Annotated in this window: 101 protein-coding genes, 3 tRNA genes and 1 pseudogene (2 of these 105 cut by a window edge); 59 read left to right on the top strand and 46 right to left on the bottom strand. The window is 72.0% G+C overall.

Annotated features, from left to right (window positions below; genetic code table 11):
- Positions 1-629, top strand: partial view of an ABC transporter ATP-binding protein gene (locus ACH35V_RS27735; RefSeq protein ID WP_395976497.1) — the 3' portion only. It extends 172 nt beyond the left edge of the window; the window shows 629 of its 801 coding nt (coding positions 173-801); the start codon falls outside the window, past its left edge; the stop codon is at positions 627-629.
- A 125-nt stretch (positions 630-754) separates the two neighbouring features.
- Here ACH35V_RS27735 and ACH35V_RS27740 read toward each other — a convergent pair whose 3' ends face one another.
- On the bottom strand, positions 755-1,333 hold the full coding sequence (locus tag ACH35V_RS27740; RefSeq protein ID WP_395976499.1) for a DUF4352 domain-containing protein: 579 nt from the start codon (positions 1,331-1,333) through the stop codon (positions 755-757).
- Between the two features lie 290 nt (positions 1,334-1,623).
- Positions 1,624-1,977, bottom strand: a complete 354-nt coding sequence (locus ACH35V_RS27745; protein ID WP_395977053.1) for a PaaI family thioesterase — start codon at positions 1,975-1,977, stop codon at positions 1,624-1,626.
- A gap of 197 nt (positions 1,978-2,174) precedes the next feature.
- Between ACH35V_RS27745 and polA the strand changes: the two genes are divergently transcribed.
- The 9 genes from polA (at position 2,175) to ACH35V_RS27790 (ending at position 13,048) form a co-directional block, all read left to right on the top strand.
- The gene (gene polA / locus ACH35V_RS27750; RefSeq protein ID WP_395976501.1) at positions 2,175-4,865 is read left to right on the top strand and encodes a DNA polymerase I; all 2,691 of its coding nucleotides are present in this window, start codon (positions 2,175-2,177) and stop codon (positions 4,863-4,865) included.
- A 217-nt stretch (positions 4,866-5,082) separates the two neighbouring features.
- Positions 5,083-6,207 carry a polysaccharide deacetylase family protein gene (locus tag ACH35V_RS27755; protein ID WP_395976503.1) on the top strand — a complete coding sequence of 375 codons (1,125 nt, stop codon included), beginning with the start codon at positions 5,083-5,085 and terminating at the stop codon, positions 6,205-6,207.
- 236 nt (positions 6,208-6,443) lie between these two features.
- Positions 6,444-7,946, top strand: a complete 1,503-nt coding sequence (gene rpsA, locus ACH35V_RS27760) for a 30S ribosomal protein S1 (RefSeq protein WP_395976505.1) — start codon at positions 6,444-6,446, stop codon at positions 7,944-7,946.
- Between the two features lie 241 nt (positions 7,947-8,187).
- Positions 8,188-10,140 carry an endonuclease/exonuclease/phosphatase family protein gene (locus ACH35V_RS27765; protein ID WP_395976507.1) on the top strand — a complete coding sequence of 651 codons (1,953 nt, stop codon included), beginning with the start codon at positions 8,188-8,190 and terminating at the stop codon, positions 10,138-10,140.
- 38 nt (positions 10,141-10,178) lie between these two features.
- Entirely contained in the window at positions 10,179-10,727 is a 549-nt protein-coding gene (locus ACH35V_RS27770) for a GNAT family N-acetyltransferase (protein ID WP_395976509.1), read from the top strand.
- A 9-nt stretch (positions 10,728-10,736) separates the two neighbouring features.
- Positions 10,737-11,330 (top strand): dephospho-CoA kinase, encoded by a 594-nt coding sequence (gene coaE, locus ACH35V_RS27775; protein ID WP_395976511.1) that lies wholly within the window; start codon positions 10,737-10,739, stop codon positions 11,328-11,330.
- 194 nt (positions 11,331-11,524) lie between these two features.
- Complete coding sequence (locus ACH35V_RS27780; RefSeq protein WP_395976513.1) at positions 11,525-11,806, top strand: hypothetical protein; 282 nt, start codon at positions 11,525-11,527, stop codon at positions 11,804-11,806.
- A gap of 65 nt (positions 11,807-11,871) precedes the next feature.
- Positions 11,872-12,270 carry an SSI family serine proteinase inhibitor gene (locus tag ACH35V_RS27785; protein ID WP_395976515.1) on the top strand — a complete coding sequence of 133 codons (399 nt, stop codon included), beginning with the start codon at positions 11,872-11,874 and terminating at the stop codon, positions 12,268-12,270.
- Between the two features lie 361 nt (positions 12,271-12,631).
- Complete coding sequence (locus ACH35V_RS27790; RefSeq protein ID WP_395976517.1) at positions 12,632-13,048, top strand: SSI family serine proteinase inhibitor; 417 nt, start codon at positions 12,632-12,634, stop codon at positions 13,046-13,048.
- Positions 13,049-13,070: 22 nt separating this feature from the next.
- On the opposite strand, the gene ACH35V_RS27795 is transcribed toward ACH35V_RS27790, so the two are convergent.
- Positions 13,071-18,938 (bottom strand): TIR domain-containing protein, encoded by a 5,868-nt coding sequence (locus ACH35V_RS27795; protein ID WP_395976519.1) that lies wholly within the window; start codon positions 18,936-18,938, stop codon positions 13,071-13,073.
- Positions 18,939-19,039: 101 nt separating this feature from the next.
- Here ACH35V_RS27795 and ACH35V_RS27800 point away from each other — a divergent pair, with 101 nt between their 5' ends.
- The gene (locus ACH35V_RS27800; protein ID WP_395976521.1) at positions 19,040-20,263 is read left to right on the top strand and encodes an SLC13 family permease; all 1,224 of its coding nucleotides are present in this window, start codon (positions 19,040-19,042) and stop codon (positions 20,261-20,263) included.
- Positions 20,264-20,294: 31 nt separating this feature from the next.
- Here ACH35V_RS27800 and ACH35V_RS27805 read toward each other — a convergent pair whose 3' ends face one another.
- Genes ACH35V_RS27805 through ACH35V_RS27815 form a run of 3 tightly spaced genes read right to left on the bottom strand, consistent with a single transcriptional unit; the run spans position 20,295 to position 22,930 of the window.
- Positions 20,295-21,176 (bottom strand): inositol monophosphatase family protein, encoded by an 882-nt coding sequence (locus ACH35V_RS27805; RefSeq protein WP_395976523.1) that lies wholly within the window; start codon positions 21,174-21,176, stop codon positions 20,295-20,297.
- A gap of 5 nt (positions 21,177-21,181) precedes the next feature.
- On the bottom strand, positions 21,182-21,898 hold the full coding sequence (locus ACH35V_RS27810) for a hypothetical protein (RefSeq protein ID WP_395976525.1): 717 nt from the start codon (positions 21,896-21,898) through the stop codon (positions 21,182-21,184).
- Between the two features lie 18 nt (positions 21,899-21,916).
- The gene (locus tag ACH35V_RS27815; protein WP_395976527.1) at positions 21,917-22,930 is read right to left on the bottom strand and encodes a hypothetical protein; all 1,014 of its coding nucleotides are present in this window, start codon (positions 22,928-22,930) and stop codon (positions 21,917-21,919) included.
- A 257-nt stretch (positions 22,931-23,187) separates the two neighbouring features.
- Between ACH35V_RS27815 and ACH35V_RS27820 the strand changes: the two genes are divergently transcribed.
- Positions 23,188-24,339, top strand: a complete 1,152-nt coding sequence (locus tag ACH35V_RS27820) for a sensor histidine kinase (RefSeq protein ID WP_395976529.1) — start codon at positions 23,188-23,190, stop codon at positions 24,337-24,339.
- Positions 24,340-24,435: 96 nt separating this feature from the next.
- A complete protein-coding gene (gene uvrB, locus ACH35V_RS27825) occupies positions 24,436-26,553 on the top strand; it encodes an excinuclease ABC subunit UvrB (protein WP_395976531.1) in 2,118 nt (705 codons plus the stop codon).
- Between the two features lie 11 nt (positions 26,554-26,564).
- Here uvrB and ACH35V_RS27830 read toward each other — a convergent pair whose 3' ends face one another.
- Positions 26,565-27,143 carry a hypothetical protein gene (locus tag ACH35V_RS27830; RefSeq protein ID WP_395976533.1) on the bottom strand — a complete coding sequence of 193 codons (579 nt, stop codon included), beginning with the start codon at positions 27,141-27,143 and terminating at the stop codon, positions 26,565-26,567.
- Positions 27,144-27,387: 244 nt separating this feature from the next.
- On the opposite strand from ACH35V_RS27830, the gene ACH35V_RS27835 reads away from it, so the two are divergent.
- Together ACH35V_RS27835 and ACH35V_RS27840 are read left to right on the top strand one after the other, a co-directional pair.
- A complete protein-coding gene (locus tag ACH35V_RS27835) occupies positions 27,388-27,936 on the top strand; it encodes a GNAT family N-acetyltransferase (RefSeq protein WP_395976535.1) in 549 nt (182 codons plus the stop codon).
- Positions 27,933-28,967 (top strand): SGNH/GDSL hydrolase family protein, encoded by a 1,035-nt coding sequence (locus ACH35V_RS27840; RefSeq protein ID WP_395976537.1) that lies wholly within the window; start codon positions 27,933-27,935, stop codon positions 28,965-28,967. Before ACH35V_RS27835 ends, ACH35V_RS27840 begins: the two co-directional genes overlap by 4 nt.
- Positions 28,968-29,057: 90 nt before the next feature.
- On the opposite strand, the gene ACH35V_RS27845 is transcribed toward ACH35V_RS27840, so the two are convergent.
- The gene (locus tag ACH35V_RS27845) at positions 29,058-29,630 is read right to left on the bottom strand and encodes a TetR/AcrR family transcriptional regulator (RefSeq protein WP_395976539.1); all 573 of its coding nucleotides are present in this window, start codon (positions 29,628-29,630) and stop codon (positions 29,058-29,060) included.
- Positions 29,631-29,701: 71 nt separating this feature from the next.
- Between ACH35V_RS27845 and ACH35V_RS27850 the strand changes: the two genes are divergently transcribed.
- Both ACH35V_RS27850 and ACH35V_RS27855 read left to right on the top strand, forming a co-directional pair.
- On the top strand, positions 29,702-30,277 hold the full coding sequence (locus tag ACH35V_RS27850; RefSeq protein WP_395976541.1) for a dihydrofolate reductase family protein: 576 nt from the start codon (positions 29,702-29,704) through the stop codon (positions 30,275-30,277).
- Positions 30,278-30,313: 36 nt separating this feature from the next.
- Complete coding sequence (locus ACH35V_RS27855; RefSeq protein ID WP_395976543.1) at positions 30,314-31,285, top strand: CapA family protein; 972 nt, start codon at positions 30,314-30,316, stop codon at positions 31,283-31,285.
- On the opposite strand, the gene ACH35V_RS27860 is transcribed toward ACH35V_RS27855, so the two are convergent.
- Together ACH35V_RS27860 and ACH35V_RS27865 are read right to left on the bottom strand one after the other, a co-directional pair.
- The gene (locus ACH35V_RS27860; RefSeq protein ID WP_395976545.1) at positions 31,280-32,191 is read right to left on the bottom strand and encodes an SDR family oxidoreductase; all 912 of its coding nucleotides are present in this window, start codon (positions 32,189-32,191) and stop codon (positions 31,280-31,282) included. The two genes, ACH35V_RS27855 and ACH35V_RS27860, sit on opposite strands and share 6 nt — an antisense overlap.
- Complete coding sequence (locus ACH35V_RS27865) at positions 32,188-32,784, bottom strand: TetR/AcrR family transcriptional regulator (RefSeq protein WP_395976547.1); 597 nt, start codon at positions 32,782-32,784, stop codon at positions 32,188-32,190. Before ACH35V_RS27865 ends, ACH35V_RS27860 begins: the two co-directional genes overlap by 4 nt.
- A 115-nt stretch (positions 32,785-32,899) precedes the next feature.
- Between ACH35V_RS27865 and ACH35V_RS27870 the strand changes: the two genes are divergently transcribed.
- Positions 32,900-33,916, top strand: a complete 1,017-nt coding sequence (locus tag ACH35V_RS27870; RefSeq protein WP_395976549.1) for an endonuclease/exonuclease/phosphatase family protein — start codon at positions 32,900-32,902, stop codon at positions 33,914-33,916.
- A 125-nt stretch (positions 33,917-34,041) separates the two neighbouring features.
- On the opposite strand, the gene ACH35V_RS27875 is transcribed toward ACH35V_RS27870, so the two are convergent.
- On the bottom strand, positions 34,042-34,413 hold the full coding sequence (locus ACH35V_RS27875) for a VOC family protein (RefSeq protein ID WP_395976551.1): 372 nt from the start codon (positions 34,411-34,413) through the stop codon (positions 34,042-34,044).
- A gap of 59 nt (positions 34,414-34,472) precedes the next feature.
- Here ACH35V_RS27875 and ACH35V_RS27880 point away from each other — a divergent pair, with 59 nt between their 5' ends.
- Positions 34,473-34,967: a winged helix-turn-helix transcriptional regulator gene (locus tag ACH35V_RS27880; protein WP_395976553.1), complete on the top strand. Its 495-nt coding sequence runs from the start codon at positions 34,473-34,475 to the stop codon at positions 34,965-34,967.
- A 12-nt stretch (positions 34,968-34,979) separates the two neighbouring features.
- Here the strand turns inward: ACH35V_RS27880 and ACH35V_RS27885 are convergent, their stop codons facing one another.
- The 13 genes from ACH35V_RS27885 to ACH35V_RS27945 form a co-directional block, all read right to left on the bottom strand.
- Positions 34,980-36,116 (bottom strand): NAD(P)H-dependent flavin oxidoreductase, encoded by a 1,137-nt coding sequence (locus ACH35V_RS27885; RefSeq protein ID WP_395976555.1) that lies wholly within the window; start codon positions 36,114-36,116, stop codon positions 34,980-34,982.
- A 33-nt stretch (positions 36,117-36,149) separates the two neighbouring features.
- Positions 36,150-36,581 (bottom strand): Zn-ribbon domain-containing OB-fold protein, encoded by a 432-nt coding sequence (locus tag ACH35V_RS27890; protein WP_395976557.1) that lies wholly within the window; start codon positions 36,579-36,581, stop codon positions 36,150-36,152.
- Between the two features lie 2 nt (positions 36,582-36,583).
- The gene (locus tag ACH35V_RS27895; RefSeq protein ID WP_395976559.1) at positions 36,584-37,744 is read right to left on the bottom strand and encodes a thiolase family protein; all 1,161 of its coding nucleotides are present in this window, start codon (positions 37,742-37,744) and stop codon (positions 36,584-36,586) included.
- A gap of 157 nt (positions 37,745-37,901) precedes the next feature.
- Entirely contained in the window at positions 37,902-38,828 is a 927-nt protein-coding gene (gene ehuA / locus ACH35V_RS27900) for an ectoine/hydroxyectoine ABC transporter ATP-binding protein EhuA (protein WP_395976561.1), read from the bottom strand.
- Positions 38,815-39,468 carry an ectoine/hydroxyectoine ABC transporter permease subunit EhuD gene (gene ehuD / locus ACH35V_RS27905; RefSeq protein ID WP_395976563.1) on the bottom strand — a complete coding sequence of 218 codons (654 nt, stop codon included), beginning with the start codon at positions 39,466-39,468 and terminating at the stop codon, positions 38,815-38,817. Before ehuD ends, ehuA begins: the two co-directional genes overlap by 14 nt.
- Complete coding sequence (gene ehuC, locus ACH35V_RS27910) at positions 39,468-40,184, bottom strand: ectoine/hydroxyectoine ABC transporter permease subunit EhuC (RefSeq protein ID WP_395976565.1); 717 nt, start codon at positions 40,182-40,184, stop codon at positions 39,468-39,470. Before ehuC ends, ehuD begins: the two co-directional genes overlap by 1 nt.
- Positions 40,185-40,187: 3 nt before the next feature.
- Positions 40,188-41,081, bottom strand: a complete 894-nt coding sequence (gene ehuB, locus ACH35V_RS27915) for an ectoine/hydroxyectoine ABC transporter substrate-binding protein EhuB (RefSeq protein WP_395976567.1) — start codon at positions 41,079-41,081, stop codon at positions 40,188-40,190.
- A gap of 106 nt (positions 41,082-41,187) precedes the next feature.
- Positions 41,188-42,096, bottom strand: coding sequence for an ectoine hydroxylase (gene thpD, locus ACH35V_RS27920; RefSeq protein WP_395976569.1), 909 nt, complete (start codon positions 42,094-42,096; stop codon positions 41,188-41,190).
- Positions 42,093-42,488: an ectoine synthase gene (locus ACH35V_RS27925; RefSeq protein ID WP_131966709.1), complete on the bottom strand. Its 396-nt coding sequence runs from the start codon at positions 42,486-42,488 to the stop codon at positions 42,093-42,095. Before ACH35V_RS27925 ends, thpD begins: the two co-directional genes overlap by 4 nt.
- A gap of 125 nt (positions 42,489-42,613) precedes the next feature.
- Complete coding sequence (ectB, locus tag ACH35V_RS27930; protein WP_395976571.1) at positions 42,614-43,876, bottom strand: diaminobutyrate--2-oxoglutarate transaminase; 1,263 nt, start codon at positions 43,874-43,876, stop codon at positions 42,614-42,616.
- A gap of 50 nt (positions 43,877-43,926) precedes the next feature.
- Positions 43,927-44,475: a diaminobutyrate acetyltransferase gene (gene ectA / locus ACH35V_RS27935; RefSeq protein WP_395976573.1), complete on the bottom strand. Its 549-nt coding sequence runs from the start codon at positions 44,473-44,475 to the stop codon at positions 43,927-43,929.
- Between the two features lie 613 nt (positions 44,476-45,088).
- On the bottom strand, positions 45,089-46,057 hold the full coding sequence (pip, locus tag ACH35V_RS27940; protein WP_395976575.1) for a prolyl aminopeptidase: 969 nt from the start codon (positions 46,055-46,057) through the stop codon (positions 45,089-45,091).
- A gap of 163 nt (positions 46,058-46,220) precedes the next feature.
- Complete coding sequence (locus tag ACH35V_RS27945) at positions 46,221-46,391, bottom strand: hypothetical protein (RefSeq protein ID WP_165969110.1); 171 nt, start codon at positions 46,389-46,391, stop codon at positions 46,221-46,223.
- A gap of 30 nt (positions 46,392-46,421) precedes the next feature.
- Between ACH35V_RS27945 and ACH35V_RS27950 the strand changes: the two genes are divergently transcribed.
- The 14 genes from ACH35V_RS27950 to ACH35V_RS28015 all read left to right on the top strand — a co-directional run bounded on the left by ACH35V_RS27950 (position 46,422) and on the right by ACH35V_RS28015 (position 60,111).
- Positions 46,422-48,071, top strand: a complete 1,650-nt coding sequence (locus ACH35V_RS27950) for a hypothetical protein (RefSeq protein ID WP_395976577.1) — start codon at positions 46,422-46,424, stop codon at positions 48,069-48,071.
- 279 nt (positions 48,072-48,350) lie between these two features.
- Positions 48,351-50,093, top strand: a complete 1,743-nt coding sequence (locus tag ACH35V_RS27955) for a CTP synthase (RefSeq protein ID WP_395976579.1) — start codon at positions 48,351-48,353, stop codon at positions 50,091-50,093.
- On the top strand, positions 50,090-50,719 hold the full coding sequence (locus tag ACH35V_RS27960; protein ID WP_395976581.1) for an NUDIX domain-containing protein: 630 nt from the start codon (positions 50,090-50,092) through the stop codon (positions 50,717-50,719). The genes ACH35V_RS27955 and ACH35V_RS27960 overlap by 4 nt, the downstream gene beginning before the upstream one ends.
- Positions 50,720-50,745: 26 nt before the next feature.
- Complete coding sequence (gene xerD / locus ACH35V_RS27965; protein WP_395976583.1) at positions 50,746-51,813, top strand: site-specific tyrosine recombinase XerD; 1,068 nt, start codon at positions 50,746-50,748, stop codon at positions 51,811-51,813.
- A 189-nt stretch (positions 51,814-52,002) separates the two neighbouring features.
- On the top strand, positions 52,003-52,869 hold the full coding sequence (locus ACH35V_RS27970) for a ParA family protein (protein ID WP_395977055.1): 867 nt from the start codon (positions 52,003-52,005) through the stop codon (positions 52,867-52,869).
- A 64-nt stretch (positions 52,870-52,933) separates the two neighbouring features.
- Entirely contained in the window at positions 52,934-53,593 is a 660-nt protein-coding gene (locus ACH35V_RS27975) for a hypothetical protein (RefSeq protein WP_395976585.1), read from the top strand.
- A 113-nt stretch (positions 53,594-53,706) separates the two neighbouring features.
- The gene (locus ACH35V_RS27980; RefSeq protein ID WP_395977057.1) at positions 53,707-54,579 is read left to right on the top strand and encodes a segregation and condensation protein A; all 873 of its coding nucleotides are present in this window, start codon (positions 53,707-53,709) and stop codon (positions 54,577-54,579) included.
- Positions 54,572-55,201 (top strand): SMC-Scp complex subunit ScpB, encoded by a 630-nt coding sequence (scpB, locus tag ACH35V_RS27985; RefSeq protein ID WP_395976587.1) that lies wholly within the window; start codon positions 54,572-54,574, stop codon positions 55,199-55,201. The genes ACH35V_RS27980 and scpB overlap by 8 nt, the downstream gene beginning before the upstream one ends.
- Positions 55,202-55,207: 6 nt before the next feature.
- Positions 55,208-55,939, top strand: coding sequence for a pseudouridine synthase (locus ACH35V_RS27990; RefSeq protein ID WP_395976589.1), 732 nt, complete (start codon positions 55,208-55,210; stop codon positions 55,937-55,939).
- 52 nt (positions 55,940-55,991) lie between these two features.
- Positions 55,992-56,354 (top strand): chorismate mutase, encoded by a 363-nt coding sequence (gene aroH, locus ACH35V_RS27995; RefSeq protein ID WP_395976591.1) that lies wholly within the window; start codon positions 55,992-55,994, stop codon positions 56,352-56,354.
- Positions 56,355-56,438: 84 nt separating this feature from the next.
- The gene (locus tag ACH35V_RS28000) at positions 56,439-57,551 is read left to right on the top strand and encodes a prephenate dehydrogenase (RefSeq protein ID WP_395976593.1); all 1,113 of its coding nucleotides are present in this window, start codon (positions 56,439-56,441) and stop codon (positions 57,549-57,551) included.
- A gap of 130 nt (positions 57,552-57,681) precedes the next feature.
- Positions 57,682-58,344, top strand: a complete 663-nt coding sequence (gene cmk / locus ACH35V_RS28005; protein WP_395976595.1) for a (d)CMP kinase — start codon at positions 57,682-57,684, stop codon at positions 58,342-58,344.
- A gap of 35 nt (positions 58,345-58,379) precedes the next feature.
- Positions 58,380-59,765, top strand: coding sequence for a ribosome biogenesis GTPase Der (gene der / locus ACH35V_RS28010; RefSeq protein WP_395976597.1), 1,386 nt, complete (start codon positions 58,380-58,382; stop codon positions 59,763-59,765).
- A gap of 133 nt (positions 59,766-59,898) precedes the next feature.
- Positions 59,899-60,111 (top strand): hypothetical protein, encoded by a 213-nt coding sequence (locus tag ACH35V_RS28015; RefSeq protein WP_395976599.1) that lies wholly within the window; start codon positions 59,899-59,901, stop codon positions 60,109-60,111.
- 40 nt (positions 60,112-60,151) lie between these two features.
- On the opposite strand, the gene ACH35V_RS28020 is transcribed toward ACH35V_RS28015, so the two are convergent.
- On the bottom strand, positions 60,152-60,757 hold the full coding sequence (locus tag ACH35V_RS28020; RefSeq protein WP_395976601.1) for a hypothetical protein: 606 nt from the start codon (positions 60,755-60,757) through the stop codon (positions 60,152-60,154).
- A gap of 96 nt (positions 60,758-60,853) precedes the next feature.
- On the opposite strand from ACH35V_RS28020, the gene ACH35V_RS28025 reads away from it, so the two are divergent.
- The 7 genes from ACH35V_RS28025 (at position 60,854) to soxR (ending at position 67,952) form a co-directional block, all read left to right on the top strand.
- Positions 60,854-61,984: a nucleoside 2-deoxyribosyltransferase domain-containing protein gene (locus tag ACH35V_RS28025; RefSeq protein WP_395976603.1), complete on the top strand. Its 1,131-nt coding sequence runs from the start codon at positions 60,854-60,856 to the stop codon at positions 61,982-61,984.
- A 95-nt stretch (positions 61,985-62,079) separates the two neighbouring features.
- Positions 62,080-62,484 carry a molybdopterin-binding protein gene (locus ACH35V_RS28030; RefSeq protein ID WP_395976605.1) on the top strand — a complete coding sequence of 135 codons (405 nt, stop codon included), beginning with the start codon at positions 62,080-62,082 and terminating at the stop codon, positions 62,482-62,484.
- 9 nt (positions 62,485-62,493) lie between these two features.
- Positions 62,494-63,297, top strand: coding sequence for a molybdate ABC transporter substrate-binding protein (gene modA / locus ACH35V_RS28035; protein WP_395976607.1), 804 nt, complete (start codon positions 62,494-62,496; stop codon positions 63,295-63,297).
- A complete protein-coding gene (locus ACH35V_RS28040) occupies positions 63,294-64,094 on the top strand; it encodes an ABC transporter permease (protein ID WP_395976609.1) in 801 nt (266 codons plus the stop codon). The genes modA and ACH35V_RS28040 overlap by 4 nt, the downstream gene beginning before the upstream one ends.
- On the top strand, positions 64,091-65,188 hold the full coding sequence (locus tag ACH35V_RS28045; RefSeq protein ID WP_395976611.1) for an ABC transporter ATP-binding protein: 1,098 nt from the start codon (positions 64,091-64,093) through the stop codon (positions 65,186-65,188). The genes ACH35V_RS28040 and ACH35V_RS28045 overlap by 4 nt, the downstream gene beginning before the upstream one ends.
- 178 nt (positions 65,189-65,366) lie before the next feature.
- Entirely contained in the window at positions 65,367-67,184 is a 1,818-nt protein-coding gene (locus ACH35V_RS28050) for a phosphoenolpyruvate carboxykinase (GTP) (protein WP_395976613.1), read from the top strand.
- Positions 67,185-67,406: 222 nt separating this feature from the next.
- Positions 67,407-67,952, top strand: coding sequence for a redox-sensitive transcriptional activator SoxR (gene soxR, locus ACH35V_RS28055; RefSeq protein ID WP_395976615.1), 546 nt, complete (start codon positions 67,407-67,409; stop codon positions 67,950-67,952).
- 49 nt (positions 67,953-68,001) lie between these two features.
- On the opposite strand, the gene ACH35V_RS28060 is transcribed toward soxR, so the two are convergent.
- Together ACH35V_RS28060 and ACH35V_RS28065 are read right to left on the bottom strand one after the other, a co-directional pair.
- Positions 68,002-70,401: a glycoside hydrolase family 65 protein gene (locus ACH35V_RS28060; RefSeq protein WP_395976617.1), complete on the bottom strand. Its 2,400-nt coding sequence runs from the start codon at positions 70,399-70,401 to the stop codon at positions 68,002-68,004.
- Positions 70,398-71,147: an HAD family hydrolase gene (locus tag ACH35V_RS28065; protein WP_395977059.1), complete on the bottom strand. Its 750-nt coding sequence runs from the start codon at positions 71,145-71,147 to the stop codon at positions 70,398-70,400. The genes ACH35V_RS28060 and ACH35V_RS28065 overlap by 4 nt, the downstream gene beginning before the upstream one ends.
- Positions 71,148-71,303: 156 nt before the next feature.
- Between ACH35V_RS28065 and gndA the strand changes: the two genes are divergently transcribed.
- The gene (gndA, locus tag ACH35V_RS28070) at positions 71,304-72,728 is read left to right on the top strand and encodes an NADP-dependent phosphogluconate dehydrogenase (RefSeq protein ID WP_395976619.1); all 1,425 of its coding nucleotides are present in this window, start codon (positions 71,304-71,306) and stop codon (positions 72,726-72,728) included.
- 108 nt (positions 72,729-72,836) lie between these two features.
- A complete protein-coding gene (locus tag ACH35V_RS28075; RefSeq protein ID WP_395976621.1) occupies positions 72,837-73,625 on the top strand; it encodes a hypothetical protein in 789 nt (262 codons plus the stop codon).
- Here ACH35V_RS28075 and ACH35V_RS28080 read toward each other — a convergent pair.
- Positions 73,607-73,891: a hypothetical protein gene (locus tag ACH35V_RS28080; RefSeq protein ID WP_395976623.1), complete on the bottom strand. Its 285-nt coding sequence runs from the start codon at positions 73,889-73,891 to the stop codon at positions 73,607-73,609. The two genes, ACH35V_RS28075 and ACH35V_RS28080, sit on opposite strands and share 19 nt — an antisense overlap.
- Before the next feature lie 102 nt (positions 73,892-73,993).
- Positions 73,994-74,839 carry an oxidoreductase gene (locus ACH35V_RS28085; protein WP_395976625.1) on the bottom strand — a complete coding sequence of 282 codons (846 nt, stop codon included), beginning with the start codon at positions 74,837-74,839 and terminating at the stop codon, positions 73,994-73,996.
- A gap of 93 nt (positions 74,840-74,932) precedes the next feature.
- Between ACH35V_RS28085 and ACH35V_RS28090 the strand changes: the two genes are divergently transcribed.
- The 4 genes from ACH35V_RS28090 to ACH35V_RS28105 all read left to right on the top strand — a co-directional run bounded on the left by ACH35V_RS28090 (position 74,933) and on the right by ACH35V_RS28105 (position 79,851).
- Positions 74,933-75,739 carry a helix-turn-helix domain-containing protein gene (locus ACH35V_RS28090; protein WP_395976627.1) on the top strand — a complete coding sequence of 269 codons (807 nt, stop codon included), beginning with the start codon at positions 74,933-74,935 and terminating at the stop codon, positions 75,737-75,739.
- Between the two features lie 9 nt (positions 75,740-75,748).
- Positions 75,749-76,339 (top strand): HD domain-containing protein, encoded by a 591-nt coding sequence (locus ACH35V_RS28095; RefSeq protein WP_395976629.1) that lies wholly within the window; start codon positions 75,749-75,751, stop codon positions 76,337-76,339.
- A gap of 157 nt (positions 76,340-76,496) precedes the next feature.
- Positions 76,497-79,004, top strand: coding sequence for a DEAD/DEAH box helicase (locus ACH35V_RS28100; protein ID WP_395976631.1), 2,508 nt, complete (start codon positions 76,497-76,499; stop codon positions 79,002-79,004).
- A 34-nt stretch (positions 79,005-79,038) separates the two neighbouring features.
- Positions 79,039-79,851: a carbon-nitrogen hydrolase family protein gene (locus tag ACH35V_RS28105; RefSeq protein ID WP_395977061.1), complete on the top strand. Its 813-nt coding sequence runs from the start codon at positions 79,039-79,041 to the stop codon at positions 79,849-79,851.
- Positions 79,852-79,857: 6 nt separating this feature from the next.
- On the opposite strand, the gene ACH35V_RS28110 is transcribed toward ACH35V_RS28105, so the two are convergent.
- The 5 genes from ACH35V_RS28110 to ACH35V_RS28130 all read right to left on the bottom strand — a co-directional run bounded on the left by ACH35V_RS28110 (position 79,858) and on the right by ACH35V_RS28130 (position 84,613).
- Entirely contained in the window at positions 79,858-81,237 is a 1,380-nt protein-coding gene (locus ACH35V_RS28110) for an FAD-binding oxidoreductase (RefSeq protein ID WP_395976633.1), read from the bottom strand.
- A 29-nt stretch (positions 81,238-81,266) separates the two neighbouring features.
- Positions 81,267-81,812: a Clp protease N-terminal domain-containing protein gene (locus ACH35V_RS28115; RefSeq protein WP_395976635.1), complete on the bottom strand. Its 546-nt coding sequence runs from the start codon at positions 81,810-81,812 to the stop codon at positions 81,267-81,269.
- 4 nt (positions 81,813-81,816) lie between these two features.
- Entirely contained in the window at positions 81,817-82,050 is a 234-nt protein-coding gene (locus ACH35V_RS28120; RefSeq protein ID WP_395976637.1) for a helix-turn-helix domain-containing protein, read from the bottom strand.
- Positions 82,051-82,110: 60 nt separating this feature from the next.
- Positions 82,111-83,124: a hemolysin family protein gene (locus ACH35V_RS28125; RefSeq protein WP_395976639.1), complete on the bottom strand. Its 1,014-nt coding sequence runs from the start codon at positions 83,122-83,124 to the stop codon at positions 82,111-82,113.
- 151 nt (positions 83,125-83,275) lie between these two features.
- Positions 83,276-84,613, bottom strand: a complete 1,338-nt coding sequence (locus ACH35V_RS28130; RefSeq protein ID WP_395976641.1) for a hemolysin family protein — start codon at positions 84,611-84,613, stop codon at positions 83,276-83,278.
- Positions 84,614-84,768: 155 nt separating this feature from the next.
- Here ACH35V_RS28130 and ACH35V_RS28135 point away from each other — a divergent pair, with 155 nt between their 5' ends.
- Together ACH35V_RS28135 and ACH35V_RS28140 are read left to right on the top strand one after the other, a co-directional pair.
- Positions 84,769-85,728 (top strand): MBL fold metallo-hydrolase, encoded by a 960-nt coding sequence (locus tag ACH35V_RS28135; RefSeq protein WP_395976643.1) that lies wholly within the window; start codon positions 84,769-84,771, stop codon positions 85,726-85,728.
- 214 nt (positions 85,729-85,942) lie between these two features.
- Positions 85,943-86,947, top strand: a complete 1,005-nt coding sequence (locus ACH35V_RS28140) for a hypothetical protein (RefSeq protein ID WP_395976645.1) — start codon at positions 85,943-85,945, stop codon at positions 86,945-86,947.
- Between the two features lie 175 nt (positions 86,948-87,122).
- Here the strand turns inward: ACH35V_RS28140 and ACH35V_RS28145 are convergent, their stop codons facing one another.
- Positions 87,123-87,452, bottom strand: a complete 330-nt coding sequence (locus tag ACH35V_RS28145) for an Lsr2 family protein (protein WP_395976647.1) — start codon at positions 87,450-87,452, stop codon at positions 87,123-87,125.
- A gap of 17 nt (positions 87,453-87,469) precedes the next feature.
- Positions 87,470-87,826 (bottom strand): Lsr2 family protein, encoded by a 357-nt coding sequence (locus ACH35V_RS28150; RefSeq protein WP_131969441.1) that lies wholly within the window; start codon positions 87,824-87,826, stop codon positions 87,470-87,472.
- A gap of 191 nt (positions 87,827-88,017) precedes the next feature.
- Here ACH35V_RS28150 and ACH35V_RS28155 point away from each other — a divergent pair.
- The 4 genes and pseudogenes from ACH35V_RS28155 to ACH35V_RS28170 all read left to right on the top strand — a co-directional run.
- Positions 88,018-88,791 (top strand): annotated as a pseudogene (locus tag ACH35V_RS28155) (catalase); the annotation flags it as partial.
- The gene (locus ACH35V_RS28160) at positions 88,774-88,941 is read left to right on the top strand and encodes a hypothetical protein (RefSeq protein WP_395977075.1); all 168 of its coding nucleotides are present in this window, start codon (positions 88,774-88,776) and stop codon (positions 88,939-88,941) included. The pseudogene ACH35V_RS28155 and the gene ACH35V_RS28160, both read left to right, overlap by 18 nt.
- A gap of 590 nt (positions 88,942-89,531) precedes the next feature.
- On the top strand, positions 89,532-90,560 hold the full coding sequence (locus ACH35V_RS28165; RefSeq protein ID WP_395976649.1) for a hypothetical protein: 1,029 nt from the start codon (positions 89,532-89,534) through the stop codon (positions 90,558-90,560).
- A 14-nt stretch (positions 90,561-90,574) separates the two neighbouring features.
- The gene (locus ACH35V_RS28170; protein ID WP_395976651.1) at positions 90,575-91,810 is read left to right on the top strand and encodes a PucR family transcriptional regulator; all 1,236 of its coding nucleotides are present in this window, start codon (positions 90,575-90,577) and stop codon (positions 91,808-91,810) included.
- On the opposite strand, the gene ACH35V_RS28175 is transcribed toward ACH35V_RS28170, so the two are convergent.
- The 3 genes from ACH35V_RS28175 to ACH35V_RS28185 form a co-directional block, all read right to left on the bottom strand.
- Entirely contained in the window at positions 91,785-92,171 is a 387-nt protein-coding gene (locus ACH35V_RS28175) for a nuclear transport factor 2 family protein (protein WP_395976653.1), read from the bottom strand. The two genes, ACH35V_RS28170 and ACH35V_RS28175, sit on opposite strands and share 26 nt — an antisense overlap.
- 68 nt (positions 92,172-92,239) lie before the next feature.
- Positions 92,240-93,445, bottom strand: a complete 1,206-nt coding sequence (locus tag ACH35V_RS28180) for a zinc-dependent alcohol dehydrogenase (protein WP_395976655.1) — start codon at positions 93,443-93,445, stop codon at positions 92,240-92,242.
- Positions 93,446-93,470: 25 nt separating this feature from the next.
- Complete coding sequence (locus tag ACH35V_RS28185; protein WP_395976657.1) at positions 93,471-93,926, bottom strand: YbhB/YbcL family Raf kinase inhibitor-like protein; 456 nt, start codon at positions 93,924-93,926, stop codon at positions 93,471-93,473.
- A 175-nt stretch (positions 93,927-94,101) separates the two neighbouring features.
- Here ACH35V_RS28185 and ctaD point away from each other — a divergent pair, with 175 nt between their 5' ends.
- The gene (ctaD, locus tag ACH35V_RS28190) at positions 94,102-95,787 is read left to right on the top strand and encodes a cytochrome c oxidase subunit I (protein WP_395976659.1); all 1,686 of its coding nucleotides are present in this window, start codon (positions 94,102-94,104) and stop codon (positions 95,785-95,787) included.
- A gap of 87 nt (positions 95,788-95,874) precedes the next feature.
- On the opposite strand, the gene ACH35V_RS28195 is transcribed toward ctaD, so the two are convergent.
- The 4 genes from ACH35V_RS28195 to ACH35V_RS28210 all read right to left on the bottom strand — a co-directional run bounded on the left by ACH35V_RS28195 (position 95,875) and on the right by ACH35V_RS28210 (position 100,099).
- Positions 95,875-97,503: a cytochrome bc complex cytochrome b subunit gene (locus ACH35V_RS28195; protein WP_395976661.1), complete on the bottom strand. Its 1,629-nt coding sequence runs from the start codon at positions 97,501-97,503 to the stop codon at positions 95,875-95,877.
- 104 nt (positions 97,504-97,607) lie between these two features.
- The gene (locus ACH35V_RS28200) at positions 97,608-98,696 is read right to left on the bottom strand and encodes a PrsW family intramembrane metalloprotease (protein ID WP_395976663.1); all 1,089 of its coding nucleotides are present in this window, start codon (positions 98,694-98,696) and stop codon (positions 97,608-97,610) included.
- Positions 98,693-99,277: a hypothetical protein gene (locus ACH35V_RS28205; RefSeq protein ID WP_395976665.1), complete on the bottom strand. Its 585-nt coding sequence runs from the start codon at positions 99,275-99,277 to the stop codon at positions 98,693-98,695. Before ACH35V_RS28205 ends, ACH35V_RS28200 begins: the two co-directional genes overlap by 4 nt.
- Before the next feature lie 111 nt (positions 99,278-99,388).
- Positions 99,389-100,099 (bottom strand): 2OG-Fe(II) oxygenase, encoded by a 711-nt coding sequence (locus ACH35V_RS28210; protein WP_395976667.1) that lies wholly within the window; start codon positions 100,097-100,099, stop codon positions 99,389-99,391.
- 62 nt (positions 100,100-100,161) lie between these two features.
- Between ACH35V_RS28210 and ACH35V_RS28215 the strand changes: the two genes are divergently transcribed.
- From ACH35V_RS28215 to ACH35V_RS28240, 6 genes are all read left to right on the top strand, one after another.
- Positions 100,162-100,959 carry a putative protein N(5)-glutamine methyltransferase gene (locus tag ACH35V_RS28215; RefSeq protein WP_395976669.1) on the top strand — a complete coding sequence of 266 codons (798 nt, stop codon included), beginning with the start codon at positions 100,162-100,164 and terminating at the stop codon, positions 100,957-100,959.
- 53 nt (positions 100,960-101,012) lie between these two features.
- On the top strand, positions 101,013-101,183 hold the full coding sequence (locus ACH35V_RS28220) for an LPFR motif small protein (RefSeq protein ID WP_395976671.1): 171 nt from the start codon (positions 101,013-101,015) through the stop codon (positions 101,181-101,183).
- 349 nt (positions 101,184-101,532) lie between these two features.
- Positions 101,533-101,603, top strand: a tRNA-Gly gene (locus ACH35V_RS28225).
- 87 nt (positions 101,604-101,690) lie between these two features.
- Positions 101,691-101,762, top strand: a tRNA-Gln gene (locus ACH35V_RS28230).
- Positions 101,763-101,790: 28 nt separating this feature from the next.
- Positions 101,791-101,864: transfer RNA gene (locus ACH35V_RS28235), tRNA-Val, on the top strand.
- Between the two features lie 189 nt (positions 101,865-102,053).
- A complete protein-coding gene (locus ACH35V_RS28240) occupies positions 102,054-103,220 on the top strand; it encodes an acyl-CoA dehydrogenase family protein (RefSeq protein WP_395976673.1) in 1,167 nt (388 codons plus the stop codon).
- A 12-nt stretch (positions 103,221-103,232) separates the two neighbouring features.
- Here ACH35V_RS28240 and ACH35V_RS28245 read toward each other — a convergent pair whose 3' ends face one another.
- The 3 genes in view from ACH35V_RS28245 to ACH35V_RS28255 are tightly spaced (each overlapping or abutting the next) and all read right to left on the bottom strand, a layout consistent with a single transcriptional unit that may run on beyond the window.
- Positions 103,233-104,282 carry a 3-deoxy-7-phosphoheptulonate synthase gene (locus tag ACH35V_RS28245; RefSeq protein WP_395976675.1) on the bottom strand — a complete coding sequence of 350 codons (1,050 nt, stop codon included), beginning with the start codon at positions 104,280-104,282 and terminating at the stop codon, positions 103,233-103,235.
- Positions 104,275-105,687, bottom strand: coding sequence for an MDR family MFS transporter (locus ACH35V_RS28250; protein WP_395976677.1), 1,413 nt, complete (start codon positions 105,685-105,687; stop codon positions 104,275-104,277). The genes ACH35V_RS28245 and ACH35V_RS28250 overlap by 8 nt, the downstream gene beginning before the upstream one ends.
- Positions 105,684-114,001, bottom strand: the 3' portion of a protein-coding gene (locus tag ACH35V_RS28255; protein WP_395976679.1) for an amino acid adenylation domain-containing protein. It continues 1,504 nt past the right edge of the window; the window shows 8,318 of its 9,822 coding nt (coding positions 1,505-9,822); its start codon lies beyond the right edge, outside the window; it ends in the stop codon at positions 105,684-105,686. The genes ACH35V_RS28250 and ACH35V_RS28255 overlap by 4 nt, the downstream gene beginning before the upstream one ends.

Genomic DNA, 114,001 nt, shown 5'->3' on the forward strand with positions numbered 1-114,001 from the left:
CGGTGCGCTTCGACGGCCGCGACATCAGCCGGGTGCCCGGCCACAAGCGGGTCCTGGCCGGCATCGGGCAGGCCCCGGAGGGGCGCGGCATCTTCCCCGGCATGACGGTGGAGGAGAACCTCCTGATGGGCGCCTACGCCCGCAAGGAGGACTCGTCCAAGGAGCTGGCGGAGGTGCACGAGCTGTTCCCGCGGCTGGCCGAGCGCCGGAACCAGGCGGGCGGCACGATGTCCGGCGGCGAGCAGCAGATGCTCGCGATCGGGCGGGCGCTGATGGCCAAGCCGAAGGTGCTGCTGCTGGACGAGCCGTCCATGGGCCTCGCGCCGATGCTCGTCCAGCAGATCTTCTCGATCATCGTGGAGATCAACCGGCGCGGCACCACGGTGCTGCTGGTGGAGCAGAACGCCCAGCAGGCGCTGCAGATCGCGCACCGCGCGTACGTGCTGGAGACGGGCCGGGTCGTGAAGGCGGCGCCGGCGCGCGAACTGCTCGACGACCCGCAGGTCCGCGCGGCCTACCTGGGCGGCGCGTCGGGCGACGACCTGACCGCGGCCTCGGACGTCGCCTCGGCGGAGGCGGCCGACGAGCCGGAGGCCGGCCGCGACCCCGAGGAGGGGACGTCCCGGTAGCGGCTCTCAGGCTGCGGCACGCGCCCGCTCAGGTCCGGTTCGCCGGGGTTGGGCGGGCGCGGCGCTTCGGGGCGTCCTGAGTGTCCTGGGGGACGCCTGAGCCCGCACCCGGTGGGCCGGGGCGGTCAGGGGAGCGCGATCTCGGCGGGCGCGGGGTCGCTGACGGCGCCGACCGTCGGCGAGCCGTGGAGCCGGACCGCCTTGGCCTTCGCGCCGCGCGGCACGTCGAACCAGAGGTCGAACTCGGCGCGCATGAACGAGCCGACCGACAGCCGCTCCGGCTGCCGTTTGATCATGGTGGCGTTGACGTCGGGGGAGTGGGCCGCGCCGTCGGCGGTGACGAGGCGCTGCTTCCAGGTGTCGAAGACCTGGATGTCGCGTCCGGTGTTGACGGCGAGGACGCGGATCCGGGTGAACGTGCCCTTCGATCCCATCGCGGCGTGGGTGCCCATCACCTCGGTCATGCCCTCGCGGAAGCCGACGACGGTGAACGTCATGTCAGCGCTGCGTCCGGTCTTGCCCTCCGGCACGGACTCGCCTTCGCGGGCCTGCTCGGCCGGGATGCGGTAGGTCGGCGTCGTCTCCGCCTCCCTCGAACCGGAGGACCCGGCGAACGCGACTGCGGCGGCGAGCGCGGCGGAGGCGGCGACCGTGAGCGCGGCGCCCGCGAAGGAGTCCCGTGGACGTGTGGCACGGAAGCGCATGTTCGGAACGTACGACCGATCACCGCCCAGTTGAACGTCCTGTGGCGTTTCGCAACCCAACCGCAACCAGTGATGACCGAACGCCGGTGTCGTTGCGCCGGGGGACCGGCCCGTCCTGCGGCCGGTCAACGTCGCCGGGCATGCGTTGACCCGGGATCACCTTTGGGGCCGTACGAACCTTCCCCGGGCGCGTACGTTGTCTACTCGGTGATCCCGGGCCGTTCCGATCCACGCTACAGACCCCGGGCCGCGCATCGCAAAGGAAGCCGGTGGCGAAGAACGACGCGGGATCACGCGCCGGGGGCGTCCCGGAGCATGCAGGTGAGGCGGGCGGTGCAGACCCGGCGGTCCTCGTCGTCGGTGATCACGATGTCGTAGGTGGCGAGCGTCCGGCCGCCGTGCAGGCGGGTCGCCACGCCCGTCACGTGGCCCTCGGTGGCGGACCGGTGGTGGGTGGCGTTGATCTCGATGCCGACGGCGATGCGTCCCGCCCCCGCGTGCAGCGCGGCGCCGATAGAGCCGAGCGACTCGGCCAGGACGCAGGACGCGCCGCCGTGCAGCAGCCCGTACGGCTGGGTGTTGCCCTTGACGGGCATCCGTCCCACGACGCGCTCGGCCGAGACCTCCAGGAACTCCACGCCCATGGTCTTCGCCAGGTCGCCGTGGACGCCTTCGGAGAGGATCTCCGCGTCCCCTGTGTCGCTCACACTGCCCTGCCTTCCTGAGGGGAACCCCAGACCCCGGGGGCCGACCCGCGGGGGAGCGGGCCCGAAGATCCTTGCTTCCCTTCAGGTCTTCGGGGCTCCGCGAAACTGTCGTTGACGCAGACTAGAGTCCTCCTGTGGCGACGAAAGCAGCGACCCCTGACAAGCGTGACCGGCTTCTTCTGCTCGACGGGCATTCCCTGGCCTACCGGGCGTTCTTCGCGTTGCCCGTGGAGAACTTCTCGACGACCGACGGGCAGCCGACCAACGCCGTGTACGGCTTCACCTCGATGCTCATCAACGTCCTGCGCGACGAGCAGCCGACCCATATCGCCGTGGCGTTCGACCGCTCCGAGCCGACGTTCCGGCACGAGCAGTACGTCGAGTACAAGGCGGGCCGGCAGAAGACCCCGGACGAGTTCCGCAGCCAGGTCAGCCTGATCTTCGAGGTCCTCGACGCGCTGCGCATCCCGCGCCTGTCCGTCGCCGGGTTCGAGGCGGACGACATCATCGCCACCCTGTCCGTCCAGGCCGTGTCCGCGGGCATGCAGACCCTCATCGTCACCGGCGACCGGGACGCCTTCCAGCTCGTCAACGACGACGTCACGATCCTGTACCCGATCCGCGGCGTGTCCGAGCTGTCCCGGATGGACCCGGCCGCCGTCGAGTCCCGCTACGGCGTCCCGCCCGTCCGGTACCGGGAGTTGGCCGCGCTGGTCGGGGAGAGCAGCGACAACCTGCCCGGCGTGCCCGGCGTCGGCCCGAAGACCGCCGCCAAGTGGCTCGTCAAGTACGGCGACCTCGACACCCTGATCGACCGCGTCGACGAGATCAAGGGCAAGGCCGGCGACAGCCTGCGCGAGCACCTCGCCGGGGTGATGCGCAACCACCAGATCAACAAGCTCGACACCGAGGTCGGCCTTGAGCTGACGCCGCCGCAGCTGACGATGGGCCAGTGGGACCGCGACGAGATCCACACCCTGTTCGACTCGCTGCAGTTCCGCGTCCTGCGCGAGCGCCTGTACTCCACGATCTCCGCCGCCGAGCCGGAGGCCGACGAGGGCTTCGACGTCCAGCTGGACACGGTGGAGCCCGGCGGGCTCGCCGCCTGGCTGGACGCCAACGCCGGCGAGCGCCTCGGCATCGCCGTCACCGGCACGTGGGGCCGCGGCACGGGCGAGATCACCGCGCTGGCGCTGGCGTCCAAGAAGGGCCCGGCGGTCCACCTCGACCCGGCCGAGCTGATCGAGGACGACGAGCGCGCCCTCGCCGGCTACCTCGCCGACGTCAAGCGCCCCAAGGCGATCCACGAGGCGAAGGGCCCGATGCTCGCGCTCGCCGCCCGCGGCCTCGCCCTCGACGGCGTCACCAGCGACACCGCGCTCGCCGCGTACCTCGCGCTCCCCGGCCAGCGGACGTTCGACCTCGCCGACCTCGCGCTGCGCTACCTGCACCGCGAGCTGCGCAGCGAGACCGAGGACACCGGGCAGCTCACCCTCGACGGCTCCGGCGAGGAGGAGGCGGCCGAGGCGCTCGCCGTCCGCGCCCGCGCCGTGACCGAGCTGGCGGACGTCCTCGACAAGGACCTCGACAAGCGCGGCGCCACCCGCCTCCTGAACGAGGTGGAGCTGCCGCTCGTCGGCGTCCTCGCCGGGATGGAGCGCGCCGGGATCGCCGTCGACACCGACCACCTCGCCGGGCTGTCGGCGTCCCTCGGCGGCCAGGTCAAGGAGCAGGAGCAGGCCGCCCACGGCGCGGTCGGCCACGAGTTCAACCTCGGGTCGCCGAAGCAGGTGCAGCAGGTCCTGTTCGACGAGCTGAACCTGCCCAAGACCAAGCGCACCAAGACCGGCTACACCACCGACTCCGAGGCGCTCACCAACCTCCAGGAGAAGGAGCCGCACCCCGTCCTGGAGCACATCCTGCGGTGGCGCGAGGTCGCGAAGCTCAAGAGCATCGTCGACTCCCTCATCCCGATGGCCGACGACGCGGGGCGCATCCACACCACGTTCAACCAGATGATCGCCGCCACCGGACGGCTCTCCTCGACCGACCCGAACCTGCAGAACATCCCGATCCGCACCGCCGAGGGCCGCCAGATCCGCGAGGCGTTCGTCGTCTCCGGCGACTACGAGTCCCTCCTCACCGCCGACTACTCGCAGATCGAGCTGCGCATCATGGCGCACCTGTCCGAGGACGACGCGCTCCTGGAGGCGTTCGGCTCCGGCGCCGACTTCCACACCATCACCGCGTCCCGCGTGTTCGGCCTGCCGCCCGAGCAGATCGACTCCGAGCTGCGCGCCCGCATCAAGGCCATGAACTACGGCCTCGCCTACGGCCTGTCCGCCTACGGGCTCTCCCAGCAGCTGCGGATCTCCCCGGACGAGGCCCGCGGCCTCATGGAGGAGTACTTCGAGCAGTTCGGCGGCGTCCGCGACTACCTGCGCGACATCGTCGCCAAGGCCCGCCAGGACGGCTACACCGAGACCATCCTCGACCGCCGCCGCTACCTGCCCGACCTCAACTCCGACAACCGGCAGCGCCGCGAGATGGCCGAGCGCATGGCCCTCAACGCCCCCATCCAGGGCTCCGCCGCCGACATCATCAAGGTCGCCAGCCTCAACGTCGACCGCGCTCTCCGCGCCGCCGGCCTGACGTCCCGGATGCTCCTCCAGGTCCACGACGAACTCGTCTTCGAGGTGGCCCCCGGCGAGCTAGACGACCTCAAGACCCTCGTCAGCACCGAGATGGCCGGCGCCTACGACCTCCGCGCCCCCCTGAGCGTCTCCATGGGCACGGGCCAGACCTGGCAGGACGCGGCTCACTAGAAGGAAACACCTGGGGCCCCGTTCCGGTGACGAACCGGGCGGGGCTTCGTCATGTTCAGCGAACCGTTTTACCAGCGGATTCCGGACTTGGCGGGATCCGGGGTGGAGCAGGGGTGCTGCGTGGGGATCTTGGGGGTACGGGAGTGGGTGTCCATAGATGTCCTGGGGGGCCTACCCTGTCCCCGGGTCCTGTTCGGGTCGACCGGCGGGGGGTAGCGTGCCTCTGCTTCACAAGATCGCTGGAGTGGTGATCGTCTGCGCCGTGGTCCTGGGGCTGACGCTTCCCGGGGAACGGCGGGCGCGGGAGAACGCGCCCACGGCGGAGCGGGCGGGGAACGCGTCCGGGACGGCCGACGCCGCCAGTGCGGCCAAGGCGAGCGGGACGCCCTCGCCCGGCGGGTCCGGGACGCCGCCAGCGTCCGCGACCCCGACCGGGCCGATCCCGGCGGCGGCGCCCGCGGCGGCCGCCGCCAAGGCGAACGAGCTGGGCCAGGTCCCGGTGCTGATGTACCACCGGATCGTCAAGAAGCCCGAGATGTCGCTCGACCGGTCGAGCAAGGAGCTGTACGACGAGCTGACGCGGCTCGCCAAGGGCGGGTACTGCCCGATCACCGCGGGCGAGTTCGTCGGCGGGCGGTTCAACGTCCCGGCGGGGAGGCATCCCGTGGTGCTGACGTTCGACGACAGCACGCCGGGGCATTTCGCGCTCGACGCGTCCGGGCGGCCGCAACCGGACACCGCGGTCGCGATCATCCAGCAGGTCGCCCAGGAGAACCCGGGGTTCCGGCCGACGGCGACGTTCTTCCTGAACAAGGAGCTGTTCGGCCTGGAGGACGGCCCGGCCGGCGGGGCCCTGAAGTGGCTCATGCAGCACGGGTACGAGCTCGGCAACCACACCATGTCGCATCCCAATCTGGCGGGCATGTCCGAGAAGAAGGTGCACGCGGAGATCGGCGGGATGGAGGACAGGATCGTCCAGCTGACCGGGGCGCACACGGCGACGCTGGCGTATCCGTTCGGGTCGGTGCCGCGCAAGGAGAAGTGGGCGCAGAAGGACGGCGCTCGGTACGCGTTCCAGGGGATCTTCCTCGCCGGGTGGCGGCCGTCGCCGTCGCCGTTCGCCGAGGAGTTCGACCGGTGGAACATCGACCGCGTGCGCTCCGAGGGCAAGATCAAAGAGAACGACTGCACGAAGTACTGCTCCACCGCGTGGCTGGAATATCTGGACAAAAACCCTGATGAGCGGTACACCTCTGACGGCGATCCGAACACCGTGACGTTTCCGAAGACGGCCGAGGACCGGCTGGACGGGGTGTATCGCGCGCGGGCGCGAACTTACTGACGGCGCGCCGCCGACCGGATTGACCACGGGAGTTCGGTCCCATATCCTGATCGCTGCGCTGTGGGCCTGCGCGCGCTTCGGACGGAGCAGGCTCGCGCTCGGTCAGGTCGGCGACAACGGTTCGGTTCTATGACGCGGCAGCGACCGCGTCCCATTCCGGTCTTCGGCAGGGCGGATACCGGCCCTCCGCGCATAACCCATACGACTTCCATGTCCGTACCGGAGCCAGCCGACACATGACGAGCAGCACCGAGGCCACCTCGACCACCCCGCAGGTAGCGGTCAACGACATCGGGTCAGAGGAAGCCTTCCTCGCCGCGATCGATGAGACCATCAAGTACTTCAACGACGGCGACATTGTCGAGGGCACTGTCGTCAAGGTCGATCGTGACGAGGTCCTCCTCGACATCGGCTACAAGACCGAGGGCGTCATCCCCTCGCGCGAGCTGTCCATCAAGCACGACGTCGACCCGAACGACGTCGTGTCCGTCGGCGATCACGTCGAAGCCCTCGTCCTCCAGAAGGAGGACAAGGAGGGCCGGCTGATCCTGTCCAAGAAGCGCGCCCAGTACGAGCGCGCCTGGGGCACGATCGAGAAGATCAAGGACGAGGACGGCATCGTCACCGGGACCGTCATCGAGGTCGTCAAGGGCGGTCTCATCCTCGACATCGGGCTGCGCGGCTTCCTGCCCGCCTCGCTGGTCGAGATGCGGCGGGTGCGCGATCTGCAGCCGTACGTCGGACGCGAACTCGAAGCCAAGATCATCGAGCTGGACAAGAACCGCAACAACGTGGTCCTGTCCCGCCGCGCCTGGCTGGAGCAGACGCAGAGCGAGGTCCGCCAGACCTTCCTCAACACCCTGCAGAAGGGCCAGGTCCGCAAGGGCGTCGTGTCCTCCATCGTCAACTTCGGCGCGTTCGTCGACCTCGGCGGCGTGGACGGGCTCGTGCACGTCTCCGAGCTGTCCTGGAAGCACATCGACCACCCGTCCGAGGTCGTGGAGGTCGGCCAGGAGGTCACGGTCGAGGTCCTGGACGTCGACATGGAGCGCGAGCGGGTCTCGCTGTCGCTCAAGGCGACGCAGGAAGACCCGTGGCAGCAGTTCGCCCGCACCCACCAGATCGGGCAGGTCGTGCCGGGACGCGTCACCAAGCTGGTGCCGTTCGGCGCGTTCGTCCGCGTCGAGGAGGGCATCGAGGGCCTGGTGCACATCTCCGAGCTGGCCGAGCGGCACGTGGAGATCCCCGAGCAGGTCGTCCAGGTCGGCGACGAGATCTTCGTGAAGATCATCGACATCGACCTCGACCGGCGCCGGATCAGCCTGTCGCTCAAGCAGGCCAACGAGGGCGCGGCCGGAGTCGAGGAAGAGGACTTCGACCCGACGCTGTACGGGATGCCCGCCGAGTACGACGACCAGGGGAACTACAAGTACCCCGAGGGCTTCGACGCCGAGACGGGCGAGTGGCTGGACGGGTTCGACGAGCAGCGCGAGACCTGGGAGCGGCAGTACGCCGAGGCCCGGTCCCGCTTCGACGCCCACCGCAAGCAGATCGAGGAGGCCCGCAAGGCCGAGGCCGAGGCCGGCGCAGCCGAGCCCGCGGGCTCGGGCGGCGAGCGCTCCAGCGGCGGCGGTGAGACGTCCTACTCCGGCGGCGGGGAGAGCGAGTCCGGAGGCGGCGCGCTCGCCACCGACGAGGCCCTCGCCGCGCTGCGGGAGAAGCTGTCCGGCGGCCAGTGATCCATCGCTGATCCGCACCTTTGGCGCGCACACCGCGCACGCCGTCCGCGGCGGGCCCGTGATCCTGTGATCACGGCCCCGCGCGGCGGCCGGTGACGTACCGACCACGGCCGGAGAACGATCCCCCCGGGATCGCGCTCCGGCCGTGCTCGGCTGCGCCGGGTTCGGTAGCCTCGCCGTCGTCCCGAAGGTCCCTTCATCCCGAAGGTCCGCTCGCTCGTTCCCCGGAGCACATGTTCAAGTGGCCAGCACAGAGGTAGGCACGAGGCCCGGCGGCCCCGCCCCCGCCGGGCCGCCGATCGTCCCGCGGGGTCCCGCCAGGCTCGCGCTGATCGCGGTCACCGTCGCGGTGCTCGCGCAGACGCTCCGCTTCTCGCTGCCCCAGCTCGACCGGTTCGCCGACGAGGCCGGGACCGGGGTCGCCGCCGCCGGCGTCCTCGCCGTGTACCTCGCCGGGTTCGCCGCGCCGCTGATCCGCCGCGCCGCCGGCCCGCGCGGCCTGCTGATCGCGGGCGTCGGCGGGCTCCTCGCCGTCCGGCTGCTCGCGCAGGCCATCGACCCGCGCACCTGGCTGGCGTTCGCCGGCACCGCCATCGGCATGATCGCCGTCGCGGCGCTGTACGAGGGCGCCCGCGGCCTGTCCGGCGTCGGGTTCGCGACCGCCACGGTCGCCGGGCTGTCGATCGACACCGCCGTGCGGATGTGCTTCGCCACCTGGGACCCGGTGTGGCGTTCGGGCGTCGGGCCGTGGCTGACGTGCCTGGCGTTCGTCGGGCTCGGCGCCGCCGCGCTGTACCGGGAGCTGTCGTCCGGGCCGGTCGCCGCGCCCGGGATCTCCTGGCGGGACGCGATCGGCGCCGCCGCCTTCGGACCGTTCCTGGCGCTGCAGGTCCTCGTGCTGTCCAGCCCCGCGTTCGTGGCGTCGTCGGGCTGGCGGTCGCTGACCGCCGCGCACGTCGTGATCGTCGTCGGGCAGGGGCTCGCGCTGGCGTTCCTCGCGTCCGGCCTCGCCGTCCGGGCCGTGCCGGGCGGGGTGTGCGTGCTCGGCGGCACCGTCCTCGGGGTCGGCGCCGGAGCCGTCGCCGGGACGTACGCGGTCTCCGGCATCGAGGTCGTGCCGATCGTGATCCTCGGGCAGGTGCTGTCGGCGTGGCTGCTGGCGGTCGCGTGCCGGGCGCCGCTGCGGCGCGCGGGGACCGGCGGGCCGGTGTGGCGGATCGACGCGAGCGCCGCGATCGGCGGCCTGCTCATCGTCGTCGTCCTCGTCCCGTACCAGGTCAGCGCCGTGTCGCCGCTGCCGTTCCCGAACAACCTGCTGCCCGGCCTCGCCGGGATCCTGCTCGGCGCGCTCGCCGCGATCGCCGCCGCGCGCGGCGGCCCGCTGCCCGCCCGCGCCCCGCTGCGCGCCCTCACCGCGGGCGGCGCCGCGCTCGGCCTGCTCGCTGGGACGGTGGTGTTCACGCTGGCCGCGCCGGACGGGAAGGCGCAGACGGCGGCCGTCCCCGGGACGGTGCGCGTGCTCAGCTACAACATCCACGACGCCGTCGACCAGTCAGGGCGCCTCGACCCGGAGGGCATCGCGCGCGTGATCGAGGGGCAGCGCGCCCAGGTCGTCCTGCTGCAGGAGGCCGGGCGGGGCTCGCTGCTGTCCGGCACCGCCGACGTCGGCGTGTGGCTGTCGCGGCGGCTCGGCATGAAGCTGATCTGGGGGCCGGCCGCCGACGGGCAGTTCGGCAACGCGATCCTCACCTCGCTGCCCGTGCGCAGCTCCGGGACGGGCCGCATGCCGCGCGGCGACTGGTCGCAGATCCGCGGCTACGTGTGGGCGCGGCTCGGCGTCGGCGGCACCACGATGGACGTGTGGTCGACGCACCTGGAGGGCGGCGACGACAAGGCCGCCGAGCGGTCCCGCTCGATCGCCGCGCTGCTGCGCGCCTGGGGCGGCGCGCCCCGCACGCTGATCGGCGGCGACTTCAACGCCGAGCCCGGCAGTCCGGAACTGGCCGCGATGACCGAGGGCACCGACCTGCGCAGCGCCGCGATCGGCGACGACTCGTCCCCGACCAGGGCGGACGGCGCGCATGTCGACTGGATCTTCGGGTCGGACGGCGTCCTCGTCACCGAGTACGACGTTCCGGTCTCCAGGGCCTCGGACCACTATCCCGTCGCGGTGACCGTCCGGATCGGCCGCTGACCGGCCGGGGTTCGCGTCCCGCCGCTAGGGTCGTGCCCATGAGCGAAGCGAACCCCCCGGCCGCCGCCCCCGCCGCCGGGAGCGGGCTGGTGAGCGGACCGGCCGTCGCGATCGAGCGGGCCGTTCCTGACGACGCCGGGGAGATCCTGACCGTCCAGCGCGCCGCGTACGTCACGGAGGCGCAGCTTTACGGCGACCCGTTCATCCCCCCGCTGGTCGAGTCGGCAGAGCAGCTCCAGAAGGTGCTGGCCGGTGACGCGGTGGTGCTGAAGGCCGTGCTGGACGGACGTCTCGTCGGCGCCGTCCGCGCCCAGTTCAGCGACCACACGTGCCTCGTCGGACGGCTCGTCGTCGTCCCCGACCTGCACGGCCGCGGGATCGGCGGGCGGCTCCTCGCCGCGCTGGAGGCCGAGGTGACCGGACGCGCCGACGCGTGCGTCCTGTTCACCGGGCACCTCAGCGAGACGAACCTGCGCCTGTACCGGAGGCTCGGCTACGCCGAGACGCACCGGGAGCGCGTCGCGGCGCATCTCACCCTCGTCCACATGCGCAAACCCCTCGTCCCCGCCGGGAAGGCCGGCGGCTAGGGTGTGTCCGTGCTGAAAGTGGGACTCACCGGCGGGATCGGGTCGGGCAAGAGCGAGGTGTCGGCGCGCCTCCGCGAGCGCGGCGCCGTCGTCATCGACGCCGACAAGATCGCCCGCGAGGTGGTGGAGCCGGGCACGTCTGGCCTTGCCGCGGTCGTGGCGGAGTTCGGCGAGGGCGTGCTGCTTCCGGACGGCGCCCTCGACCGCGAGAAGGTCGGCCGGATCGTGTTCTCCGACCCGGAGCGGCTCGCGGCGCTGAACGCTATCGTCCACCCGCTGGTGGGGGAGCGGACGCGGGAGCTGATGGACGCCGCGCCCGCCGACTCCGTCGTCGTGTACGACGTCCCGCTCCTGGCGGAGAACGGCCTGGCGGACATGTACGACGAGGTCGTGGTCGTGGACGCGCCCGAGGAGGTCCAGCTCGACCGGCTGGTCGCCCGGCGCGGCATGACGGAGGAGGACGCCCGCGCCCGCATGGCCAGCCAGGCGTCCCGCGCGGAGCGCCGCGCCGTCGCCACGCACGTCATCGACAATTCCGGCACGCTCGACGACCTGAAATCCCAGGTCGACGCCTTGTGGGAATCCCTCACCCACCGCACCTGACCACACAGCATTCACGTCCTGCAGACGGTGATGAGGGTCGGCCATGCCGGGGAACGGAATAGACCGGCAGTTTTCCGGGAAGGCTCTCGCCGCTGATGTTCTCGATGAATTCTCGTTGTCCTTCTCCGCTGATCAACACACTGTCGTCACCCTGAGCGCGGCCGTTCGGGAGCCCGCTCAAGGTGCTCATGCTGGTGGACGACGACCTCATGGCCACGGGCCTGTTCGACCACGTCGACATCACCGGCAAAGCGCCGCGTGTCGCACCCCGCAGACGAAAGGGCCGGGGTGTTCATAATCGTGCACACCGGGTGATCAGTCTTGTTCGCTGCGAGATCCGCGAGCGAAGGGTAACCGTGTTTCCCGAGCTCCCGGCGATTGCATTGTTCTCAGTCTTCGAGCAGATCCCCGCGGGGACGGCGAAAATGGTGGAAATGGTCACCGGCACCCTGGCGGTGGCCGGTTTCGGACGTTGAGCCGTCTCGGCTGAATGGTCTAATTGCTTCACTCGCCCCATTCTCGAGGAGATGTCATGGCGCGCGTGACGCTTCGTATCGTGCTGGGAACGGCGCTGGTCGCGGGTGGCGTCGCCGCGCTCGCTCCCGCCTCGGCCGCCTACGGTTCGTCCGCCCCGAAGACGGTCATCAAGCTCAGCGTCGTCCCGCAGGCCGGCGGGCCGGGCCGCTCCGCGACGCTGACTTGCGAGCCGGTCGGCGGCGACCATCCCTACGCGGTGGTCGCCTGTGACGAGCTCGCCAAGACCCGCGGGGACGTCCAGCGGGTTCCGGGAGCGTCGGGCCGGTTCTGCCTCCCGTACGAGAGCCTGGTCGTGGCGAACGCGACCGGGTACTGGCTGGGCAAGCCGATCCAGCCATATTCCGAGGTCATCACCAATGATGGCTGTGCCGCGATCGCGCACGGCCGCGTCCTGGACTTCTGACGGCCAGACGGGCTCAGAAGGAATCGTCCAGGGGAGCTGGTGGACTTCGCGGAGGTCCCTACGGAGGGGCGTCCGCGGCCGTATTGCCAGCCGGGTGTCCCGGGCGGAGCGCCGCGGCGTCGCCGCGCACGTCGTCGACAATTCCGGGACGCTCGACGACCTGAAATCCCAGGTCGACGCCTTGTGGGAATCTCTCACCCCGCACCGTTGAGCGGGTATTGCAAAAGGTGATGGGTCTCTTTATGGGATGCTCATAATGCGGCAGGTTGAGTGATCATATTTGCATGGCCGCATTCGGACGTTTGTGCCTTCTTGAATGAATGGTGTAATCGGGTGAACCGTTCCATTCTGAGGAGATGTCATGGTGCGCGTCACGCTTCGTGTGATTCTGGGATTGAGCCTGGTCGCAGGTGGTGTCGCCGTCGCGGCTCCCGCCGTCGCGGCTCCCGCCGTCGCGGCCGGCTCGTCCGGGTCGTTGACGGAGATCAAGCTCGAAGTCGTCCCGCAGCAAAGCGGTCAGCCTCGTTTCGCGACGCTGACCTGCGATCCCGTCGGCGGCACCCATAAGAACGCGAAGGCCGCCTGTGCGGAACTCGCCCTTGTGAACGGCGACATTACGAAGGTTCCGCCGCAGACGGCCGGGTGCCTTCAGGTGTGGATCCCGGTGGACGCCGCCGCGGCCGGGACTTGGCAGGGTGTGCCGATCAAGCCGTTCTCCCGGACCATCACCAATGATGGATGCGCCAGGATCGCCTACGGCCACGTCTTCGATTTCTGAGCCTTCTGACGGCTGGGCGCGTTCAGAAGGGCGCGTCCAGGGGGAGTTGGTGGACTTCGCGTAGGTAGGCGTCCAGCTCGCCGGGCTCGAAGCGGCACATGCCCACGGCGTACCAGAATTCGGCGGTGGCGTTGCCCTCCCACTTGTAGCGGCCGTCGGGCGCCAGGGCGGCCCAGCCTTCGGCCAGGCCGAGGAGGGTGGCGCGGCGCGTGGGAGCGGTCTGGTCGGTGACGTCCCAGAGGATGATGGCGCCGTCGTCGCCCGCGGTGGCGAGGTGGGCGCCGTCCGGGCTGAACGCGACCGACCAGATGCGGCGGGTATGGCCGGTGAGGGTGTGGACGGTCTCGCCGGTGGACGGGTCCCACAGGCGCACGAGCATGTCGTCGCCCGCGCTGGCGAGCAGGTTGCCGGACGGGTGGAACGCGGTCGTCCACAGGCGGCCGGTGTGTCCGGCGAGGGTGTGCAGGGACTCGCCGGTGGACGGGTCCCAGAGGCGGACGGTGCCGTCGTTGCTGGCGCTGGCGAGAGTCTCCCCGGACGGCGAGAAGGCCACGCGGTAGACGCGGTCGGTGTGTCCGCGCAGGACGGTGGTGAGTTCGCCGGTGCGCGGATGCCAGAGCCGGACGAGGCCGTCGTCGCAGCCCGTGGCGACCAGGGCGCCGCTCGGCTGGAAGTCGATGGAGCGGACGCGGCCCCGGTGGTCGGCGAGGTTCACGATCTCGCGGCCGGTCGTCCAGTACCAGAGCCGGACGGAGTCGTCGTCGTTGGCGGTGGCGAGGACGTCCCCGGCGGGCGAGAACGCCTGCGCCCACACGTGGTCGGTCTCCGCGTGCAGCTCGCGCTCGAACGTGCCGGTCCCGGCCTGCCACAGGTGCACGCCGCCGTCGTTGGTGGCGGTGGCGAGCTGGGAGTCGCGGGTGTTGAACGCGGCGGAGGTGAGGTTGTCGGCGACGCCGCGCAGCTCGCGGATCATCCGCCCGGAGCGCGGCTCCCAGAGCCGGACCAGGCCGTCGTTGCCGCTGCTGGCGAGCATGCCGCCGTCCGGGCTGAACGCGACGCCGGTGACGCGGCGGCCGTGGCCGCGCAGCACGACGCGGCACTGCCCGGTCTCGGCGTCCCACAGGCGGGCCGTGCCGTCGTTGCTGCTGGTGGCGAGCTGGGCGCCGTCCGGGCGGAACGCGAACGGCCACACGGCGCCGCGGTGCCCGGCCAGTTCGAGTCGCTGCCTGCCGCTCCGCGGGTCCCAGAGGCGGACGGCGCCCGCGCTGTCGGCGGTGGCGAGGCGGCCGCCGTCCGGGCTGAACGCCGCCTGGTAGATGGCGCCCCGGTGGCCTTGCAGGGTGGTGCGCTGGAGTCCGTCCTCCCAGATGCGGACGGACGCGTTGGTGTCGCCGGTGACGAGGAGGTTCCCGTCCGGGTGGAACGCGATGGCGTAGACGCGTCCGGTGTGGCCGAGGAGTTCCTGCCTGATCTCGCCGGAGCGGATGTCCCAGAGCCGGACGGCGCCTTCCTGGTCACCGGCGGCCAGGAGGGAGCCGTCCGGGTGGAACACGGCCCGATACACGGCGCCGCGGTGGCCGGTCAGCTCGCGCTGCAGGGCGCCTGTGACGAGGTCCCAGACGCGCAGCGTCCCGCCTGCGTCGCCGGTGACCATGAGTGAGCCCGCGGGGTCGAACACTGCCGTGTAAACGGGCGCGGTGTGTCCGGGCAGCTCGTGCAGTAGGGCGCCGGACGCGGCGTCCCAGACGCGGATGGTCCCGTCGGCGGCGCCCGCTGCGACGAGGTCGGTGCCCGACGGGGAGCGTCCGCCGACGACGACCGGCCACACGCCTTCGGGGTGGACGGTGAAGGTGTGGGCGGTGTGGCCGGTGGCGAGGTCCCAGATGCGGACGGTGCCGTCCGCGGAACCGCTCGCCAGGAAGTTGCCGGGGGAGTCGAACGCGACCGCGTAGGCGCGGTCGGTGTGGCCCTGGAGCGTGCGCAGCGGAACACCCGTGACGGCGTCGCACACTAGGACGCCGCCGTCCTCGCTGCCCACGGCCAGGACGGACCCTCCTGGGCTGTAGGCGAGCGGATGGGGAAGACGGCTCGTCTGGAAGTGAAAGCCGTAAGGGACGCCGACCGCGGGCGGGGCGATCTGGATGTCGATGGGACGGCCCGGGGCGATCGCGGCCTCACGCAGTTCGGGCGCGTCGGCGATCCGGTCGGGGAGCACGGCGTCCACGAGGGCGGCGCGCGTCCAGCGGCTGCCGTCGACGGTGACGTCCCGCAGGTCGGCGCGGGCCAGGCGGGCCCGGGACAGGTCGGCGCCGCGCAGGTCGGCGCCGGTCAGGTTGGCCTCGTCCAGGCGCGCCCCCGCGAGGGACGCGTCTCTCAGGATGGCGCGCGACAGATTCGCGCCGACGAGCTGCGCGTCGGTGAGGTCCGCGCCCGTGAGGTCGACTTCCTGCAAGTCGCGGTAGGACAGGTCCTCGCCCTGCAGGCGCGCGCCACGCAGATCGGTGCGTGCCGGTGTGCGCAGCCGGGTCGTGATGCGGATCGCGTTGGCGCGGGCCGTGTCGTCGGCGTCGGGGTCGGCGAGCACCCCGCCCGCCCACTCCTGGCATGCGCGGGTGTCGGCGAGGTCGCAGAGGAAGTCGACGGTCAACTGGGTGAGGGCACGGCGTCCCAGCGCAGACGGTGCCTCGCCCTTGGCGAACTCGTCCGCGATGTGCCGCGCGACCAGCCATTCCATGACGGACGTGTGGATGAACCCGAAAAGGCCCTCGTCGGTGCGGATCAGCAGGCTTCCGGCGCCGACCGCGTGCGTCACCTGGTGCGGCGACATGCGTCCACCGGCGAGGCCGGTGAGCGTGTCCGAGACGTCCGCGAGCTCGGCGAGGCGCAGGAACTGCTCGTTGCCCTCCCAGAGCCGCAGCGCCAGCGTCCCCACGGCGCGCCACATGTCGTCTGCCTTCAGCCCGGACGGGCCGCCCGATCCGCCGACCCGGTCGGCCTCGTGCGCAAGCCACGACGACAGGATCTCCTGGTATAGGTCGGCTGGGCTGACGGCCCGGCGCGCCTGCGCGACCGCGCGGAGCCGCTCCTCGGGCAGATCGGCGATGAACGACAGCATCCGCGGGTTGGACGTCAGCGCCAGCAGTTCCTCGATGCCCGCCAGGAGGTCCAGGCGCGCCTCGGCCGCGCCCTCGTCCCCGTACCGGTTCAGCAGGTACGAGCGGACCTGCGGTGGCGCGAAGTCCTCCAGCCCTAGGACGCGCCGGTGCGGCAGCACGCCGACCTTCTCGCCCAGCGCGGTCAGCACCTGCGCCTGGGACTTGAAATGCTGCGTGCGGCTCGCCACCACGATTTTGGCCTTGTCCTGGGCGGCTTGCAGGAGGGTGTCGAGGTGGTCGGCTGCCTTGTCGTAGGTCATCCGTGTGACGAGTTCGTCGAACCCGTCGAAGAGCAGCACGATGCGTCCCTGGCGGAGCATGTAGTGGAACGCCTTGAGGTCGATGAGCTCCTCGCCGTGGTTGGCCAGGTGCGCGGCGACGAGACCGTCCACCGAGTGCGCCTTGTCCAGTGCCCGCAGCTCGATCAGGATCGGGATGACGTGCGGGAGTTCTTCGGGGATGCGGCGGGCCAGCTCGCGTAGGGCGAACGTCTTGCCGCGGCCGAAGTCGCCGAGCAGCAGCAGGAACCGGCCGTGGTCGGCGGCCAGCAGGCGCAGCATCTCGCCGACGACGTCCTCGTGGACCTCCGTGATCGAACGGCTCTCCTCGCCGGACGCGGTGTCGCCGCGGAGCCGGTCGAGTTCCCGGTAGCGCTGCGGGACGTACAGGCTCGGCGGATACAGGCCGCCTGCGGAGAGCCGTCCCGTCTGGGCCGTCACGTACTCGGACAGGTCGACGAGCCCCTGGAACTCGGTGAGGCTGCGCACGCGGATGCCGCGCCGCAGCGCGTCGTCCCGTAGTGAACGGGCCGGTGCGGGCCCCAGGTACACCAGTTCGGACCCGTGGTCGGTGCCGTCGGCGTGCACATGGCGGACGAACGCGTCCACGTCCGCCTGAGTGACCTGACCCACGTGGGCGCCGATGCGGTACTGCCGGACGAACCCGTCCTCCAGGTGGGTCAGCAGCAGGTGCGGCGGGTCTGCGCGGCTGTCCTCGCCGGGCGGCGGGACGATGCGCCGGATGGTCGCGCGCTCGAACCGCGTCTCGCATGCCTCCGTCAGACGGTCGAGCAGCCGCGCCGTGGGGTCGGGCACGGGGTCGACGGCGCCGTTCGCCCTGGGGCCGATCTCCGGAGTGGGCGGGGGCGGCGGGGTCTCTGCGGCAGGCGGCGGGAACGTTCCCTGGACACTCGACCACGACACTTCGAGCCGCTCTGGGCCGCGCCGTTCGGCGTCTTCTGGAATCCACCTGTCCAGGCCGTCGCGCCGCATGACCACGATCTGGTGCCGTCCAGGGCCGAGCGCAGGAACGGACGGGACGCCGTTGCTCAGCAGAGGAACGGCGCCCAGTTCCGACTCCCTCCCCTGGAAGAACAGGTTGAGGTGTCCGCTGAGCAGCATGTCGATGGTGTCGGGGTCGCGGAGTGCGCCCGGCTCACCGGCGATGGGCGTGTGCTCGATCGCGCCTAGGCGGAGCCATCCTTCGTCCTCGAAATGACGGAGGCGCTCGTTGAACCAGGCCGCCTGCGCCCGTCCGACCCGTCCGTACCGGTCGGCCTCGCGGTGGGTCTGCGGCAGCGTCGAGTTGAGTCCGGCGACCACGACCCGCAGATCCGGGATCGGGAACAGCGTCCACGGCTGCGCGCTGTCGAAGATGAGCGCGTCGATACCCTGGTAGAACTCCTTGAACAGCCCCGCGTAATGCCGCCATTTCGGCCAGTACGGCGGCTGCGGCTCGATGTCGTCGGCCTCGCAACTGGAGAAGTACGCCTGGCACGCCGCACGGGTCACGTCGTGCGTGCCGGGGACGACCACGACGCGCTGCGCCTCCAGGCCCAGCAGCGCGCGCAGGCTCGTCAAGAACGAGAGCGCCTCGGCGAACTCCTTGCGGCTGCCTGAATGGGTGATGTTGCCGGTGACGACGAGCAGTTCGGGACGCGGCACACCGGAATCGGCCAGCCGCGTCACGTCGCTCCAGATGCGGTCCTGCAACTCGGTGGCCGTGGTGGGTTCGCCGGGTTCGGCGAGCGTCCGCCCGAAGCGGGGGCCCGAGACGTGCAGGACGCTGAGGTGCTCGCGCGGCTCGTCGCGGTCCTCGTCGGAGGCGGGGAACGCCGGCGCGGCCACGGGCGCCCGCCGGGTGGGCCGCTCCCCGGCCGGATCCGGCCGCCCGCCGCCGTCCTCGCGTCCCTCAGCCGCCTCCAGACGGCCCGGAATCGGCGGCCGGGACTGCGGGAGGGCTGGGCCCGGTCCGGGGAAGCCTGGGCCGTCCTGAGGACGCGCATGGCCGGCGAGGGCCTGGTCGATGCGCCGCATCAGCAGCCCGCGCGCCTCGTCCGGGTCGCCGATCCCGACCAGGTCCACGTAGGTGATCGTGGACAGCAGCCCGTCGATCGGGCAGTCCTCGATCCGGACCGTGACCAGCTTCCGGGCGGGGTCGTCCGGGTCGGCCCGCAGCGCCGCCATCCACTCCAGCCGCCCGTACCTGGAACGCAGGTAGTTGCGCGACAGCACCGCGACGACGGCCTTGGCCTCCGACAGGCCCCGGTCCATGAAGTCGATGAAGTTGGTGCCGGGCACGAAGTCCCACGCCTGCATCATCGTCCGGTGCCCGGCGGCCTCCAGCTGCCAGGCGATCCAGGACGCCCACCGCTCGTCCGCGGGCGAGTAGCTGATGAAGAAGTCGGTCGGACGCTCCTGCCTGGCGTTGTGTCGGGGCTCGCCGGGGGGTGTCATGCCGCCCAGTATCCCGCGCCGGGACGGGGAATTCAGCGCGGCGTGCCGCCTAGAGGATCACGTCGTCCGGCGCTCTGGGGGCGCTATGGGATCATGGCGCGGTGTCAGCCCGGATCGAGATCGTGCGCCGCGCGGCGCGCTCCCTAGGCGCTCTCGACTGGATCCGTATCGGCGTCCTCGTTCTCGGCGTCGTCTTCGTCGCCACCGGCCTGCTGCCTGCCGATACGGCCCGTTCGAGCGTCGGACGGGTCGCGCCGCTGCTGCTGTTCTTGTTCAGCGTCATCATCCTTGCGGAGCTGACCAAGGAGGCCGGGGTCTTCGACGCGATCGCGCAGCGGCTGGCGCGGGCCGGGCGCGGGAACTACGTCGCGCTGTTCGTGCTATGCGTGGCGTTCGCGTCGTTGACGACCATCTTCCTCAACCTCGATACAACAGCTGTGCTGCTGACACCGGTGATGCTGGCGCTGGCGGCGCGCGCGCGGATCGCAACGCTGCCTCTCGCCATGACCACTGTGTGGCTCGCCAACACCGCGAGCCTGCTGCTGCCGGTGTCGAATCTGACCAACCTGCTGGCCGCCGACCGGGTCGCCCTGGAGACGCGTGAATTCGCAGCGCGCATGTGGGCGCCGCAGATCGCGGTCCTGGCCGTCACGATGGCGCTGCTGTGGGCGTTCTACTGGCGGCGGAGCATGCGCGGTGCGGACGCCTACGACCCGCCGGAGCCTGCGCCCGTCAAGGACCGCGTGCTGTTCTCCGCCACCGGGCTCGCCTGCCTGATCTTCATCGGCGCGATCCTCGCCGGCGTCCACACCGGCGTCCAGCTTGGAATCGCCGCGACCATCCCGGCCGCCGTGGTCGTCGTGGTCTTCGCCGTCCGCGACAGGGCGGCGCTGCGTCCCGCGCTGATCCCGTGGCAGCTCATGGTGTTCGTCACGGGTCTTTTCCTGGTCGTGCCCACGCTCGAACGGTTCGGGCTGGACGACGCCATGCGCGCCCTGGTAGGCGGGGACGACGGCGTCGCGGGCGCGTTCCGGGCCGCGTTCTCGGGCGCGGGGCTGTCGAACGTCCTCAACAACCTGCCCGCCTACGTGGCGGGTGAGTCTGCTGTGCCCGCCTCTAACAGCGACCAGCTCTTGTCACTGCTTATTGGGACGAACGTGGGGCCGGTCATCACTCCGTGGGGTTCGCTGGCCACGCTGCTGTGGTTCGAGTGGTGCCGCCGCTGGGACGTCCGGGTCCCGATCCGCAAATTCGTCCTCACGGGGACGGTCCTTGCCGTCGCGGGCTGCGCGGCCACCGTCCCGGCCTTGCTGGTGACCAGTTGACGGTTCCGCTAGGCGACATGGCCGTTCTTCGCTAGGCGACGTGGCCGTTCTGGCCGCCGCCCAGCCGCGTGCAGATCTTCGTCGTGGTCTCCAGGAGGCGGTCGAGCAGTTCCGGACGCGCCGCCACGAACCCCAGCTCCGATGCCGGACGGTCGATGCCCAGCTCGTACGGGCGTCCGTCCAGGCGGCGCAGTTCGGCGCCCGCCTCCGCGGCCAGCAGCGCCCCGGCCGGGAGGTCCACGATCTCGGGCAGGTAGCCGACGATCCCGTCGATGTCGCCGCGCGCCAGCATCGTCCACGCCACCAGCGGCGCCCATAGCTGCAGCATCCGCGCGCACCGGTCCTCCAGGGCCGAGCGCATGGCGAACGCCACGGGATCGCTCGACTTGACCTGATGGCCCTGCGTCCACGCCAGGACGGGGTTCTTCTCCCGTCCAGGACGCGGACGGTCTGCGAGCGTCAACGGCTTACCGTCCGGCCCAATGGCGCCCCACCCGCGCACGGCGGACCACGTCCGTCCCGTCACCGGGTCGTGGACGACGCCCAGAACGGGCTCAGCGCGTGCGCACAACGCCAGGCCCACCGCGTACACGGGCATGCCGATCGCCACGTTGTTGGTGCCGTCCAAGGGGTCGACGAGCCAGACCATCTCCTCGCCTGGCGCACCCTCCAGGACGCCTGACTCTTCGGCAATGATGCGATGCCCCGGATACGCGTCCCGCAGCACGCCGACGATCAGCTCCTCGGCGGCCGTGTCGAGATCGGTCACCACGTCCCCGCCCGTGCCCTTGACGCGGATGCCCAAGGGCCCGTCCACATTGGCGCTGAGCAGTTCGCCCGCCGCCTCGGCGGCCGCCACGGCCACCCGGCGGGCCGCCGAGAGATCGACGGGAAGGGCCGGTGACGGGGTCATGGATCTCATCGGGCCTTTCCAGCCGGATCTGGCGCGGACGGAGCCCACACGCGGGAAGGATGAGCTGTGGCGATGCTGCGGGCAGAACTCCGCAAGGCGCGCACCGTGTCGGCATGGTCGGACCGTGAACGATGCACCCGGTGCGTGGGTGTGTCCAGAGGGCCGAGCGACAGGTCGCCGCCGCCGGGCGTCTGGCGGCCTAGGGCGACCGTAGCGGCTTCCTTGCCGTCCTCTATGAGCGTGGTGTGGAACACACCGGCCGGCAGGGTGTACGACTCGCCTGTCCGGTGGGCGCTGGAACGGCCAGGGGAGTACTGGACGGCGCGTCCCGTGGCCCTCAGTTCGTCCACGTCGCCCTGGCTTACGACCTCGAAAATCTGCTGCGTCGCCTCTGCGGGCTCCTCGTCGGTGTTCGTCCGTATGTCCATCCGGACGTTCCGCACCGTCCCGTACAGGACGAAACTCAGCAGATCCCAACTGTGGCAATGCACCAGCGACGTGGTGGACGGCGCCGGACGCACCTCTGGCGTCCAGATGTGCAGGCACACGCCGAAATCGCCGTCGCGCTCCACGGGAAGGCACACGAACCCCAGAGGATGCCGCAGGGCCGGCACAGGGGAACGGCCTGCCGCGACGTCGTCCAGGACCCTGCCGGCCCAGGCGGGCAGCGTCCGCGCCGCGGTACCGGCGTCGATCTCCCGGCGGATCTCCTCGTACCTCACTCGGTCACCAGTTCACGGTCACTCGTAGGGGTCCCTCGCCCGCAGCGCCTTCCGGATGATCTCGATCACGTCGCGGTCGGTGTAGCCGTGCGCGAGGTCGATCCCGATCACCTCGAAGAGCTTGCGGACCTCCTCGACGGTCGGCTCGTCGTCCAGCGGCGCCAGCCGCGCCTGCTCGACGGGGACGCGGCGGGCCTGGTCCAGGCTGGTCTGCAGCTCCGCGCTGACCCAGCTGTAGTAGAACTTGTTGCTGTCGACGACGAGCGCCTCGCCGCGCGGGTCGTCGCGCGTGACCACGACCCGCGACGACGCCAGGTCGTAGCGCAGCGTCGTCATCGTCCGCGCGAGGCCGATGTCGATGTCGAGCATGGCGAACCGCTGCTTGTGCCAGCACGCCGCCAGGAGCGTCGCGTACGCCTCCTTGCGGGTGCGCTCCAGCGTCCACGGCTCGCCCGTCGCGTCCGGGCCGTCCGACACCGAACGGCGGTGACGCGCGTACGCCTCGCAGACGTCCACGTCGGTGGGGTCGAGGATCTCCAGGCGGAACAGCAGCGTCCGGCGGTCTCTGCGCGCCGCCGCCACGCACTCGGGCAGCGTCCGCGCGCGGATGTAGGTGCCCGTCCCGCCCTTGAAGAACCAGCGGTCGGTGTCGCGGCGTGCCTCTTCGAGCACCTGCGCCACCTGCGCCCCGCTGATGACGCGGACGACGGTGGTCTCGTCCAGAGCCCGCTTGGTGTCGGACAGGACGTTCTCGAACGCCTCGATGTGGCTCAGCCTGCCGCTCAGCTCGTCCAGCGTGGACGAGGACGCCCGCAGCGTGTCGCGCACCTCCGCCTCGACGGGGATGCGGCGCCCGCGGTCCCGCAGCACCGACGTCGCCAGCAGGCCGATCACCGCGAGGATCGCGCTGTTGGTGATCTCCGCCTCGTTGTCGATCTGCACGCCGAGGCCGATCACCGCGACGACGACGGCGAGGATCAGCGCGATCACGGCGTCGGCGTTCTTCCCGAACCAGTTGGTGAAGCGGGTCATGTTCTGCGGTTACCCCGTCCTGGGTCGGCGCCGGGGGGCGCTTCGGGGCGCGGTTCGTGGGCGCGGGGACGTCCCACTCGAACAGCACGGTCGGCGCCGTCATCGTAACCACAGCACCCGGAGCGCGGGAAAGCCCACGGATAGGGGCAATCGCGTGCCTTGCGGTGATGTCGCCCACCGCCGGCCTGTTCGTCGGCCGTGTCCCTCTCCGACCAGGACGACCTTTGCTACCCGCCGGTCGCTATAGGCTTCGTCGCATGCACGTGCGGGGCTGGTGGTCGTCCGCGTGGCCTGCGCGACGGTCACGCGCGCTCGACATAGCCATAGCCGTGACGCTGGCCGCGGGCGACGGCTGTTTCCTCTGGTTCGTCGACCAGGACTTCTGGCTGCCGCCGCCCGTCGTCGCGGTGTGCAGCGTCATCCTGGGCCTGGCCACGGTGGTGCGGCGCGTCTACCCGGTCGGCCTCATGCTCTTCCTGCTCGTCTTCGGCACGATCACCGGGGCGGGCGCGTTCGCCGCGCTCGTCATCCTGTACTCCCTCGCCGCGTACACCACGTCCCGCAGGACGGTCGTCGCTCTCACGCTGATCGGATACATCAGCTCGCTCGCCTTCCCAGGGCCGACGTCGTCGAACGAGTCCTTCCCCGCGCAGGCCATATTCGGTGTCGCGTTCGTCGCCGTGCCCGTCCTGCTCGGCCTCTACATGGGCGCGCGCAAGCAGCTCGTGGTCTCGCTCCAGGAGCGGGCATCGCGCCTCGAACGGGAACAGCACCTTCTCGCAGAGCGCGCGCGGGGCGAGGAACGCACCCGCATCGCCCGGGAGATGCACGACGTGGTCGCCAACAGGATCAGCGTCATGGTCGTCCACGCCGGGGCCCTGAGAGCCATCGCCGTCCGCGACCCGAGCCGGGCCGCCGAGACCGCCGGCGTCATCGGGGACATGGGACGGCAGGCGCTGGAGGAGCTCCGCCACGTCATCGGCGTCCTGCGGCAGGGCGAGGAGGCGCTGCCCCAGGAGGCCGTCACCCTGGCGCACGTCCGGGAACTGGTCGGGCAGTCCGGTGCGGCGGGCCTCCGCGTCGACCTGTCGATCCGCGGGGACGAGCGCCCCATGCCCGCCGCCGTGGGACGGACGGTCTACCGCCTCGTCCAGGAGGCGCTCACCAACGTCCACAAGCACGCCGGCGCCGCCGACACCCGCGTCGGGCTCGACCTGCTCCCCGAGGCCATCGAGGTCGAGATCGCCAACGACCCGCCCACCGCCCGCCCCGAGCACCGCCTGCCGAGCGGCGGGAACGGCCTGGTCGGCCTCCGCGAGCGCGTCACGGCCCTCGGCGGCAGCTTCGAGGCCGGGCCCCGCAGGGGCGGCTACGCCGTCCGCGCCAGGATCCCGCTGCCCGCCTCCTGACATTTGCCCCCCGACCAGCGGGGATACGGAATGTCGGTGGCCTTGCGTACTGTTGGGGAAGCACGGGAGAACGCCGGACGAGGGGGAGGGGCGGCGATGCGGCCGATCACGGATCTGCGGCGGCGCGTGGCGCCGTTCGAGGTCGTCACCGAGATGACGCCGTCGGGCGACCAGCCGCAGGCGATCGCCGAGCTCACGACCCGCATCGAGGGCGGCGAGAAGGACGCGGTGCTCCTCGGCGCGACCGGCACCGGCAAGACCGCCACGATCGCGTGGCTGGTGGAGAAGGTGCAGCGGCCCGTCCTGGTCATGCAGCCGAACAAGACCCTCGCCGCGCAGTTCGCCAACGAGCTGCGCGAGATGCTGCCGAACAACGCCGTCGAGTACTTCGTCTCGTACTACGACTACTACCAGCCCGAGGCGTACATCCCGCAGACCGACACCTACATCGAGAAGGACTCCTCGATCAACGACGAGGTCGACCGGCTCCGGCACTCGGCCACCAACTCGCTGCTCACCCGCCGCGACACCGTCGTCGTCGCGTCCGTGTCCTGCATCTACGGCCTCGGCACGCCGCAGGAGTACGTCGACCGCATGGTCCGCCTCAACGTCGGCCAGGAGATCGAGCGGGACGACCTGCTCCGCCAGCTCGTCGGCATGCAGTACACGCGCAACGACCTCGCGTTCACCCGCGGCACGTTCCGCGTCCGCGGCGACACCATCGAGATCATCCCGCAGTACGAGGAGCTCGCCGTCCGGATCGAGATGTTCGGCGACGAGATCGAGAAGCTCGCCACCCTGCACCCGCTCACCGGCGAGCTGATCACCGAGGACGAGGAGCTGTACGTCTTCCCCGCGTCCCACTACGTCGCCGGACCGGAGCGGATGGAGCGGGCCATCCGCGACATCGAGGCCGAGCTGGAGGACACGCTCGCCGTGATGGAGCGGCAGGGCAAGATGCTGGAGGCGCAGCGCCTCCGCATGCGCACCAGCTACGACGTGGAGATGATGCGGCAGGTCGGCACCTGCTCCGGCATCGAGAACTACTCCCGCCACATCGACGGGCGCGGCCCCGGCAGCGCCCCCAACACCCTCATCGACTACTTCCCGGAGGACTTCCTCCTCGTCATCGACGAGTCACACCAGACCGTCCCGCAGATCGGCGCGATGTACGAGGGCGACGCGTCCCGCAAGCGGATGCTGGTCGAGCACGGCTTCCGGCTGCCGTCCGCGATGGACAACCGTCCCCTGAAGTGGGAGGAGTTCCTCGACCGCATCGGGCAGACCGTGTACCTGTCCGCGACGCCCGGCACGTACGAGATGAACCGCGTCAAGGGCGACGTCGTCGAGCAGGTCATCCGCCCCACCGGCCTCATCGACCCCGAGGTCGTCGTCAAGCCCACCAAGGGCCAGATCGACGACCTCATCCACGAGATCCGCGAGCGCACCGAGCGGGACGAGCGCGTCCTCGTCACCACCCTCACCAAGAAGATGGCCGAGGACCTCACCGACTACCTCCTCGAACTCGGCATCCAGGTCCGCTACCTGCACAGCGAGGTCGACACGCTGCGCCGCATCGAGCTGCTCCGCGAGCTGCGCGCCGGCGAGTACGACGTCCTGGTCGGCATCAACCTGCTCCGCGAGGGCCTCGACCTGCCCGAGGTGTCCCTCGTCGCGATCCTGGACGCCGACAAGGAGGGCTTCCTGCGCTCCGAGACGTCCCTCATCCAGACGATCGGCCGCGCGGCCCGCAACGTGTCCGGCCAGGTCCACATGTACGCCGACACGGTCACCCCGTCCATGGAACGCGCGATCGACGAGACCAACCGCCGCCGCGCCAAGCAGCAGGCCTACAACGCCGAGCACGGCATCGAGCCGACCGCGCTCCGCAAGCGCATCGCCGACATCCTCGACTCCCTCGCCCGCGAGGACGCCGACACCGAGACCCTGATCGGCGGCGGCGGACGCCAGCAGAGCCGCGGCAAGGCCCCCGTCCCCGGCCTGGGGTCCCGCACCAGGGAAGCGGGCAGGCACGCCGCCGACCTCGTCGGCGAGCGCCCCCGCGAGGAGCTGGAGGCCCTCATCGAGCAGATGACCGCCCAGATGCACCAGGCCGCCGCCGACCTCCAGTTCGAGCTCGCCGCCCGCCTCCGCGACGAGATCAAGGAACTCAAGCGCGAACTCCGCGAGATGAAGGAGGCCGGCGTCAAGTGATCCCCGGGCGCTCACGTCTGGGGGAGCGGGGTCCGGGTCCGGGCACGGGTCCGGCGGAGGTAATAGGCGACGGTGGCGGCCGCCAGCAGCGGGCCCCAGAGCAGCAGCGGTCCGTAGGACGCGACGAACAGCCCGAGCCTCCACCCTTCGAGATGCACGGTGCTGCCGTCGGGTGCGGTGAACTCGTCGAAGGTCAGCGACATCGTCAGCGTCCCCAGGATGAGGACGGTCGCGCCCACGCCCGCGGGGATCACCGCGGCCAGGGTAGGCACCCTGCGTCCGCGCAGCAGCGGCACCCAGCGCGGGAACACCTCGCCCCACTGGCTGACCAGCCCGACGGCCAGGAACGCCAGCGCCTCGCTGAGGACGCTCAGCAGGATCGTGTAACCCCACATCGGCATCCAGCCGGGCACGTCCCCGCGCATGTCGTCGATGTCGCCCGTGAACGGGCCGATCGGAGCGCCGAAGCCCAGCGCGATCCGCCAGATGCCGGACGGCAGCACCACCAGGCTCGCGGCATAGGCCGCGATCACCGCCCACCGGGGGACGCCCTCGACCGTCCGCCCATGGATCCGGCGGACGCCTGACATCAGATTCGTCACCACTGCAAAGCCCTTTCGACCACGTGTGATCCGTCCAACGCAAGTGAACGGCCCGCACCCTGCACCGGGCCTCCCTCCCGGGCGTGATCCCGTTCCCCTCGCGGGGTGAGCGAGCCTCGTCCCGGCGGACGGCCAGCGGCGGACGACCAGCGGCGGACGATCAGCGGTGGCGGTCTGAGTCTGGCCTTGAGGGAAGGGGCGGGGCGCCGCGGGGACGACCTACGATCATGGGATGGGGTACGAGGTTCGGGCGGCGCGGCCGGGGGATCTGGCGGGGCTGCCGGCGATCGAGAGTTCCGGGGACGCGATGTTCGCGGAGATCGGCATCGTGTTCCCGCCCGGGCCGACCGTGGTGGAGCAGCTGATCGGGAAGGGCGGGGAGATCCTCGTGGCGGGCGATCCGCCGGTCGGGTTCGCGGCGGTGGAGCAGGTCGACGGGGCCGTCCACCTGGCGCAGATCTCGGTGCGCGGCGACCTGGCCGGCCGGGGGATCGGCGTCCCGCTGCTGGAGGCGGTCAAGGCGCGGGCCGCCGCGGCCGGGTCGCCCGGCGTGAGCCTGCTGACGTTCCGGGACGTCCCGTGGAACGGCCCCTGGTACGCCGGGCACGGGTTCGCGGAGCTGCCCGAGGAGCGGTGGGGCCCGGAGGTCCGGTCGTACTGGGACGCCGAGGTGGAGGCCGGGCTGCACGAGTTCGGGCCGCGGCTCGTCATGTGGGCGCCACTCGGGAACCGGGAAGGCGGCGCGGGCGTCTCGGTCATGGACCCCGGAGGAGGACGATGATCAGCCCGGTGGCGTGGGTGCGGGACCGGCTCGGCGAGCGGGGCCTCGCGCTGGCCGTGCTCGCGGGACTGCTGGCGCTGGCCGTCGTCCCGCTGGTGGCGCTGCCGGCCGTGCGGTGCGAGGTGTTCGGCGCCGGCTGCCGCGAGCCGAGGCCGGAGATGCGCGCCGATCCGGTCGCGGCGAGGAAGGCGCCCACGCCGGTCGAGGCGGCGACGCGCGGCTCCTACGTGGCGCTGGGCGACTCGTACTCGGCGGGGCTCGGCGCGGAGGCGACCGTGGCGGACAAGAATCCGCTCGACCGGTGCCATCGGACGTCGAAGGCATACTACCACGAGGTCGCGCGGGCGTTCCGGTTCGCGAAGGGCGCCTCGTTCTGGGCCTGCTCCGGCGCCACCACCATCGACTTCCTGAACGGGCGGAGCGGCGAGCCGCCGCAGCTCGGCCGCATCACCCCCGACACGAGCCTCGTCACGTTGAGCATCGGCGGCAACGACGTCGGGTTCTCCCGGGTGCTCGCCGGCTGCGTCGTCAAGATGCCGTGGAGCAAGCGGTGCACCCGGCAGGGCGAGGACGTCGCCGGGCGGATGGCCGAGCTCCGGCGTAGCCTCCCCGGCCTGCTCGACAAGATCACCGCGCGGGCGCCGCGGGCGCGGGTGGTGCTGATGGGGTACCCGAAGGCGTTCTCCGAGGTCAGCGGCGTGGACGGGGACAACATCACCGTCGCCGACCAGCAGTGGCTGAACGCGCGGGCCTACGACCTGAGCCGCCTGATCCGCCAGTCCGCCCAGGAGGCCGACGCGCGCATCGCCGCACGGAACGGCCAGGGCAGCGTCGAGTTCGTCGACGCCTACAGCGCGTTCGCCGGCCACGAGGTGGGCAGCGGGGACGCCTACATGAACGGCCTGCTGCTGAACCTGTCGGCGTTCGCGGCCGAGCCGCGCAGCTACCACCCGACCATCGCGGGGCAGCGCGCCCTGGCCGGACTGTTCATCGAGCAGATCAAGAAGGGCCCCGGCCGCCCGCTGGCTTGAGGCCCGAGCGGGCCCGCCGACTCAGGTCCGCCGACCGGTCCGAGCGCCCGCCCGCTCAGGTCCGAGCGTCCGCTGGCTTGAGGCCGCGGTTCAGCGCGGGACGGCGCGTTCTACCGCGAGGGCCACGAGATCCTGGACGTCCTCGTCGGTGAACACACCCGGCAGGGTGAGGTGCTCGACGATCAGCCAGTTGAGGGCCAGGTAGAGCAGCCGCACCGTGGTGGCGTCGCCGGGCAGCCCGGACTCCAGGTGGTAGGCGATGTTGGCCTCGACGTCCGCGCGGACCCGCTCGGTCAGGACGGCCCGCAGCTCGGGACGCCGCGTCGCCTCCAGCCGCAGCTCCAGCAGCGCCAGGTAGCCGGTGCGGAAGTCGGAGATCCGGCCGACGACCTCGCGCAGCAGTTCGGTGACCCTGGCGAGGTCGCGCGGTCCTTCGAGCCGTCCGGCCAGGGTGGTCGCGTCCGGTTGCAGGCGCTCGTAGATCCGCCGTCCCGCCTGCGTGAACAGGTCGTCGCGGTTGGCGAAGTAGTTGGACGCGGTCCCGACGGGCACGCCCGCCTCGGCGTCCACGGCCCGGAACGTCAGCCCGCGCGCACCCTCCCTGGCCAGCACCTCGATCGCGGCGTCGACGAGCGCCGCCCTCCGCTCCACGTTCCTCCGCACCTTGACACCACTCCGTCCGTAGTACTACATTCAAACCACTCCATATAGAGTACTACGAACGGAGCGTCGATATGCGAAAGCTCGTCTACTACGTCGCCGTCAGCATCGACGGCTACATCGCGGGACCTGGCGGCGAGTTCGACTTCTACCCGCTCGGCGACGACATGGCGGCCTGGATCAACGAGCGCTATCCGGAGACCCTTCCCACGCACGTCCGCGCCCATGTCGGCCTGGAGGGCGCGCCGAACAAGCGGTTCGACACGCTCGTGATGGGCCTCGGCACCTACCAGCCCGCGCTCGACATCAACGTGACCAGCCCGTATGCGCACCTCCGGCAGTATGTCGCGTCCACGACGCTGGAGGAGATCGCCGACCCGTCCGTGGACCTGGTCAGGGACCCGGTCGGGATCGTCCGCGAACTCAAGGCCGAGGACGGCGACATGGACGTCTGGCTCTGCGGCGGAGGGAAGCTCGCCGGCGCTCTCCTGCCCGAGATCGACGAACTGATCGTCAAGAGCTATCCGGTCGTCGCCGGGACGGGCATTCCCGCCTTCGACGGCGAGTTCCGTCCGACGCTCTTCACGCCCACCCAGCGGGAGTCGTTCGGCAACGGCGCCCAGGTCACCTGGTTCACCCGCGCTTCGTAGGCTGGACGGCGGTACTCCCGTCGATTGGGGACCATCATGGCCGTCACAATGGCGCTCGCCGGAGACACCATGCTCGGACGCGGCGTGGCGGACGAGATCGCCATGTCCGGTCCGCACGGCCTGTTCTCCGGCGGCGTCCGCGCGGCGTTCGCGGAAGCGGATCTCGCGGTCGTGAACCTGGAATGCTGCGTATCCGACCGCGGCAGGAAATGGGAGGCGCCGGGCAAGCCGTTCCATTTCCGGGCGCCCCCGAATGCCGCCGAAGCCCTCACCGACCTCGGCGTCGACTGCGTGACCCTCGCCAACAACCATGCGCTCGACTACGGACCGGACGCGCTGCAGGACTCCCTCGACATCCTGGGACAGGCGGGCATCGGCTGCGTCGGCGCGGGCACCGATGCCGAGGACGCGTGGCAGAGCGTCGCACTGGAGGCCGGAGGCGTGCGGGTCGCGGTGGTGGGCGTCACCGACCACCCGTCCGACTTCGCCGCGGGGCCGGGCCGCCCCGGCGTCGCCCATGCCGACCTGGAGGAGGGCGTGCCCGGCCACCTGCTGGAGCAGATCGGACGGCTCCGCGCCGTGAACGACGTCGTGCTCGTCCTGCCGCACTGGGGCCCGAACATGACGCAGGAGCCGCTGCACTACGTCCGGCGCGCCGCCAAGCGACTCCTGGACGCCGGCGCGACGCTCATCGCGGGGACCTCGGCGCACGTCTTCCAGGGCGTGGCCTGGCCCGTCATCTTCGACATGGGCGACTTCATCGACGACTACGCCATCGACGAGCGGCGCCGCAACGACCTCGGGCTGCTGTTCCTGATCACGCTGGACCGCACGGGCCCGTCCCGGATCGAGGCGGTGCCGCTGCACCTCGACCACTGCCGCACCCGCCTCGCCGTGGACGCCGACCACCGCTGGATCACCGAACGCTTCACCCGCACCTGCGCCGCCTTCGGCACGCGCGTCGAGACCCGGGACGACCGGCTGGTCATCCACGCCCCGCGGTCATAGGGGATCGCCGAGCGGCCCGTACTCGTCCACCAGCGCGTCGGCCCAGTGGGCGGCGAAATCGGGCTGCGTGCCGTCGACGTCGGTGAACCCGTACTCCTTGTACAGGCCCCACGTGGCGAGGGCCCGCCCGGTCTTGGCCATGACGCCGGGGTCCGCGGCCAGGGCGGCGACGGCCCGTCCGACGTAGGCGGGAGTCTCGGAATACGCGAAATGCGGGTCCTTGGCGATGGCGTCCCGCCAGTTCTCCTCGGTGACGCCGAAATGGTCGAGGACGGCCTCCGACCGCAGGAAACCGGGCGAGACGGCCACGGCCGCGACACCCTGCGGCTTCAGCTCCGCGGCCTGCGCGAACGCCAGCCGGATCACCGCCGACTTCGCGAGGTCGTAGAAGAACGAGCCGCGGTAGCGGGCCGTGTTGCCGTCCGTCACCTCCACCACGAGGCCCCGGGCGCGCGCGACCATCAGCGGAAGCGCGAACCGGCTGGTGATCACGTGCGTCTCCACGGCCTGCCGCAGCAGCCGCAGCCCGGTGTCGAGGTCCTGCTCCCACAGCGGATGCTCCCAGTCGGTCAGCGGGTCGCCGCCCCACACGGAGTTGACGAGCACGTCGAGCCGCCCGTCCTGATCCGCCGCGATCCGGTCGACCAGCGCGCGGACCTCGTCCGGACGGCTGTGATCGGTGCGGACGGCGATCCCCGTCCCGCCCGCCGCGGTGACCTGCGCGGCGGTGTCCTCGATGGTCTCCGGGCGTCCGAGATCCGAACTCGCGGACCCGCTGCTGCGGCCCGTCACGTACACGGTCGCGCCGGCGGCCCCCAATTGGACGGCGATGCCCCGTCCGCCCCCTCGGGTCCCGCCCGCGACCAGGGCCACGGCGCCGCTCAGCGGACGCTTCTCCACAGTCATGTCTTCCTCCGAACGTGTGGTGCCAGCACAGTGTCGATCTCGTGTTCGACCCGCTCCGCGAGCGTCCCCTGACGGTCGAGCGCCCAGGTCAGCCCGGCCCCGGCGACGGCCGCCTGCACTGATCCGGCCAGCGTCGCGGCGTCCGTCCCCTCCTGCAGCTCACCGTCGGACGCGGCCTCTTCTAGCAGCAGCTCGATCGCCCGGCGCTGGGCCTGGTGCATCGCCAGGGCGTGCTCGTAGAACTCCGGATCGGTGAGGTCCATGCAGAGGAAGGCCAGATGGTTGGCGTACGTCTGGGGCGTGGCGACGTCCGACGTCGACTCCCGGGCCAGCGCGAACACCGCGGCCAAGGCCGAATCCTGCCCTTTGCGCGCCCGCTCCTGCAGCGCACTCGCGTCCTGGACGGACCGGGCCGCCAACGCCAGAAGCAGCCCGCGCTTGGACCCGAACCGCTGGACGAGCGTCCCCGGCACCAGCCCCACCTCGTCGGCGACCGCGGAGAGGGTCAGCTTCGCCGGACCCACCCGCCCGACCACCTCGACCGCCGCCCGCAGGATCACCGCGTCATCGACCCCTCGCGGCCGTCCCGCCATCCCGCATCCCTCCATTAGTAAATGAACATACATTTATTAAACCACACTGACGACCAGCTCATCGTGAGAGGATGCCGCGACCAGGCGGTTCGTCGAGTGGATCGGGGAGCTCTGGATGGAGCAGGCTCAGCCGGACGCCGGGGAGGCGGAGGCCCGGGAGCCGGACGCCGGGGAGGCGGACGGCCGGTCGGCCTGGACGCGGGGACGGGTGCTCGCCGCGTTCTCGGCCGTGACGGCCGGATTGCTGGTGTTCCATCGGGCCGTGCCCAACGGCGTGGGCCGTCTGGGAAGCCTGCTGGAGACATTCCTGCCCTGGCTGGGCCTCGTGGTCATCGTGTTGCTCGTCCTGGCGTTGCTGCGCCGGTCGGCCACGGCGCTGTTGGCTCTGCTACTGCCGGTGGCGGCTTGGACGTACCAGTTCGGTGGCCTGCTCCTCCCCGCGGACGAGTCGGGCACGCACGGCTTGGTGGGCACGCATGGCCTGGTCGTCGTCCAGCACAACGTCAGCGATGTGAACCCTGACCCAGCCCGCACGGCTCGCACGCTGGCCGACGCCAAGCCGGACCTCATCGCGATGGAGGAACTGGAGCCCCCGGCGCTGCCCGCCTATGAGAAGACCCTCGCCTCGGGCTACCCGTACCACGCGGTTCAGGGCACGGTCGGCCTGTGGTCTAGGTATCCGCTGATCGACGTCCGGCTGCTGGACATCAAGCCCCCTGGGATCGCGGAGACCTGGAGCCGCGGGCTGCGGGCCGTGGCTCATACGCCGAACGGCCAGGTCGCCGTGTACGTCGCGCATCTGCCCTCGGTCCGCGTCCGGGCGAGCGGCCTGGCGTCCGCCTTGCGGGACGAGAGCGCCGATCGATTGGGGAAGGCCATCGCGGCGGAGAACGTGAAAACGGTGATCTTGCTGGGCGACCTCAACGGCACGGTCGACGACCGCGGGCTGTCCCCGCTCACCGAACGGCTGGACGAGGCGGAGCGGGGCCTGGCCTTCAGCTTCCCCGCGTCCTTCCCGCTGGCCAGGATCGACCAGGTCATGGTCCGTTCGGCGACCGTCCGCCACATCCGCGCCCTGCCCGCCACCGGCAGCGACCACCTCCCGGTCGCCGCCCACATCACCCTGGACTGAGCAAGCGACCACTCATCTGCCGGGTGGCGAGGAACTTCATCTGCCGGGTGGCGAGGAACCCGCATGCCCGGCCAGCGCCGGATGGGCGTTGGCCGGGCGTGGGGTTCGTTCGGCGACGCCTGGGCCTATTCGTCCTGCTTGAGCTGGATGATCTGGAGGTAGTTGCCATCCGGGTCCGCGAACGTCCCGAAGCGGCCGGCCGGTCGATCCGCGACGGGGGCGACCCAGTCCACCTCCGCCGCCCGCAACTGCGCCTCGACGGCGTCGAAGTCGTCCACGTGGAAGTTGAGGATCGTCCGGCCAGGCTCGTTGTTCTTCGTGTCGACGTCGTCGCGCTGGTCGATGACCAGCAGGATGCCGCCGAGGTCGATCGGCCCGTCGCCCTCGTGCTCCGGGGCGAGCGCCTTGCGGTACCAGTCGCGCAGTTCCGCGGGCCGGGTGGTGCCGAGAAGGATGCTGCCGGCTTTCGGGGTGATCTTTCCAGCTACTTGCGTCATGCAAGTAACCGTAACCTGGGCGCTTTCATGACGCAAGCGCCCTCGGTAGGCTGGAGCGCATGCTGGGGAAGACCTACGACTCACAGGTGTGCTCGATCGCCCGCGCCCTGGAGGTGATCGGCGAACGCTGGAGCCTGCTGATCGTTCGCGACGCCGCGTTCGCGGGAGCGACCCGATACAGCGACTTCCAGCGCCGCCTGGGCGTCGCGTCCAACATCCTCAAGGCCCGGCTCGACGGCTTCGTCGAGGCCGGGATCATGCGGCGGCACAGGTACTCCGAGCAGCCCGAACTGTACGAGTACCTGCTGACCGACAAGGGGCGCGCGCTCGCGCCCGCGCTGGTGGCGCTCTCCGAGTGGGGCGACCGGTGGGCGACCGACGGGGAGCCGCCGATCCTCTACACCCACTCGGTGTGCGGCGCCGGAGTCACCCAGCAGACGGAGTGCGCCCATTGCGGCCGCGTGGACGACCCGGCCGAGATCCAGGTCACGATCGGGCCCGGCATGCCCCCCGAGCGCATGCCGAACCCCGAGCGCAGACCGAACCAGGATTGAGCTTCGGCGCGGTCAGTCCGCGGTGGTGATGGCGTTGAGGCGGTCCACGGCGGTGGCGAAGTCGTCCACCATGTCGTAGACGACCTGGCGGGCGGGCTTGACGGTGTTCATCAGGCCGACGCACTGGCCGACGAAGTAGTTCGCGAGCGCGCGGGCGCCCGGGTTGCCGGACTCGGCGATCTTGGTGATCTGCCGCATGGCGCCCTCGGCGACGATCATCTGGAGCGGCATGCCGAGCGGGCCTGGGCTGGACGGGGCCTCCCACTCGTCCGTCCAGGCGGAGCGGAGCTGGCGGGCGGGCTTGCCGGTGCGGGAGCGGGAGCGGACCGTGTCGCGGGACGTGGCGGCGAGCATCTTCTCCTTGACGGCCGGGGACGTCTCCGCCTCCTCGGTGGTGAGCCAGACGGAGCCGCACCACACGCCGGACGCGCCGAGGGCCAGCGCGGCGGCCATCTGGCGTCCGGTGGCGATGCCGCCCGCGGCGAGGACGGGCGCCGGCGCGACGGTGTCGACCACCTCCGGGACCAGGACCATCGTCGAGATCTCGCCGGTGTGGCCGCCCGCCTCGCCGCCCTGCGCGACGATCAGGTCCGCGCCGGCGGCGACCTGGCGGCGGGCGTGCTCGGACGTCCCGACGAGCGCCGCGACCGGGATCCCGGCCGCGCGCGCCTTCTCCACCATGAGCGGGGGCGGGGTGCCGAGGGCGCTGGCGATGAGGCCGATCGGGTGGGCGAGGGACACGTCGATCAGCTCGGTCGCGCCCTGCCGCGTGACCTGCGTGCCGCCGCGCGCGTTGGAGCGCTTGGCCTGCTCGAAGTCCGGCAGCGGGACGTCGTACTTGGCGAACAGGCCGGCGAGGAACGTCCAGTGCTCGTCGGGGATGGCGGCGAGCATGGCGTCGAGGCCGCCGCCGCCCTCCGCCGACTTGTCGATCTTGCCGGGGACGAGGACGTCCACGCCGTAGGGGCGGCCCTGCACGTGGTCGTCGATCCAGCGCAGCTCTTCTTCGAGCCGGTCGGGGGTGTAGGCGACGGCGCCGAGGACGCCGAAGCCGCCCGCGTTGGTGACGGCCGCGACGACGTCCCGGCAGTGGCTGAAGGCGAACAGCGGGAACTCGATGCCGAACCGCGCGCAGACCTCGGTGTTCATGCCCCGACGCTAAACGACCGAACGCTATTCGGTCTAGGGGTGGGCCGGGGCGTCCGGCGCGGCCGGGGCGTCCGGGGCGGCCGGGGAGGGCGGGCGGAACAGGACGTACGACTCGCCCTCGTCCGGGTGGACGAAGGCGGCCCGGAGGGGGAGGCCCTCGCGCAGGTCGTCGCGGTCGGCGCCGTCCAAGCGGGCGTGCAGCCACGGGCCCTCCGCCAGCTCGACCAGCGCGAGGCAGGCCGGCGGCTCGCCGGGGCGGTGGACGATCGTCCAGGTCACGAGGGACGCGTCGCCGCTCGCCTCGGCCCAGCCGGGGTCCTCGTCGCCGCAGCCGGGGCAGCCGGACGCGTCCGGCGCCAGCCAGCGGTCGCAGGACGCGCAGCGCCTGACGACCAGGCGGCCGGCGGCGGCGCCGTCGAAGAACGGGTCGGTCCGGCCGTCGCGCCGGAGAACGCCGATGCGCATGGCTAGGTCCCCTTCGCGTGCGGGCTGACGATCAGCGTGGAGTGGTGGTCGAGGATGCCGCCGTTGCCGCTGACCAGGATCACGTCCGTGGACGGGGCCTGCCGCTCGCCGCCGTCCCCGCGCGCCTGGATCACGGCCTCCGACAGCGGCGTCATGCCCCACATGTAGTAGGCGGACAGCTGGCCGCCGCCGGTGTTGGTCGGCAGCGACCCGCCGGGCCCGAGCGCGCCGGACGCGGCGAACGCGCCGCCCTCGCCCTTGGCGCAGAACCCGTAGTCCTCCAGCGACACGAGGACCGTGTAGGTGTAGCAGTCGTACAGCTCGCAGACGTCGACGTCCGAGACCGTGACCCCGGCCATCTTCATCGCCGCCGCGCCCGACGCGGCGGCGCCCGTCGTCAGGCCGAAGTCGCTGCCGCGCTCCTTGCGGTGCCCGGGATGCCCCTGCCCCCACCCCCACACGTGGACGGGCGGACGCGCCAGATCGCGGGCCCTGTCCGCGCTGGTCACGATGACGGCGACGGCCCCGTTGGACACGAGGCAGCAGTCGAGGAGGTGCAGGGGCTCGGACACCCAGCGGGAGTTCTGGTGATCGTCGAGGGTGATCGGATCGCGCATCTGGGCGAGCGGGTTGCGGGCCGCCCAGTCGCGGGTCGAGACGGCGATCGCGCCGAGCTGCTCGCTGGTGGTGCCGTAGCGGGCCATGTGCCGCTGGGCCGCCAGGGCGTAGTACGAGTTCACGCTGCGGAGGCCCAGCGCGGCCGTCATCCCGCCGAAGCCGTACCATTCGCGGGCCTCGCGGTTGTAGGCCGAACCGGCCGGCTGCTTCGGCTTCAGCGGCGCGTCGGCGAAGACGCAGGCGACGGTGCTCGCCGAGCCGCTCAGCACCGACATCGCCGCGTGCGACACCATCGCCCCCGCGGTCGCGCCGAACGAGTTGAGCTGGGCGAGCAGGCGCAGGTCGCGGAGCCCGAGGGTTTCGGCCAGCTCGATGCCGGGGGAGCCGCTCATGCCGTGGCTGACGAGCAGGCCGTCCAGGTCGCCGGGGGTGAGGCCCGCGTCGGCGACGGCGAGCCGCACCGCGTCGGCGGCGAGCCGCCGGGGGCTCCGCCCGTACACCTTGCCGAGCTCGGTCATGCCGAGCCCCACGATCGCAGCGTTCATCGTCCCCCCACCGTACCGAACGCCATTCGGCCCGGACGTGGTCAGGACCGCCCGGCGGAAGCGCGCCGTCCGGCGGAAGCGCGCCGGCCGGCGAAAAAGCGGGCCGCCCGCGCCCCCGGGGCGACGGGGACGCGGGCGGCGGGTTCGGAACGGCCCGTCAGGACGCCAGGACGGCCTGCAGGAAGTCCCGGGTGCGCTGCTCGGACGGCTCGCCGAAGATCTGGTCCGGCGGGCCCTCCTCGACGATCTGGCCCCCGTCGAACATGAGGACCCGGTCGGAGATGTCCTTGGCGAAGGTCATCTCGTGGGTGACGCACAGCAGGGTCAGGTCGCTCTGCCGGGCGATGTCGCGCAGCAGGTCCTGGACGCCGACGACGAGCTCCGGGTCCAGCGCCGAGGTGACCTCGTCCAGCAGCAGCACCCGCGGCTGCATCGCGAGCGCCCGCGCGATCGCCACCCGCTGCTGCTGGCCGCCCGACAGCTGCGACGGATGCGAGTTGATCTTGTCGCCGAGCCCGACCAGGTCCAGCAGATCCCGCGCACGTTCGACCGCTTCGTCCTTGGACACCCCGAGCACCCGCACCGGCCCCTCGGTGAGGTTGCGCAGCACGTTCATGTTCGGGAACAGGTTGAACTGCTGGAACACCATGCCGACCTGCTTGCGCATCTCGTGCAGGTGCTTCTGGTTGGCCGGGACGCGCTTGCCGCCGCGCTCCATGTGCCACAGCGTCTCGTCGCCGATCCAGATGAGGCCCTCGTCGAGCTTCTCCAGCGTCATCAGCAGCCGCAGGATGGTGGTCTTGCCCGATCCGCTCGGCCCGATGAGCGTCACCCGCTCGCCCGGCGCCACGGTGAAGTCGAGCTCGCGGAGCACCACGTTGTGGCCGAACCGCTTGATCACCTTCTCGAAGCGGATGCCCGGCGCCTCACCGCGCGGCAGCGGCGCCGCGGCGGTTTCGCCCTTCTCCGTGGAGACGCCCTTCTCCGTGGTCACGTCCTTCTCCGTGGTCACGTCCTTCTCGGTCGATGCGCCGCCGGCGTCGTCGGGCGTGGGGGATTCCGGTTCGGTGTCAGTTGGTGGCATAACGCCTCTCCAAGCGGCGGACGAGTATCGAGGATATGACGCTGACCACGACGAACAACAGGCCGACCATCGTGATCGGCTCCAGGAACTGCAGGGACTTCGAGCCCACCTGGGTGGCGGTGAAGAGCAGTTCCGAGACGTTGATCGCCAGCAGCATCGGCGAGTCCTTGAACATCGCGATCAGGTAGTTGCCGAGCGTCGGGATCACCCGGCGGATCGCCTGCGGCAGGATCACGTCCAGCCACACCCGCGACCGCGGCAGGTTCAGCGCGGTGCACGCCTCCCACTGCCCCTTCGGGACGTCGGAGATCCCGGCCCGGTACACCTCGGCGGTGTAGGTCGAGTAGTGGATCCCGAGCGTGACGATCCCGGCGGTGAGCGACCCGATCGTGACGCCCCACGCGGGCAGGACGAAGAACACGAAGTACAGCTGCGGGATCAGCGGCGTCGACCGGATGAACTCGGTGATCCACCGGATCGCCTGGTTGAACGCCCGGCTCGGGGTGCGGCGCAGCAGCGTCCACACCAGCCCGAGGAGCAGGGCGATCACATAGCCGGCCAGCGTCGCGATGACGGTGTAGCGCAGCCCGTCGAGCAGGTCGGGGAGGATGTCCCCGGAGTACTGCCAGTCCCAGTCCATCAGCCGCCCACCCCCGCTCCGGGTGCGCCGGCCGCGATCGTGCCGAGGGACGGCTCACTGGGCAGCCTGCGGCCCAGCATGCGGTCCACGCGGCGTTCGGCGTAGCGGACGAACAGCTGCAGCACCTGCGCGATCACGAAGTACAGGACGAGCACCACCGTGAACGCCGCGACGGTCTCGCCGGTGCTGCCCTGGATGTTCTTCGACACGCGGGTCAGGTCGACCAGGCCGACCAGGGACACGATGGCCGTCCCCTTCATCAGCTCGATGATCAGGTTCCCGAACGGGGGCAGCATCAGCGCGAACCCCTGCGGCAGCAGCACCCGCCGCATCCGCTGGTACGGCGAGAAGTTCAGCGCCACCGTCGCCTCGTACTGGGCCTTCGGGACGGCGTTGATCGAGCCGCGGACCACCTCCGCGCCGTAGGCGCCGACGTTCAGGCCGAGCGCGAGGACCGCCGCGAACATCGTGGTGAACCGGAGCCCGATCAGGGGCAGCGCGTAGAAGAACCAGTACAGCAGCACCAGCGTCGCGTTGCCGCGGAAGAACTCCACGTACACCCGGTTCAGGACGCGCACCCACGCGTGGCGCGAGGTGCCCGCCAGCCCGAAGATCAGGGCGAGCACCAGCGCCACCGCGCCGCCGAGCAGGGTGAGCTTGATGGTGACCCATGCGCCGTCCAGCCACTGGTTGTAGCTGTCGAGGACGTCAACCACGGGTCAGCCCTGGCAGAACTTGGCGGCCGTGTCGCCCGCGGTGGGGATCTCCGCCTGGGTGAACCCGAAGGGCTGCAGGACCGGCAGCAGCTTGTTCTGCTGCTTGAGCTTGTCCAGTTCGCCGTTCCAGGCGTTCAGCAGGTCCGAGTCGGCCTTGCGGAACGCGAACGCGCCCGCGCCGAACTGCTCCTTGCCGTCGATGACCGGGGTGAACGGCTCGGTCACCTCGAAGCCCTCGCCCTGGTGCTTGGACTCCAGGTCGGCCAGCGAGATGCGGGTCAGCCAGATGCAGTCGATGCGCCCGGCCTTGAGGCCCTCGAAGGCGCTCGGCTGGTCGGCGTAGGTCTTGATGTTGCTCTTCTTGACCCCGGTCTTCTCCGCGTAACCAGCCTCGACCGCGCCGGTCATGACGCCGACCCGGACGCCCTTGGCGGCGGGGTCCTTGTCGCCCTTGAGGCCCTTGGGGTTGCCCTCGGGCACCATGAAGGCGCTCTTGGCGACGTACTCGGGGTTCGCGAACGCCGCCGAGGCGCAGCGCTCCGGTGTGATGAACATGCCGGCGGCGATCGCGTCGAACCGCTTGGCGTTCAGGCCGCCGATCAGGCCGCCGAAGTCGACCTGGACGCCCTTGACCTCGTCGATCCCGAGCTGCTTGAAGATGACGCGGGCGAGCTCGGGCGCCTCCCCGGTCAGCTTCCCCGACTTGTCGGTGTAGCCGTAGGGCGCCTCGTTGGCGAAGCCGACCGTGATCGTCCCGGCGTCCTTGGCCTTCTGCAGCGTGCCCCCGCCCGCCTTCTCCTCTTCCGGATCCGTCGTGGAGCAGCCCGCCGCGGCCAGCGGAACCGCGGCGGACAGCAGCACGGCGGTGCGCAGGAAGTCGCGTCTCGAGGAAGTCATCATCGAACTCCTGGATGTGTGAACCCCGCGCCCGCGGGGGGACCGGACGGCCCCCCGCGGGCGCGGGCCTGACGTGTGTGTCGGGTTATCGAATTGTTGTGTTCATTCAGCCGCCCACGGGAGTGAAGTCGCGGGCGCCGATGAACTCCGGACGCGGTGCGGGGGCGGAGAACGGCTCGACGCACGTGTTCTCGACGCTGTTGAACACGATGAACACGTTGGAGCGGGGGAACGGGGTGATGTTCCCGTTGGAGCCGTGCATGCAGTTGCAGTCGAACATGGTGGCAGAGCCCGCGGGCCCTGTGAACAGCTCGATCCCGTGCTTGTCGGCGAGGATCGACAGGCTCGCCGCATCGGGCGTCCCGATCTCCTGCCCGCGCAGGGACTCCTTGTAGTGGTCGTCCGGGGTCTCCCCGACACAGGCCACGAAGGTCTTGTGCGAGCCAGGCATGATCATTAGCCCGCCATTGTGCACGAAATTCTCGGTGAGCGCGATGGATATGCTCACCGCGCGCATCCGGGGCATGCCGTCCTCCGCGTGCCAGGTCTCGAAATCCGAGTGCCAATAGAAGTCCTTGCCAGTGAATCCTGGCTTGTAGTTGACCCGGCTCTGGTGCACGTAAACCTCCGAGCCGAGAATCTGCCTGGCCCGGCCCACCACGCGGGGGTCGCGGACGAGCCCGGCGAACACCTCGCTGATCTTGTGCACCTCGAAGATGGAGCGGACCTCGTCCGAGCCCCGCTCGGTGACCGTCCGCTCGTCGGCGAGGACCTGCGGGTCGGCCGACAGCCTGCGCAGCTCGGCGCGGTAGTCCTCGACCTCCTCGGGCGCGAGCAGCTGGTCGACGTCGAGGAAGCCGTTCGCCTCGAACGCGTCGAGCGTGGCGGCGTCGATCGGCCCGTCCCCGGGTTCGCCGTAGACGACCTGGTCCTGGCGGTACAGCAGGGCCGCCTCGGCGCACTTCCGGGTGGGGTAGGCGTCGTCGATCGTCGGATGGGACTCGATGATGCTCATGCGTCCTCCTCGGTCAGCAGCGGATACACCCCGTTCTCGTCATGGACCTCCCGCCCGGTGCAGGGCGGGTTGAACACGCAGACGGTCCGCACGTCCGTGTGAGCGCGCAGTGTGTGATGCTCGTGGCCGTCGAGCAGGTACATCACGCCCGGCTCGATCTTGTGCTTCTCGCCGGTCTCGTCGTTGGTCAGCTCCCCCTGGCCCTCGATGCAGTAGACGGCCTCGATGTGGTTCGCGTACCACATCTTGGTCTCGGTGCCCGCGTACAGGATCGTCTCGTGCAGCGAGAAGCCGACGCCCTCCTTGGCGAGCACGAACCGGCGGCTGCACCACGTCGGCGCCTGCACGTCGCGCTCGGTGCCGACGATCTCGTCAAGGGAACGAACGATCATGAATCTCCTCTTTCCGGGTGTGCCCGGGGCCGGGCCCGCGCGGGGCCCGGGGCGCCTCGGGCGGCGTGGACGGCTGGATGGACTGCTGGACGGGCTGGACGTGTGGTCGGCTTCGGCCGCCGAGGTCAGACGGCGACCTTCTGGCGGACGGCCTCCAGCGAGTCCGCGATGATCTCCAGGCCGCGGTCCAGCTCGGCCTCGGTCGTGGTGAGCGGCGGCAGCAGCTTGACCACCTCGCCCTCGGGGCCCGAGGTCTCCATCAGCAGCCCGCGCCCGAACGCCTCGGTGCACACCTTCGGCGCCATCTCGGCGTCGTTCATCACCAGGCCCCAGGCGAGGCCGCGGCCGCGGACGCAGTCGACGGCGCCGGCGTGCGCGAGCGCGATCGACTCCAGCGCCGCCTGGACCTGCTGGCCCTTGGCGATCGTCTCCTTCTCCAGGCCGTCGCCGGTCCAGTAGTCCTCCAGCGCGGCGACGGCGGTGACGAACGCGGGGTTGAAGCCGCGGAAGGTGCCGTTGTGCTCGCCCGGGTCCCACACGTCCAGGTCCCGCTTCATCAGCGTGATCGCCAGCGGCAGGCCGTAGCCGCTGAGGGATTTGGACAGGCAGACGATGTCCGGGACGATCCCCGCCTCCTCGAAGCTGAAGAACGGCCCGGTGCGGCCGCAGCCCATCTGCACGTCGTCGACGATGAGGAGGATGTCGTGGCGGCGGCACAGGTCCTGGAGGCCGCGCAGCCACTCGGCGGTGGCGACGTTGATGCCGCCCTCGCCCTGCACGGTCTCCACGATCACGGCGGCGGGCTTGTCCAGGCCGCTGCCGCTGTCGTCGAGCATCGTCTCGAAGAGCAGGAAGTCGGGCGTCCGGCCGTCGAGGTAGTTGTCGTACGGCATCGCGACGCCGTGGCCGAGCGGCACGCCGGCGCCGGTGCGCTTCATCGAATTGCCCGTGACGGCGAGCGCGCCGAGCGTCATCCCGTGAAAGGCATTGGTGAAGCTGACGACGGTCTCGCGGCCGGTGTACTTGCGCGCGAGTTTCAGCGCGGCCTCGACCGAGTTGTTGCCCGCGGGGCCGGGGAACTGCACCTTGTAGTCGAGCCCCCGGGGCCGGAGCACGTACTCGTTGAATCGTTCCAGGAAGTCGCGCTTGGCCGTCGTGTACATGTCGAGACTGTGCACGACCGCGTCCTCGGCGAGATAGTCGAGGAGCCGGCGTTTCAGTTGCGGGTTGTTGTGCCCGTAGTTGAGCGTTCCCGCGCCGGCGAAGAAGTCCAGGTAGGTTTTGCCGTTCTCGTCGGTCATGTGACTGCCGCGCGCGGTGGTGAACACCGTGGGCCAGCCTCGGCAGTATCCGCGGACTTCCGATTCCAAGCGGGCGAAGACGTCCATTTTCTGCCTCCAGGCAGGTCGGTGGGGGAGCGGACGGGGGAGTCGAACGGTCAGTTCGCGTCGGCGATCGGGCCGATCCTGAAGAGCACCTCGGGCTCGTGTCCCCCCTCGGGGAAGTGCTCCGCGCCGAACAGCGGGCTGCGGGCGACCTCGCACCCGCGGCCTCGCGCGAACGCTTCGAACATCGCGGTGGAAGCGGTGTTGTCCGGCGTGACCGTCGCCTCCATGTACCGGTGGCCGCGCGGGGCCAGGCGGTCGGCGAGGCGGTCGAGCATGCGGTGGGCGAGGCCCCGGCCACGGTGGTCGCTGCCCACGGCGACCTGCCACACGAAGAACGTGTCGGGCCTGGCGGGGCGGACGTATCCGGTGACGAATCCGCAGGGGACGCCTGCGTCGCGGGCCACCACGGAAGTGTCCGCGAAATCGCGGCACCAAAGCGTGTAGCTGTAAGGCGAGTTGACGTCCAGGACCCGCGATTCGCGGGCGAGCCGCCAAAGCTCCGGACCGTCGGAGAGGCGGGGCTCCTGGAGTTGCACGTCCTCGTTCGTCTCGCTCGCGCCGTGGCGCCGGGTCGGTGTTTCCAGGGGTTGCGCTGCCATGTCCAGGCAACTTAGCGAATCTCGGCCCGTGATCGCAGAGGAATGTTATCAGCGAGATGTTTAGCCGCGTACCGCACTGGGTAGGGTTAATCGCTTTGCCGAATTCGGTGCAATTCCGCAGGGGCCCGCGCGAGCGATTGTCCGCTTTTCCCCGTGATACGCAGGCGGTACTGCCGACTTCGGCGACGGCGCCGCCGGGACGCTTCCTGAACGCCACCTTAATGTTCCGTCGTGAAGCGGCGAGGCGTTTTGTGTATCGGTTGTGTGAGGTAAGTCACTCATATTTCATGTCAACGCGTCCGGTGCGGCGGGCGTCACGTCGCATCGGGCGAGGTCGTCCGGTCGCGGGCGTGCTGGGACGGGTGTGGGCCAAGACGTTGGCGCGGGCCCTGTGAGGTCGGGACCGCTGACCATCAAGGGGCATGTTTACCTGCCCGGAGGTAAGACGTGGGTAGCTCAAAAGTAAGAATCACGGCATTTCGGTCCGCTGATAAGGCGGGCGGGCCGGGAGCGACCACGCGCCCGGCCCGCGGTTACGGCCCTGCCGCCACCGGTTTTCCGGCATGTTCGCTTTAAGGTTCTCGCCGGGCGGGAGCCCGCCCGTCCTATCCGGTCACGGTTTGCCGGCGAATCGGTCGGTCGCCTCGATCAGCCGGTGCAGGATGCCCGGCTCGCTGTAGGCGTGCCCGGCGTCGTCCACGATGTGGAAGTCCGCCTCGGGCCAGGCGCGGTGCAGGTCCCACGCCGTCGCGACCGGCGTGCACACGTCGTAGCGGCCCTGGACGATCACGGCCGGGATGTGGCGGATCCTGTCCACGTCCCGGATCAGCTGCTCGTCCTCGAAGAACCCCTCGTTGACGAAGTAGTGGTTCTCGATGCGCGCGAACGCCACCGCGTAGTCCGGCTCGGCGAACCCGCCCGCCAGCTCCGGGTCCGGCCGCAGCGTGATCGTCGAGCCCTCCCAGGTCGCCCACGCCTGGGCCGCGGCGATCCGCACGTCCCGGTCCGGGGACCGCAGCCGCTCCCCGAACGCCGAGATGAGGTCCTCCCGCTCGTCCTCCGGGATCGGCTCGACGTACTTCTCCCAGAGGTCGGGGAAGATCAGCGACGCGCCCTCCTGGTAGAACCAGTACAGCTCGAACGGCCGCAGCGTGAAGATGCCGCGCAGCACCAGCTCGGTCACCCGCTCCGGATGCGTCTGCGCGTACGCCAGCGACAGCGCGCTGCCCCAGCTCCCGCCGAACACCAGCCAGCGCTCGACACCGAGACGCTCGCGGAGCCGCTCCATGTCGGCGACCAGGTTCCAGGTGGTGTTCGCCTCCAGCGACACCTCCGGATCCTTCGCGTTCGGCAGGCTCCGTCCGCAGTTGCGCTGGTCGAACAGGACGATCCGGTACGCCTCCGGATCGAACTGCCGCCGGTGCCCGGCGTTGCAGCCGCCGCCGGGGCCGCCGTGCACCATCACGGCGGGCTTGCCGTCCGGATTGCCGCAGACCTCCCAGTAGATCTGATTGCCGTCGCCGACGTCGAGCAGCCCGGTCTCGTACGGCTCGATCGGCGGATACAAAGTGCGAAGCTCCATGGAGCGCGATTGTCCCACCCGCCCGCCGGATGTGACCCTTGGCACCGCCGGACCGGCCGTCAGGCCCTCGACCAGGCCTCCTGCGTGCGCGAACGCCGCGTGGCGGCCGAGAAAGTAAACCCCAAACTGGGCAAACGTTCCGCTGGTCGGGGCTAGAGTGCCTTCAGTGAGCGAAGCGATGAAGGCTCAGGGCCGGTAGCGGAGCGAACGAGATGTGCACACCCACCCCCGCGAACGCGGCCGAGCGCCGCCGGGCGAGGAGACACGTGAGCGAGATGACGAGCCGTCGGGCGAAGAACGCGGGCACGACGATGAGCAGAGCCATGCCGTCCATGTGGCTCCGAGCCGCGAGGCGGGGAGAGCAGTGAGCGAGCTGAACGGATCGGGCGGCTCCCGCGGCGTCCCGGACGCGGCGTCCCCCTGGCCCGCCCTGGGACGCGACCCGGGCCGCGCGCCCGAGGCGCCGGTGCCGGCCGCCCAGCAGCCGATCCAGATGGCCAAGCCCCAGCAGCCCGGCCAGCACGCCCAGCAGCCCGGCCGTCCGCGCGAGGGCGCGCGTCCCGACGTCGAGCAGCCCGAGGCGCAGCCGTGGGACATCGTCGAGCGGCTCCGCCAGATGGCCGACCTCATCGGCGACGCCCTCGCCGCCGGCGAGCGCAAGGTCAACGAGGCGCAGAGCGAGATCGCCCAGCAGGTCGCGGCCCTCACGGCGGAGAAGGAGTCCGCGCAGCGGGACGCTGCCGCCGCCTGGGGCGAGGTGCAGCGCGCCCGCGGCCAGGCCGAGCAGGCCGAGCGCCGCGCCGTCGAGGCCCAGAACGAGACGGCCCAGCAGATGTCCGCCGTCGCGGCGGAGAAGGAGTCCGCGCAGCGGGACGCCGCGGCCGCCTGGGGCGAGGTGCAGCGCGCCCGCGGCCAGGCCGAGCAGGCCGAGCGCCGCGCCGTCGAGGCGCAGAACGAGGCCGTCGCGCAGATCGGCGCGTTGCAGGGCGAGAAGGAGAACGCGCAGCGGGACGCGGCCGCCGCCTGGAACCAGGCCCAGCAGGGACGCGCCCAGGCCGACCAGGCCCGCGCCCAGGCCGACCAGGCCCGCGCGCAGCTGGAGCAGGTGCAGGCCCAGGTCGAGCAGGCCGAGCGCCGGGTCGCCGAGGCCGAGGCGACCGTCCGGCAGGCGATCCAGCAGCGCGACGCGATGAGCGAGGCCCGCGACGACGCGCTCCGCGCCGTCGAGGACGCCGTCACCGGGCGCCGCTCCGCCGAGGCCGAGCGCGACCGCGTCGCCGAGCAGGCCGCGGAGCTGTCCCGCGGGCTGGAGGCCGCGCACGCCGAGCTGTCCGCGCTGCGCGCGAAGCTCACCGACGCCGAGATGACCGCGCAGAACCTGCAGCACGCCGTCGTCGGCGCGGGCAAGGAGGCCGACGAGTCCCGCCGCCGCGCCGAGGTCGCCGAGCGCCGCGCCCAGGAGAACGAGCGCCGCGCCCAGGACGCCGACCGCCGGGCGCAGGACGCCGACCGCCGCGCCCAGGAGGCGATGGGACGGGCCGAGGCCGCCGAGGCCGAGCGCCAGCAGGCCCTCGACACCGCCTCGCAGTCCCTGGAGGCCGCCAAGAAGGCCGAACGGGAGCGCGACGGCAACGCCAAGGCCCGGGACGCCGCCGAACGGGCCCGCGAGGGCGCCGTCCAGGCCCAGGCCCGCGCCGAGTCCGAGCTGACCCTGGCCCGCGGCCGCGCCGACCAGGCGGGCAGAGAACGGGACAAGACCGTCGCGGCGATGCGCCAGCTGGCCGCCGAGCGCGACGCCGTCGCCGAGAAGCTCGCCGAGCGCGACCAGTGGGTCGACCAGCTCGCCCAGGCCGTCACCGAGCAGCGCGCGCAGATCGCCGAGCTGTCCCAGGAGCGCGACGCCGCCCGCAACGCCGCCGACCAGGCCCGCTCCCTGATCGACGAACTCACCCGCCAACTCCGCACCATCATGCCCGCGGGCTCCAACGCCCTACCCTCGTCCTTCGGGCCGTAAAGACCGCCCGTCCACACCGCCTTCGGTCGCGACAACCTCAGCCACTGCCTCAACCACGCAACAACCTGAACCACTGCGATCGCGTCCGAAGGCAGGTTCGAGCTTGCGAGAACCTGATCGCGCAGCGAGCCGCCAGGCGAGCCGAAGCGATGCAGCGATCGCACGCATTGCACGACGATGGAGGCCGCCAAGGCCGAAGGAGGAGTGCGATGCAATAAACTGGTGGCCCGTGGACAAGTGAGCCTTCGTCCGCCTCGCAACGACCACGGGAGCACCTCTTTGCCATCGGCACCCACTGGTAGATCGCGTCCTACCAAGCATCTGTTCGTCACCGGCGGCGTCGCGTCCAGCCTCGGCAAGGGGCTGACGGCGTCCAGCTTGGGACGGCTTCTCACCCTCCGCGGCCTCCGGGTCACCATGCAGAAGCTCGACCCGTACCTGAACGTCGACCCCGGGACGATGAACCCGTTCCAGCACGGCGAGGTCTTCGTCACCGACGACGGCGCCGAGACCGACCTCGACATCGGGCACTACGAGCGGTTCCTCGACACCGAGCTGCACGGGTCGGCGAACGTCACGACCGGGCAGGTGTACTCCAGCGTCATCGCCAGGGAGCGGCGCGGGGAGTACCTCGGCGACACCGTGCAGGTGATCCCGCACATCACCAACGAGATCAAGGACCGGATCCGGGCGATGGCCGTCGCCCGGGGCGCCGGCGGGCCGTCCGGCCGGACCGGCACGGCCGACGACGCCCAGGTGGACGTCGTCATCACCGAGGTCGGCGGGACGGTCGGCGACATCGAGTCCCTGCCGTTCCTGGAGTCGGTCCGGCAGATCCGGCACGAGATCGGCCGGGAGAACTGCTTCTTCCTGCACGTGTCGCTGCTGCCCTACATCGGGCCTTCCGGGGAGCTGAAGACCAAGCCGACGCAGCACTCGGTGGCCGCGCTGCGCTCCATCGGCATCCAGCCCGACGCGATCGTGTGCCGGTCCGACCGGCCGATCACCGACGGGCTCAAGCACAAGATCAGCCTGATGTGCGACGTGGACCGGGAGGCCGTGGTCTCGGCGGTCGACGCCGCGAGCATCTACGACATCCCGAAGGTGCTGCACTCCGAGGGCCTGGACGCCTACGTGGTGCGCCGCCTCGACCTGCCGTTCCGGGACGTCGACTGGGGCGCGTGGGACGAGCTGCTGCGCCGCGTCCACAAGCCCGCGCGGGAGGTCACGATCGCGCTGGTCGGCAAGTACATCGACCTGCCCGACGCGTACCTGTCGGTCACCGAGGCGCTGCGGCACGGCGGGTTCGGCAACGACGCCAAGGTCCGCATCCGCTGGGTGAAGAGCGACGACTGCGAGACGCCCGAGGGCGCCAAGCGGGAGCTGGACGGCGTCGACGGCGTCCTCGTCCCCGGCGGGTTCGGCGTCCGCGGCATCGAGGGGAAGATCGGCGCGGTGCGGTACGCCCGCGAGAACCGGCTGCCGCTGCTCGGCATCTGCCTCGGCCTGCAGTGCATGGTCATCGAGGCGGCGCGGACGCTCGGCGGGCTCGCCGACGCGGGCAGCGCCGAGTTCGACGCCACCACGGCCGATCCCGTCGTCGCGACGATGGCGGAGCAGGTCGACGTCGTCGCGGGGGAGCGGGACATGGGCGGGACAATGCGGCTCGGCCTGTACCCCGCCGACCTCGCGGACGGGTCCGTCGTCCGGGAGCTGTACGGGGAGGCGGAGGTGTCCGAGCGGCACCGGCACCGGTACGAGGTCAACAACTCCTACCGCGACCGGCTGGAGAAGGCCGGGCTGCGGTTCTCCGGCCTGTCGCCCGACGGGAGGCTCGTCGAGTACGTCGAGCTGCCGCGCGAGCAGCACCCGTTCTTCGTCGGGACGCAGGCGCACCCGGAGTTCCGGTCCCGTCCGACGCGCCCGCACCCGCTGTTCACCGGCCTCGTGTCCGCCGCGCTCGACTACGCCGAGGACCGTGCGGGCGGCCGCGGCGCCGCCGGCGGGGTGACCGCGCCATGACGCCGGACGACGTCCGCGACCGGCCCGAACGCTGGACGGTCGTGGAGCGGACCGAGGTCTTCCGCGGCCGGGCGTTCGGCGTCCGGCAGGACAGGGTCGAGATGCCGCGCGGCGACGGCACCGAGGTCGTCACCCGGGACGTGGTCGCGCATCTCGGGTCCGTGGGCGTCCTCGCGCTCGACGACGACGACCGGGTGCTGCTGCTGCGGCAGTACCGGCATCCGGTGTCGCGGCAGCTGTGGGAGGCGCCCGCCGGGCTGCGGGACGTCGACGGCGAGCCGCTGCGGAAGCTCGCCGAGCGGGAGCTGCTGGAGGAGGCCGGGTACCGCGCCGACCGGTGGGACACCCTCCTCGACGTGTTCACCTCGCCCGGCATGACGGACGAGCGCGTCCGGATCTTCCTGGCCCGCGGCCTCGCCGAGGTGCCCGCCGCCGAGATCGACTTCGAGCGCGTCCACGAGGAGGCCGACATGCCGGTGGTGTGGGTGCCGCTGGACGAGGCCGTCCGCAAGGTGCTGGCCGGCGAGGTGCGCAACGCGATCGCGTGCATGGGCGTCCTCGCGGCGCACGCGGCCCGCGCGTCCGGGTTCGCCGGCCTGCGCCCGGCCGACGCGCCGGAGGACTGAGGTCCCCTTCGACGGCCGGAGGGGGCATGATGGGCGGGTCCCCGGAGCCCACGGCCGGAAGAGGTGCCGCACTGTCCCCGTCGCCGACCCCCCGGAGCGCCACGCGGCCCCCCGCTCCCGACGCCGGTTCCGACGCCGGTTCCGCGCTCGGCGAGGCCTCCGCGCTCGGCTCCGCCGTGCGCACCTACCTGGGGCACCTGGCGGTCGAGCGGGGTCTGGCCGCCAACACGCTCAGCTCGTACCGGCGCGACCTGCGCCGCTACGCGCAGATCCAGGACGGACGGGGCCGCGCGGACATCGGCGACATCACCGAGGACGACGTCCGCGCGTACCTGGTGACGCTGCGGGAGGGCGACGACGACCATCCGCCGCTGTCGGCGGGCTCGGCGGCGCGGGCGCTCGTCGCCGTCCGCGGGCTGCACCGCTTCGCGCTGCGCGAGGGCCTCGCCGCCCGCGACCCCGCGGGCGACGTCAAGCCGCCGACGCCGCCGCGCCGCCTGCCCAAGGCCATCTCCCTGGACGAGGTCGAACGCCTCCTCGCCGCCGCGGCCGCGCCCGCCGCGTCCGGCGACCCCGGCGCCGCCCGCGGGCTGCGCGACCGGGCGCTGCTGGAGCTGCTGTACGGGTCCGGCGCGCGGATCTCCGAGGCCGTCGGCCTGGACGTCGACGACATCGACCTGGCGGACGGGTTCGTCCGCGTCGCGGGCAAGGGCGGCAAGGCCCGGGTCGTGCCGATCGGCGACTACGCCCGCGAGGCCGTGGACGCCTACCTGGTGCGGGCCCGTCCCGAGCTCGCGGCGGCCGGGCGCGGCGGCCCGGCGCTGTTCCTGAACGCGCGCGGCGGCCGCCTGTCGCGGCAGGGCGCGTGGATGGTGCTGCGCGCCGCCGCCGACCGCGCGCACCTGTCCGAGGTGTCGCCGCACACGCTGCGGCACTCGTTCGCCACGCACCTGCTGGACGGGGGAGCCGACGTCCGCGTCGTCCAGGAGCTGCTGGGGCATGCTTCGGTCACCACGACGCAGGTGTACACGCTGGTGACCGTCCAGTTGCTGCGCGAGGTCTACGCCACCTCCCACCCCCGCGCCCGCACCTGACGCCCACGCGTCCCGGACCTGACAACCTGCGCTCCCGGAGCTGACAAATCGCGACGATCGTCGCGCGTCGGCTTGAGACCGGGGAGGTACGGGCCTAGAGTCCCCGTTCTGGATGGCATTTCCGGGCCGCCGGGGAGGGATCTGGTGACCAGCACTAACGGTGCGGAAGGAGTCCTTTCCTCCGCCACCATCGAGACCGATCCGAGCCGGGCCCTCGGGCCCACGCAAAGACCCGTGCCGGTGTTCCCCGAACCGGAACCCATGGCAGAGCACGGACCCGCACGGATCGTCGCCGTCTGCAACCAGAAGGGCGGCGTCGGCAAGACCACCACGACGATCAACCTGGGGGCCGCGCTCGCCGAGTTCGGCCGCCGCGTCCTGCTCGTCGACTTCGACCCGCAGGGCGCGCTCTCGGTCGGCCTCGGCAAGGGCGACCCGCGCCAGCTCGAGTACACGGTCCACAACATGCTGCTCGAGCGCGACACCGACTGGGAGGACATCGTCATCGAGACCGGCGTCGACGGGATGGAGCTCCTGCCGAGCAACATCGACCTGTCCGGCGCCGAGGTCCAGCTCGTCCACGAGGTCGGCCGCGAGTACATCCTGCAGGGCGCGCTGAAGTCGGCCATCGAGCACTACGACTACATCCTCATCGACTGCCAGCCGTCGCTCGGCCTGCTCACCATCAACGCGCTGGCCGCCAGCGAGGGCGTGCTGATCCCGCTGGAGTGCGAGTACTTCGCGATGCGCGGCGTGGCGCTGCTGATGGAGACGATCGAGAAGGTGCAGGGCCGGATCAACCCGGACCTGGTGATCGACGGCGTCCTCGGCACCATGTACGACTCGCGGACCCTGCACACGCGGGAGGTGCTCGGCCGCATCGTCGAGGCGTTCGGCGAGAAGGTCTTCCACACCGTCATCAACCGCACCGTGCGGTTCCCGGACGCGACCGTCGCCGGGGAGCCGATCACGTTCTTCGACCCGAACTCGATGGGCGCGAACGCCTACCGGGGCCTCGCGCGGGAGGTGCTCGCCCGGTGGGCGGAGCTGGCGTGAGCCCGCGCCGCCCCCTCGCCGCGCACGGCCGTCCCCCAGGCCGCTCCTGACGAACGGACACGACGTGAGCCAGCCCCCCGGCGGGCCGCCGCCCGCGGCCGTCCCACCGTCGCAGCCGTCCCCGCCGCCGCTGCCCCCGCCGCCGGGGCGGGGCCCGCGGCCGACCGCCGTCATCGTGATCGCGGCGGTCGCGGTGGTGGTCGTGGCCGTCCTCGTCGTGACGGCCGCCGCCGTCCTGATCCTGGCGGACGACGACGAGTCGTCCAAGCCCCTGTCCTCCGGGCCCGTCGACCTGCGCGAGCCGCTGACGTTCAGGCTGGTCGCGCAGGAGTCGCAGCCGCCCTGCACCGGCGGCGCCCTCGCCCCGCCCGACAAGTCCGGCTGCTACGTGTTCGGCCCGGACGCGCTGACGGTGCGCCGGCTCGAAGAGGTCAAGGCCGTGCCGCCCGACCCGGCGCAGGGCCGCAGCGGCTGGAGCGTCGCGCTGACGCTGGCGTCCGGGGACGCCACCGGCTTCGCGACCCTGACCGGCAAGGCCGCCCAGGCGTTCCAGAGCCAGCTTCCGGCGGGGAACATGGGCATGCTCGTCGGCGGCACGCTGGTGTCGTCGCCAGCGCAGGTGACCGCGCCCATCAACGGCGGCCAGGTCCAGATCGACGGGCCGCCGGAGACGTTCACGCAGACGTACACGGAGGGCATCGTCCGGCGGCTGATCGGGAAGTAGCCGCGCGGGCCGCGGCGCCTCGTCACCGCTCGTGACCGGACGTGGTGCGAGCACCCGCCGCGCGTGGGACGATATGGCCGGTGAGCACAGTGCAGGAGGCGTTCTCCGCTACGGTGAGCGATGTGGACGAGACGTCGCCCGAACCGGGGCAGGGGGCCGAGGAGGAGCACGGCTTCCACGTCCACCTGGACAACTTCGACGGCCCGTTCGACCTGCTGCTCGGCCTGATCTCCAAGCACAAGCTCGACATCACCGAGGTGTCGCTGCACAAGGTCACCGACGACTTCATCGCGCACATCCACGCGCACGGCCAGGACTGGGACCTCGACCAGGCCAGCCACTTCCTGCTGGTCGCCGCGACCCTCCTCGACCTCAAGGCCGCCCGGCTGCTGCCGTCCGGCGAGGTCGACGACGAGGACGACCTGGCCCTCCTGGAGGCCCGCGACCTGCTGTTCGCGCGGCTCCTGCAGTACCGCGCCTACAAGGAGGTCGCGCAGGTGATCGCGGCGCGGATCGCCGAGGCGGGCCGGCGGTTCCCGCGCATCGTGCCGATGGAGCCGAGGTTCGCGAACGTACTGCCGGAGGTGCTGCTCGGCCTCGGACCGGACGAGTTCGCCCGGCTCGCCGCCAAGGCGCTCACGCCGAAGGAGCCGCCGTCGGTCTCCGTCGAGCACATCTACCAGCCGAAGGCCAGCGTCAAGGAGCAGGCCGCGATCGTCGTCGAACGGCTCCGCCGGCTGCGCCGGACGACGTTCCGCGTCCTCGCGTCCGACGCCGAGGGGACCTATGAGGTCGTCGCGCGGTTCCTGGCGCTGCTGGAGCTGTACCGCGACCAGAACGTCGCGTTCGAGCAGGACGAGCCGCTCGGCGAGCTGCGCGTCGCGTGGACCGGCGCCGACGACGGCGACGTCGAGGTCGGCGACGACTACGAGGGCGCCCCTCAGAAGGACGGGAAAGACCAGAAGGACGAGGGACACGATGACTGAGGACCCCGGCGAGACCCCGCCGGAGCCGCCCGCACCGCCGGAGCCGCCGGAGCCGCCCTCGCCGCTGGAGCCGCCTGAGCTTGCGGAACTGCCCGGGTTGCGCGCGTCCATCGAGGCGATCCTGCTGGTGGTGGACGAGCCCGTCGCCGAGATGACCCTCGCGCAGCTGCTGGAGCGCCCCCGCGGCGAGGTCGCGGAGACGCTGCGGGAGCTGGCCGCGGAATACACCGGCCAGGGCCGCGGGTTCGATCTCAGGGAGGTCGCCGGCGGCTGGCGGTTCTACACCCGGGACGTGTGCGCCCCCGTCGTGGAGCGGTTCGTCACCGACGGGCAGCAGGCGCGGCTGACGCAGGCCGCGCTGGAGACGCTCGCCGTCGTCGCGTACCGGCAGCCGGTGAGCCGGGCCCGCGTGTCGGCGATCCGGGGCGTCAACAGCGACGGGGTGATGCGGACGCTGACGCTGCGCGGCCTGATCGAGAACGCCGGGCAGGACCCGGAGTCGCAGGCGCACCTGTACCGCACCACCGGGTACTTCCTGGAGCGGCTCGGGCTCCGCGACCTCGACGAGCTCCCCGAGCTCGCCCCCTACCTGCCCGACGACCTGCCTGACGACATAGTTTGAGGACATGTGAGCGAGAACGAGGGCGTGCGGCTGCAGAAGGTCCTGGCCGAGGCCGGGATCGGCAGCCGCCGCCACTGCGAGGAACTGATCGGCGAGGGCCGCGTCACCGTCGACGGGAAGCGGGTCTTCCGGTTCGGCGAGCGCGTCGACCCGCAGCGCGCCGTCATCCATGTGGACGGCAAGCGCGTCGAGACCCGCGCCGAGATGCGCTACTACGCGATCAACAAGCCGCGCGGCGTGGTGTCCACGATGTCGGACGAGCGGGGCCGCAAGTCCCTCGCCGACTACGTCGAGGTGCCCGAGCGGCTGTTCCACGTCGGACGGCTCGACACCGACACCGAGGGCCTGATCCTGCTCACCAACGACGGGGAGCTGTCGCACCGTCTCACGCACCCGTCCTACGGGGTCGAGAAGACGTACCTGGCGGAGATCCACGGCCCGATCCCGCGCGACCTCGGCAAGCGGCTGCGCGCGGGCGTGACGCTGGACGACGGGCCCGCCAAGGCCGACAAGTTCCGGATCTTCGACCAGGTCGGCAGGCGCGTCCTGGTGGAGATCACCTTGCACGAGGGGCGCAAGCACATCGTCCGGCGGCTGCTGAAGGAGGTCGGGTTCCCCGTCCAGCAGCTGGCGCGCATAGAGTTCGGGCCGATCAAGCTGGGGCAGCTGAAGCCCGGCGGCATGCGGGCGCTGACCGTGCACGAGATCGGCGAGCTGTACAAGGCGGTCGGGCTGTAGGGCCGTGGCTGTAGGGCCGTTACCAGGACGGACGCGAGGAGAGGATCAGGCTGTGGCGGTACGGGCGGTCCGCGGGGCGACGCAGATCGACGCCGATGAGCGGGGGCAGATCCTGGCGGCGACGACGGAGCTCGTCACCGCGGTGATGTCCCGCAACGAGCTGAGCACCGACGACGTGATCAGCGTCATCTTCACGGTGACGCCGGACCTCACGGCGGAGTTCCCGGCGCTCGCCGCCCGCAAGCTCGGCTTCCACGAGGTGCCGCTGCTGTGCGCGACGGAGATCGGCGTGCCCGGCGCGCTGCCCCGGGTGATCCGGCTGATGGCGCACGTCGAGACGGACCGTTCGCGCGCGGACGTCCAGCACGTCTACCTGCGCGGCGCGACCGCCCTCCGCCTGGACATCGCGCAGTAGCGCCCGAGCGGAGCGAGGCATGCGCAGGGCGCAGCAGCGTCCTCGCGGCGCGGGGCGTGCGCGGCGCGCAGTAGGGTGACCGGCGTGACTGAGGACGTGGTGCCGCGGCGGATCGTCGTCGTCGGGACGGGACTGATCGGGACGTCGATCGCCCTGGCCATGAAGGAGCGCGGCGCCGAGGTGCTGCTGGCCGACCGGGACGAGGCCGCGCTGCGGCTGGCGGTCGAGCTGGACGCCGGCGAGCCGCTCCCCGACGGGGCCCGTGACGAGCCGGCCGACCTGGCGGTGCTCGCCGTGCCGCCCGCGGCCGTGGCGGTCACGCTGCTGGACGCGCAGAAGCGCCGCCTCGCCGCCGCGTACACCGATGTGGCGAGCGTGAAGGCGCTGCCGCTGGCGCAGGCGGCCGACCTGGGCTGCGACCTGACGACGTTCGTGGCGGGGCATCCGCTCGCGGGCAGCGAGCGGTCCGGGCCGGGCGCGGCGCGCGCCGACCTGTTCCTCGGCCGTCCGTGGGCGCTGTGCGCGGCGCCGCAGTCGAGGCCGGAGGCGGTGGAGGCCGTCCGGGGCCTGGCGAAGGCGTGCGGCGCGATGCCCGTCGAGGTGGACGCCGCCGAGCACGACCGGGCCGTCGCGCTCGTCTCGCACGGCCCGCACGTGGTGTCGGCGGCGGTCGCCGCCCGGCTCACCGGCGCGGACGACGTCGCGCTCGGCCTGTCCGGGCAGGGCGTCCGGGACGTCACCCGGATCGCGGCGAGCGACCCCCGGCTGTGGATCGGCATCCTGTCGGCGAACTCCCAGCCCGTCGCGGACGTGCTGGAGGCCGTCGCGACCGACCTGGCGGTGGCGGCTTCGCTGCTGCGCGACGGCAGCGAGGAGGCCGCCGCGCACGTGGCCGACCTGCTGCTGCGCGGGAACGCGGGCCGGTCCCGCATCCCGGGCAAGCACGGCGGCGACCAGCCCACGTACGCGACCGTCCAGGTGGTCATCCCGGACCGTCCGGGCGAGCTCGCGATGATCTTCCAGGCGGCGGGGATCGCGCAGGTCAACATCGAGGACGTGACGATCGAGCACTCGCCGGGCCGCCCGCTGGGCGTGCTGGAGCTGGCGGTGGAGCCGGCGGCGGCCGAGCGGCTGGCGGACGAGCTGCGCGCCCGCGGCTGGTCCGTCCCGTCCCCGGCAGGCGGCACAGGAGCCTGACCGGCCCGGCCGCGCAGGGGTCTGACGGGCCGCGCAGGGACGGGACGGTGCCGCGAGGCCGGTAGCCTGGTTCGCTGGGGCTCGCGCCGGGGGAACACAGCGCGCCCGTGGGACTAGAGAGGGATCGATCGTGCCGCTCGTCATCGCCATGGACGGACCCTCCGGGTCGGGCAAGTCCAGCGCGTCCAAGGGCGTCGCCCGCGCGCTCGGGCTCCGCTACCTGGACACGGGCGCCATGTACCGCGCCGTGACGTGGTGGATGCTGGACAAGGGCGTGCCGGTCGAGGACGCGGCCGCGGTCGAGGCCCGCGCGGCGGAGCCGGTGATCGCGTCCGGCACCGACCCGGACGCGCCGGCGATCACCGTGGACGGGACGGACGTGTCCGCCCCGATCCGCACCCGCGACGTGACGAACGCGGTCAGCGCCGTCAGCTCGGTCCCGGCGGTCCGCGCCCGGATGGTCGCGCTGCAGCGCGAGATCATCGGCTCCGGCGGGATCGTGGTGGAGGGCCGCGACATCGGCACGGTCGTCGCGCCGGACGCGCCGGTCAAGGTGTACCTGACGGCCAGCGAGGAGGCGCGGGCGGCGCGCCGCGCGAAGGACCTCGCGGCCGACCCGGGCGCGTCGGTCACGGTCACTCAGGCGGAGCAGGCGCGCCGCGACCGGCTCGACTCGACCCGGAAGGCGTCGCCGCTGACCAGGGCGGGCGACGCGCACGAGATCGACTCGACGGAGCTGAGCCTCGCCGAGGTCATCGAGGCGGTCGTCCGCCTCGCCAAAGAGCATGAGTGAACGGGCGGCCGGACGGCCCCCGCGGGGAATTCACAGTGAGCGATAACGAGATCGAGACCGTGGACGTCGTCGAGGACGTCGCCGCGGACGAGGGGCCCGCGCCCGTCGTCGCGGTGGTCGGGCGGCCGAACGTCGGCAAGTCGACCCTGGTCAACCGGATCCTCGGCCGCCGCGAGGCGGTCGTGGAGGACGTCCCGGGGGTGACCCGCGACCGCGTCGCCTACGACGCGTCGTGGAGCGGCCGCCGGTTCACCGTCGTCGACACCGGCGGCTGGCTGCCCGACTCGGTCGGGCTCGCCGCGGCGATCGCCGAGCAGGCCCGGCTGGCGGTCGACCTCGCCGACGTCGTGATGTTCGTGGTGGACGCGACGGTCGGCGCGACCGACGTGGACGAGGCCGTCGTGGAGATCCTGCGCCGGTCCGGCAAGCCGGTGGTGCTGGTCGCGAACAAGACCGACAACGCCGCCGTCGAGGCGGACGCGGCGCTGCTGTGGTCGCTCGGCATCGGCGAGCCGCACCCGGTCAGCGCGCTGCACGGGCGCGGCAGCGGCGACCTGCTCGACGCGGTGCTGGCCGCGCTGCCCGAGGAGGCGCCGCCGGAGTCGTTCGAGGAGGCGGGCGGGCCGCGCCGGATCGCGCTGCTGGGCCGTCCGAACGTCGGCAAGTCGAGCCTGCTGAACCAGCTGGCGGGGGAGAACCGGGCGGTCGTGGACGCGGTGGCGGGCACGACCCGCGACCCGGTCGACGAGCTGATCGAGCTCGGCGGCCGGACGTGGCGGTTCATCGACACCGCCGGGATCAGGCGGCGGCACCGCGAGAACCAGGGCGCCGACTTCTACGCGACGCTGCGCACCCAGTCCGCGCTGGAGCGCGCCGAGGTCGCGGTCGTCCTCGTGGACGCCGACCAGCCGCTCGCCGAGCAGGACCTGCGGATCATCTCGATGGTCGTCGCGTCGGGCCGTGCGCTGGTCCTCGCCTACAACAAGTGGGACCTGCTGGACGAGGAGCGCCGCCACTACCTGGAGCGGGAGATCGACCGGCAGCTGCACCACGTCCGCTGGGCGCCGCGCGTGAACGTCTCCGCCAAGACGGGGCGGCACATGGAGAAGCTGGTCCCGGGCATCGAGACGGCCCTGGACGGCTGGAACACGCGCGTCCCGACGTCCAAGCTGAACCAGTTCTTCGCCGACCTGGTCAGCTCGCACCCGCATCCGGTGCGCGGCGGCAAGCAGCCGCGCGTGCTGTTCGCGACGCAGGCGAGCGTGCGGCCGCCGCGGTTCGTGCTGTTCACGTCCGGGTTCCTGGAGGAGGGGTACCGGCGGTACATCGAGCGGCGGCTGCGCGAGGAGTTCGGCTTCGAAGGGACGCCCCTCGACATCGCGATGAAGATCCGCGAGAAGCGCGGCAAGGGCAAGAAGTAGCGGAATTATCGCACCTGCGGCCCGCTGGGGATCTTTCCCCGGCGGGCCGCGGCATGTCAGGATGCAGCTACGACCGACGAGTAAGTCCTCCATTACTCGTCGAGTCGGGTGACACGTGCGTGAGGGGTGGAACGTGAAGCTCTTGCTGCTCATCTCCTGTGCCGTCGTCTGCGTGGCGCTGAGCTTCGCCTGGCGGGAGCCGTGGATCGGCGGTGTCGGCTTGCTGGTCGCCTTCGCCGCCATGTTCACCGACCGCGACGACGTGCGGCTGGACGAGGAGCGGGGCAGCCACGAGACGACCAAGGCCGTCCGGGACATGCGCCGCCGGGACCGCCACCAGCGGTAGCGGCCCCTTCGTCCGGCGGTCGGCCGCGGGACGGATCGCGCTACCGGTCGAAGCGTGTTCCGCCCGCGATGTGCCGGTCGCCAGGCGGCGCGGGTGCGGGCGCCGGCGGGTTCTCCCGCGCGTACCGTCCGTACACCAGGGGCTGCGTGGTGGTCGCGCCCGCCTGGCCGTCGCCGTCCGGTGGCGTCGACTCGCGGACGCCGATCACGGCGAAGCGGCCGAGCGCGAGCGCGGCCAGGAACACGGCGGCGACGCCGAGCCCGGTGAACCCGGACAGCTGCTCGGCGAGCCGCTGCCCTTCGCCCGAGCCGAGCGGGTCGCCGATGCCCTGGACGTCCCAGAGCGTCGCGACGGACGTCCCGACGACGAACCAGGCGCCGCCGAGCGCGGCGAGCCAGGCGCCGAACACGCCGAACGCGCGGTTGGCGGCGGCGAGCACGATCAGCCCGCCGAGCACGACGGCCACGGCGGGCGCGATGACGAGCTGGAGCCGGTCGGTGTCGTACACCCAGGTGTCGTCCGGCGCGAAGCCGAACCCGAAGTACGGTCCGGCGAAGGGGAGCAGGCCGCCCCAGAGGCCGAGCAGCACCAGCAGCGTGCCGCTCAGGCCGCCACGGGAGCGTGGAGCGCGCATGGTCCCAGTCATGATCATTCCTCCTGACCGGGCGTGTGATTCTGGTTTAGGTCACCATTACCCCCACCGAACCAGTCCACACGGCGGGGGGCGAAAGGAGCGAACCGCATGGTAGCGGACCTCGAAGTCGTCCACGCGCATGAGGAACCGCCTGCCCGCTGGGAGGCCGCGGTCTTCCTCGCCGGGCCCACGCCCCGGTCGCCCGGGGTCGCGTCCTGGCGCCCCGAAGCCGTGGCCGCCTTGCGTGAACGTTGGCGCGGGCCTGGGCTGCTCGTGGTGTTCGTCCCGGAGCACCGGCACGGCGTGCATGACGACTATGCCGGCCAGGTCGAGTGGGAGGAACGCTGCCTGCACCTGTCCGACGAGGTGATCTTCTACGTGCCGCGCGACCTGGCCACCATGCCCGCGTTCACCACGAACGTGGAGTGGGGGATGTGGCACGACAGCGGACGCGTCGTCTTCGGCGCACCGCCGCAGGCGCCGAAGAACCGCTATCTGCTGCATTACGCCGCCAAATGGAGCGTGCCGACGGCGAGCGACATCCCGGGGACGGTGGCGGCGGCGCTCGAACGGATCGGCGCGGGCGCGTCCCGGACGGGCGGGGAGCGGGAGATCCCGCTGCTGCTGTGGCGCGAGGAGCCGCTGCGGCGCTGGTACGCGGGCCAGCGCGCGGCGGGCAACGCCCTGCTGGGGGCGCGGGTGGTGTTCCGGTTCGGCAACCACTGGGGCCTGCACGTCCGGATGCACGTCGCGGCCGAGGACCGGGTGAAGGACAACGAGATCGTCTTCGGACGGCCCGACGTCTCCGCCGTCGTCCTGCACCGGCCCGGGGAGACGCTGGACGAGACGGAGGTCGTGCTCGTCCGGGAGTTCCGGAGCCCGTGCGTGAACGGGTTCGTCCACGAGCTGCCGGGCGGCTCCGGGACGGGCGGCCCGGCTGACGTCGCGCTTGGCGAGGTCGAGGAGGAGACCGGCCTCGTCCTGGCGGCGGCGCGGCTGCGGGCGCACGGGACACGGCAGGTGAACGCCACGATGTCCGGGCACCAGGCGCACCTGTTCTCCGCCGAGATCACCGGTGACGAGCTGGCGCGCCTCCGGTCGTCCGGGCCGCACGGTCTCGCGGCGGACGGCGAGCGCACCTACGTCGAGATCGCCGCGTTCGGCCGGATCAGGCGGGAGCGCCTCGTGGACTGGTCCTGCCTCGGCATGATCACGGAAGTCCTGCTGGACGTGCGCTGATCCGCAACTGCGATGGGTGTCGCCTCTATCGGCTTGCATTCTCCTTGAGAACCTCGTACTTCTCCTTGTATCTGCGGGTCGTTAGGCTTGGCCGTGTGACGACGTTCAGGATCAGCGAGGCGGCGGCGCTGCTCGGGGTCAGCGCGGACACGGTCCGGCGCTGGGTGGACGGCGGGCGGCTCCCGGCGTCCAGGGACGAGCACGGGCACCGCCTGGTCCCCGGGGCCGAGCTCGCCTCGTTCGTGCGCGACCAGGCGCGCGGCGGGGGAGCGCCGTCCGGCCAGGGCGAGCGGTTCTCCTCGGCGCGCAACCGGATGCGGGGCATCGTGACCGACGTCGTCCGCGACGGGGTGATGGCGCAGGTTGAGATCCAGGCGGGGCCGTTCCGGGTGGTGTCGCTGATGAGCCGCGAGGCCGCCGACGACCTCGGGCTGCGCGTGGGCGTGGTCGCGGAGGCGGTCGTGAAGTCCACCACCGTCATCGTCGAGCTGCCGGACTGAGGAGGTTCCGTGCGCACGTGGATCGCGATCACGGCCGCCGCCCTGCTCGTCGCAGGCGCGGGCGCGGGCGCGGCGGGCTGCGGCGAGGTCGGCGACGACGCGTCCGGGACGGGCGGCGGCAGCGGCGGCGGCGGCGACAAGGGGACGCTGACGGTGTTCGCCGCCGCCTCGCTCACCGAGGCGTTCACCTCGCTCGGCCGGACGTTCGAGGGATCGCGCCCCGGGGTGAAGGTCAGGTTCAACTTCGGCGCCAGCTCGACGCTCGCGCAGCAGATCACGCAGGGCGCCCCCGCTGACGTGTTCGCCGCCGCGAGCCCCGCCACGATGAAGACGGTGACGGACGCGGGCGACGCCGCCGGCACGCCGCAGGTGTTCACCCGGAACCGCCTGGTCATCGCCGTCCCCAAGGACAATCCCGGCAAGATCTCCACGGTGGGCGACCTGTCGAGGCCGGGGCTCAAGGTCGTGCTGTGCGTGGCGCAGGTGCCGTGCGGGGCCGCCGCCGCGAAGGCGCTCGGCGCGGCCGGGACCGACGTCGAGCCGGTGTCGCGGGAGAAGGACGTCAAGGCTGTCTTGACCAAGGTCGGCCTCGGCGAGGCGGACGCCGGGCTGGTCTACCGCACCGACGTCAAGGCGGCGGGCGGCGAGGTCACGGGCATCGAGTTCCCGGAGGCGGCGCAGGCCGTCAACGACTACCCGATCGTGGAGGTGGCCGGGGCCCCGCAGGGCGCGCTCGCGAAGGAGTTCGTCCGGCTCGTGCTGGGGCCGCAGGGCAGGACGGCGCTGAACCGGGCCGGTTTCGAGGCGCCGTGAAGGACGCCGACAGGCTGGTCGGGCGTCCCCCGTGGGTCCTGCTCGTGCCCGCGCTGGCCGGGATCGCCTTCCTGGTGCTGCCGCTCGCCGGGCTGCTCGTCCGCGCCCCCTGGGCGACGCTCGGCACCCGCCTCATGCAGGACCAGGTGCTGGACGCGCTGCGCCTGTCGCTGGTCACCGCGACGCTCGCGACCGTCCTGAGCCTGCTGCTCGGCGTCCCGCTGGCCTGGACGCTGGCGCGGGTCCCGTTCCGCGGCGTCCGGCTCGTCCGGGCCCTAGTGACGGTGCCGCTGGTGCTGCCGCCGGTGGTGGGGGGCGTCGCGCTGCTGCTCGTCCTCGGGCGGCGCGGGCTGGTCGGCGGGTGGCTGGACGACGCGTTCGGGATCACGTTCCCGTTCACCACGGCCGGGGTCGTGCTGGCCCAGACGTTCGTGGCGATGCCGTTCCTGGTGATCAGCGTCGAGGGCGCGCTGCGCGCCGCCGACCTGCGCTACGAGGAGGCCGCCGCGACCCTCGGCGCCGGCCGCTGGACGATCTTCCGCCGGGTCACGCTGCCGCTGGTCGCGCCCGGCGTCGCGGCCGGGGCCGTGCTGTGCTGGGCGCGGGCGCTCGGCGAGTTCGGCGCGACGATCACGTTCGCGGGGAACTTCCCGGGCCGGACGCAGACGATGCCGCTGGCCGTCTACCTGGCGCTGGAGACCGACCCGCAGGCCGCGATCGTGCTCAGCCTCGTCCTGCTCGCCGTGTCGGTGATCGTCCTGGCGGCTCTCAGAGATCGTTGGATGAGCACCTCATGAGCGAAGCGAACCGGGGGGTGCGGGGGGTCGTCCCCCCGCCGGGAGCAGGGGCGCCGGGGCTGGAGGCGCGGCTGGTGGTGCGGCGTGCGGCGTTCGACCTCGATCTCGCGCTCGCCGCCGCGCCCGGCGAGGTGGTGGCGCTGCTCGGCCCGAACGGGGCGGGCAAGAGCACCGCGCTGCGCGCCCTGGCCGGGCTGGTCGCGATGGCGGGCGGGCACATCCGGGTGGACGGCGCCGACCTGCGCTCCCTGCCCCCCGACCGGCGCGGCATCGGCATGGTCTTCCAGGACTACCTGCTGTTCCCGCACCTCAGCGCGCTGGAGAACGTCGCGTTCGGGCCGCGCTGCCAGGGCGCGGGCCGCCGCGCGGCCCGGCGCCGGGCCGCCGAATGGCTGGACCACGTCGGCCTGGCGGAGTTCGCGTCCGCGCGGCCCCGGGCGCTGTCGGGCGGGCAGGCGCAGCGCGTCGCCCTCGCCAGGGCGCTGGCCGTCGATCCCCGGCTGCTCCTGCTGGACGAGCCGCTCGCCGCCCTCGACGTCCACACGCGGATGGAGGTCCGCGCCGCGCTCCGCCGCCATCTGGCCGGGTTCGGGGGCGCGGCCGTGCTCGTCACCCACGACCCGCTGGACGCGATGGTCCTGGCCGACCGCCTCGTCGTCATCGAGGGCGGGCGGCTCGTCCAGGAGGGGACGCCCGCCGAGGTCGCCCGCCGTCCGCGCACCGACTACGTCGCGCGGCTGGTCGGGCTGAACCTGTACCGGGGCCGCGCCGAGGCCGGGACGGTCACCGTCGGGGACGGCGCCGGGACGCTCGACACGGTCGACTCCCTGGAAGGTGAAGTCTTCCTTGCCTTCTCGCCATCCGCGGTGGCGCTGTACCGGACGCGTCCCGACGGCAGCCCCCGCAACCTGTGGCGCGCCCGCGTCGCCGCGATCGAACGGCAGGGAGACCGCGTCCGGGTGCGGTTGTCGGGGCCGCCTTTCGACGCGGTCGCGGAGGTGACTCCGGCCGCCGTGGCGGAGCTTCAATTGTCCGAGGGCAGCATGATCTGGGCGGCAGTGAAGGCCACCGAAACCCACGTTTACCCAGCTTGAGGCGCTCCGTGCCGGCGAGTCCCGGCACGCCGCGCGGCCCGCCCGCAGACCGGTGATATCTATCACAAAATCGGGCACGAACGCCCAAAAGCGGACGTGATTGGTCCAGACCAAATGGCAAAAACGGCGGGTCTTGTTCATCATGCAAACATCCTGCGAACAGCTGAAGGAGTTGCCCGTGTCCAACCAGGTCCCCGGGGCCGACCAGGCCCCTACCGGCCACACCGAACTGACTGAGTGGGTACGCGGGATCGCCGAGCTGACGAAGCCCGACCGCGTCGAGTGGTGCGACGGCTCGGACGAGGAATGGGAGCGCCTGACCGGCGTCCTCGTCGACCAGGGCACCCTCACGCGGCTCGACCCGGCCAAACGGCCCAACAGCTTCTACGCGGCGTCCGACCCCACCGACGTCGCCCGTGTCGAGGACCGCACGTTCATCTGCTCCGAGAAGGAGGAGGACGCCGGCCCCACCAACCACTGGATCGCCCCGGACGAGATGCGCGAGACCCTCGGCGGCCTCTTCGACGGCTGCATGAAGGGCCGCACCATGTACGTGGTGCCGTTCTGCATGGGCCCCCTGGGCGGCAAGATCTCGCAGCTCGGCGTGGAGATCACCGACTCCGCCTACGTCGCCGTGTCGATGCGGATCATGACGCGGATGGGGACCCCGGCGCTGCGGCTCATCGAGGAGCGCGGCTCGTTCGTCAAGGCCGTCCACTCCGTCGGCGCCCCGCTGGAGCCCGGTCAAGCGGACGTCAAATGGCCGTGCAATTCCACCAAATACATCACGCACTTCCCCGAGACGCGGGAGATCTGGTCGTACGGGTCCGGGTACGGCGGCAACGCGCTGCTCGGCAAGAAGTGCTACGCGCTGCGGATCGCGTCCACGATGGCGCGCGACGAGGGCTGGATGGCCGAGCACATGCTCATCCTGAAGCTCACGCCGCCGGAGGGCGAGACCCGCTACGTCGCCGCGGCGTTCCCGTCGGCGTGCGGCAAGACGAACCTCGCCATGCTGGAGCCGACCATTCCGGGCTGGAAGGTCGAGACGATCGGCGACGACATCGCCTGGATGCGGTTCGGCGACGACGGCCGCCTCTACGCGATCAACCCTGAGGCCGGTTTCTTCGGCGTCGCGCCCGGCACCGGCGAGAGCACCAACGCCAACGCCGTGAAGACGCTCTGGGGCAACAGCATCTTCACCAACGTCGCGCTGACCGACGACGGCGACGTGTGGTGGGAGGGCCTCACCGACGAGCCGCCCGCGCATCTGACCGACTGGCGCGGCGACGACTGGACCCCGGCGTCGCAGACCCCGGCGGCCCACCCCAACGCCCGCTTCACCACCCCGGCCGGGCAATGCCCGATCATCGCCGACGAGTGGGAGGACCCGAAGGGCGTCCCGATCTCCGCGATCCTGTTCGGCGGGCGGCGCGCGTCCGCCGTCCCGCTCGTCACCGAGTCGTTCGACTGGCAGCAGGGCGTGTTCCTCGGCGCGAACGTCGCGTCCGAGAAGACCGCCGCCGCCGAGGGCACGGTCGGCGAGCTGCGCCGCGACCCGTTCGCCATGCTGCCGTTCTGCGGCTACAACATGGGCGACTACTTCGGCCACTGGCTCGACGTCGGCAAGGCCACCGACGCCGAGAAGCTGCCGCGCATCTACTACGTCAACTGGTTCCGCAAGAACGCCGACGGCAAGTTCATCTGGCCGGGCTTCGGCGAGAACAGCCGCGTCCTGAAGTGGATCGTGGAGCGGCTCAACGGCCGGGCCGACGCCGTCAAGACGCCGATCGGGCACCTGCCGACCCGGGACGCGCTCGACACCGAGGGCCTCGTCCTCGACGACGCCGACCTGGAGACGCTGCTGTCGGTCGACACCGAGGTGTGGAAGCAGGAGGCCGCCCTCGTCCCCGAGCACTTCGACAAGTTCGGTGACCACATGCCGACGGCGCTGTGGGACGAGTACCACGACCTCGTCCGCCGCCTGGAGCACTGACCGCAGGATCGGCTCGCCGCCGCGCGCGCCCGCCCGCCGACGACCTCGGCGGGCGGGCGCTTCGCGCTGCGGGCAGGCGGGAACCCCCTGCGGCTCCCCGGAACCTCAGCGGACTCCCCGGAAACCTCAGCGGACTCCCCGGAAACCTCAGCGGGCTCCCCGGAAACCTCAGCGGGCTCCCCGGAAACCTCGACCGCGGTTGAGGTCGCATAGGATGCGGTCATGACGCGGCTTGAGCACCGGTTGCACGAACTGACCGTCGGACAGCTCGCCGAGCGGAGCGGCGTGGCCGTCTCGGCGCTGCACTTCTACGAGTCCAAGGGCCTGATCAGCAGCCGCCGCACGGCGGGCAACCAGCGGCGCTTCAGCCGCGACACGCTCCGCCGCGTGTCGTTCATCAAGGTCTCCCAGCGCGTCGGCATCCCGCTCAGCGACATCCGCGACGCGCTCGGCACGCTCCCGGAGGAGCGCACCCCCACGGTGGACGACTGGGCGCGCCTGTCGGAGAACTGGCGGAGCGTCCTCGACGACCGCATCCGCCAGCTCGAACGGCTCCGCGACGACCTCACCGAATGCATCGGCTGCGGCTGCCTCTCGATCAACAAGTGCGCCCTCGCCAACCCCTATGACCGGCTCGGCGACGAGGGGCCCGGGCCGCGCCGGCTCCTCGTCCGGCACGGCACGTCGTCCGGTCCGCAGGCGGCGGGCGAGAGGGACGTCCACGAAGCCCCCAACCCCTGCCACGCCGACCCGTGCCCCTCCGACTGAACGGTCAGCGGCGGCACGGATCAGCGGCGGCGCGGTTCGGCAGCGGCGCTCAGCGGCGGCGGAGGTCGCGGCCGTGGGGGTCGATGCGGCGCGGCATCGGCTCCCGTCCGGACGGCTGCGCCGGCGCCGGACGCGGCTGGATCTGCTCGATCGGCAGCTCCACTGGCTCGTCCCCGAGCGTGAACGGCTCGCCGTGGTGCCACAGCTTGATGCCGGGGCCGTCCAGCAGCTCGTAGGCGGCGGCCTCTCCGGTCACGTTGACCTTGATCAGGCTGCCGCGGTACCGCATCCGGAACGCCAGCCGGCTGATCCCGCCCGGCAGCCGCGGCGCGAACCGCAGCCTCCCGCCGCCCGCCCGCATCCCGCCGAACCCGGCGACGAGCCCGCTCCACGCCCCCGCCATCGACGCGATGTGCAGCCCGTCGCGGGTGTTGCGGTTCAGGTCGTGCAGGTCCATCAGCGCGGTCTCGCCGAGGTAGTCGTGCGCCAGCTCCAGCTGCCCGACCTCCGCCGCCACCACCGCCTGCGTCTGCGCCGACAGCGACGAGTCGCGGACGGTCAGCCCCTCGTAGTACGCGAAGTCGCGGACCTTCTGCTCCTCCGTGAACGCCTCCCCGCACAGGTGCAGCGCCAGGACGAGGTCGGCCTGCTTCACGACCTGCTTCCGGTACAGGTCGAAGTACGGGAAGTTCAGCAGCAGCGGATAGTGGTCGGGCTTGGTCGCGGCGAAGTCCCAGCGGGCGTGGTTGGTGAACCCCTCGCTCTGCGGGTGGACGCCCAGCCGATCGTCGTACGGGATCAGCATCGCCGCCGCCGCGTCCCGCCACGACGCGGCCTCCTCGGCGTCCACGCCCAGCCGGTCGGCCACGTCCGGGTGGCGCATCGCCATCTCCGCGGCCTCCTGGAGATTCCGGCGCGCCATGAGGTTGGTGTAGATGTTGTTGTCCACGATGGCGCTGTACTCGTCGGGGCCCGTGACGCCGTCGATGCGGAACACGCCGCCGACGTCGTGGTGGCCGAGGCTCCGCCACAGCCGGGCGGTCTGCACCAGGATGTCCAGGCCGACCTCCCGCTCGAACTGGACGTCCTCCGTCGCGTCCACATACCGGACGACGGCGTCCGAGATGTCGGCGTTGATGTGGAACGCGGCCGTGCCGGCGGGCCAGTAGCCCGAGCATTCGTGGCCGCGGATCGTCCGCCACGGGAACGTCGCGCCGTCCAGGCCGAGCTGCGTGGCGCGCTCCACCGCCAGCGGCAGCGTCATGTGCCGCCACGCCAGCGCGTCGGCCGCCGCGCCCGGCGACGTGTACGTCAGCACCGGCATGACGAACGTCTCGGTGTCCCAGAACGTGTGGCCGTCGTACCCGGGCCCGGTCAGGCCCTTCGCCGGGATCATGCGGCGCTCCGCGCGGGCGCCCGCCTGCAGGACGTGGAACAGCCCGAACCTGACCGCCTGCTGGATCTCCGCGTCGCCCTCGACCTCGACGTCCGCGCCCTCCCAGAACTCGTCCAGGTACGCGCGCTGCTCGTCGAGCAGCCCGTCCCAGCCGGTCTGCCGCGCGCCCGCCAGCGCCCCGACCACCTGGTCGTGCAGCGCCGGGCGGGACCGCCGGCTCGACCACCCGTAGGCGAGGTACTTGACGATGCGCAGCCGCTGCCCCGGCTCAAGGCGCGTCGCGACCGTCAGCCGCCCCACGTCCTTGGAGCTCTCGGTGTCGATCGCCATCGACTCCGGGCCCTCGATGTGGTGCGACATGCCCGCCGCCATCCGCAGGCCGCTCTGCCGCGTCCGGTGCAGGAGCAGGACCTTCGTGCCGTTGGCGACGTGCTCCTCGCTGACCAGCGGGCTCTCCAGGATCGCGGACGAGCGCGGGTCCTTCCCGCCGCCGGGCAGCGCCTCGTTGGCGACCAGCTCCGACTGCGCCACCACCCGGACGGCCTCGTCCACGGGCTCGACTTCGTAGCAGACCGCCGCGACGGCCCGCTGCGTCAGCGACACGATCCGGACCGACGTCACCTTGATCGTCTTGTCGGCGGGGGACGTCCACTCCACATGCCGGGTCAGCGTGCCCGCCCGCATGTCCAGGTTCCGCTCGTGGTGCAGGACGCGGCCGTACCGGACGTCGAGCGGCTCGTCGTCCACCAGCAGCCGGATCACCTTGCCGTTGGTGACGTTGATGACCGTCTGGCCCGACTCCGGGTACCCGTAGGCCGTCTCGGCGTGCGGCAGCGGACGCTGCTCGTAGAACGAGTTCAGATACGTGCCGGGCAGCCCGTGCGGCTCTCCCTCGTCGAGGTTGCCGCGCATCCCGACATGCCCGTTGGACAGCGCGAACACCGACTCGGTCTGCGCCAGCCGGTCCAGCCGCAGCTCCGGCTCCCGCACGCACCAGGGCTCCACCGTGAACACGGGCCGGTCGACCGCGCTCAGCCCATCCCGCTCTGTCACTTACCCTCCATCAATTCGGACAGGTCGGAGACCACGATGTCGGCGCCGTGCTCGGCGAGGGCTTTGGCGTGCGCGTCGTCCACCCGGTTGACGCCGACCACGTAGGCGAACCCGCCGGCCCGTCCCGCCTCGACGCCGGCGAGCGCGTCCTCGAACACCACGGCCTGCTTCGCCGCCACGCCCACTTCCTCGGCCCCCACCAGGAACATGTCGGGCGCAGGCTTCCCCGGAAGATGCCGCTCGGCGGCGGTCACGCCGTCCACCCGCGCGTCGAACAGGCCGGTGATGCCGACCGTCCGCAGCACCTGGACGGTGTTGGCGCTGGACGACACCACCGCCGTCTTCAGCCCCGCCGCGCGCGCCGCGCGCACGTATGCGATCGAGCCGTCGAACGTCTCGACGCCCTTGTCCTCGATGAGCTGCAGGACGAGCGCGTTCTTGCGGTTGCCGAGCCCCCGGACGGTCTCGTTCTCGGGCGGATCATCGGGGTCGCCCTCCGGCAGCTCGATGCCGCGCGACTGCAGGAACGAGCGCGTCCCGTCCTCGCGCTTCTTGCCGTCGACGTACCGGCCGTAGTCCTTGACCGGGTCGAACTCGGTGAAGGGCCCGCCGTCGCGCCGTGCCCGCTCGCGCAGGTAGCCGTCGAACATCTCCTTCCAGGCCGCGGCGTGGACGGCCGCCGTCCTGGTCAGCACCCCGTCGAGATCGAAGAGACACGCCGCCGCATCGTCCGGCAGTCCCAGCATTCGCACCCCCTGGAGAATGTCACCGTCGAAGAGATCCTCAACGCGCGTCCCGTTCCCGCGTCAGGCGCGGGCATGCGATCGCCGGCGCTCGAACGGGGGATCATGGACCCGCGTACAACCCCTTGATCAGGGTGGCACACGAGGAGGAGCGATCCAATGGAAACGGCGCGTATCGGAGTCACGGGGCTCGCGGTGATGGGCCGCAACCTGGCCCGTAACCTGGCCAGGCACGGGCATCCCGTCGCCGTCCACAACCGCACCTCCGCACGGACGAAGTCCCTGGTGGACGAGTTCGGCCACGAGGGCGCGTTCCTGCCCGCCGACACGCCGGAGAGGTTCGTCGCGTCCCTCGAACGCCCCCGCCGCCTGGTGATCATGGTGAAGGCGGGCGGCCCGACCGACGCCGTCATCGACGAGTTCGCGCCGCTCCTCGAACCCGGCGACATGATCGTCGACGGCGGCAACGCCAACTTCGCCGACACCCGCCGCCGCGAATCGGCCCTGCGGGAACGCGGCGTCCACTTCGTCGGCGCCGGCATCTCCGGCGGCGAGGAGGGCGCCCTGCACGGCCCGAGCATCATGCCGGGCGGCTCCGCCGCGTCCTACGAGGCGCTCGGCCCCCTGCTCGAGGACATCTCCGCCAAGGTGGACGGAACGCCCTGCTGCACCCACGTCGGCCCCGACGGCGCCGGACACTTCGTGAAAATGGTGCACAACGGCATCGAGTACGCCGACATGCAGCTGATCGCCGAGTCCTACGACCTCCTCCGGCACGCCGCCGGCCTCGCCCCCGCCGAGATCGCCGAGGTCTTCCGCACCTGGAACACCGGCCGCCTCGGCTCCTACCTCATCGAGATCACCGCCGAGGTCCTCGCGCACACCGACGCCGCCACCGGCCGCCCGTTCGTCGACGTCGTCCTCGACCAGGCCGAGCAGAAGGGCACCGGCCGCTGGACGGTGCAGACCGCCCTCGACCTGGGCGTCCCGGTAGGCGGCATAGCCGAAGCGGTCTTCGCCCGCTCCGTCTCCGGCCACGCGTCCCTCCGCGAGGCCGCCCAGAACCTCCCGGGCCCGTCCCGCGCGCCCGTCGCCGGCCCGGACTTCGCCGAGGCCGTCGAGAAGGCCCTGTACGCGTCCAAGATCGTCGCCTACGCGCAGGGCTTCCACCAGATCCAGGCGGGCAGCGCCGAATACGGCTGGAACATCGACCTGGGCGCGATGGCCACCATCTGGCGCGGCGGCTGCATCATCCGCGCCCGCTTCCTGGACCGCATCCGCGCCGCCTACGAAACCGACCCGCAAACACCGACCCTCCTAACCGACCCCCACTTCACCGAGGCGGTAGGCGACGCCCAGGAAGCCTGGCGCGACGTCGTCTCAATCGCCGCCAAACTCGGCATCCCGGCCCCCGGCTTCTCCACCGCCCTCGCCTACTACGACTCCCTCCGCGCACCCCGCCTCCCGGCCGCCCTCACCCAAGGCCAACGCGACTACTTCGGCGCCCACACCTACCGCCGCACAGACCGCGAAGGCACCTACCACACCCTCTGGTCCGCCGACCGCACCGAGACAACGCCCTGACCGGCGCGGAGCCAGGGCCCTCATCATGGCCCTGGCCGCATGCGGCCTCAGCTCTCCCGCCGACCGACCATGATCGTCAAGATGGTGGCGAGAGAGAGGACCACCGTCATGACGCTGCGTCGTGTTCCGCCACTGTTAGCCGCACTCCTGCTCGTCGGCTCGTTCGCCCTCACCGGGACGGCCTCCGCCGCCGCGGACGATCCCGGGCCGGGCCGTGCCGAGATCACGTGCGACGCGTCCACCGGAAAGATCAGCACCAGGCTGACGGGCACGTGGGTGCCGGGCTTCGCCTATCAGGCCGAGTTCAGGCTGCTCACCGGCTCCTTCGTCAGGACGGACGGCAGCCTTGGCTGGGTTCCCCAGTTCCCCGCCGTCACGGGCACGGGGACTGGCGCGAGCAACGGCGCACTGAACATCGACGGGTACACCCGCGACTGGAATGCGTCGGATTACCTCTTCTACACGGAGACCGTGCAGGTCATCGTGCGGAACAGCGCGGGCGCTCAGGTATCGGAGAGGAAAGCGACCTGCAACCGTGACGCCCGCACCACGTACACGCTCACGTGTGACCCGGCAACCCACACCATCTCCGCGACGGTGAGCGCCACCCGGTACCGCTCCAACTCGCGAGTGTACGTCGAGTACAACCGGATCACCACGTACCAGTACACGCCGGACTCGACCCGGTGGACGTCCTGGCCCTCGAGCCAGAAACCGGACATCAGCCACAGTGCGCTGACCGACGCGGACGGGAACTGGTCGGACCTCGGGTACTCCTACACCTTCAAGTCCGAGCCCTACTACTACGAGCAGACCGTCGAGGTCATCGTGAAGCTGTCGGACGGCACGATCGTCGGCCGCGGATCCGACCACTGCGTCTACGCCGACGGAACCTGACGCCGCACCCCCACCGCCCCTCCCGCTATCCGGACGCCTTCCGGCCGAGGAGGTGGAAGACGCGGCTGAGGCGGCGGTAGGGAGTCGCGTCTGCCGGCCTCGAGTTCGACTTCGGCGATCGCGGCGAGGGCGCCGTCCCGGCGGTGTTCGAGTTCGGGCCGCACCGCCGGGGTGGCGGTGTCCAGCGTCATGATCGACAGGATTCCGCCGTCCTCGGCACATGTGCGCAGGGAGTCGATAAGCGGTGCTGAATCGGCGACGTACATCAGGACGCCGTAGGACTGCGACGAACTCCTCCCGTTCAGGAGGCCGGGTGCGTCCTCCCCTCGGATGGCTCGGCTGCGCGCCGCTCCTTGGCTTCGGTGAGGTCAGCTTGCGGGTAGGTCCACGCTTGTGGTCAGTGCCTCGTTCGCGTCTATCTCGGCTCGGCGGTGGTCGAGGCAAGCGCGGGCTCCGGTGAGCGCGTCGGAGCCGAGCAGCAGCCGTAGCGGGGGTGCCTTGGCGTCCACGGCCGCGGCGATGGACGCGGCGGCGCGGGACGGGTCGCCGGGCTGGCGGCCCGAGACGGCCAGCGTGGCCTCGCGGCGTTTTCCGGCGGTCTGTTCGTAGTCGTCCAGGCGTAGCGGAGACTGCCGCATGGATTCGCCTGCCCAATCGGTGCGCAGGCCGCCCGGCTCGGCGATCGTCACCGCGATTCCCAGCGGCGCGAGTTCCGCGGCCAGCGACTCCGACAGGCCCTCCAGCGCGAACTTCGTCGCGTGGTAGTAACCGGTCGCGGCGAAAGCGGCCAGTCCTCCGAAGGAGGAGATGTTGACGACGCGTCCCGTGCGGCGGGCCCGCATGCCCGGCAGCGCGGCCTTCAGGACCGTCACCACGCCGTGCACGTTCGTTTCGTAAAGTGCGCGGACGGCGGCGTCCTCGCCTTCTTCGACGGCGGCCAGGTAGCCGTATCCGGCGTTGTTGACCAGGACGTCGATGCGTCCGAAAGTCCGCTCGCATTCTTGGACGGCCGCTTTCACCGACTCGGGGTCGGTGACGTCCAATTCCAGGGCCAGTGCGCGGTCGCCGTGCCGGACGGCGAGTCCGGTCACCGCGGCGGGGTCGCGGGCGGTGACCGCCACCCGGTCGCCTCGCTCCAGGGCGTGTTCGGCCAGGGCCCGGCCCAGCCCTTTGGAGCATCCAGTGATCAGCCATACAGGCGTTTCGTTCGGCATGCCTCCATGACAGCGGCAGGCAGGTGAGCGTGCCACACCCCCTTGAGGGAGGCTCCCGCAGGGTCAGTTACGCGGCCGGTACCGTTGACGCAAATGGCACGTGACGATAATCAGCTCGGTTCCTTTCTGCGCAGCCGCAGGGAGAAGGCCGACGCCGCCTCCGCCGGTGTCGTCGGCAATACGCGGCGGCGGGTGAAGGGGCTGCGCCGCGAGGAACTGGCGCTGCTCGCCGGGGTCAGCCCGTCCTATTACGCCCGGATCGAGCAGGGCCGTGACCGGCGTCCGTCCCGGGAGATCCTGGAGGCGCTGGCCCGGGTGCTGCGGCTGGACGACACCGAGCGGGCCTACCTGTGGTCTCTGGCGATGCCGCGGCCGGCGTCGGAGGACGACCCGTCCGCCCGCGTCGTGCGGCTCGGGGTGCTTCAGTTGCTGGACCGGTGGGCCGACCTGCCCGCTTTCGTCGCGGGTCCCGGCCGGGACGTCCTGGCCGGTACTGCGCTCGCGGCCCGGGTCAACCCCGCGTGGAGCCCGGGACACAACCTGATCGAGTTCGCCTTCCTCGACCCGCGTGCGCGAACGGTTTATCCCGACTGGGACGAGATCGCCCTGCAGGCGGTCGCCGGTCTGCGCGTCACCGCGGCCGCCCGTCACGGAGAGCTCGACGGCCTTGTCGCGGACCTGCGCGAGCGAAGCGAGACGTTCCGGGCCCTTTGGGATTCCCACGAGGTGTACGAGCGCACGATGGGCGAGAAGCGGGTGCGCGTGGACGGCGTCGGCGTCCTGCGCCTCAAGTTCGAGACCTTCGCGCTCGCCGGGCAGGAGGGCCACGTCCTGTACGTGTACTTCCCCGAGCCCGGCGGCCCGGACGACGAGGCACTGCGGAAGCTGGCGCGCGCATAGGCTTGCGGGGTGCGGATTCCGGCGGACGACGAGATCCAGGCCCTGCATGAGCGGTGTGCGCCGAGTCCGGAGGCGTTTGAGCTTGTCTGGACGCATTGCGTGATCGTGTGCGAGGTCGCTGAGCGGATCATGGACCGGGGCGGCCTCGACGTGGACAAGGAGCTCGTCCGGGCCGGGTGTCTGCTGCATGACATCGGCGTCTACCGGCTTTACGACGCGGCTGGGGCGCTCGACCACAAGAACTATCTCAAGCACGGTCTGCTGGGGCATGAGCTGCTGCGTGACGAGGGTTTTCCCGAGGTGATCTGCCGGTTCTGCTCCCGCCACACCGGGCTGACGCGGGACGACGTCGAGCGGCAGCGGCTCCCGATCCCCGTTGCCGACTACATGGCCGAATCCGCTGAGGAACGGCTAGTGGCGTACGCGGACAGGTTTCACAGCAAGACCGATCCGCCGACCTTCGTCACGGCCGACTCGTACGTGGCCCGTGCGCGGCGGTTCGGTGAGCACAAGGTCGCGGTGTTCCACGCGATGCGTGAGCAGTTCGGTGAGCCCGATCTCGCGGCGCTCGCGGCGGACTTCGGGCACGCCATCGTGTGACGTTGGGGAGAGCGCGCGGCATGCATGCGGTGGTGGAGATGGCGTCGGTGATCGGTGGGGTGCTCAGTGCGGGGGCGGCCGGGATCGTGGTCGCGGTCGCCGGGCGGCGGGGGCGGGGGTGACGCGGGCAGTGGGTGATCGGGGGCAGGATGGAGGGGTGAGCCTTATCGATGAGCTGCCCTCTGGGAACGACACCGACGCCGATTCGCTGTTCGAGGCGTTCGAACGGTGGGTGTCGGGGCGCGGGATCACGTTGTATCCCGCGCAGGAGGAGGCGCTCATCGAGGTCGTGTCGGGCGCGAACGTGATCCTGTCGACGCCGACCGGGTCGGGGAAGAGCCTGGTGGCGGCGGGGGCGCTGTTCGCGGGGCTCGGCAAGGACCAGGTCGGGTTCTACACGGCGCCGATCAAGGCGCTGGTGTCGGAGAAGTTCTTCGACCTGTGCGAGATGTTCGGCCGGGAGAACGTCGGCATGATGACCGGCGACGCGAGCGTGAACGCGGACGCGCCGATCGTGTGCTGCACGGCGGAGGTGCTGGCCAACATCGCGCTGCGGGACGGCGCCAACGCCGACATCGGCGTGGTGGTCATGGACGAGTTCCACTTCTACGCCGAGCCCGAGCGGGGGTGGGCGTGGCAGATCCCGCTGCTGGAGCTGCCGCAGGCCCAGTTCCTGCTGATGTCGGCCACGCTGGGCGACGTCTCGTTCTTCCAGAAGGACCTGGCCCGGCGGACGGGGCGGCCGACCGCGCTGGTGACGTCGGCGGAGCGGCCCGTCCCGCTGATCTACGACTACCGGGTGACGCCGCTGCACGAGACGATCGAGGAGCTGCTGGCCGAGCAGAAGGCGCCGGTGTATCTGGTGCATTTCACGCAGGCGGCGGCGATCGAGCGGGCGCAGTCGCTGATGAGCATCAACGTGTGCACGAAGGCGGAGAAGGCGCGGATCGCGGAGCTGATCGGGAACTTCCGGTTCACGACGAAGTTCGGGCGGAACCTGTCGCGGTTCGTCCGGCACGGGATCGGGGTCCATCACGCGGGGATGCTGCCCAAGTACCGGCGGCTGGTGGAGCGGCTCGCGCAGGCGGGGCTGCTGAAGGTCATCTGCGGGACGGACACCCTGGGCGTCGGCGTCAACGTGCCGATCAGGACCGTGGTGTTCACCGCGCTCAGCAAGTACGACGGGCACCGGGTGCGGCGGCTCCGCGCGAGGGAGTTCCATCAGATCGCGGGCAGGGCTGGGCGCGCCGGGTTCGACACGGTCGGGTTCGTCGTCGCGCAGGCGCCCGAGCATGTGGTGGAGAACGAGAAGGCGCTGGCGAAGGCCGGGGACGACCCCAAGAAGCGGCGGAAGGTGCAGCGCAAGAAGCCGCCCGAGGGGTTCGTCGGGTGGGACGAGGAGGTCTTCGCGAAGCTGCAGGATGCGGAGCCGGAGATGCTCCGGTCCCGGTTCCAGGTCAGCCACGCGATGCTGCTGTCGGTGATCGCGCGTCCCGGCAACGCGTACCAGGCGATGAAGCGGCTGCTGACCGACAACCACGAGGAGCCCGCGGCGCGGAGGAAGCACATCTCGCGGGCGATCGCGATCTACCGGTCGCTGCTGGCGGGCGGGGTCGTGGAGGTGCTGCCGGAGCCGGACGACATGGGACGGTACGCGCGCATCACTGTTGATCTGCAGGAGGACTTCGCGCTCAACCAGGCGCTGTCGACGTTCGCGCTGGCCGCGTTCGAGGTCCTGGACCCGTCGTCGCCGTCGTACGCGCTGGACGTCCTGTCGGTGATCGAGGCGACGCTGGAGGACCCGCGGCAGATCATCGCGGCGCAGGTCAACAAGGCGAAGGGCGAGGCCGTCCAGGAGATGAAGGCGGAGGGGATCGAGTACGAGGAGCGGATGGAGCTGCTCCAGGACGTCGACCATCCGAAGCCGCTGGAGGACGAGCTCGACGCCGCCTACGAGATCTACCGGTCCGGGCATCCGTGGGTGGGCGACCATCCGCTGCGTCCCAAGTCGGTGGTGCGCGACATGTACGAGCGGGCGATGACGTTCACCGAGTACATCGGGTACTACGAGCTGGCGCGGGGCGAGGGGCTCGTCCTGCGGTACCTGTCGGGGGCGTACAAGGCGCTGCAGCAGACCGTCCCGGAGTCGATCAAGACCGATGACCTCATCGACCTGATCGAGTGGCTGGGGGAGCTGGTGCGGCAGGTCGACTCCAGCCTCCTGGACGAGTGGGAGCAGCTCGCGAACCCGCAGGACGACGACCTGGACGAGCCGATCGAGGAGCGCGTCACGAAGGTCACCGCGAACGCGCGGGCGTTCCGGGTGCTGGTCCGCAACGCCCTGTTCCGGCGGGTGGAGCTGGCGGCGCTGGAGCGGTACGCGGAGCTGGGCGAGTTCGACCCGGACTTCGGAGCCGCCGCCTGGGAGGAGGCGATGGACGGCTACTTCGCCGAGCACGACGAGTTGTTCACCGGCCCGGACGCGCGGGGCCCGAAGCTGCTGCAGATCGAAGAGGTCCCCGAGGACGCGCTGTGGCGTGTCCGGCAGGTGTTCGACGACCCCGAGGGGCACCACGACTGGGGCGTCAGCGCCGAGGTGGACCTGGCGGGCTCCGACCAGGCGGGCGAGGCCGTCATCCGCGTGACCGGCGTCGACCGCATGTGACACGGGAACACAGGCAATGCGGGAGGGAATGAGCATGGTGCAGGTCGCGGTGGCGCAGTTCGCGCCGGGTGTCGACAAGGACGAGAACCTGGCGGCGATCCGCAAGCTCGCCGGCGAGGCGGCCGGGCGCGGGGCGCACGTCGTCGTGTTCCCCGAGTTCGCCATGTTCACGGCGCCGAAGCTGGACGAGCGGGTCCTCGACTCGGCGGAGCCGCTCGACGGCCCGTTCGCCGCGGGCCTCGCCGAGCTGGCCGGGCGGCTCGGCGTGCACGTCGTCGCGGGCATGAACGAGCGGCTGGACGAGCCCGGCCGCATCTCCAACACGCTCCTCGCCATCGGCCCCGGCGGCGACGTCGTCGCCGAGTACCGCAAGATCCACCTGTACGACGCGTTCGGTTACAAGGAGTCGGCGCTGGTCCGGCCCGGCGAGATCGGGAAGCCGGAGACGTTCGCGGTCGAGGGCGTGACGTTCGGCATGCAGACCTGCTACGACGTCCGGTTCCCGGAGGTGACGCGGCGGATCGTGGACGCGGGCGCCGACGTGCTCGCGCTGCCCGCCGACTGGGTGCCGGGCCCGCTGAAGGAGGACCACTGGCGGACGCTCGTCCGGGCCCGCGCGATCGAGAACACCATCTACGTCGCCGCCGCCGGGCAGTGCGCCCCGACCGGCGCCGGCAACAGCATGATCGTGGATCCGATGGGCGTGGTGACGGCCGGGCTCGGGGAGGGCACGGGCGTCGCGTCCGCGGAGGTGTCGCCGGAGCGGGTCGCGTCCGTCCGGGAGAAGAACCCGGCGCTCAGCCTCCGCCGCTTCACGGTCACCCTGGGAGAGACCGAACTCGGGTAAGGCGCGTCAGGGCGGGCCGATGACCTTTCCGGGGTTGAAGATGCCGGCCGGGTCCAGGGCGTCCTTGACCGCGTGGTGCATGGCGATGACGGCCGGGGACACCTCGTCGCGCAGGCCGCGGCGCTTGAGGAGCCCGATGCCGTGCTCGCCGGAGACGGTGCCGCCGAGCGCGATCGCGTCCGCGATGATCTCGTCGAACGCGCGCTGGGCGCGGACGCGGGCGGCGTCGTCGCCGGGCGGGGTGACGATGAGCGGGTGCAGGTTCCCGTCGCCCGCGTGCGCGACGTTCGCGATGTGGACGTCGTTGCGCGCGGCGGTCGCCTCGACGCGGGTGAGCATCTCCGGGAGGAGGCCGCGCGGGACGCACACGTCCTCCGTCAGGAGGGTGCCGAGGCGTTCGAGCGCCTGGTGGCTGAGCTTGCGGGCGGAGAAGAGCGCCTCCGCCTCGGCCTCGTCGGACGACCGGGCGCTCCAGGTCGCGCCCGCCGCGTCGAACAGCCGGACCATCGCGTCGGCCTCCGCGTCCCCGGCCTCGCCGGGCGCGTCGGTGCGGCCGAGGAGCAGGACGTTCGCGTCCGCCGACAGGCCCATGTTCCGCCACGCGTCGACCGCGGCCAGGACGTGCCGGTCGACCAGCTCCAGCGCGCTCGGGACGATCCCGGACGCGGTGATCATGCCGACCGCCGCGCCCGCCGCCTGCAGCGTGTCGAAGTAGCCGACGACGGTGCGCTCGGGGGAGCGGGCGCCGCGCAGCCGGACGGTCACCTCGGTGATCACGCCGAGCGTCCCCTCGGAGCCGACCATGAGCCCGCACAGGTCGTATCCGGCGACGCCCTTGGCGGTGCGGCGGCCGAGCCTGACGACCTCGCCGCGTCCCACGACCGCCTCCACCGCCAGGACGTAGTCGCGGGTCACGCCGTACTTGACGCAGCACAGGCCGCCCGCGTTGGTGGCGACGTTCCCGCCGATCGTCGACCACGGCGCGCTGGACGGGTCCGGCGGGTACCAGAGGCCCTGCTCGGCGCAGGCGTTCCGGAGCGCGTCGTTCACCACGCCCGCCTGGACGACGGCGAGCCGCTCCTCGGCGTTGATCTCGACGATGGCGTCCATCGCCTCCAGGGACAGCAGCACGCACCCGTCGAGCGCGTTCGCGCCGCCGGACACGCCGGTGCCCGCGCCGCGCGGGACGAGCGGGGCGCCGTGCTCAGCGCAGGCCGTCACGACGTTCCGCACGTCGCCGGTGGATCCGGCGCGGACGAGGGCGGCGGGCGTCCCGTAGGGGGCCCAGGCCGCCTCGTCGTGCGTGTAGGAGGAGATCACGTCCGGGTCGGTGACGATCCGGTCGGCGGGGACGGTGCGGCGCAGCGTGTCCAGGAGATCCGACATGTCCCCAAGTAATCACACACGTGCCGGGGTCAGGCCGCCCGGGACGCGATCAGCCGCTCGACATGGGCGCGCAGGGCCGGGACGTCCACCCCGGCCTCGGCGGCGAGCCGCGCCGACAGGAACTCGTCGTCGTGCAGGAGGCCGAGCAGGATGTGCCCCTCGTGGATCGCCTTCTGCTTGAGCCGGATCGCGTGCCGCAGGCTCAGTTCCAGGGCCTTCTTGGCCTTCGGCGTGAAGGGCACGTGGCCCTTGGGGCCGCGGCATTCGCCGGAGGGAAGGTCCAGGGCGCCCGGCCCGAAGGCCCGCTCGGTCGCCTCGCGGACGGCGTCCAGGTCGATGCCGAGCGTGCTCAGCGCCTCGGGGTCGAGCGGGTCCTCGCTCCTCCGGACGATCCGGGCCCGGATCCCGGACGCGTCCAGCCCGTGCTCGGCCGCCGCCCGCGTGACGTCGCCGTCGCCGTTCAGGAGGGAGAGCAGGAGGTGCTCGGTGCCGACGTGGTGGTGCCGGAGTTCCCGCGCCTCCGCCTGGGCGTCGACGACGACCCTCCGCGCGCCGTCGGTGAAACGCTCGAACATCGCGTCAGTCCTCTTTCCTGAGAATGCGGCGCTTGCCGCCGTGCTTCTTGTGGACGGCCTGCCTGCTCACGCCGAGGCAGACCGCGATGTCCTGCCAGGACCAGCCCTGGTCGCGGGCGCTGGCGACCTGCAGCGCCTCCAGCCGCTCGGCCAGCTCCCGCAGTGCCCGGACGGCCCGCAGCCCGACCGAGGGATCCCGGCTGCTCGCCTCCTGGGCGAGCGTCACTCCATCTCTCATGCCGTCAATGTAGGTTGACACCCGATGCCGTGTCAACCGATGTTGACACCCTCGCGGGGATCAGCGGACGGCGAGGAGCGTCGTCAGGAGGTCGTCGAGGTTGATCAGCCCCGTGACGCGGCCGTCGGGGGCCACGGCGAGGCCGAGGTGGCTGTGGTGGCGCTTCAGGACGGCGACCGCCTCGCCCACCGGCGTCCCGACCGGCACCGCGGGAACCGGATGCGCCATCTCGCTGGCCGGCGTCCGGCGGCCCCTGGCACGGGCCAGGTAGGCGTCGCGGACGTGCACCATGAGCGGCTCGGCGCCCGCGTCCCGCAGCATGATCCGGAGATGGCCGGTGCGGGCGGCGGTGTCGATGACCTCCTGCGGCGTCGCCGCGGCCGGGACCGACACGATCCGGGAGACCGGCACGACGAGCCCGGCCAGCGGGGTGCGCGGCGCGTCCAGCGCGGCGGTGAGCAGGGACAGCTCGGTCTCCTCGATCAGCCCGAGGCGCCGCGAGTCCTGCGCGATGCTGCGCAGCTGCTCCGGCGTCCGCGACACCTCCCGCGAGTCGGCCGGCTCGATGCGGATCATGCGCAGCAGCAGGTTCGTCGTGCCGTTCAGCGCGGCCAGCAGCGGCCGGACGACGGTCGCGAACGCCCGGAACGGCAGCCCCAGAAGCGTCGCCGAGCGCTCCGGAGCGGTGATCGCCCACGACTTCGGCGCCATCTCCCCGACGACCATGTGCAGGAACGTGACGAGCGCCAGGGCCAGGACGAACGCGACCGCGTGCGCGGCCCCGTCCGGCAGGCCCGCCGCGTGGATCGGCGGCGTGAGCGTCGCCGCGAACACCGGCTCGGAGACCAGGCCGAGACCGAGCGAGCACATCGTGATGCCGAGCTGCGCCCCGGCGAGGGTCAGCGACAGCTCGTCGATCCCGGCGACCGCGGCCGCCGCGGCCCGTCCGCCCCGCGCCGCGGCCCGCTCCAGACGCGGCCGCCGCGCCGCGACCAGCGCGAACTCGGTCGCGACGAAGAATCCGTTGCCGATCAGCAACGCGAGCGTGACGACCGCGCCCAACGCAAGACTCACCGGTCCCTGCCCTTCTGGGGGCAACCCCCAGACCCCCGGGAAGGTCGGGCCGATGATCCTCGCTCCGCTGCGGTCATCGGGCCCTGCCCTTCTGGGGGGCAACCCCCAGACCCCCGGGATGGTCGGGCCGATGATCCTCGCTTCGCTGCGGTCATCGGTCCTCCTCCGGGGCGGCGGTGACGGCGCGGACGCGGATCAGTTCGGGCACGTGGCGGCGGATCGTCAGGACCTCGATGAACGCGGTGCGGGCGGGCTCGTCCAGGCGGGTGGGCGGCAGGTCGACGGTGACGACGTCGCCGGGGCGGGCGACCCGGCCGAGGCGCTTCAGCAGCAGGCCCGCGACGGTCTCGTAGTCGCCCTCGGGCAGCGCGATGCCGGTCTCGTGGGCGACCTCGTCCATGCGGAGGCCGGCGTCGGTCGTCCACCACTCGCCGGTCCGGATCGCCAGGTCCTCGCCGGGCTCGTTCTCGTCGGCGATCTCCCCGACCAGCTCCTCGGCGACGTCCTCCCAGGTCACCAGCCCGGCGAAGCCGCCGTACTCGTCCATCACGCAGGCCATCGGAGCGGCGGCGGCGCGCAGGCGGGTCAGCACGTCCGGCAGCGGCAGCGAGGACGGCAGCAGCAGCGGCGCCCTGGCGATGTCGCGGACGGCGGTGCGCTCCGCCTCGTCCGGGCCGAGCAGGATCAGCTCCTCCAGCCCGACGACGCCGACGAGGTCGTCGACGCTCTCGCCCACGACGGGATAGCGGGAGTGACCGGTCGCGGAGATGACGTCGCTCAGCTCGGCGGCGCGCGCGGTCGCCGGGACGGTCACCACGTCTACGCGCGGGACCATGACCTCCTCGGCGTCGCGCTCGGAGAACACGAGCGCCCGCTCCAGCAGGTCGGCGTGCCCCGCCTGCAGCTTCTCGCCGGACTCGCCGATGATGTGCCCGAGCTCCTGCAGCGTCGCGCCGTGGTGCAGCTCCTCCACCGGCTCGATCCCGGCCGCGCGGACGAGCCGGTTCGCCGCCGCGTCGAACAGCCTGATCAGCGGGCCCGCCACCGCCAGGTAGACGAGCGTGGACGCGGCGAGCACCCGCGCCATCGGCTCCGCCCTGACCAGCGCCAGGTTCTTCGGGAACAGCTCGCCCAGGATCATCTGGACCACGGTGGCGAGGCCGAACCCGAGCGCCACCGCCACCCCGCCGGACGCCGCGTCCGGCACCCCGCCGGCCCGCAGCGCCGGGTCGATCAGGTCGGCCAGCGCGGGCTTGGCGATGAACCCGACGACGAGCGCGGTGACCGTGATGCCGAGCTGCGCGCCGGACAGCATGAACGACAGCCGCCGCATCACCCGCACCGCCCGCGCGGACGCCCGGTCGCCGTCCGCGGCCCGCTGGTCGAGCAGCGCCCGGTCGGCGGTGACGAACGCGAACTCCTGCGCCACGAAGTAGCCCGTCGCGGCCGTCAGCACGAGGACGGCCAGCAGCCCGAGCACGGCGTTCACCGGCTCTCCCTCCGTCGCGCGGCACGTGCAAGATCCCCTTACCCGCCCGGCGGGCTTCTCCCCACACAGAGCGTTTGGACGGTTATCAACCGCTCTGTGTGGAATGAACGTTCAGACGAGCAGGGGCCGCGGCCACGAGTTCGAGAGGGGCGCCCATGCCCAGACCGTTCGCGTCGTCCGCAGATCTGGGCGACAAGACGCAGACGCTGGAAGTCCTGGCCGACGGAGTGTACGCGCTCACCGCTGAGGGCGACCCGAACGTCGGGGCCGTCGAGGGGGAGGACTTCCTCGTCTGCTTCGAGGCCCTCGCGACACCGGCCGCGGCCCGCGACTGGCTCGCCGTCCTGCGCGCGCACACCGACAAGCCGATCCGCTACCTGGTGCTTTCGCACTACCACGCCGTCCGGACGCTCGGCGCCAGCGCGTTCGGCGCGCCGGTGATCATCGCGCACGACCTGACCCGGGCGCTGATCGCCGAGCGCGGCAAGGAGGACTGGGAGTCGGAGTACGGCCGGATGCCCCGGCTGTTCAAGGATCCGGAGAGCATCCCCGGCCTCACCTGGCCGACCGCGACGTTCTCCCGCACGCTCACCATCGACCTCGGCGGCGACCGCGGCGACCTCGACCTGGCGTACTGCGGGCGCGGCCACACCGAGGGCGACCTCGTGGCCTGGCTGCCCCGGCACCGCATCCTGTTCGCGGGCGACCTCGTCGAGACGCAGGCCGCGCTCTACACCGGCGACGCGTTCCACCGCGACTGGGCGTCCGGCACGCTCGACCACGTCGCCTCGTTCGGCGCCGAGACGCTCGTCGGCGGACGCGGCGCCGTCGCGCACGGCCGGGACGCCGCCGACGCCGCCATCGGGCAGACCCGCGACTTCCTGGACACGATGATGCGCGAGACGAGCAAGGTCCGGGTGCGCGGCGGGACGCTCAAGGACGCGTTCGGCGCCGTCCACGCCGCGCTCGAGCCCGCCTACGGCCGCTGGCCGATCTTCGAGCACTGCCTCCCGTTCGACGTCGCCCGCCTCTGGGACGAGCTGGACGGCGTCGAACGCCCCCGCGTCTGGACCGCCGACCGCGACCGCGAGGTCTGGGCCCGCCTCCAGGACTAGGACCGGCGGGCTCTTCGGGACTATCCGGGCAAGGACGGTCTGACGCTCACGTCAAGGACCGATGTCCGGATCTCGTGACAATCTGGAGAGAGCCGACCCCGCGTGAAAGGGTCGGAACCAGCCCCGGCACCCGCCACGTGCGGGGGACGATCCCCGCGCCCGCCGGTTCGCTTCGCTCGACACACAGGTTTCCCTGACGCGGTGGGGAGTGCCGATGAAAGAGGAAAGCCGCCCCCGTCCGGTGTTCGACCCCGGTATCTCCGGCGACGACCGCGCCGTCCTCGCCGCCGCCCCCGAGCGGCTCGTCGCGGCGTGCCTGCCCGCTCCGCCGCGCCCGCGGCTCCGTCCCGCCACCGTCGCGGCGCGGCTGGTGTGGATCCCGGCGTTCGCGTTCTTCTACGGCGTGCTGCCCGGCGGCTGGCTCCGGGTGTTCTTTCTCGCCTCCCTCGACGGGGACGAGCTCGTCGGCGGAGCGGCGCGCTGGGGACGGCTGCCCGTCGCCGCGATGATGCTCACCCCGGCGGTGCAGGTCCTCCTGCTGCTGCTGGGCCAGACCGAGGCCGCGGCCGTCCTCGCGGCGGCGAGCTTCACCGGGTGGGCGGCCGGGGCGCTGCGGCACGTCCGCGAACCGGCCGCCGCGCGCGCCGCCCGCGAGCACCACGGCTCCTATCTGCTGCCCGGCGACTTCGACCGGCCCGCCGCGCGGCTCCTCGTCCGCGCCCAGCGGGCGATCGACGCTGTCCTCGGGTCGCAGGCGCACGGCGCCGGGCTGCTGGACGACGTCGGCAACGCGGTCGTCCTGCCGCGGCAGGAATGGGCGGTCGCGGCCGCGCTCGCCGAGCACACGCGGCTGCGCCGGGAGCGCCGCGCGCAGCAGCCGGAGCGGCTCTCCCCGGCGGTGCGGGCGATGCTCGAACCGCAGGACCGGGCCCTGGAGCTGTCGGTCCGCTCGGTCACCCGGCGGATCGAGGCGCTGGAGGCGTACGCGCGGCGGGCGGACGAGGCCGACGACGCCTACCACGAGTCGCTGGTGCTGCAGGACCTGCCCGAGCAGAACGCCCGCTACCGGGAGCTGCTCGCGAGCACCGTCGGGGACGAGATGGCGGGCGCGGAGATCCGCGGCATGGCCGAGGACGCGCACCGCGCGGAGCGGGCGCTGCGGGAGCGGGTCACGAGCGCGCTGCGCGCCGGCCACGAGCTGAGGCTCCCCGCCGAGTGAGGGCCCGCCCGCAGGGGGCGGAGCGCCCATTGTGTTGTCCGGCACCATTCCCGGCGAATACGGTCCGGAAAAGGTGATTTGCCCGTTGCGCACGCAAGGGCCGGGGTGATGGATATCCATCACCCCGGCCCCACGGTGCGTGCCGAAACGATGCCCGGCGACGCGGCGGGCCGTGCTAGTGCGCGGCCTCGTACTGCTCGATCACATTGGCGGGGATACGGCCCCGCTCATTGACCTTGATGCCGCGGCTCTTCGCCCACTCGCGAATCTCGGCGGAACGTTCGCGGCTGCCCGCGGTCCGCGCGGCGCGGCCGCCGCGACCGACGGGCTTGCGCGCCTTGCGGGCGCCGGCCACGAACGGCTCCAGACCGTTGCGCAGCTTGCTGGCGTTCTTCTTGCTCAGGTCGATCTCGTATGCGGTGCCATCGAGGGAAAAGCTGACGGTCTCGTCAGCCTCTCCGCCGTCGATGTCATCCACGAGAAGGACTTCGACCTTCTGTGCCATGCGGGGACTCCCTCTTGCTATGCGTCCGGCCTCGCGTCCGGATGTGCGTCGATGAATGCAGCATAGACCTCATCCGATATCTTGCCACGTTCAGAGACTTCGATGTTACTTCGCAATGCCCACTCGCGGACATCGCCGTTCGTGTAGCCCTTGATCTTCGCGGTGCGGGACTTGCGGCCCTTCCCGGCGGGCTTCACCTCGGCGGCGTTCTCGATGAAGGGCGCGAGGGCGTCCAGCATCTCGTTCAGCCGCTTGAAGTTGTCGTCGCTCAAGTCGATCGTGAACGTCCGGCCCAGGACTTCGAAGTCCCGCTTTGCGACATCGGCTCCTTCGGAGCCGTCGATGTCGTCCACCCGAATGACCTTCTCGGCCATGTAGTCAGTGTTCCTTCCCCTCGCCTGCGCGGCGCCCCCGACCGTAGCGGATCAAGGTACCCGGCACGGCGCCGGGACGCGCCGGAGGAGGCGGAACGGCCGGAAGGCGGACGGGCGTGTCGGACGGGCGCGCCTCGCCTAAGTTCCGGTCAAAGGGCGCATGTCCGGTGGATCGGGGGGTAGCGGGCAGCATCAGTGGGCCAATTCGCCATGAAGGAGTTGAAACAGGGTCAACCCGCCGACCGGGAGGGCCGGAAGCGGGAGCAGCTGGAGCGCGGGCGGGCGAGCCCGGAAGACGCGAGACCGAGCGCGGCCCGTCCCTGATGGACGACTTCCACCTCCGTGAGAAAATCACCCATTTCGACCATGAGCGGAACCCGGAACGGGTCGTGCACGCGCGCGGCGCGGGCGCCTACGGCCATTTCCGGCTGCACGAGTCGCTCGCCGCCTACACGACCGCCGAATTCCGGTGCGACACGTCGCTGACGACGCCGGTTTTCGTGCGGTTCTCGACGATCGCGGGATCGCGCGGTTCGGCCGACACCGCCCGGACGTCCGCGGGTTCGCGACGAAGTTCTACACGCGGCAGGGCGACTTCGACCTCGACGGGAACAACATGCCCGTTTTCTTCATCCAGGACGGCAGTCCGAGACCATGCACATGATGATGTGGCTGATGTCGGACCGGGCGCTTCCGCGCAGTTTCGCGATGATGCGGGGATTCGGCGTCCACACGTTCCGGCTCGTGAACGCCGAGGGCCGTCCGGCGTTCGTGAAGTTCCACTGACTCGTCCCACGCGAGATCGCCGGGAAGGACCCGGACTTCAACCGCCGCGACCTCTGGGACCGGATCGAGGCCGGCGACTTCCCCGAATACGGACCCTGGACCGCGACCCCGACGACTTCTTCGCCGAGACCGAGCAGGTCGCCTTCCACGTCGCCGACGTCGTGCCCGGCATCGGCTTCGCGGGCGTCCATTTCGCCGACGGCGGCACGGTGAGCGACACCGGGGTCGTCCACGGGCCCGGGGCCGGGCGGGGCTTCTCCGTCAAGCTGATCGACGCGGTCAGGGCGCACCGGCACTGGACGCGCGACAAGGCGCACGTGCCCGCCTGACCCGCCCGAACCATCCGGGCCGTCCGGGCCGTCCGGACCCGGGGCGCCGGGCCTCGCCGCGTGGCCGCATTCTGCCAATTAATTGTGGGCAACGTCACAACGCGAGCGGATTTCGGAACGCTTGAACAATAATTTGAAAATATACCTTGTACAACCGGTGGGCTAAAAACCGCCGGAGATACCGGGGAAACGTTCGCCGATCGGTCCCGGCGCGGCCGGTGACGTGCGCGGTCGGCCGGGCCGCCCGCCGTACCGCTCGTAGCAAGTGGTCGCTGACATGCGCTTTCCGGGCCCGGCGAGCCCGGTGCGGCGAGCGTCCGGAGGGTGCCGGGTTGCCGGTCTGGGCAGACCCGGCCGGCCCGGACTGCCCAGGAGTGCAGTTCAGCTGTACGCATTTCTGTAGCAAGATAATGGCCGTCCGGCCGCTTATCCACCCGCCCGGATAAGGGTGGCCGGCACCGTTTTCGGGTGCGTGCCGGCAAGGCGCCCGAGACCGAAATGCAGGAGCCTGCGGCGGCTCGCCCCCCATGATCGCCGCCGTACCGCCGGCGTCCCCCCGCACACCCCGCAGCTCAGAGGAGTGGACACACGTGTACGAAGGACTGTTCGGCAAAGCCGCCCAGGACCGGGCGATCGCCGAGGTCGAGGCGGAGATGGCGCGGCTGTGCGAGCTGCTCGCCGAGGGCCTGGCGATGGGCCTGGACGAGGGCCGGGAGATGGTCGGCGGCGCCATGTCGGGGTTCCTCGCGGAGTTCTTCGACCTCGTCCCGGGCAAGGGCGCGGGTCCGGGCATGGACGCCGCGATCACGCTCCCGCTGCTGGTGCACGGCGTGGAGACCGGGGAGCCCGGCCCGGCCCGTCCGATCGCGGTGATCCATCTGCTGTGGTGGGCGGCGGCGCGCCGGCTCGACGACCTCGCCGGCGCCCCGGGCGAGCAGGCGCTCACCGCGCTGGCCCTGGGCGGTCACCTCCCCGCGCGGCTCGTCGCGGACCTGCCCGTGACCGGCGCGGTCCGCGCCACGCTCCACGACGAGCTGTCGCGGGCGTGGCTGGACGCCGTGGACGCCCGGCTCCGCGACCTGGCCGAGGAGCCGTCGGCGGCGACGCCCGAGTCGGTGCTGCGCCGGTACGAGGGCCGTACGGGCGCGCCGTACGGGATGGCCGCCGCGGCGGCCGCGCGCCTGGCGGGAGCGGGTCCCCGGTGCGCCGGCTGGCGCGCGTTCGGCCGGACGCTCGGCGTGCTGCGCATGCTCGCCGACGACCAGCGCGACCTCGCGTCCGGGCGCTGCGAGCACCTCGCCGCAGGGACGACGTACTTGTTCGTCCACCTGCTGGACACGCTCCCGGCGCGGCGGCGGCATGAGGCGCTCGACCTGCACGCCGCCGCCGGCGTTCCGGGAGCGGGGACGGGGCCGGGGTCGGCGCGGGCGGAGCTGGCGGCCAGGATGCTGGACGACGACGTCCTCGACTCCTACGCGGCGTCCGTCGCGCCCCTGGTCGAGCGGGCGCACAGCCTGGTGGACGTCCTCGGCGGCGACCCGGGCCACGGCCGGGAACTGCACGGGCTGGTGGACGAGACCGCCGGCGGCACGCCCGGGTTCCACCTGGCCGTGGCCTGAGAGGAGGACCGGCGATGACCGTTCCCGGCGGACTCCCGGAAATCCTCACGGCGCAGCGCCCGCGGCTCGACGCGGCGATCGGCGAGGCGCTGCACGGCCATCCCGCCTACCAGCCGATCAGGCGCGCGGCGGGCCCGATGTTCGGCGGGCGCGGCGAGACGATCGCGCACCTGCTCGCGCTCGTCCTGGAGGACGAGCCGCTGCCCGCCGACGACCTGGCCCGGTTTCGCGACCTCGGCATGATGGCGGCGCGGCAGGCGATCCCGCTGCCGGTGCTGTCGGAGGCGTGGGACCTGGCGCTCGCCGCGGCGGCGCGGACGTGCTGGGCGATCGTGCCCGCGGGCCGCTTCGCCGAGATGGCCGAGTTCACGGCGCGGGCCGCGCGGCTCGCGGAGCGGGCGCGGGAGGCGTGCATCAGGGGCTATGCCGAGGCGCCCTGCGAGGGGGCGCGGTCGCGCCCGCTGCGGCGCCTGCTCGCCGAGACGCTGATCGACGGCGCGCCCGCGGGCGTCATCGCCGACGCGGCGGACGTCCGGCTGGCGCCCGCGTACCTCGTCCTGCGCTGCGAGGCGCCCGCGCTCGCGGCGGCCGCGCACTGGGAGCGGGCGAGCGAGCTCCTGGAGGCGTGGGACGGCCTGTACTCGGGCGACCTCGCCGGGCTCGTCGTGCTGTTCCCGGCGGGCGACCCGCTGCGCGCCGAGGACCTCGCGGGCGAGTTCACGGCCCGCCTCGCGTCCTGGACGCGCGGCCCCGTGCACGCCGCCGCATCCTTGCACAGCGGCCTCACCGGCGTCCCCGCGGCGGTGAAGGAGGCCGCGCAGGTCCTGACGGTCGTCAAGGCCATCCCGGACGCGGAGGATCGCCCCTATCGGGCCGACGAGCTGCTGGTGGAGCTGGCGATCCTCGGCCAGCCCGCGATCCGGAGGCGGCTCGCCGCCGTCCTGTCGCCGCTGGACGCCGGCACCGACCTGCGGCGGACGCTGGAGGTCCTGCTCGCCTGCAACCTCGACCGGGAGCGCGCCGCGCGGGAGCTGTGGATCCACCGCCGCACCCTGCACTACCGCCTGGACCGGATCAGGGACCTGTCGGGCATCGACCCGAGCTCGGCGCGCGGCATCCAGCTGTTCCGCGCGGCGCTGACGTCGGCGCGCCTGACCCGCCTGGACCGTGAGGGGCACCGCGCCGAGGACGCCTCCCTGCCGCCGCCGGGCGCCGTGCCAGGCGTCAGGCGAGCCCCAGCTCACGCTTGACGGCCTCGAACTCGACCGCCATCGCCTCGGACAGCGCGCGGGCGCCCGACAGCGGCCGGACCATGACGCAGAACTCGCCGATCAGCCCGTCGTCGTCATGGTGCAGGAAGTCGCAGCCGTGGATCTCCAGGTCGCCGACCCGCGCCTTGAAGACCAGCGCGTGGTCGCGGCCGCCGCCGATCTCCCGGACGTAGCGGAAGTCGGTGAGCACCCGGGTCACCGCGCGCAGGATCGCCGAGACCGCCGCCCGCCCCCGGTACGGCGCGTACGCGACCGGGCTGAGGAACGTGACGTCCTCGGCCAGCAGCGCCGGGAGGGCGGCGAGGTCGCCCTTCTCGATGGCCGCGCGGAACGGGTGCATCGGGCCCACCTCCATGCTCGCCCGGGGGAGTCGCGGGCAAGCCTAGAGGCAGCGGGCCCGGTCCGCGATCATCGCCGGTGGCGCGGTCCGGGCTCGGGTTGCAGCAGCACCTTGATGGCCCCGTCCTGCTTCTTCTGGAAGATCTCGTAGGCGAGCGGCGCCTTCTCCAGCGGCCAGCGGTGCGTCGCGAGGTCCATCACGCCGAGCGGGTCGGCGTCGTCCGAGACCAGCGGCAGCAGGTCGCCGATCCACTTCTTGACGTGCGCCTGGCCCATGCGGAGCCCGATGCCCTTGTCGAACATCCGCATCATCGGCAGCGGGTCCGTCATGCCGCCGTAGACGCCGATGACGGAGATCGTCCCGCCGCGCCGGACGATCTCGATCGCCGTCGTCAGCGCCGCGAGCCGGTCGACGCCGACGCGCGACATCAGCGGCGCGGCCGAGCCGCCCGGCATCAGCCCGGTGAGCGTCTGCGCGAGCTTGGCGCCGGGCGAGCCGTGCGCCTCCATCCCGACCGCGTCGATCACCGAGTCGGCGCCGCGGCCGCCGGTGATCTGCCGGACCGCGTCCGGGACGTCGTCGGCGTCGTCGGCGTCGATCACCTCGACGCCGTGCCGCCGCGCCATCTCCAGCCGCTCCGGCACGTAGTCGATCGCGATCACCCGGTGGCGGCGATGGCGGGCGATGCGGGACGCCATCTGCCCGATCGGCCCGAGGCCGAGGACCGCGACCGTCCCGCCGTCCGGGATCTCGGCCCACTCGACGGCCTGCCACGCGGTCGGCAGCACGTCGGACAGGTACACGAACCGCTCGTCCGGCGGGCCCTCCGGCACCTTGATCGGCCCGAAGTGGGCCTGCGGGACGCGGAGGTACTCGGCCTGCCCGCCCGGCACCTGCCCGTACAGCTTCGTGTAGCCGAACAGCGCGCCGCCGGTGCCCTGGTCGCGGACCTGCGTCGTCTCGCACTGGGCGTACAGCTGCATCCCGCACATGTGGCAGCGGCCGCACGAGATGTTGAACGGGATGACCACGCGGTCGCCGGGCCTGACATGGGTGACGGCGGGGCCGGTCTCCTCGACGATCCCCATCGGCTCGTGGCCGAGGACGTCGCCCTCGCTCAGGAACGGCCCGAGCACCTCGTACAGGTGCAGGTCCGAGCCGCAGATCCCGGACGAGGTCACCCTGATGATCGCGTCGTCCGGCTCCTTGAGCTCCGGGTCGGGCACCTCCTCGACGCGGACGTCGCGCTTGCCGTGCCAGGTGACGGCCTTCATCGTGTCCTCCAGGAAAGGGTGCGGGTCAGCGGGCGTAGGTGCCGACGAGGGACGCGGACGCGAGCACGTCGTCGTCCCTCAGCGCCGCGCGGAGGTCGTCCGCCGAGAACCCGGAGGTCAGGCCGGACGGGTTGCGCAGCGCGTACAGCGTGAAGACGTAGCGGTGCGGCGGGTCGCCCACCGGCGGTTGCGGCCCGCCGTAGCCGTTGTCGCCGTAGTCGTTGCGGCCGCGGGCGATGCGCGGGCGCTCCTCGCCCGCCGCGAGCCCGTCGCGCTCGGGCGGGATCCCGCCGAGCATCCAGTGCACGAACGTGCCGCTGGGCGCGTCCGGGTCCACGCACGTCAGGACGAGCTCCAGGCACGCCGCCGGCACCCCCGACCAGCGCAGTTCGGGGGAGAGGTCACCCGACTCGTGCGAGTACGTCGGCGGGATCGGACCGTGGTCGGCGAAGGCCGGGCTCCGCAGCGAGATCTCCTCCATGCTGCCGTCGTGCCCGGTGACCGAGTTCGAAACGGGGGCCGCGTTCGAAACGGGTGGCGCGTTCGAAACGGGGCCGCGTTTGAAACGGGGGCCGCGTTTGAAACGGGCTTGCGTGGCAAGTGCCCCGGTGGGTTCGGAGGCGGGCGGGTTCGGAGGCGGAGGGGAGGCGCGCCGGATGACGGCCGTGCGGGGAAGGGACGACACCAGCGTCGCCGACGCGCTCGCGCGGCACCGCAAGGGCACCAGGATCAGCGACGTCCTGGCGACGACCGACCACAAGATGGTCGGCTACCTGTACCTGACGACCTCGTTCGCGATGTTCCTGATCGCCGGGCTGATGGCGATGCTGATGCGGGCCGAGCTGATGGAGCCGGGCCGGCAGGTGATGAACAACCAGCAGTACAACGAGCTGTTCACCATCCACGGCACGATCATGATGCTGCTGTTCGCGACGCCGCTGTTCCTCGGGTTCGCGAACGTGATCGTCCCGCTGCAGATCGGCGCGCCGGACGTGGCGTTCCCGCGGCTGAACGCGCTGACCTACTACCTGTTCCTGTTCGGGGCGCTGATCGTCCTCGCCGGGTTCCTGATGCCGGGCGGCGCGGCGGCCTTCGGCTGGTTCGCCTACGCGCCGCTGACGTCGGAGACGTTCTCGCCCGGCCGCGGCGCCGACCTGTGGATCATGGGGCTGATCATCTCCGGGGTCGGCACGACGCTGACCGCGGTCAACCTGATCACCACGATCATCGGGATGCGCGCCCCCGGCATGGTGATGTTCCGGATGCCGATCTTCTGCTGGAACACGCTGCTCACCGGCCTGATGGTGATCATCGCGTTCCCGGTGCTCGCCGCGGCGCTGTTCGCGCTGGAGGCCGACCGCAGGCTCGGCGCGCACATCTACGACGGCGCGCACGGCGGCGGGCTGCTGTGGCAGCACCTGTTCTGGTTCTTCGGCCATCCCGAGGTCTACATCGTGGCGCTGCCGTTCTTCGGCATCATCACCGAGATCATCCCGGTGTTCGCGCGCAAGCCGCTGTTCGGCTACCTCGGCATGGTCGGCGCCACCATCGCGATCACCGGGCTTTCCATGACGGTGTGGGCGCACCACATGTTCGCCACGGGCCAGGTCCTGCTGCCGTTCTTCTCGATCACCTCGTTCATGATCGCCGTCCCGACCGGCATCAAGTTCTTCAACTGGGTCGGGACGCTGTGGAAGGGGCATCTGACGTTCGAGACGCCGATGCTGTTCGCGCTGGGGTTCCTGACGACGTTCCTGTTCGGCGGGCTGACCGGCGTGATCCTGGCGTCCCCGGCCATGGACTTCCACCTCACCGACTCGTTCTTCGTCATCGGGCACCTGCACTACGTCCTGTTCGGCACCGTCGTGTTCGCCATGTTCGGCGGGTTCTACTTCTGGTGGCCGAAGATGACCGGCCGGATGCTGGACGAGACCTGGGGCAAGATCCACTTCTGGTCGCTGTTCGCCGGCTTCCACACGACGTTCCTCGTCCAGCACTGGCTCGGCGCGGAGGGCATGCCGCGCCGCTACGCCGACTACCCCGACCAGTTCGCGACGCTGAACCTCATCTCGTCGGCCGGGTCCTTCGTGCTGGGGGCGTCGACGTTCGCGTTCCTGTGGAACGTGCTGCGCACCTGGCGGCGGGGCGAGAAGGTCGGCGTGGACGACCCGTGGGGCACCGGCGGCTCGCTGGAGTGGGCGACCTCCTGCCCGCCGCCGCGGCACAACTTCACGTCGATGCCGCGGATCCGCTCGATCCGTCCCGCGTTCGACCTGCGCTTCCCGCCGAAGGAGCCGCCCCAGGAGGCCGAGCCCGCGCTGCCCCCGCCCAAGGGCGCCTAGTCACGTCCAAGGGCGCCTAGTCACGTCCAAGGGCGCCTAGTCACGTCCAAGGGCGCCTAGTCACGTCCAAGGGCGCCTAGTCAGGCGTCAGTCGCCGTCCTTTTCCTGCCCGTTCTGGCGCAGGTCGCCCTGGCCGCCGCCGTGCGACTCGCTCTGGTAATTGAGGTAGAAGCGGTTGACGCGCGTCCGTACCTGCGTGCGGGCGCGGTCCGGGGTCGGCAGCGGGATGAGGTGATTCGGGTAGGGGGCGACGAATTCCCCCGGCTGCCGGGCCCGCAGGACGGCCTCGCGCTCGTCCGACGGCTGCTCGTGCCGCTCGTGGAAACCGCCGTCGGGGCTCAGCGAGATCAGCCCGCTCTCCACGCCCTCCTCGCGCTGCTGGAGGTCGCGGCGCTGCAGGCTCAGGCAGACCCGCCGGGCGACGGTGAACGCCAGCAGCGGCGCCACGAAGAAGCCCACGCGGAAGAACCAGGTCGTCCAGAACAGCGGGATGCCGAACACGTACGCGAGGACGTCGTTGCCGCCCGCCGCCCACAGGTTGCCGTACCAGGCGATGACCGCCGCGCCGATCGCGGTCCGGGTCGCGGCGTTCCGCGGACGGTCCAGGAGGTGGTGCAGGCGCTCGTCACCCGTCGCCCAGCGCTCCACGAACGGGTACATCGCGATGAGCGTGAGGAACACCCCGGGCAGGACGACGGAGGGCAGCAGCACGTTCCACGAGACCGTGTGCCCGAACAGGGTCGTCGACAGCGGCGGCATGATGCGCAGCGCGCCTTCGAGGAAGCCGACGTACCAGTCGGGCTGCGAGCCGACCGAGACCTGGTCCGGCTCGTACGGACCGTACAGCCATATCGGGTTGATCTGCGCGAACGCCGCCAACCCGGCCAGGACGCCGAACGTGTACAGGAAGTACGCGGCGCTCTGCACGGCGAAGTTCGGGAACGTCGGCTCGCCCGTCACCGCCCGCTCCCGGCGTCCCCGGCCCGGCCAGATCGTGTGCGTCTGATGCCAGAGGATCATCAGGTGCGCGGTGATGAGCGCGAGCAGCAGGCCCGGGACGAGCAGGATGTGGACGGTGAACAGCCGCGGCAGGAACGTCTCGCTCGCCGGGAACTCGCCGCCGAAGACCCACAGGCTCAGATACGTCCCGGCGACGGGGATCGACATCACGATGCCCTGCATGATCCGCAGGCCGGTGCCGGACAGGAGGTCGTCCGGCAGCGAGTAGCCCGCGAACCCCTCGGCCAGCGCCAGCGCGAACAGCGTCACGCCGATCAGCCAGTTGATCTCGCGGGGCTTGCGGAACGCGCCGGTGAAGAAGATCCGCATCAGGTGGACGGTGATCGCCGCGAGGAAGACGATCGCCCCCCAGTGGTGGATCTGCCGCATCAGCAGCCCGCCGCGCACGTCGAACGTGATGTGCAGCGTGGACGCGTACGCCTCGCTCATCGTGAGCCCGTTCAGCGGCGTGTACGAGCCGTCGTAGACGACCGGCGCGCCGCTCGGCTTGAAGAACAGCGTCAGGTACACGCCGGTGATGAGCAGGACGATGAACGAGTACAGCGCGATCTCGCCCAGCAGGAAGGACCAGTGCTTCGGGAACGCCTTCCGGAGGTTCCGCCGCATGAACTCCATGGAGCCGAGCCGGTCGTTGACGCCCCACGCGAGTCTCTCGGCCTTCCCTCCGGCCCGCCCGCCGCCCTTCCGACCCGCCATCGAGATTCTCCCCAGGCCGAGCACCGATTTTCGCAGGGCGGGTACCCGAGGCCGGATAGGGCAAACGCCGCGCGCGGCCGTCACGCCGGACTCCGGATCGGGCGTCAGGCGACGCGGCGGGGCGAGGGGCACGAGTTGAGGTGGTGGCGCATGTCGCGGACGTCGGTGCGCAGCCGCACGGCGGACCTGGGGTCCTGCTCCAGGCCGCCGAGACCGTCCTCGATCAGGCTCAGCTGCGCGGCCCGGAGCCGGGCGAGCAGCCGGCGCGGCTCCCCGGTCGGCACGTCCCACCGCTCCTTCCGGCGCCACTTGCGGTGGACGAGCACATGGCCCTCGCCCGGCACGAGGACGCCGCGGACCGTCTCGGCGTGGACCGTCCGCCGGAAATGCGACAGGTACCGCCGGCGCGCCAGCCGGTACGAGACGATCGCCGCGAGCAGGATCGGCAGGCCCTTCACCGGCAGCAGCGCCACCCCTTGCAGGACGGGCGCGTCCCACCAGGAGTGCAGCGCCATCGCCAGGACGAACGCGCCCGCCGCCATGGTCGCGCTCGTCCGGGACACCCGCCCGAACAGGCAGCCGAGCCCCGCCCCGCCGATCGCCGTCATCGCCCAGTGGCTCCACCACGCGCCGCCGATGACCCGGCTGCCGAACGAGAACAGCGCCGCGTTCACGTCCTGCGTCGCCCCCGTCAGGACGATCGTGTTCAGCACGTACAGGAAGTTCTCGGATATCTGGAAGCCGAGCCCGATGAGCGCGCCGTAGCCCCAGCCGTCCAGCGGGCCCCGGATCGCGGACGGCGCCATCAGCGCCAATGTCACCACGCCGAGCAGCTTCAGGATCTCCTCGTCCACCGGAGCGGCGATCGCTGCGCCCCACGCGGAGCTGAAGTCCGTGCCCGCCGTCTTCCCGAGGACCGCCTGGAAGGCCGTGTTCGCGGGCAATGCCAGCCCGAACGCGGCCAGCCCGCCCCACGCCACCGCGATCAGCGCGTACCCGAGCGGGTGCGACCGGACGGGATGCAGCCGCCGGAGCCCCCAGACGCCCGCCGCCAGCGCCGGTGCGAGGAGCGCGCCGCCGGCCACGGCGCCGACGGGGAACGCGCGGACGACGGAGTCCATCCCGCGCGCCGCGATCCACGTCCCGGCCACGCACACCGCTGCCCAGAGCCAGAACGCGGGCCTGCGGATCACGGCCCGGTCTCCGACGTCCAGGGCGCCGCGATCGTGAGGGTCCGCACCATCGCGTGGACCTCAGGGGCGACGCTCCGGAACGCGAGCGGGGGACCGGCCGCCGTCACCGTCGCGCCGAGCGTGTCGGTGGCGAAGACCGCCGCGGTGCCCGTCCGCTCCCGGCCGGTGATCGTCCCGGTGAGCCCGGTCAGCCCGTGCGCCGTCACGATCGGGACGGGCCGCGGCCCGAGCTGAGCGCGCCCGCCCACCGCGAGGATGCGGCCTAATCCGTCCCACAGGTCGCGCGCGTCGAACGGGGCCAGCGGGACGACGACGTTCAGGTTCACCACGACGTCCTCGCTGGTCAGCTCGGCATTGCCGGTGAGGGAGGTCTCGGCCTGGTCCAGCGCCCACCCGGCGTGCGGGACGGTCAGCGTGATCGGCCGGGCGCCGTCGCGGACCGTGCCGACCGACAGGACCGTCCCGGGCGCCAGGGGTTTGCCGCCGCTCCCGAGCGCCTTGTTCAGCAGGGGCAGCCCCGCGCAGAGGACCAGCAGCGTGAGCGCCACGAGACCCGTGCCCCACCATCTCACCCGCGTCACGCAGCCCCCCTGATGACCGGTCCAGCGGGGATGCCCCTTGACAAGGGCCCTAAACAGGTCAGGTCGGGCGGGACGCGGGCTCGCGGTCAGCGGTGCGCGGGTCGTCCGAGCTCAGGCGGCGTCGTGGAACACCAGGCCCAGGGTGTGGCGGCTTCCCGACCGGACGACGCTGACTCCGTGCCGCATCGGCGCCGCCGACCAGCCGCGCTTCGTCCGCACCGGACGGTCCCGCGTGGTGAAGACCAGCCCGTGGCCGCGGGGGAGCAGCGTCGCCGTGCCCCGCGACTGGGCGCGGGCCCGCTGCTCGACCATCATGAACTCCCCGCCGGTGTAGTCGACGCCCGGCTCGTCCAGGCCGATCACGACCTGGAGGGGGAACACAAGGTCGCCGTAAAGGTCGCGGTGCAGGGCGTTCCAGTCGTCCCGGCCGTAGCGCAGGAGTATCGGCGTCGGCCTCGTCTGGCCTGCCGCGTGGCACATGTCCAGCCATTCCGCGAGGGTGTCGGGCCAGGGCGCGGGCCGTCCGAGCCGGGCCGCCCATTCCCGCGCGATCGGCAGGAGGCGCGGATACAGCGCCGCGCGCAATTCGCCGACCGGCTCCGGGAACGGCTCGGCGAAATACCGGTACTGGCCTGCGCCGAACCGGTAACGCTCCATGTCGATCGTCGAACGGAACCGTTCCACGTCGTCGTAAAGGGCGGAGACCTCTCCGCACTCCTCCTTGGTCAACAGCGGAGGCGTCAGGGCGCTGCCGTAGGCGTCCATCTCGTCGGCGAGCGCCGTCCAGTCGCCCTCCGCGATCCTGTCCGCGTAAGTACTCATGTCCCTGGAACACCGCTGGGGCATGGAACGTTGCGGGGCCTCCGATACAGTTGCCGTCGCCCATGACAAGACCCATTGCTGAAACCGCCGTCGTCGCGAGGCTGCGCGCCGCGGGCTGCGTCTTCGCCGAGGACGAGGCGCGGCTGATCCTCGCCGCGGCCGCCACGCCGGACGACGCGTCCGCGATGGTGGAGCGGCGCGCCGCCGGGCTGCCGCTCGAACACGTCCTCGGCTGGGCCGAGTTCTGCGGCCTCCGGATCGCCGTCGACCCCGGCGTCTTCGTGCCCCGCCGCCGCACCGAGTTCCTCGTCCGGCAGGCCGCCGCGCTCGCTCCGCCGCGTCCCGTCATCGTCGACCTCTGCTGCGGCTCCGGCGCGCTGGGAGCCGCGCTAGCGTCCACCCTGCTGGCCGACGGCCAGGACGAGTTCGTCCTGCACGCCTCCGACATCGAGCCCGCGTCCGTGGGCTGTGCCCGCCGGAACGTCGAGCCGTTCGGCGGCCACGTCCACGAGGGCGACCTCTTCGCCCCGCTCCCGCCCGCGCTGCGCGGCGGGATCGACGTGCTGCTCGCCAACGTCCCCTACGTCCCGGCCGGCGAGCTGGCGCTGCTGCCCGCGGAGGCGCGGGTGCACGAGCCGCGCGTGGCGCTCGACGGCGGCGGGGACGGCCTCGACGTCCTGCGCCGCGTCACCGCCGAGGCGCCGGCCTGGCTCGCGCCGGGCGGACGGATCCTGTTCGAGACGAGCGAACGGCAGGCCCCGGACGCCGTCGAGGCCGTGGAACGGGCCGGACTCACCGCGACGGCGGCCGAATCCGCGGAATTCCCAGCGCTCGTCGTCATCGGAGCAAAGCCCGTGTAAAACGCCATGCTCGGGTATGGGCGCTATAGGACGACTTGAAGGAGTGAATCCTTATGCGCCGCATCAGTGCAGCGCTCAGCGCCATCATCGGAACCCTCGCGGGCGTTCTCAGCGCCGTGGCAGGCGCGGTCATCAGCATCGTGACGCTGCCGTTCAGGGTCCTCCAGCGGCTGCTGGCCCCGTCGCGCCGGCGTCCGATGCGCACCCGCCGCAGGGCCTACTGACGCCAACGGCGCCCTGCCGATCAACGATCGCCGCCCTGCCGATCGACGACCGCCGCACCGGGGCCTATGCGCTGGGTATGACCCCGGTGCGGTCCGGTCGCAAAAAGCGATTGCCGATGCGTGAGCCCATGCCGCACCATATGGGTAACGAGCCGAACGGACGAGCAGAGAAGGGAGCCGCCTGATGACCGGGATTCTCACCCAGCGTCTGCAGGGGTCTTCCGGTGCTCGGCCGCAGGGCGGTCGCAGCGTCTCGGTGAACGCCTCTGGATAGCCTTGATCAGGCTCCGCCAGAGGCCGCCAGGGAGACATCCCCGGCGGCTTTTTCATGCCCTTCAATCGTTTTCGTGCCGCACAGGTCGAATGGTGAGACACCAGGCTTCCACCCTGGCGAACCGGGTTCAATTCCCGGGTGCGGCTCTGGACTGGACCGGCGGGAGTAACGACCCCCGGCTGGTTCTCCCGTGCCCAGGCGGGCGGACGCCACCGCCCGCCGGCGGGCACCCATGCTGGATCATCCAACGGGCAGGATGCGTGACTCTGAATCACGACATGCAGGTTCAACTCCTGCTCCAGCAGCGCGTCTCGGGAATGGCGTCCCGGGCGATGACCGGTAGCTCAGTCGGGTAGAGCGGCTGTCTTACAAACAGCGGGTCGCAGGTTCGAGCCCTGTCCGGTCAACCGGCCACGGAAAAGGACGGTCCCGCCGACCCGGACGGGGGCCGGCGGGACCGTCCGCCTGGCGGTGTGATGCGCGTCGCCCGCCTCCGCCTTGACTCCGTGCCGCCGTCTCGCTTACTTTGGCGTTCAAATATTGGCCGTCAAAGTAATTGGCCGTCGTCGACGCGGCCGGGGACCCGCGGAGGACCGATGAACGACTATCCCGCCTATGCGCCGTCCAAGGATCACGAGCTGCTGCGGAGCACGGTGCGCGAGCTGGCCGACGCCAAGATCGCCCCGTTCGCGGCTGAGGTGGACGAGGAGTCCCGGTTCCCGCAGGAGGCCCTCGACGCGCTGGTGGCCGGCGACCTGCACGCGGTGCACGTCCCCGAGCAGTACGGCGGAGGGGGCGCGGACGCCCTGGCCACGGTGATCGTGATCGAGGAGGTCGCCCGCGCGTGCGCCTCGTCGTCGCTGATCCCGGCGGTGAACAAGCTGGGCACCGTCCCGATCCTGCTGTCCGGCGCCGAGGAGCTGAAGGCGAAGTACCTGGCGCCGGTGGCGCGCGGCGAGGCGATGTTCTCCTACGCGCTGTCGGAGGCCGAGGCCGGCTCGGACGCGGCGGGCATGAAGACCCGCGCGGTCCGCGACGGCGAGGCCTGGGTGCTGAACGGCACCAAGATGTGGATCACCAACGCGGGGGAGTCCGAGTACTACACGGTGATGGCGGTCACCGACCCGTCGCAGGGCGCCCGGGGCATCTCCGCGTTCGTCGTCGAGAAGAGCGACCCGGGCGTGTCCTTCGGGCCCAAGGAGCGCAAGCTCGGCATCAAGGGCTCCCCGACCCGCCAGGTGATCCTGGAGGACGTCCGCATCCCCGCCGACCGGATCATCGGCCCCGAGGGCAGCGGCTTCAAGACGGCGCTGGCCACCCTGGACCACACCCGCATCACCATCGCCGCCCAGGCCCTCGGCATCGCCCAGGGCGCGCTGGACTTCGCGCTCGGCTACGTCAAGGACCGCCGCCAGTTCGGCAAGCCCATCGCCGACTTCCAGGGCGTGCAGTTCATGCTGGCCGACATGGCCATGCGGCTCGAAGGCGCCCGCCAGCTCACCTACCACGCGGCGATCAAGTCCGAGCGGGCGATGCACGGCGAGAAGATCGCCGACCTGACGTTCGTCTCCTCGGCGTGCAAGACGCTCGCGTCCGACGTGGCGATGGACGTGACCACCGACGCCGTCCAGCTCCTGGGCGGCTACGGCTACACCCGCGAGTTCCCGGTGGAACGCATGATGCGCGACGCCAAGATCACCCAGATCTACGAGGGCACCAACCAGATCCAGCGCATGGTCATGGCCCGCCAACTCCTCAAGTAACCCGCTCCCGGCTCACCTGCCGATCCGCTCCTTTGACACCGCGGCGTTCCGCCGGCGCGCGGCGACGGCCAGCTGTTCCAGCAGCGGCGCGGTCCGGGCCCAGCCGAGGCACGCGTCGGTGATGCTCAGGTCGGGGCGCAGCGGTCGCGCGTCTGGGCGCTGCCTGCCGTCGGCGAGGTAGGACTCCAGCATCACCCCGGCGAGCGCCTGGTCGCCGCGCCCGATCCGGTCGGCGAGATCGGCGAGCACCACCGGCTGGCGGTTGTGGTCTTTGCCGCTGTTCCCGTGCGAGCAGTCCACCACGATCCGGCTGTGCAGCCCCGCCTCGGCGAGCGCGCTGACCGCCGCGGCGACCGACGCGGTGTCATGGTTGGGCACCGTGCCACCGCGCAGCACCAGGTGCACGGCCGGGTTCCCGTCGCTGCGCAGCGCGGTGACCCGGCCGTCCGTGCCGATGCCCGGGAACACGTGCGGCAGCCCGGCGGCGCGGATGGCGTCGATCGCCAGGTCGATCCGGCCGCCCAGGGTGTTCTTCATCCCCACCGGCATCGGCAGCCACGACGCGAGCTGGCGGTGCGGCGGGCTGGTCACCGTGCGCGCGCCGATCGCGGCCCAGCTGACCGTGTCCGCCACATGCGGCGCGAGAACCGGGTCGACGAACTCATAGGCGATCGGCAGCCCCGTGCGGGCGGCGTCGATCAGGAAGGCGCGTCCTGCCCGGATGCCGCCGGCGATGTCGCCCGCGCCGTCCAGCGTGGGATCGCGCAGCAGCCCCACCCAGCCCGCGACGGTACGCGGTTTCTCCAGATACGCGCGCAGGACGACGACGAGGTCGTCCGCGAACCGTGTGGCGGCGTCGGCGAGCCGGCGCGCGTAGTCCAGTGCGGCCACCGGGTCATGCACCGAACACGGCCCGACGATCACCAGTAGGCGCGGGTCGCGCCGGGCGAGCACGTCGGCGATGGTCTCGCGGTGCGCGGACACCGCCGTCCGCATCGCCGGGTCGAGCGGTGTGTCGGCGGTGACGTCGGCAGGCGTGGGGAACGAGTCGTGGTCAAGCATCCGTGGTGGTCCTCTTCTGTTCGTGATCCGCGTCACCGGCGCTCACCTGGCGCGGCAACGCGGACGCGGCGATGGCGGCGAGAGCGACGAGAGCCAGCACCCAGCAGAAGGCGTCGCCGAAGGCCGCCGCCTGGTCCGCGCGGGCGGTGATCCTCGCTTGCAGGACGACGGCGAGCACCGCCGTGCCGATTGAGCCGCCGAGCGTGCCGAGCAGGTTCAGCGCGACCGCCGCCCGCGGCAGCCGCGGCCGGCTCACCCGGCGGTAGACGATCGTCATGATCGGGGTGCTGATCATGGCCGCGCCCACCCCGCGCAGGAAGAGGGAACCGGCGACCACCACGTCCGGCACCCCGTGCCCGAGCTGGGTGAACGCGACCGTGCCGGCCGCGACCAGCGCCATCCCGCCGAGGACCAGCGTGCGCGGAGCCGTCGTGTCCACGACCCGGGTCACCAGCACGGTCCCGGCGGCCGCCCCGACCCCCTGCGGGGCGAGCAGTATTCCGGTCTGCCAGGCCGACAGTTCGCCGGGTCCCTGCAGATACAGCGGAAGCAGGAACATCGTGCCGAACACCGAAGCGCCCAACGCCAGCAGCGCCAGTGCCGCGACGCCGAACGGCGGCCGGATGAACAGGAGCGGGTCCACCAGGGGGGTGGCTTTGGTCCGGACGCCGTGCAGAGTGAATCCGGCGAGCATCGCCACGCCGGCCACCAGCGCCGCGACCACCTGCCATGCCGGGCTTCCGTGCGCGACCCTGGTCAATCCGAACACCAGCACGGCAAGGCCGGGGGACAGCAGTGCGGCGCCCCGCCAGTCGAACCGGGCACCGGTCGCCGTCGGCGGCACGGCGGGCACCAGCCGGGTCGCGAGCGCGAGCGCGATCACCCCGATCGGGACGTTGATCAGGAACAACCAGCGCCACCCCGCCGAGTGCAGCACCGCGCCGCCGACCAGCGGCCCCAGCACCGGGGACAGCAGCGGCAGCACCCCGACCACCGCGATCACCCGGCCGATCCGCTCGCGGCCGGCGACACCGGCCAGCAGCGCCTGCCCGGTCGGCGGCAGCAAGCCGCCCGCGAGCCCTTGCAGGACGCGGAAGACGACCAGGCTGGGCAGCGACCACGCCAGCCCGCACAGCAGCGACGCCACCAGGAACGCGGCGACCGCGACGAGCCAGGTGCGGCGTCCGCCGAACCGGTCGGCCAGCCAGCCGGACGCGGGCACCGCGGTGACCACGGCCAGCAGGTAGGCGGTGGTCACCCATTGGACGTCGGCGACCGGCGCGCCGAACCGGTCGGCGAACGCGGAGACCGCGACCGACACGATCGTGCTGTCCAGGGTGGCCATCACGGTGCCGAGCACCAGCACGAACGCGATCCGCCACACCTTCGCGTCGATCTCGCTCATCGGAGAAGTCCCTTGGCGTCGTCGTCGAACCGGTCGGGCAGGGTGCGCAGCACCGCCACGAGCCGGTCGGCGACCTCCCGCGCCTGCGCGCGGGTCAGCACGCCGCGCTGGTGGCCGAGCACACCGGACCACCCGCCGTCCGTGCGGGGCACTACGGTGACGGTCACCGGGTGGTGGGTGTGCTCGCGCACCGCGACGTCCGTGATGGTGAGCCCGGGCGCGGGTTCGCGCGGCCATTCGGGGGCCGGCGGGGAGTTCTCGAACACCACCACGCTGTCCACCACCGGGGCGATCCCGGTCAGTTCCGCCAGTTCGGTGAGTCCGATGTGCTGGTGCTCAAGCATGGCCTGCCGCCGGGCCTGCAGATCGGCGAGCACGGCGGCGACCGTTCCGGTCAGCCGGACGCGCACCGGGACCGTGTTGGCCAGCGGACCGATGATCTCCTCGACCCCGGGCGGGCCGGCGCCGCGCCCGGACACCATGACGCCGAACCGGACGTCCTCGCGCCCGGACCGGTCGGCCAGCACGGCGGCCCATGCGCCCTGCAGAGCGGTGTCCGCGGTGACGCCGTCGCGAGCGGCGGTCTCGGTCAGCCGGGCCACGGCGGCGGCGTCGAGGTCGAACAGCACCGGCTCGGCCGGGTCCACGCCGGTGACCCGGAAGTGCCCGCCGGCGGGCGCGTCGGCCAGTTCGGCCCGCCATGCCCGCAGGTCGCGCCCGTGGTCGCGGCCGGCGAGCCACCGCGAGTAGCGGGTGAACGGCACCGGCTCGGGCAGTGGCCCGCCGGCGTACAGCGCGAACAACTCGGTGGCGACGCGCGGCGCGGACCAGACGTCACAGAGCAGGTCGTGGACGGTCAGCACCACCTGGTGCCGCTCCGGCCCTTCGGGCACCACCGTGAGCCGCCACAGCGGGCCCGTCGACAGATCGAACCTGTCCGCGGTGAACTCGGCGCGGAAGTCCGGGCGCGGGTCGGCCGGAATGACCTGGAAGTCGTGCTCGGCGGGGAACACCGCGCCCAGGTTGGGGTGCCTGCGCAGCAGCGCGCCCGCGGCGGCCCGCAGCGCGGGCACGTCCAGCGGTCCGGCCACGGTGAACGCCACCCGCACCGGGTACGGGTCGGCCGCGCCGCGGGCCGGGCCCAGGATCAGCTCCTGCGATGGGGTCAGCGGCACGATCTCCCCGGCCTCGGGCAGCTCCCGGACCGCGGAGTCCATCTCCGCGCGCAGGTGGTCGCCCAGTTCGGCGATCTCGGTGTCGGAGAAGACCGCGGCGGGCCAGGTGAATCGGATCCGAAGCCGGTCGTCGACCATCGCGCTGACCATCAACCGGTACGGCAGCGGCATGCCGTCGGCGCCGCCGGACGCCGACCCCGGCGGCCCCGCGTGCGCCGGGCTTTGCCACGGCCCGCCGGTGGAAGGGCCGGACCGGCCGAGGTAGTTCCACCTGATCTCGGGGCGGCGGACCAGACCGTCGGGCACACCGAGGCCGTCGCCCGCGGCCCGCAGATGGTCGCGGACCCGGCGCAGCGCGTCGGCCGCCGACTTCCCGGAGGCGGTGATCCGGGCCGGATAGACCGCGGTGAACCAGCCGACCGTCTGCGCGAGGTCGGCCTCCGCCGGGCGGCCGTGGCCTTCCAGCGCCACCAGCAGGTCCGGCTCGCCGCCGCGCCAGGCGGCCACCGCGCGGGCCAGCGCGGTGAGCAGCACGGTGTCCGGCGTCGTGCGGTAGGCGGCGGGCAGCGTGGTCAGCAGCGCGTGGCTGGTGGCCGGGTCCATGGCCAGTGTGTGATGGCGGGCCGTGGCCACGGTGTCGCGCGCAGGGTCGGCGGGAACCGCCGACAGCGGCGTGACGGGTGCCTGTGCGACCCGCTGCCAGTGCGGCAGTTCGCCGGCGTGGTCGGCGGCCCGCAACGCGTGCGCCCAGCCGAGGAACGACTGCCCGTGCGGGACCAGTCGCCGCCCGGTCTCGTACGCCTGGCGCAGATCGTCGAGCAGGATCCGCCACGACACCGCGTCCACCACGAGGTGGTGCGCGACCAGCAGCAACGTGGCCGGCCGGTCCGGGCCCGCATCGAACACGACCGCGCGCAGCAGGGGACTGGCGTACGGGTCGATGGCCGCCCGCGCGGTGGCCAGCCGGTCGCCGACCGCCGCCGCCGGATCGTCGGTGCGCACCACGGTCAGTACGTCGTCGCCGGTGACCGTGCCGGGCTCGGGGATGCGCAGCACATCGTCGGCCAGGTACGCCCTCAGTACGTCGTGGCGGGCCAGCACCGCGTCCAGCGCGGCGCGCCAGCGAGCTTCGTCGCCGCCCGGCGGTACCGACACCTGCACCCACTGGCAGAACTGGGCGGCGGTGGCCCCCGCCATGCGCAGCAGGTCCCGCATGACCGGGGTCAGCGGCGCGTCGCCGACCGCCGGCGCGGCGGGCTCTTCCGCGGTGTCCGCGCGGTCCGCCCGGGCGGCGATCCCGGCGGCCGTCGCACCCTCGACCACGTCGCGGACGGAGACGGTGAAGCCGGTGCGCCGGATCATCGACGCCACCCGGAGGGACGCGATGCTGTCCCCGCCGTGCTCCAGGAACCCGTCGTCCGGGCCGAGGTCATCGGTGCCGAGCACGGTGCGCAACACCCGCAGCACCTCGGCCTCGGTCCCGGTCGCCGGTTCCCTGGCCGGTGCGCGGGTGCGCGGCGCGGGGTCGGGCAGCGCCGCGGTGTCCAGCTTGCCGCTCGGGCCGAGCGGCAGCCGGTCCAGCGGCACGTAGGCGGCCGGAACCATGTGATCGGGCAGCGTCGCGGCCAGGTGCGTGCGCAGCGCCACCGGGTCGTGTTCGGCGCCGTCCGCCGGGATCACGTAGGCGACCAGCCGGTCCGCGCGCAGCACGACCGCGCAGGCCCGCACCGACGGGTGCCGCCCGAGCACCGTCTCGATCTCGGGCAGCTCGATGCGGAACCCGCGCAGCTTGACCTGGTGGTCCGTGCGGCCGAGGAACACCAGGTTCCCATCGGGCCGCCAGCGCGCCAGATCGCCGGTGCGGTACATGCGTTCCCCCGGGGGGCCGAAGGGGTCGGCGACGAACCGCTCGGCGGTGGTCCCGGGGCGGCCGACGTAACCGCGCGCCAGCTTGGGTCCCGCGAGGTACAGCTCGCCGGTCACGCCGACCCCGGCCGGTTGCAGGCCGCCGTCCAGCACGTAGGCGCGCACCATCGGATCGGGCCGCCCGATCGGCAGCGGCCCGGGGTCGTCCGGCGCGTAGCGCCAGGTGACCGAGTTGATGGTGACCTCGGTGGGGCCGTACGCGTTGAACAGTGCGCGGCGGGCGCCCCAGCGGGCGGCCAGTGCCGGATCCAGGCGTTCCGCGCCGACGACGAAGAACACGTCCGCGCCGACGGTCGCGTCGTCGGGCATGGCCGCCAGGAACGACGGCAGCAGGTTCAGCCCGGTCACCCGGTGGCGGCGCGCGTAGTCGAGCAGCTCGCCGCCGGGCACCCGTACCTCCTCGGGCGCGATCACCGAGGTTCCGCCGGACAGCAACGGGAGCATGAACTGCCAGAACGCCACGTCGAAACTGGTCGAGGCGAAGTGCAGGTAGCGCTCGCCGGAGCCGATGCCGACCACGTCCTCCTGCAACGCCACCAGGCTGGGCACGCCGCGGTGCGGCACCGCGACGCCCTTGGGCCTGCCGGTGGTGCCGGACGTGTAGATCACGTAGGCCAGCGAGTCGTCCGTGACGTCGCGGCGCGCGGCGACCGGGTCCGCGTCCCACGTGGCCGGACCGGTGAGGTCGGCCGGATCGACGGTGGGCAGCCCCTCGACGTCCGACCCGGACACCGCGGCGGCCGGCCCGATGTCGGCGATCATGTAGGCCAGCCGGTCCGCCGGGTACTCCGGGTCCATCGGCACGTACACGGCCCCGGCCTTGAGGACGCCGAACAGCGCGACGACCAGCTCGACGTCGCGGTCCAGCAGTACCGCGACGGGGTCCTGCGGCCGCACCCCGGCGGCAAGCAGTGCGTTGGCCAGCCGGTTGGCGGCGCGGTCCAGTTCGGCGTAGCCGAGCGAGCGGTCCCGGCACACCACGGCTTCGGCGTCCGGGGTGCGCCGCACCCACGTGCCGAACTCCTCGAGCGCACCGCCCGCCGGCCTGCCCGGTTCCGGGCCGACTCCGAACCGCAGCACCTCGGCGCGTTCGCCGGCGTCGAGCATCGGCAGCGCCGCCGCCGGGCGATCCGGATCGGCGACCAGCTCGTGCAGGAGCGTCAGCAGCCAGCGGCCGTACCCGCGCACCGTCGCCTCGTCGAACGCGTGCCGCTGGTAGCCGAGCCCGATGGTGAACTCCTCGCCGGGCAGCACCATCACGGTCAGCGGGTAGTGCGTCGCGTCGGCGATGTCCACACCGGTCTGCTCGATGCCCGGTGCGACGGTCTCGCGGTGGCGGCTGGAGAGCGGGAAGTTCTCCATCACCAGCATGGTGTCGAACAGGTCACCGAGCCCGGTCGCGCGCTGTACGTCGGGAAGCCCGACGTGGTGGTGTTCGGTCAGTGCGGTGGATTCCGCGTGCACCCGGTCCAGCACGGCGGCGGCGGTCTCGCCCGGCGCGGCCCGCACCCGCACCACGACCGTGTTGCCGAGCTGGCCGACCATCCGCGCCACCTCGGGCACGTCGGCCGGGCGGCCGGACACCGGGCAGCCGAACACCACGTCCCGCCGACCGGTCAGCCTGCCGAGCAGCAGCCCCCACACGGTGTTGAACACCGCGGCCGGGGTGACCCCGCGGTCGCGGGCGAACGCGAGCAGCCGGGCGGTGAACTCGGCGCCGAGCGGGACCGCGATCCGCTCCGGTCGCCGCACGGCGGACTTCGCGGCGGCCGGGGCCAGGTGGGTGCCGGACTCCAGCCCGGCCAGCGCGTCCCGCCAGGCCGCGAGACCCGCCTCGTGGTCGCGGGAGGCCAGCACCCGGTGGTAGTCGGCCAACGGTGGCGCCACCGGGGCGGCGGGGCCGCCGCTCAGCTCGTGGTAGACGGCGAGGAGGGTGCGGCCGACCAGCGGCATCGACCAGCCGTCGAGCAGCGCGTGGTGGATGGTGATCACCAGCCGGTGCTCGTCCGGGCCGAGTGCGCACAGCAGGAACCGGATCAGCGGCGGCGTTCCCGGGTCGAACGGGCGCCGGTGCTCGGCCCGGCAGTGCTCGGCGAACTCCTCCGGCCGCGCTGTCACGGCCTGGAAGTCCAGCCTCACCTGCGCGGGTATCACCTGGACCACCGCGCCGGACGCGGTGGTCTCCAGGTACGCCCGCAACGCGGGATGGGTGCGCAGCAGCCGCGTGGCGGCCGCCCGCATCCGCTCCGGGTCGAGGGTGCCGCGCAGGTGGCTGACCGCCTGGACCACGTAGACGTCGGCGTCGGTGTCGTCGCGGACCGCGGTGTGGAACGCGAGCCCGGCCTGCAACGCGGTGGCGGGCAGCACCTCGGCCGCGGGGCCGTCCAGGTCGACCCGTGCGGCATGCTCGGTGAAGGCGGCCAGCGCGGTGCGCCACGCCTCGACCAGCGCCTCGACCGCGGTCGCGGGCAGCACCCGGCCCGCCGCCGTCCACTCCACCGCGAGCAGCGGGCGGTCGGCCTCGCGTACGAAGCAGTTCACCGCGAGCACCTGCTCCAGTGCTTTGGCCTCGGATTCGCACACCGAGAACGGGTTCTCGCCGGCCGGGCGCCAGCCGGGTACAGGCGCGAACCGGCCCAGGTAGTTGAGCAGCACGTCCGGTGGCGGCCCGGTCAGCTCCACGCCCCGGACCTCGGGGTCGAGGTGGCGCAGGACGCCGTAGCCGAGACCGTCGCCCGGCACGGCGCCGCCGGCGGTCATCGCCGCGCGCAGCAGCCGCCCGGCGGCCGGTCCACCGGCCAGCGCGTCGGTCAGATCCGCGTCGGCGCGGACGGCGTCGGCGGGCACTCGCACCGGGTGCTCCGCGGTGAACCAGCCGACCGTGCGGGCGACGTCGTGCTCGCCCTCGCGCCCGTGCCGTTCCACCGTGACCGTCTCGGCGTCCACGCCGCCCCCGCGCCACAACCGCAGCGCGAGGACGAGTACGGCCAGCAGTACGTCGTCCACCCCCGCGCGGTACGCGGCGGGCAGAGCGGTGAGCAGGGCGGCGGTCGTATCGGCCGAGGCCACGTCGGTGGTCTCGATGGCCGTGGCCACGGTGTCGAGGCGCTGGTCCAGCCCGCGCCCGCCGAGGTGCGCCTGGCGCAGCGCGGTCCGCCAGTGCGGCAGCTCGCCGCGCCGGGCGCCCGCTGTGCCCTGTTCGGCCAGCCGTAGCGCGTGGGCCCGCCACGAGGTGGTGACCCGGGTCGGCGGCTCACCTGCGCACGCCGCGCGAAGGTCCGGCAGCAGCACCCGCCACGAGACGCCGTCGATCGCCAGGTGGTGCACCACGACCAGCAATCGGCCGCGCAGCGCGGCCACCCGGACCAGGTCGCCCGCGACCGGGTCGAGCTCGCCCGCCAGCCGGCGCGCGAGGACGTCCGCCGGTTCGTCGGCCGAGGCGGCCTCGGTGACGACCGCGGTGACGGAGCCGGGCGGCGGCACGGTCAGCGGGTCGATCCGCAGGCGAAGCGCGTCATGGTGGTCGAGCAGGGTCTGCACGGCCGCGCGAAGCCGGTCCAGCGGCACGTCCTGGTCCGGCTCGACCACGGTCCACTGCGCGTACCCGGCGATGGCCGCGCGGTCCGGGTTGCCGTCCAGCAGCACCCGCACGATCGGCGGTGCCGGGACGTCGCCGAGCGGCTCGTCGGGCTCGCCGGTCCCCTGGCCGGCGCGCAGCGGCCGGACCACGGCCGCGAGGGACGCGAAGTCGCGGCGGGCCAGCAGGTCGCGCGGGCGCAGGTCGAAGCCGTGTTCGCGCAGCCTGCCGCTCACCCCGATCGCGGTGATGCTGTCGCCGCCGAGGACGAAGAAGTCGTCGTCCACGCCGACCTCGGGCACGTCCAGCACCTCGCCGATCACCGTGCACAGCACTCTCTCCGGCTCCGTGGCCGGTGACCGGCCGCTGCCGGTGCGGGAAGGCTCGGGCAACGCCCCGCGGTCCAGCTTGCCGTTCGGGGTGACCGGCAGCGACGCCAGCACCGCCACCGCCGAGGGCACCAGGTGCTCGGGCAACCGTTCGGCGAGCCATGACCTCGCCGCGTCGCCGTCGACGTCGCCGACCACGTAACCGACCAACCGGGTGCCGCGCACGGCCGCCGCGGCCGCGCGGGCGCCGGGGACCGCGCCGAGTGCCGCCTCCACCTCGCCCAGCTCGATCCGGTGGCCGCGCACCTTCACCTGGTCGTCGCGCCTGCCGAGGTATTCCAGTTCCCGCTGCCAGCGGACCAGGTCGCCGGTGCGGTACATGCGGTCGCCGGGGGCGCCGAACGGGTCCGCGACGAACCGCTCCGCGGTGCGGCCGGTCCGGCCGAGGTAGCCGAGCGCCAGGTGCGGTCCGGCCAGGTAGAGTTCGCCGACCGCGCCCGGCGGCACCGGGCGCAACGCGTCGTCCAGCACGTAGGCACGGGTGCCGGGCACCGCGGTCCCGATCACCGGCGCCGGTCCCGTGACCGGTGCGCTCGCGGCGTCCACCGTGGCCTCGGTGGGGCCGTACATGTTGACGGCGGGCACCCCCGAGTCGCGCACCCGCCGCCACAGCGCGGGCGGGGTCGCCTCGCCGCCGAGGACCAGCAGGACCGGGCGCCGCGCGCCGTCGAGCAGGCCGCGGTCCGCCAGCGGAGCGGCCATGGACGGCGTGGTGTCCACGACGTCGATGCGGTCCCGCGCGAACGCGGCCAGCAGGGCGTCGGCGTCACGTGCGGTGTCGCTGTCGTAAAGGTGCAGTTCGTGCCCGCACAGCAGCCATGTGAGCTGGTCGAGCGCGGAGTCGAAGGCGAACGGGTACGTGTGCGCGACACGCAGCCGCCGGCCGGCCGCGCGCTCGGCTCCGGCGATCGTGGTCGCCCGCTGCCGGTGGACCAGTTCGGCGAGCGCGCGCGCGGGGACCAGCACCCCTTTGGGCCGCCCGGTCGACCCGGACGTGAAGATCAGGTAACCGCCGTCGCCCGGCCGTCGATCCGGGACGGGTTCCGGAGCCGATCCGGGGTGGCCCTCGGCGAGGTCGTCGGGGGTCAGGACGAGCACGGCGCCGGACTCGGCCACCAGCTCGCGGGTCCGCCGCGCCGGCTGGTCCACGTCCAAGGGCAGGAACACCGCCCCGGCGTCGAGCACCGCGAGCAGCGCCACCACGAACTCCACCGAACGCGGCAGCTCCAGCGCGACCACGTCGTTCG

Origin of the sequence: Actinomadura sp. 1N219, assembly GCF_044326405.1 — a bacterium.
In the GTDB taxonomy this organism is placed as follows: Bacteria; Actinomycetota; Actinomycetes; order Streptosporangiales; family Streptosporangiaceae; genus Spirillospora.

Excerpts from the sequence above, each read along its gene's own strand:
- ACH35V_RS27740 (WP_395976499.1), bottom strand. The coding sequence starts at position 1,333 with ATGCGCTTCCGTGCCACACGTCCACGGGACTCCTTCGCGGGCGCCGCG.
- ACH35V_RS27745 (WP_395977053.1), bottom strand. The coding sequence starts at position 1,977 with ATGGGCGTGGAGTTCCTGGAGGTCTCGGCCGAGCGCGTCGTGGGACGG.
- rpsA (WP_395976505.1), top strand. The coding sequence starts at position 6,444 with ATGACGAGCAGCACCGAGGCCACCTCGACCACCCCGCAGGTAGCGGTC.
- ACH35V_RS27770 (WP_395976509.1), top strand. The coding sequence starts at position 10,179 with ATGAGCGAAGCGAACCCCCCGGCCGCCGCCCCCGCCGCCGGGAGCGGG.
- ACH35V_RS27790 (WP_395976517.1), top strand. The coding sequence starts at position 12,632 with ATGGTGCGCGTCACGCTTCGTGTGATTCTGGGATTGAGCCTGGTCGCA.
- ACH35V_RS27795 (WP_395976519.1), bottom strand. The coding sequence starts at position 18,938 with ATGACACCCCCCGGCGAGCCCCGACACAACGCCAGGCAGGAGCGTCCG.
- ACH35V_RS27805 (WP_395976523.1), bottom strand. The coding sequence starts at position 21,176 with ATGACCCCGTCACCGGCCCTTCCCGTCGATCTCTCGGCGGCCCGCCGG.
- ACH35V_RS27815 (WP_395976527.1), bottom strand. The coding sequence starts at position 22,930 with ATGACCCGCTTCACCAACTGGTTCGGGAAGAACGCCGACGCCGTGATC.
- ACH35V_RS27820 (WP_395976529.1), top strand. The coding sequence starts at position 23,188 with ATGCACGTGCGGGGCTGGTGGTCGTCCGCGTGGCCTGCGCGACGGTCA.
- uvrB (WP_395976531.1), top strand. The coding sequence starts at position 24,436 with ATGCGGCCGATCACGGATCTGCGGCGGCGCGTGGCGCCGTTCGAGGTC.
- ACH35V_RS27830 (WP_395976533.1), bottom strand. The coding sequence starts at position 27,143 with ATGTCAGGCGTCCGCCGGATCCATGGGCGGACGGTCGAGGGCGTCCCC.
- ACH35V_RS27835 (WP_395976535.1), top strand. The coding sequence starts at position 27,388 with ATGGGGTACGAGGTTCGGGCGGCGCGGCCGGGGGATCTGGCGGGGCTG.
- ACH35V_RS27840 (WP_395976537.1), top strand. The coding sequence starts at position 27,933 with ATGATCAGCCCGGTGGCGTGGGTGCGGGACCGGCTCGGCGAGCGGGGC.
- ACH35V_RS27850 (WP_395976541.1), top strand. The coding sequence starts at position 29,702 with ATGCGAAAGCTCGTCTACTACGTCGCCGTCAGCATCGACGGCTACATC.
- ACH35V_RS27855 (WP_395976543.1), top strand. The coding sequence starts at position 30,314 with ATGGCCGTCACAATGGCGCTCGCCGGAGACACCATGCTCGGACGCGGC.
- ACH35V_RS27860 (WP_395976545.1), bottom strand. The coding sequence starts at position 32,191 with ATGACTGTGGAGAAGCGTCCGCTGAGCGGCGCCGTGGCCCTGGTCGCG.
- ACH35V_RS27865 (WP_395976547.1), bottom strand. The coding sequence starts at position 32,784 with ATGGCGGGACGGCCGCGAGGGGTCGATGACGCGGTGATCCTGCGGGCG.
- ACH35V_RS27870 (WP_395976549.1), top strand. The coding sequence starts at position 32,900 with ATGGAGCAGGCTCAGCCGGACGCCGGGGAGGCGGAGGCCCGGGAGCCG.
- ACH35V_RS27875 (WP_395976551.1), bottom strand. The coding sequence starts at position 34,413 with ATGACGCAAGTAGCTGGAAAGATCACCCCGAAAGCCGGCAGCATCCTT.
- ACH35V_RS27880 (WP_395976553.1), top strand. The coding sequence starts at position 34,473 with ATGCTGGGGAAGACCTACGACTCACAGGTGTGCTCGATCGCCCGCGCC.
- ACH35V_RS27885 (WP_395976555.1), bottom strand. The coding sequence starts at position 36,116 with ATGAACACCGAGGTCTGCGCGCGGTTCGGCATCGAGTTCCCGCTGTTC.
- ACH35V_RS27890 (WP_395976557.1), bottom strand. The coding sequence starts at position 36,581 with ATGCGCATCGGCGTTCTCCGGCGCGACGGCCGGACCGACCCGTTCTTC.
- ACH35V_RS27895 (WP_395976559.1), bottom strand. The coding sequence starts at position 37,744 with ATGAACGCTGCGATCGTGGGGCTCGGCATGACCGAGCTCGGCAAGGTG.
- ehuA (WP_395976561.1), bottom strand. The coding sequence starts at position 38,828 with ATGCCACCAACTGACACCGAACCGGAATCCCCCACGCCCGACGACGCC.
- ehuD (WP_395976563.1), bottom strand. The coding sequence starts at position 39,468 with ATGGACTGGGACTGGCAGTACTCCGGGGACATCCTCCCCGACCTGCTC.
- ehuB (WP_395976567.1), bottom strand. The coding sequence starts at position 41,081 with ATGACTTCCTCGAGACGCGACTTCCTGCGCACCGCCGTGCTGCTGTCC.
- thpD (WP_395976569.1), bottom strand. The coding sequence starts at position 42,096 with ATGAGCATCATCGAGTCCCATCCGACGATCGACGACGCCTACCCCACC.
- ACH35V_RS27925 (WP_131966709.1), bottom strand. The coding sequence starts at position 42,488 with ATGATCGTTCGTTCCCTTGACGAGATCGTCGGCACCGAGCGCGACGTG.
- ectB (WP_395976571.1), bottom strand. The coding sequence starts at position 43,876 with ATGGACGTCTTCGCCCGCTTGGAATCGGAAGTCCGCGGATACTGCCGA.
- ectA (WP_395976573.1), bottom strand. The coding sequence starts at position 44,475 with ATGGCAGCGCAACCCCTGGAAACACCGACCCGGCGCCACGGCGCGAGC.
- pip (WP_395976575.1), bottom strand. The coding sequence starts at position 46,057 with ATGGAGCTTCGCACTTTGTATCCGCCGATCGAGCCGTACGAGACCGGG.
- ACH35V_RS27945 (WP_165969110.1), bottom strand. The coding sequence starts at position 46,391 with ATGGACGGCATGGCTCTGCTCATCGTCGTGCCCGCGTTCTTCGCCCGA.
- ACH35V_RS27960 (WP_395976581.1), top strand. The coding sequence starts at position 50,090 with ATGACGCCGGACGACGTCCGCGACCGGCCCGAACGCTGGACGGTCGTG.
- xerD (WP_395976583.1), top strand. The coding sequence starts at position 50,746 with ATGATGGGCGGGTCCCCGGAGCCCACGGCCGGAAGAGGTGCCGCACTG.
- scpB (WP_395976587.1), top strand. The coding sequence starts at position 54,572 with ATGACTGAGGACCCCGGCGAGACCCCGCCGGAGCCGCCCGCACCGCCG.
- ACH35V_RS28020 (WP_395976601.1), bottom strand. The coding sequence starts at position 60,757 with ATGACTGGGACCATGCGCGCTCCACGCTCCCGTGGCGGCCTGAGCGGC.
- ACH35V_RS28025 (WP_395976603.1), top strand. The coding sequence starts at position 60,854 with ATGGTAGCGGACCTCGAAGTCGTCCACGCGCATGAGGAACCGCCTGCC.
- ACH35V_RS28045 (WP_395976611.1), top strand. The coding sequence starts at position 64,091 with ATGAGCGAAGCGAACCGGGGGGTGCGGGGGGTCGTCCCCCCGCCGGGA.
- soxR (WP_395976615.1), top strand. The coding sequence starts at position 67,407 with ATGACGCGGCTTGAGCACCGGTTGCACGAACTGACCGTCGGACAGCTC.
- ACH35V_RS28065 (WP_395977059.1), bottom strand. The coding sequence starts at position 71,147 with ATGCTGGGACTGCCGGACGATGCGGCGGCGTGTCTCTTCGATCTCGAC.
- gndA (WP_395976619.1), top strand. The coding sequence starts at position 71,304 with ATGGAAACGGCGCGTATCGGAGTCACGGGGCTCGCGGTGATGGGCCGC.
- ACH35V_RS28075 (WP_395976621.1), top strand. The coding sequence starts at position 72,837 with ATGACGCTGCGTCGTGTTCCGCCACTGTTAGCCGCACTCCTGCTCGTC.
- ACH35V_RS28080 (WP_395976623.1), bottom strand. The coding sequence starts at position 73,891 with ATGTACGTCGCCGATTCAGCACCGCTTATCGACTCCCTGCGCACATGT.
- ACH35V_RS28085 (WP_395976625.1), bottom strand. The coding sequence starts at position 74,839 with ATGCCGAACGAAACGCCTGTATGGCTGATCACTGGATGCTCCAAAGGG.
- ACH35V_RS28090 (WP_395976627.1), top strand. The coding sequence starts at position 74,933 with ATGGCACGTGACGATAATCAGCTCGGTTCCTTTCTGCGCAGCCGCAGG.
- ACH35V_RS28105 (WP_395977061.1), top strand. The coding sequence starts at position 79,039 with ATGGTGCAGGTCGCGGTGGCGCAGTTCGCGCCGGGTGTCGACAAGGAC.
- ACH35V_RS28110 (WP_395976633.1), bottom strand. The coding sequence starts at position 81,237 with ATGTCGGATCTCCTGGACACGCTGCGCCGCACCGTCCCCGCCGACCGG.
- ACH35V_RS28115 (WP_395976635.1), bottom strand. The coding sequence starts at position 81,812 with ATGTTCGAGCGTTTCACCGACGGCGCGCGGAGGGTCGTCGTCGACGCC.
- ACH35V_RS28120 (WP_395976637.1), bottom strand. The coding sequence starts at position 82,050 with ATGAGAGATGGAGTGACGCTCGCCCAGGAGGCGAGCAGCCGGGATCCC.
- ACH35V_RS28135 (WP_395976643.1), top strand. The coding sequence starts at position 84,769 with ATGCCCAGACCGTTCGCGTCGTCCGCAGATCTGGGCGACAAGACGCAG.
- ACH35V_RS28140 (WP_395976645.1), top strand. The coding sequence starts at position 85,943 with ATGAAAGAGGAAAGCCGCCCCCGTCCGGTGTTCGACCCCGGTATCTCC.
- ACH35V_RS28145 (WP_395976647.1), bottom strand. The coding sequence starts at position 87,452 with ATGGCACAGAAGGTCGAAGTCCTTCTCGTGGATGACATCGACGGCGGA.
- ACH35V_RS28150 (WP_131969441.1), bottom strand. The coding sequence starts at position 87,826 with ATGGCCGAGAAGGTCATTCGGGTGGACGACATCGACGGCTCCGAAGGA.
- ACH35V_RS28170 (WP_395976651.1), top strand. The coding sequence starts at position 90,575 with ATGACCGTTCCCGGCGGACTCCCGGAAATCCTCACGGCGCAGCGCCCG.
- ACH35V_RS28175 (WP_395976653.1), bottom strand. The coding sequence starts at position 92,171 with ATGCACCCGTTCCGCGCGGCCATCGAGAAGGGCGACCTCGCCGCCCTC.
- ACH35V_RS28180 (WP_395976655.1), bottom strand. The coding sequence starts at position 93,445 with ATGAAGGCCGTCACCTGGCACGGCAAGCGCGACGTCCGCGTCGAGGAG.
- ACH35V_RS28185 (WP_395976657.1), bottom strand. The coding sequence starts at position 93,926 with ATGGAGGAGATCTCGCTGCGGAGCCCGGCCTTCGCCGACCACGGTCCG.
- ctaD (WP_395976659.1), top strand. The coding sequence starts at position 94,102 with ATGACGGCCGTGCGGGGAAGGGACGACACCAGCGTCGCCGACGCGCTC.
- ACH35V_RS28195 (WP_395976661.1), bottom strand. The coding sequence starts at position 97,503 with ATGGCGGGTCGGAAGGGCGGCGGGCGGGCCGGAGGGAAGGCCGAGAGA.
- ACH35V_RS28210 (WP_395976667.1), bottom strand. The coding sequence starts at position 100,099 with ATGAGTACTTACGCGGACAGGATCGCGGAGGGCGACTGGACGGCGCTC.
- ACH35V_RS28215 (WP_395976669.1), top strand. The coding sequence starts at position 100,162 with ATGACAAGACCCATTGCTGAAACCGCCGTCGTCGCGAGGCTGCGCGCC.
- ACH35V_RS28220 (WP_395976671.1), top strand. The coding sequence starts at position 101,013 with ATGCGCCGCATCAGTGCAGCGCTCAGCGCCATCATCGGAACCCTCGCG.
- ACH35V_RS28240 (WP_395976673.1), top strand. The coding sequence starts at position 102,054 with ATGAACGACTATCCCGCCTATGCGCCGTCCAAGGATCACGAGCTGCTG.
- ACH35V_RS28245 (WP_395976675.1), bottom strand. The coding sequence starts at position 104,282 with ATGCTTGACCACGACTCGTTCCCCACGCCTGCCGACGTCACCGCCGAC.
- ACH35V_RS28250 (WP_395976677.1), bottom strand. The coding sequence starts at position 105,687 with ATGAGCGAGATCGACGCGAAGGTGTGGCGGATCGCGTTCGTGCTGGTG.